General features: G+C 70.3%; 94 protein-coding genes, 1 pseudogene and 1 riboswitch (1 of these 96 running past the window's edge). Of the genes and pseudogenes, 60 read left to right on the plus strand and 35 right to left on the minus strand.

Annotation, left to right across the window (positions count from 1 at the left end; genetic code table 11):
* Positions 1-1,735: 1,735 nt before the first annotated feature.
* The 12 genes from AB0D93_RS15510 to gcvT form a co-directional block, all read right to left on the minus strand.
* A complete protein-coding gene (locus AB0D93_RS15510) occupies positions 1,736-3,061 on the minus strand; it encodes an ATP-binding protein (protein ID WP_362119188.1) in 1,326 nt (441 codons plus the stop codon).
* Between the two features lie 323 nt (positions 3,062-3,384).
* Positions 3,385-4,152, minus strand: coding sequence for a TatD family hydrolase (locus tag AB0D93_RS15515; RefSeq protein ID WP_362119191.1), 768 nt, complete (start codon positions 4,150-4,152; stop codon positions 3,385-3,387).
* Complete coding sequence (locus AB0D93_RS15520) at positions 4,149-5,444, minus strand: hypothetical protein (RefSeq protein ID WP_362119194.1); 1,296 nt, start codon at positions 5,442-5,444, stop codon at positions 4,149-4,151. Before AB0D93_RS15520 ends, AB0D93_RS15515 begins: the two co-directional genes overlap by 4 nt.
* Positions 5,444-6,217: a hypothetical protein gene (locus AB0D93_RS15525; RefSeq protein ID WP_362119197.1), complete on the minus strand. Its 774-nt coding sequence runs from the start codon at positions 6,215-6,217 to the stop codon at positions 5,444-5,446. Before AB0D93_RS15525 ends, AB0D93_RS15520 begins: the two co-directional genes overlap by 1 nt.
* Positions 6,217-8,103 (minus strand): P-loop NTPase fold protein, encoded by a 1,887-nt coding sequence (locus AB0D93_RS15530; RefSeq protein WP_362119200.1) that lies wholly within the window; start codon positions 8,101-8,103, stop codon positions 6,217-6,219. Before AB0D93_RS15530 ends, AB0D93_RS15525 begins: the two co-directional genes overlap by 1 nt.
* A 295-nt stretch (positions 8,104-8,398) precedes the next feature.
* Entirely contained in the window at positions 8,399-11,500 is a 3,102-nt protein-coding gene (locus tag AB0D93_RS15535; protein WP_362119203.1) for a DEAD/DEAH box helicase family protein, read from the minus strand.
* A 3-nt stretch (positions 11,501-11,503) separates the two neighbouring features.
* On the minus strand, positions 11,504-12,748 hold the full coding sequence (locus AB0D93_RS15540; protein ID WP_362119206.1) for a restriction endonuclease subunit S: 1,245 nt from the start codon (positions 12,746-12,748) through the stop codon (positions 11,504-11,506).
* Entirely contained in the window at positions 12,745-14,724 is a 1,980-nt protein-coding gene (locus tag AB0D93_RS15545) for a class I SAM-dependent DNA methyltransferase (protein ID WP_362119209.1), read from the minus strand. Before AB0D93_RS15545 ends, AB0D93_RS15540 begins: the two co-directional genes overlap by 4 nt.
* Positions 14,725-15,278: 554 nt before the next feature.
* Positions 15,279-16,646, minus strand: coding sequence for an L-serine ammonia-lyase (locus AB0D93_RS15550; protein ID WP_362119212.1), 1,368 nt, complete (start codon positions 16,644-16,646; stop codon positions 15,279-15,281).
* A gap of 85 nt (positions 16,647-16,731) precedes the next feature.
* Complete coding sequence (glyA, locus tag AB0D93_RS15555; RefSeq protein WP_362119215.1) at positions 16,732-18,012, minus strand: serine hydroxymethyltransferase; 1,281 nt, start codon at positions 18,010-18,012, stop codon at positions 16,732-16,734.
* Positions 18,013-18,026: 14 nt separating this feature from the next.
* Positions 18,027-18,404: a glycine cleavage system protein GcvH gene (gcvH, locus tag AB0D93_RS15560; RefSeq protein ID WP_362119218.1), complete on the minus strand. Its 378-nt coding sequence runs from the start codon at positions 18,402-18,404 to the stop codon at positions 18,027-18,029.
* 109 nt (positions 18,405-18,513) lie between these two features.
* Positions 18,514-19,632, minus strand: coding sequence for a glycine cleavage system aminomethyltransferase GcvT (gcvT, locus tag AB0D93_RS15565; protein ID WP_362119221.1), 1,119 nt, complete (start codon positions 19,630-19,632; stop codon positions 18,514-18,516).
* Positions 19,633-19,789: 157 nt separating this feature from the next.
* Positions 19,790-19,887, minus strand: a riboswitch (glycine riboswitch).
* A 161-nt stretch (positions 19,888-20,048) separates the two neighbouring features.
* Between gcvT and AB0D93_RS15570 the strand changes: the two genes are divergently transcribed.
* The 9 genes from AB0D93_RS15570 (at position 20,049) to AB0D93_RS15610 (ending at position 30,143) form a co-directional block, all read left to right on the plus strand.
* Positions 20,049-20,717: an AAA family ATPase gene (locus AB0D93_RS15570; protein WP_362119224.1), complete on the plus strand. Its 669-nt coding sequence runs from the start codon at positions 20,049-20,051 to the stop codon at positions 20,715-20,717.
* Positions 20,718-20,759: 42 nt separating this feature from the next.
* On the plus strand, positions 20,760-21,551 hold the full coding sequence (locus tag AB0D93_RS15575) for an enhanced serine sensitivity protein SseB (RefSeq protein ID WP_362119227.1): 792 nt from the start codon (positions 20,760-20,762) through the stop codon (positions 21,549-21,551).
* A 235-nt stretch (positions 21,552-21,786) separates the two neighbouring features.
* Complete coding sequence (locus AB0D93_RS15580) at positions 21,787-22,569, plus strand: enhanced serine sensitivity protein SseB C-terminal domain-containing protein (protein WP_362119881.1); 783 nt, start codon at positions 21,787-21,789, stop codon at positions 22,567-22,569.
* Between the two features lie 270 nt (positions 22,570-22,839).
* Positions 22,840-23,847, plus strand: coding sequence for an ABC transporter permease (locus tag AB0D93_RS15585; protein WP_362119230.1), 1,008 nt, complete (start codon positions 22,840-22,842; stop codon positions 23,845-23,847).
* A 70-nt stretch (positions 23,848-23,917) separates the two neighbouring features.
* Positions 23,918-25,708, plus strand: coding sequence for an ABC transporter substrate-binding protein (locus AB0D93_RS15590; RefSeq protein WP_362119233.1), 1,791 nt, complete (start codon positions 23,918-23,920; stop codon positions 25,706-25,708).
* A 111-nt stretch (positions 25,709-25,819) separates the two neighbouring features.
* A complete protein-coding gene (locus AB0D93_RS15595) occupies positions 25,820-26,818 on the plus strand; it encodes an ABC transporter permease (protein WP_362119236.1) in 999 nt (332 codons plus the stop codon).
* Entirely contained in the window at positions 26,815-27,912 is a 1,098-nt protein-coding gene (locus AB0D93_RS15600; RefSeq protein WP_362119239.1) for an ABC transporter ATP-binding protein, read from the plus strand. The genes AB0D93_RS15595 and AB0D93_RS15600 overlap by 4 nt, the downstream gene beginning before the upstream one ends.
* 23 nt (positions 27,913-27,935) lie before the next feature.
* Positions 27,936-29,294, plus strand: a complete 1,359-nt coding sequence (locus AB0D93_RS15605; RefSeq protein ID WP_362119242.1) for a dipeptide ABC transporter ATP-binding protein — start codon at positions 27,936-27,938, stop codon at positions 29,292-29,294.
* A gap of 189 nt (positions 29,295-29,483) precedes the next feature.
* The gene (locus AB0D93_RS15610; protein WP_362119245.1) at positions 29,484-30,143 is read left to right on the plus strand and encodes a trimeric intracellular cation channel family protein; all 660 of its coding nucleotides are present in this window, start codon (positions 29,484-29,486) and stop codon (positions 30,141-30,143) included.
* Here the strand turns inward: AB0D93_RS15610 and AB0D93_RS15615 are convergent.
* A complete protein-coding gene (locus AB0D93_RS15615) occupies positions 30,052-31,350 on the minus strand; it encodes an alpha/beta hydrolase-fold protein (RefSeq protein WP_362119248.1) in 1,299 nt (432 codons plus the stop codon). The two genes, AB0D93_RS15610 and AB0D93_RS15615, sit on opposite strands and share 92 nt — an antisense overlap.
* Positions 31,351-31,526: 176 nt before the next feature.
* Here AB0D93_RS15615 and AB0D93_RS15620 point away from each other — a divergent pair, with 176 nt between their 5' ends.
* Positions 31,527-32,390 carry a thioesterase family protein gene (locus tag AB0D93_RS15620; protein ID WP_362119251.1) on the plus strand — a complete coding sequence of 288 codons (864 nt, stop codon included), beginning with the start codon at positions 31,527-31,529 and terminating at the stop codon, positions 32,388-32,390.
* A 187-nt stretch (positions 32,391-32,577) separates the two neighbouring features.
* On the opposite strand, the gene AB0D93_RS15625 is transcribed toward AB0D93_RS15620, so the two are convergent.
* Positions 32,578-33,177: a TIGR03086 family metal-binding protein gene (locus AB0D93_RS15625; RefSeq protein WP_362119254.1), complete on the minus strand. Its 600-nt coding sequence runs from the start codon at positions 33,175-33,177 to the stop codon at positions 32,578-32,580.
* A 101-nt stretch (positions 33,178-33,278) separates the two neighbouring features.
* Between AB0D93_RS15625 and AB0D93_RS15630 the strand changes: the two genes are divergently transcribed.
* Both AB0D93_RS15630 and AB0D93_RS15635 read left to right on the plus strand, forming a co-directional pair.
* Positions 33,279-34,256, plus strand: coding sequence for a YafY family protein (locus AB0D93_RS15630; RefSeq protein ID WP_362119257.1), 978 nt, complete (start codon positions 33,279-33,281; stop codon positions 34,254-34,256).
* Positions 34,257-34,351: 95 nt separating this feature from the next.
* On the plus strand, positions 34,352-34,699 hold the full coding sequence (locus AB0D93_RS15635) for a hypothetical protein (RefSeq protein WP_362119260.1): 348 nt from the start codon (positions 34,352-34,354) through the stop codon (positions 34,697-34,699).
* 88 nt (positions 34,700-34,787) lie between these two features.
* Here AB0D93_RS15635 and AB0D93_RS15640 read toward each other — a convergent pair whose 3' ends face one another.
* On the minus strand, positions 34,788-35,423 hold the full coding sequence (locus tag AB0D93_RS15640) for a TetR family transcriptional regulator (RefSeq protein WP_362119263.1): 636 nt from the start codon (positions 35,421-35,423) through the stop codon (positions 34,788-34,790).
* 144 nt (positions 35,424-35,567) lie between these two features.
* Here AB0D93_RS15640 and AB0D93_RS15645 point away from each other — a divergent pair, with 144 nt between their 5' ends.
* The 3 genes from AB0D93_RS15645 to AB0D93_RS15655 all read left to right on the plus strand — a co-directional run bounded on the left by AB0D93_RS15645 (position 35,568) and on the right by AB0D93_RS15655 (position 37,520).
* Positions 35,568-35,735: a hypothetical protein gene (locus AB0D93_RS15645; protein WP_362119266.1), complete on the plus strand. Its 168-nt coding sequence runs from the start codon at positions 35,568-35,570 to the stop codon at positions 35,733-35,735.
* Positions 35,736-35,767: 32 nt separating this feature from the next.
* Complete coding sequence (locus tag AB0D93_RS15650) at positions 35,768-36,046, plus strand: DUF4190 domain-containing protein (protein WP_362119269.1); 279 nt, start codon at positions 35,768-35,770, stop codon at positions 36,044-36,046.
* A gap of 304 nt (positions 36,047-36,350) precedes the next feature.
* Complete coding sequence (locus AB0D93_RS15655) at positions 36,351-37,520, plus strand: cysteine desulfurase family protein (RefSeq protein ID WP_362119272.1); 1,170 nt, start codon at positions 36,351-36,353, stop codon at positions 37,518-37,520.
* Between the two features lie 308 nt (positions 37,521-37,828).
* On the opposite strand, the pseudogene AB0D93_RS15660 reads toward AB0D93_RS15655, so the two are convergent.
* Positions 37,829-37,994, minus strand: a pseudogene (locus AB0D93_RS15660) (N-acetylmuramoyl-L-alanine amidase); the annotation flags it as partial.
* Positions 37,995-38,054: 60 nt separating this feature from the next.
* On the opposite strand from AB0D93_RS15660, the gene mnmA reads away from it, so the two are divergent.
* Complete coding sequence (mnmA, locus tag AB0D93_RS15665; RefSeq protein WP_362119275.1) at positions 38,055-39,176, plus strand: tRNA 2-thiouridine(34) synthase MnmA; 1,122 nt, start codon at positions 38,055-38,057, stop codon at positions 39,174-39,176.
* A 57-nt stretch (positions 39,177-39,233) separates the two neighbouring features.
* Here mnmA and AB0D93_RS15670 read toward each other — a convergent pair whose 3' ends face one another.
* Positions 39,234-40,016, minus strand: a complete 783-nt coding sequence (locus tag AB0D93_RS15670) for an alpha/beta hydrolase (protein WP_362119278.1) — start codon at positions 40,014-40,016, stop codon at positions 39,234-39,236.
* Positions 40,017-40,053: 37 nt separating this feature from the next.
* A complete protein-coding gene (locus AB0D93_RS15675) occupies positions 40,054-40,377 on the minus strand; it encodes a DUF427 domain-containing protein (protein WP_362119281.1) in 324 nt (107 codons plus the stop codon).
* Between the two features lie 82 nt (positions 40,378-40,459).
* Here AB0D93_RS15675 and AB0D93_RS15680 point away from each other — a divergent pair, with 82 nt between their 5' ends.
* The 16 genes from AB0D93_RS15680 to AB0D93_RS15755 all read left to right on the plus strand — a co-directional run bounded on the left by AB0D93_RS15680 (position 40,460) and on the right by AB0D93_RS15755 (position 59,792).
* Positions 40,460-40,999: a TIGR00730 family Rossman fold protein gene (locus tag AB0D93_RS15680; protein ID WP_362119284.1), complete on the plus strand. Its 540-nt coding sequence runs from the start codon at positions 40,460-40,462 to the stop codon at positions 40,997-40,999.
* Between the two features lie 16 nt (positions 41,000-41,015).
* Positions 41,016-41,705 (plus strand): SDR family oxidoreductase, encoded by a 690-nt coding sequence (locus AB0D93_RS15685; protein ID WP_362119287.1) that lies wholly within the window; start codon positions 41,016-41,018, stop codon positions 41,703-41,705.
* A gap of 348 nt (positions 41,706-42,053) precedes the next feature.
* On the plus strand, positions 42,054-43,061 hold the full coding sequence (locus AB0D93_RS15690) for a methionine synthase (protein ID WP_362119290.1): 1,008 nt from the start codon (positions 42,054-42,056) through the stop codon (positions 43,059-43,061).
* A 15-nt stretch (positions 43,062-43,076) separates the two neighbouring features.
* The gene (gene ligA, locus AB0D93_RS15695; RefSeq protein ID WP_362119293.1) at positions 43,077-45,269 is read left to right on the plus strand and encodes an NAD-dependent DNA ligase LigA; all 2,193 of its coding nucleotides are present in this window, start codon (positions 43,077-43,079) and stop codon (positions 45,267-45,269) included.
* Positions 45,270-45,531: 262 nt separating this feature from the next.
* Complete coding sequence (locus tag AB0D93_RS15700; RefSeq protein ID WP_362119296.1) at positions 45,532-47,772, plus strand: bifunctional diguanylate cyclase/phosphodiesterase; 2,241 nt, start codon at positions 45,532-45,534, stop codon at positions 47,770-47,772.
* A 281-nt stretch (positions 47,773-48,053) separates the two neighbouring features.
* A complete protein-coding gene (locus AB0D93_RS15705; protein ID WP_362119299.1) occupies positions 48,054-48,548 on the plus strand; it encodes a cupin domain-containing protein in 495 nt (164 codons plus the stop codon).
* 91 nt (positions 48,549-48,639) lie between these two features.
* Positions 48,640-48,936: an Asp-tRNA(Asn)/Glu-tRNA(Gln) amidotransferase subunit GatC gene (gene gatC / locus AB0D93_RS15710; RefSeq protein WP_006130840.1), complete on the plus strand. Its 297-nt coding sequence runs from the start codon at positions 48,640-48,642 to the stop codon at positions 48,934-48,936.
* A gap of 5 nt (positions 48,937-48,941) precedes the next feature.
* Positions 48,942-50,441, plus strand: coding sequence for an Asp-tRNA(Asn)/Glu-tRNA(Gln) amidotransferase subunit GatA (gene gatA, locus AB0D93_RS15715; RefSeq protein WP_362119303.1), 1,500 nt, complete (start codon positions 48,942-48,944; stop codon positions 50,439-50,441).
* Complete coding sequence (locus AB0D93_RS15720) at positions 50,438-50,677, plus strand: hypothetical protein (RefSeq protein ID WP_053662973.1); 240 nt, start codon at positions 50,438-50,440, stop codon at positions 50,675-50,677. The genes gatA and AB0D93_RS15720 overlap by 4 nt, the downstream gene beginning before the upstream one ends.
* Before the next feature lie 16 nt (positions 50,678-50,693).
* Positions 50,694-52,208 (plus strand): Asp-tRNA(Asn)/Glu-tRNA(Gln) amidotransferase subunit GatB, encoded by a 1,515-nt coding sequence (gene gatB, locus AB0D93_RS15725; RefSeq protein ID WP_362119306.1) that lies wholly within the window; start codon positions 50,694-50,696, stop codon positions 52,206-52,208.
* 280 nt (positions 52,209-52,488) lie between these two features.
* A complete protein-coding gene (locus AB0D93_RS15730) occupies positions 52,489-54,720 on the plus strand; it encodes an MMPL family transporter (protein WP_362119309.1) in 2,232 nt (743 codons plus the stop codon).
* Positions 54,698-55,273 carry a GNAT family protein gene (locus AB0D93_RS15735; RefSeq protein ID WP_362119312.1) on the plus strand — a complete coding sequence of 192 codons (576 nt, stop codon included), beginning with the start codon at positions 54,698-54,700 and terminating at the stop codon, positions 55,271-55,273. Before AB0D93_RS15730 ends, AB0D93_RS15735 begins: the two co-directional genes overlap by 23 nt.
* A 35-nt stretch (positions 55,274-55,308) precedes the next feature.
* Complete coding sequence (locus AB0D93_RS15740) at positions 55,309-55,890, plus strand: hypothetical protein (protein ID WP_362119315.1); 582 nt, start codon at positions 55,309-55,311, stop codon at positions 55,888-55,890.
* A 197-nt stretch (positions 55,891-56,087) separates the two neighbouring features.
* Positions 56,088-56,279 (plus strand): hypothetical protein, encoded by a 192-nt coding sequence (locus tag AB0D93_RS15745; protein ID WP_362119318.1) that lies wholly within the window; start codon positions 56,088-56,090, stop codon positions 56,277-56,279.
* Positions 56,280-56,482: 203 nt separating this feature from the next.
* Positions 56,483-59,524 carry an AAA family ATPase gene (locus AB0D93_RS15750; RefSeq protein WP_362119321.1) on the plus strand — a complete coding sequence of 1,014 codons (3,042 nt, stop codon included), beginning with the start codon at positions 56,483-56,485 and terminating at the stop codon, positions 59,522-59,524.
* Between the two features lie 49 nt (positions 59,525-59,573).
* Positions 59,574-59,792: a DUF6191 domain-containing protein gene (locus tag AB0D93_RS15755; RefSeq protein ID WP_362119324.1), complete on the plus strand. Its 219-nt coding sequence runs from the start codon at positions 59,574-59,576 to the stop codon at positions 59,790-59,792.
* Positions 59,793-59,807: 15 nt separating this feature from the next.
* Here AB0D93_RS15755 and AB0D93_RS15760 read toward each other — a convergent pair whose 3' ends face one another.
* Both AB0D93_RS15760 and AB0D93_RS15765 read right to left on the minus strand, forming a co-directional pair.
* Positions 59,808-60,950 carry a PQQ-dependent sugar dehydrogenase gene (locus AB0D93_RS15760; protein WP_362119883.1) on the minus strand — a complete coding sequence of 381 codons (1,143 nt, stop codon included), beginning with the start codon at positions 60,948-60,950 and terminating at the stop codon, positions 59,808-59,810.
* A 118-nt stretch (positions 60,951-61,068) separates the two neighbouring features.
* Positions 61,069-62,067, minus strand: a complete 999-nt coding sequence (locus tag AB0D93_RS15765; protein ID WP_362119327.1) for an aldo/keto reductase — start codon at positions 62,065-62,067, stop codon at positions 61,069-61,071.
* 75 nt (positions 62,068-62,142) lie between these two features.
* On the opposite strand from AB0D93_RS15765, the gene AB0D93_RS15770 reads away from it, so the two are divergent.
* The 6 genes from AB0D93_RS15770 to serA all read left to right on the plus strand — a co-directional run bounded on the left by AB0D93_RS15770 (position 62,143) and on the right by serA (position 72,183).
* A complete protein-coding gene (locus AB0D93_RS15770; protein WP_362119330.1) occupies positions 62,143-63,096 on the plus strand; it encodes a 2-hydroxyacid dehydrogenase in 954 nt (317 codons plus the stop codon).
* Positions 63,097-63,477: 381 nt separating this feature from the next.
* Positions 63,478-66,576 (plus strand): EAL domain-containing protein, encoded by a 3,099-nt coding sequence (locus AB0D93_RS15775; protein ID WP_362119333.1) that lies wholly within the window; start codon positions 63,478-63,480, stop codon positions 66,574-66,576.
* A 243-nt stretch (positions 66,577-66,819) separates the two neighbouring features.
* On the plus strand, positions 66,820-68,667 hold the full coding sequence (locus AB0D93_RS15780; RefSeq protein ID WP_362119336.1) for an acetolactate synthase large subunit: 1,848 nt from the start codon (positions 66,820-66,822) through the stop codon (positions 68,665-68,667).
* A 21-nt stretch (positions 68,668-68,688) separates the two neighbouring features.
* On the plus strand, positions 68,689-69,213 hold the full coding sequence (gene ilvN / locus AB0D93_RS15785; protein ID WP_018544678.1) for an acetolactate synthase small subunit: 525 nt from the start codon (positions 68,689-68,691) through the stop codon (positions 69,211-69,213).
* Between the two features lie 131 nt (positions 69,214-69,344).
* Entirely contained in the window at positions 69,345-70,343 is a 999-nt protein-coding gene (gene ilvC / locus AB0D93_RS15790; RefSeq protein ID WP_362119339.1) for a ketol-acid reductoisomerase, read from the plus strand.
* A gap of 250 nt (positions 70,344-70,593) precedes the next feature.
* Positions 70,594-72,183 (plus strand): phosphoglycerate dehydrogenase, encoded by a 1,590-nt coding sequence (serA, locus tag AB0D93_RS15795; RefSeq protein WP_362119342.1) that lies wholly within the window; start codon positions 70,594-70,596, stop codon positions 72,181-72,183.
* A gap of 82 nt (positions 72,184-72,265) precedes the next feature.
* Here serA and AB0D93_RS15800 read toward each other — a convergent pair whose 3' ends face one another.
* Entirely contained in the window at positions 72,266-73,804 is a 1,539-nt protein-coding gene (locus AB0D93_RS15800) for an MFS transporter (protein WP_362119345.1), read from the minus strand.
* A gap of 97 nt (positions 73,805-73,901) precedes the next feature.
* Here AB0D93_RS15800 and AB0D93_RS15805 point away from each other — a divergent pair, with 97 nt between their 5' ends.
* Positions 73,902-74,510, plus strand: a complete 609-nt coding sequence (locus AB0D93_RS15805) for a TetR/AcrR family transcriptional regulator (RefSeq protein WP_362119348.1) — start codon at positions 73,902-73,904, stop codon at positions 74,508-74,510.
* A 324-nt stretch (positions 74,511-74,834) separates the two neighbouring features.
* Here the strand turns inward: AB0D93_RS15805 and AB0D93_RS15810 are convergent, their stop codons facing one another.
* Positions 74,835-76,124: a helix-turn-helix domain-containing protein gene (locus tag AB0D93_RS15810; RefSeq protein WP_362119351.1), complete on the minus strand. Its 1,290-nt coding sequence runs from the start codon at positions 76,122-76,124 to the stop codon at positions 74,835-74,837.
* A 165-nt stretch (positions 76,125-76,289) separates the two neighbouring features.
* On the opposite strand from AB0D93_RS15810, the gene AB0D93_RS15815 reads away from it, so the two are divergent.
* From AB0D93_RS15815 to AB0D93_RS15825, 3 genes are all read left to right on the plus strand, one after another.
* The gene (locus AB0D93_RS15815; RefSeq protein WP_362119354.1) at positions 76,290-77,216 is read left to right on the plus strand and encodes a proline dehydrogenase family protein; all 927 of its coding nucleotides are present in this window, start codon (positions 76,290-76,292) and stop codon (positions 77,214-77,216) included.
* Positions 77,217-77,254: 38 nt separating this feature from the next.
* Positions 77,255-78,886 carry an L-glutamate gamma-semialdehyde dehydrogenase gene (gene pruA / locus AB0D93_RS15820; protein ID WP_362119357.1) on the plus strand — a complete coding sequence of 544 codons (1,632 nt, stop codon included), beginning with the start codon at positions 77,255-77,257 and terminating at the stop codon, positions 78,884-78,886.
* Positions 78,887-78,976: 90 nt separating this feature from the next.
* Positions 78,977-79,516: a GNAT family N-acetyltransferase gene (locus AB0D93_RS15825; RefSeq protein WP_362119360.1), complete on the plus strand. Its 540-nt coding sequence runs from the start codon at positions 78,977-78,979 to the stop codon at positions 79,514-79,516.
* Between the two features lie 7 nt (positions 79,517-79,523).
* Here the strand turns inward: AB0D93_RS15825 and AB0D93_RS15830 are convergent, their stop codons facing one another.
* The gene (locus AB0D93_RS15830) at positions 79,524-80,516 is read right to left on the minus strand and encodes an NADP-dependent oxidoreductase (protein ID WP_362119363.1); all 993 of its coding nucleotides are present in this window, start codon (positions 80,514-80,516) and stop codon (positions 79,524-79,526) included.
* 103 nt (positions 80,517-80,619) lie between these two features.
* On the opposite strand from AB0D93_RS15830, the gene AB0D93_RS15835 reads away from it, so the two are divergent.
* From AB0D93_RS15835 to AB0D93_RS15860, 6 genes are all read left to right on the plus strand, one after another.
* A complete protein-coding gene (locus AB0D93_RS15835; RefSeq protein ID WP_362119366.1) occupies positions 80,620-81,528 on the plus strand; it encodes a LysR family transcriptional regulator in 909 nt (302 codons plus the stop codon).
* A 222-nt stretch (positions 81,529-81,750) separates the two neighbouring features.
* Entirely contained in the window at positions 81,751-81,882 is a 132-nt protein-coding gene (locus AB0D93_RS15840) for a hypothetical protein (protein ID WP_283844273.1), read from the plus strand.
* A gap of 70 nt (positions 81,883-81,952) precedes the next feature.
* Entirely contained in the window at positions 81,953-82,996 is a 1,044-nt protein-coding gene (locus AB0D93_RS15845) for a 3-isopropylmalate dehydrogenase (protein WP_362119370.1), read from the plus strand.
* 246 nt (positions 82,997-83,242) lie between these two features.
* Positions 83,243-84,331, plus strand: coding sequence for a branched-chain amino acid aminotransferase (locus tag AB0D93_RS15850; protein ID WP_362119373.1), 1,089 nt, complete (start codon positions 83,243-83,245; stop codon positions 84,329-84,331).
* Positions 84,332-84,522: 191 nt separating this feature from the next.
* Complete coding sequence (locus tag AB0D93_RS15855; RefSeq protein ID WP_362119376.1) at positions 84,523-85,593, plus strand: hypothetical protein; 1,071 nt, start codon at positions 84,523-84,525, stop codon at positions 85,591-85,593.
* Between the two features lie 33 nt (positions 85,594-85,626).
* Positions 85,627-86,946, plus strand: coding sequence for a lysine 2,3-aminomutase (locus AB0D93_RS15860; protein WP_362119379.1), 1,320 nt, complete (start codon positions 85,627-85,629; stop codon positions 86,944-86,946).
* Between the two features lie 123 nt (positions 86,947-87,069).
* On the opposite strand, the gene AB0D93_RS15865 is transcribed toward AB0D93_RS15860, so the two are convergent.
* A complete protein-coding gene (locus tag AB0D93_RS15865; protein WP_362119382.1) occupies positions 87,070-88,503 on the minus strand; it encodes a cytosine permease in 1,434 nt (477 codons plus the stop codon).
* A gap of 146 nt (positions 88,504-88,649) precedes the next feature.
* Here AB0D93_RS15865 and ureA point away from each other — a divergent pair, with 146 nt between their 5' ends.
* The 7 genes from ureA to cimA all read left to right on the plus strand — a co-directional run bounded on the left by ureA (position 88,650) and on the right by cimA (position 96,490).
* The gene (gene ureA, locus AB0D93_RS15870; protein WP_362119385.1) at positions 88,650-89,360 is read left to right on the plus strand and encodes an urease subunit gamma; all 711 of its coding nucleotides are present in this window, start codon (positions 88,650-88,652) and stop codon (positions 89,358-89,360) included.
* The gene (locus tag AB0D93_RS15875) at positions 89,357-91,081 is read left to right on the plus strand and encodes an urease subunit alpha (RefSeq protein WP_362119388.1); all 1,725 of its coding nucleotides are present in this window, start codon (positions 89,357-89,359) and stop codon (positions 91,079-91,081) included. Before ureA ends, AB0D93_RS15875 begins: the two co-directional genes overlap by 4 nt.
* Positions 91,082-91,097: 16 nt before the next feature.
* Positions 91,098-92,141, plus strand: coding sequence for an agmatine deiminase family protein (locus AB0D93_RS15880; protein WP_362119391.1), 1,044 nt, complete (start codon positions 91,098-91,100; stop codon positions 92,139-92,141).
* 26 nt (positions 92,142-92,167) lie between these two features.
* The gene (locus tag AB0D93_RS15885) at positions 92,168-92,638 is read left to right on the plus strand and encodes a hypothetical protein (RefSeq protein WP_362119394.1); all 471 of its coding nucleotides are present in this window, start codon (positions 92,168-92,170) and stop codon (positions 92,636-92,638) included.
* Positions 92,635-93,252 (plus strand): TetR/AcrR family transcriptional regulator, encoded by a 618-nt coding sequence (locus AB0D93_RS15890; RefSeq protein ID WP_362119396.1) that lies wholly within the window; start codon positions 92,635-92,637, stop codon positions 93,250-93,252. The genes AB0D93_RS15885 and AB0D93_RS15890 overlap by 4 nt, the downstream gene beginning before the upstream one ends.
* Before the next feature lie 38 nt (positions 93,253-93,290).
* Positions 93,291-94,592, plus strand: coding sequence for an MFS transporter (locus AB0D93_RS15895; RefSeq protein WP_362119399.1), 1,302 nt, complete (start codon positions 93,291-93,293; stop codon positions 94,590-94,592).
* A 287-nt stretch (positions 94,593-94,879) separates the two neighbouring features.
* On the plus strand, positions 94,880-96,490 hold the full coding sequence (gene cimA, locus AB0D93_RS15900) for a citramalate synthase (protein ID WP_362119402.1): 1,611 nt from the start codon (positions 94,880-94,882) through the stop codon (positions 96,488-96,490).
* Between the two features lie 20 nt (positions 96,491-96,510).
* Here cimA and AB0D93_RS15905 read toward each other — a convergent pair whose 3' ends face one another.
* Both AB0D93_RS15905 and AB0D93_RS15910 read right to left on the minus strand, forming a co-directional pair.
* Positions 96,511-97,110 (minus strand): GPP34 family phosphoprotein, encoded by a 600-nt coding sequence (locus tag AB0D93_RS15905; protein ID WP_362119405.1) that lies wholly within the window; start codon positions 97,108-97,110, stop codon positions 96,511-96,513.
* Between the two features lie 113 nt (positions 97,111-97,223).
* Entirely contained in the window at positions 97,224-99,089 is a 1,866-nt protein-coding gene (locus AB0D93_RS15910; RefSeq protein ID WP_362119408.1) for a ricin-type beta-trefoil lectin domain protein, read from the minus strand.
* A 138-nt stretch (positions 99,090-99,227) separates the two neighbouring features.
* Between AB0D93_RS15910 and AB0D93_RS15915 the strand changes: the two genes are divergently transcribed.
* Both AB0D93_RS15915 and AB0D93_RS15920 read left to right on the plus strand, forming a co-directional pair.
* Positions 99,228-102,242: a glycoside hydrolase family 3 N-terminal domain-containing protein gene (locus AB0D93_RS15915; RefSeq protein WP_362119411.1), complete on the plus strand. Its 3,015-nt coding sequence runs from the start codon at positions 99,228-99,230 to the stop codon at positions 102,240-102,242.
* 47 nt (positions 102,243-102,289) lie between these two features.
* A complete protein-coding gene (locus tag AB0D93_RS15920; protein ID WP_362119414.1) occupies positions 102,290-103,666 on the plus strand; it encodes a hypothetical protein in 1,377 nt (458 codons plus the stop codon).
* 221 nt (positions 103,667-103,887) lie between these two features.
* Here the strand turns inward: AB0D93_RS15920 and AB0D93_RS15925 are convergent, their stop codons facing one another.
* Positions 103,888-104,487: a YceI family protein gene (locus AB0D93_RS15925; RefSeq protein ID WP_362119417.1), complete on the minus strand. Its 600-nt coding sequence runs from the start codon at positions 104,485-104,487 to the stop codon at positions 103,888-103,890.
* Positions 104,488-104,712: 225 nt separating this feature from the next.
* Here AB0D93_RS15925 and AB0D93_RS15930 point away from each other — a divergent pair, with 225 nt between their 5' ends.
* From AB0D93_RS15930 to AB0D93_RS15940, 3 genes are all read left to right on the plus strand, one after another.
* Positions 104,713-105,228, plus strand: a complete 516-nt coding sequence (locus AB0D93_RS15930; RefSeq protein ID WP_362119420.1) for a hypothetical protein — start codon at positions 104,713-104,715, stop codon at positions 105,226-105,228.
* Between the two features lie 302 nt (positions 105,229-105,530).
* Positions 105,531-107,126, plus strand: a complete 1,596-nt coding sequence (locus AB0D93_RS15935; RefSeq protein ID WP_362119423.1) for an acyl-CoA carboxylase subunit beta — start codon at positions 105,531-105,533, stop codon at positions 107,124-107,126.
* Between the two features lie 57 nt (positions 107,127-107,183).
* Positions 107,184-107,381, plus strand: a complete 198-nt coding sequence (locus AB0D93_RS15940; RefSeq protein WP_362119426.1) for an acyl-CoA carboxylase subunit epsilon — start codon at positions 107,184-107,186, stop codon at positions 107,379-107,381.
* A 150-nt stretch (positions 107,382-107,531) separates the two neighbouring features.
* Here the strand turns inward: AB0D93_RS15940 and AB0D93_RS15945 are convergent, their stop codons facing one another.
* The 8 genes from AB0D93_RS15945 to AB0D93_RS15980 all read right to left on the minus strand — a co-directional run.
* Complete coding sequence (locus AB0D93_RS15945; RefSeq protein ID WP_009314218.1) at positions 107,532-108,113, minus strand: ATP/GTP-binding protein; 582 nt, start codon at positions 108,111-108,113, stop codon at positions 107,532-107,534.
* The gene (locus AB0D93_RS15950) at positions 108,094-108,660 is read right to left on the minus strand and encodes a DUF742 domain-containing protein (RefSeq protein ID WP_362119429.1); all 567 of its coding nucleotides are present in this window, start codon (positions 108,658-108,660) and stop codon (positions 108,094-108,096) included. The genes AB0D93_RS15945 and AB0D93_RS15950 overlap by 20 nt, the downstream gene beginning before the upstream one ends.
* A gap of 97 nt (positions 108,661-108,757) precedes the next feature.
* Positions 108,758-109,171 carry a roadblock/LC7 domain-containing protein gene (locus AB0D93_RS15955; protein WP_004983065.1) on the minus strand — a complete coding sequence of 138 codons (414 nt, stop codon included), beginning with the start codon at positions 109,169-109,171 and terminating at the stop codon, positions 108,758-108,760.
* Between the two features lie 10 nt (positions 109,172-109,181).
* Complete coding sequence (locus AB0D93_RS15960; protein WP_362119432.1) at positions 109,182-112,418, minus strand: nitrate- and nitrite sensing domain-containing protein; 3,237 nt, start codon at positions 112,416-112,418, stop codon at positions 109,182-109,184.
* A 377-nt stretch (positions 112,419-112,795) separates the two neighbouring features.
* Positions 112,796-113,371: an ATP/GTP-binding protein gene (locus AB0D93_RS15965; RefSeq protein WP_362119435.1), complete on the minus strand. Its 576-nt coding sequence runs from the start codon at positions 113,369-113,371 to the stop codon at positions 112,796-112,798.
* Positions 113,352-113,750: a DUF742 domain-containing protein gene (locus tag AB0D93_RS15970; RefSeq protein ID WP_009190816.1), complete on the minus strand. Its 399-nt coding sequence runs from the start codon at positions 113,748-113,750 to the stop codon at positions 113,352-113,354. The genes AB0D93_RS15965 and AB0D93_RS15970 overlap by 20 nt, the downstream gene beginning before the upstream one ends.
* Positions 113,751-113,862: 112 nt before the next feature.
* The gene (locus tag AB0D93_RS15975; protein WP_005479910.1) at positions 113,863-114,276 is read right to left on the minus strand and encodes a roadblock/LC7 domain-containing protein; all 414 of its coding nucleotides are present in this window, start codon (positions 114,274-114,276) and stop codon (positions 113,863-113,865) included.
* A 9-nt stretch (positions 114,277-114,285) separates the two neighbouring features.
* Positions 114,286-115,343: the 3' end of a nitrate- and nitrite sensing domain-containing protein gene (locus AB0D93_RS15980; RefSeq protein WP_362119439.1), read on the minus strand. 2,767 nt of this gene lie beyond the right edge of the window; the window shows 1,058 of its 3,825 coding nt (coding positions 2,768-3,825); the start codon falls outside the window, past its right edge; its stop codon occupies positions 114,286-114,288.

Here is a 115,343-nt window from a genome sequence, read left to right on the forward strand (position 1 = left end):
AGACACCTCGCTCAACAGCCGGGAGGCCCCGGTCGTTCTGCCACTCACTTCAACGTCCGGGCATCACCCGATCGGGGCCGAGCTGAAAACGCTCATTGAAGCGTTTCGCGCGGAAGCGGATCTACTGCACCTGCGACTGGAAAGCGCGAGCGCTGTCGAAACGCTGCTCGACTTGCTGCCGTACGGAGAGAAGCGGGGAACGAGGCGCGGGGTTCAAGGCATGCAGGCGTGTGTGATCGGAAAACAACTTGAACTGACCGCCTCGTTCGGCGATAAGACTGGCATCCGATGGAACGTCGCAGATCCAAAGGTGTGCATCTATCTTCGAGGGGACGAGCCCCTGGCTCCCCTGCTTCAGGCACGCCACGAACGTGCGATCCAGGAACGCTGCACTCCACATTGGGTACTCGGCGAGGCAGTCGCGCCGCTGCGCCGCCGCCCGCCTCTATCCCGTGATGTGATTGCCCAGCATCGTGCGAGCGCGAAGTTGGCGAGCACGCTACTGTGGCGCCCCCGAATGTGGACAGCGTTTGTCGGGAACCACGGACTCACGGTGAGCAGCGCGCTCTCTGGGTACGGGCTGGACTGGACGCTCGTGCGAACCGTGGCCGGCGGGGCCGCGCTTCACGATGAACGGCTCGTCGAGCTGCTTCAGGACGCAGTCACAGGACCTGATCTGCAACTCCTCGATCACATCTGCGAGCCGAAGACCTGCACCCTACGCTTCGTCAGGAAGGGCGGACATGTCGAGGGCTGGAGAGGCGTCCTCACCGTCCGTACCGAACATGGGAACTCGGCTACCGGCCGACCCGGGCGTGCTCTGACGGCCCTGGGCGAGGCGCGATCCCCCAGCCGCCCGGCCCATCGAAGCGGCGCCGTGAGCCGACCTGAGGCAAGGCGATGCTTCGCTCTGACATCGGGCCCCTCGGCAACGGAAGCCAGGCAGGGTCTGACCGCTTCCACCGCCGTTCGGCTGGTGAGCGCATGGGCTGCGGAAGGTCACGTAGCTGCCGTGCTGACCATCAACGACGGTGACATTGACTTCAGTTGGTACAGCAGCCGAGGTAGAGCCTGGCCGACGGCCACTGTGCCGCAGCCAGCGGGCCACGTTATGCGCTGGAACCGCCTGCGCCTGACGCCGGGTAACGGTCAAGCCTGGAGAGCGAGCCTGAACCCGGGCAACGGCCTCTTCACCGTCGTGGAAGATGAAGCCATCGATGCAGCTATCGACGCTGCACGCGAGCGCTGCAGCCGCATCCTCGTCTTGGATGAGCGACCGTCTGCCTGGGCTGGCGGGCTCGCGAACAAGGGGATTGACGGCGTGATCTTTGCCTTCGGCGCCAGCGAGTACCCGAGGAAGACGACGACCTCGGCGTGGCGCCGCGCGGTTGACGGAGGCCGTGCTGTGGATCTCACCCCGGAGGATTCCGCGGCTCTTTGGCGAGAACGCCACCTGGGCCAACACGACCTGTCACGACTGCCTCTGGCAGGGCTCGTGCTTCTTCACAACCGTAAGGAACAAACGCCTTCGGATGCCTTCACGGAGCAAGTGGAAGATCATCTCAGCCGCTACGGGACACCGGTGCTCGGCTGGCTTCCTCCTGAGCCCGGAGAAGATCGTCTTCTGCACAGCGACGTGACGAAGACTGCCCTCGACCACATGAGCCATGAGGACCTGTCGGCAATCTCTCTCGCTACGAGCCAAGACAACGACTCAGACAGCATTGCTTCCGCCTTAAAAGGGCCTGAAACTGCTGTCGTTGGTGGTGGGCCTCCTGTTGAGAACAGCATCGCTCAGATCGCCCGGCTGTGCGGGAAAAGTGCTGGCGCCGCGACGGACAAAGTACTCGGGCTTGTCGCGCGTTTCCGGAGTGGACACTGCATATGGGGGGTTGTTGCCCATCGACACCTTGAGGACCATGACGAGTCTGTCCTTGATTTTGTAGTCTCGGGCCTCCACGTCGGGCGTCGGAAACACGGTGCCCCGTACCAGGTCGACCAGGTGATCACGAAGTTTAGTGGCCGGCTTGTCCTCGGTCAGGCCGGTGACTGTCACCTCGTCGCGGTTGATTCCGAAGACCACGACGCCGCCGTCGCCGTTGGCAAATGCCGCGACGGTCTTGAGGGTCCGCCGATCCTGCTTGGTGGGGAGGTACTCCTTGAACTCGACTTGGGGGCCTTCCCCGGCGGCGATAAGGGCCTCGATGTGGGCCTGCGGTTCGACGGGCGCCTCGATCTTCACCCCCGCCCGGTCCAGGTCGCTAGTCCAGCCTGAGCCGGGGTCAAGGGAGCGGTAGTCGAGCCATGTGGTTCCTCGCTTCAGCCACAGCCACGCATGCGCAGGCAGGCCCTGTGCGAGTGGGAACGTGACGTCGCCCGCCGCGTCAAGTCGGTAGCTGCTACGCCCCGATACCCCGAACAGCTCCAGCTCAGCGCCGACCACACGGTCTCCTTCCACGGTGACGACCAGTTGTGTTGGTGTCACGTGGACGCGACCGACCCAGGCGTCGTTCTCAGCGAGTCGCAGCTGGGCCAGGTGAGTGGGCCCTCGGTGATTGCCGATGAGGGAGAAATCACCCTCGAAGAAGGCGCGCCAGGCGCTCATGGGCTCTGGGAATGACGGAGCGCCCTCTGCCACGAGAATCGCCTGGGGCATGTTGCGCGTGCTCTGGTCGGTTGGGTTGATCGTGATGTCAGTGGCTGGGACTGGTAGCGGCGGATGGTCGTGATGGGCGTAGCTGGGACGCCGGGACTGTTGTGCGGGACTGGTCGCTGTGGGAACCGATATGACCAGGGGCCCGACAGTGAGGACTGAGTCGGCCACTTGCGAGGTGAGCACAGCAAGGTCCGCCGCCGGCACTTGCCTCGCGATGAACGCATGGTCCTGGTACTCCCACAGGTTCTCGGACCAGTCGGGCGGTTGAGCACCAATGAGCGCCCAGCAGTGATAGAGCTCCCACCCCGCCTCCGTCCTCACGGCCATCGCTCGCACGTACGCGTCCTTCTCGCTGGCCTTCAAGTCATCGTGAAGGACCCTGAGGTCGATGTTGCGGGCGTTCATGACAAGGGTCCCCTAAGTGCGGTGCGAGGGCGCTCGCGGCTCATGCGTATGTGAGTCTGTGGCAGAACCCTAACGAGCTCGAGCGTGGTTGGCGGTGGTACGTCGTAACCGTGATCAACGATCACGGTCGGTGTGATGGGGACCAGGGCGCATGCAGGGATCGGGCAGATGTGCCTGCCGTCTCCTCACTCGACCATCACAGGGTCGAATCGGATTCAGCCACGGCCTATTCCAGAAAGGCGCAAAAGGCCGGCCTCCTGCTGTCCGCGCGCCCTCGCTCTCATGGAGTCCCTGATGTGTCCTGGACCAGGGGCAAGGTCGTCCTACGGCGCAGCTGCAAGCCCGACCCGGACGGGCCGGGGCAGCAGTGTGCCGCATTTAGTTGAGCGAACGAGCTGTGCGAAGTTGCGCCATGTTTCTTTGCGGACGCTATCCGGGGCAAGCGCGTGAATCTGGGCGAGAGCATGTTCAACGTTTTCCACCTTGCCGGGGCGGCGACCTTGGCCACTGGACCTGTCGCCGAACGGATGATCGGTCTCAGGGAAGACTCGGTCGAGCGGCAGGCTCTCCAGCAACCTGGGATTCCGCAGCATCGAAGCGTTGACCGAGAAGTAGCAGCCAAGCTCGACCGCTCGCTTGGTCTGTGTTTCGTTGCCAAGCCACCAGTGAAGTACCGTGCCGTAGGTCGGACGGGCCGCGAGGCACTCCAAGGTGACATCGATGGCGGCGAAGCTATGGATACTCGTGAGTCGGGGGGTCTGTTGCAAAGCAGCCAAAACCGCGTTCAAGGTCGCCCGCTGCGTTTCCAGGGGCACGCGGGACTTGCCATCCAGGCCAACTTCACTGACGTACGGCGTTCGGGCGATCAGCTCGGCAAATCGAGCTGTATCAAAAGATTTCTGGGCGCCGACGAGGCCAGGGTGGCAACCCACACCCCAGATCGTCCACGGGTCAGATCGTTTGAGCACACGCTCGGCTTCGTCGAGCGAGCGAGTCGCGGCGAAGATGAGCGAACCGAGCTCCGACAGATCGCCAGGCGAGATGTCTGGATCAATGTGGGCGTGCATGTCAATCGGTGGCAGGCGTCTCATTGGTAGAGGCTCCGTAGCTCTTGGATCCCACGCTGACAAAGTTCAAACGCGTCGCGCAGCGGGTAGTCGTCCGGAAGGCTCAGCGTAGTGAGGTCACGCGTTCTCACGCCCCGGTGAATGAAGTTGCGAACCGGCTGCTCGACCGACTTACTATCCAGCCACTTCTGCACGGCAGGGTCGCTGCTTGGCGCGATGTAATCACTGAGGTCGGGGACCTCAGCGGCGGCGAAGGATGCCCGTCGCAGCACGCACCCGAAACAAACGCCACAGGACCGGTCGGCTGGAATGCCATGGGCGCGTTGGCCAGTCAGCCCGCACGAGTGGGTGGAACTCAGGATTGAGGAGGCTTCGTCTGGACCGACCAGGTCCACAACGCGCCTGTACATCTCGCCCTTGGTGATATGCGCGAACGGATTCTCGATGACCGCGTGGGCACCGACTTTGGTAAGCACAGCCGCCAGATCCTGCAGAAACTTGGGGTGCGTGGTGCGTGTTGACAAACTGCCGAGGCGCTCCGGGCCCAGCGGCGGATTGATCGAGGCGAAGCCGTTCTCGGGTATCCACAAGGGAACTTGGTGGAGGGAGGCCACCGCTAGGCCGAGAGCCAGGAAGAGCAGTGACCGCGATCGAGTGGTTGACTCGGACGGATATGAGGTGCCGTCGATGCGTTCACTGCGGCGTCCCAGATGTACGACTATGTGCTCCTGGCGCGGACCAGGGATGAGTCGTTCCAGCTCGGTAGCGATATGCCGTTGGATGGGTGCCAACATCGTGTTGTTGTAGTGCGACAGCAGGACGTGTTGCTGGTCCGTAGCAAGCAACGAGCGGGAATACAGCCCGCCGATTGCCGAGTCTGCACCGCCGCTGAGTAGGACAACACGTTGGGAAATGCCGCTGATTTCGTCGGGCATCTGCGTCTCGGTCGGTTCCGACTGCTGCGTGAATATCAAACTCCAGCGGTCGCCACTGAGGAACCCGAGCACGCCCGCAAGTTCATCCGCCACGCCGTTCCAGGCTGTCGCGTCGGAGACCGGGATCTCAAGCTCGAGCTGGCGCCGATTCCAGTTAGCGCCACGGCCTTTGCGCAGCACAGAGCGGTCGGCAGCAAAGGCGGTCAGCGCAAGCCGAACCAGATCAGCGTTCAGGGGCGGAACCGGGCCGAGTGTGGCCAGGTCGGGGCTGAAGCCTCTGGTGAATGTCGACCGCTGGTCCGGCAGCCAGTAGAAGGATGTGGCAGCCTCATCTGCAGGGATATCAGCGGTCGCACTCAGGCGCAACGTGAACCGGGACATCAGATGCCTCCTCCGAGGATGCCGCGGATGGTCTCCAGTCCCGCCTCGACGGCGCGGCTAACCTCATCCTCGGTTGCGCCGTCGACCGACAGCTTGGCCTGAGCGGCAATCGCTTCTGCGGCGTCACGAATGTCGCTCTCGGCAACACGAGCCAAGTCGTGGTTGTTGATCTGATCGCCTGACTCAACCAACAGAGTCTCGGCGATGATAACGGCGATAGTTTGACGGACCATTTCTTCTGGAGTCAGCCGGTAGCCATCCCGTTCCTGCTCCATTACCCACTCTGCCATCTCGGCGGCCACGAAGCGCTGCTCATGGTCTTCGATGGTGCTGTCCGGCGTGCTGCAGGCCATGTCAACGATGCGGCGTACCACTTCGATGTCGTCCCCGAGCCCGCGCAGTTCGTTGTAGTCCAAGCCCAGCCGTTGCAGGGTTGCCGCGTCGCCAGTGCTGTACGCATGAGCGGCTGCCGCCGCGCGGCCGGCAGTGCGAGCTGAGCCAGCAGCAGTACGTTGCGGGCCGCCGCCGCTACGCGAGCCATCCCCACCGCCAGAGGCGCCTCCGCCCGGACCGCCCCCACCACCACCGCTCGCCACGCGGGGGCGGATCAGGTTTATGACGCGCCCGAGTGCAGCCGGATCGAGCGGCGGTCGCTGACCATCGGAACCTTTACCGTCCGAACTCGATAGGCCATCCAGGTAATCGCTGATGTGATCGCGAACCGTTTTGCCGTCCTTGCCGCCGCTGCCGGAGTAGGCGCCGCTGGTGCCCATCAGGCGTTCCCTTGGTTGCCCAGGGCGCTGTCGACCGCCCGCCTGACCTGGCCGTCCGGCAGCTTGCTCTTCCAGGTGGTAAGCACACTGCGGATTGACGTGGAGTCTTCCGCTTTGAACTGCATCGGTGTGGCGATGGTGATCTCGCTGGGCGGCAGCATCAGGAGGGCATCCCGAGCCGGGGTCGCCACGCTGGGACGGCGACGGGCAATGCGCAGGATGGCATTGACCCCGCCCTTTTGCTTGGTCGGTTGGTCGCGCATCGTTCGCCCGATATGGCGCAAGAGGTCGGTGGCATCACCGTCACCCAGTTCATCCAATTCGGCGTCGGTTACCGATGCCTGTTCCCGGCGGGATTCCGAAAGCAGGTTGGCGGCAATGTCGCGAAGCCGCTCGGGCAGGCTCTCGTCGATCAGTGTGACGCCGGCGAAGGCGGCAGCCAGCGTCAGGTAGGGCGACAGGTCGAGCCCACGCAGCGGCGGCGTCAACTTGGCCCAACGCACCATGGCCTGGGAGAACTGACCCGAGACGGCTGGCGTGGCGGCACGGGGACGACGGGTAGAAGTGCTGCGCCGTGGCTGTGTACCTGGTGCGGCCGCACCGTCGGGCTCGTCCTGCCGCTGAGTGTCGGCGTGCGCGGGCCGCCCAGCTTCCTCCTCCAGCCGCTCCAGGTGGTCACGCATCTTGCCTTTGGCGAACCAGTCGAGCAGGAGCTTGAACTCGGGCTTCATCAGCGCTTCGAGGGTCATGAGCTTGGCGACCACTGCCGGATCCAGACTGATGCCACGGCGTGAGGCCACAGACTGACGGACATGTAGGTCGTTGAGGAAGCGCTTGATGTAGCGCGGGTTGCCGTGCAGCTTCTCGTAGAGCAGTGGCGTCAGGCGGGCGGCGAAAGCCAGTTGGTCGTCCATCGCCAGCCCGTCGATCTCCCCGATGTCGTCGACGCTGCCACCGTCGCGGCGAATCTGAGCACAGCGTTCGATAAGCGTGGCAAGCTGATCGGGCTTGGCGATTGTCTGCATCTGGAGAAGCAGCAGATACGCTTCGGTGTCGAAGTTGCTCAGAGCCGGAAGCGGGATGGTCGTTTGCACGATCTTGTGCAGGTAGAGCGTAGCCGGGTCCTGCCGTTCATCGTCGCTCTCGTCAGGTCGACCGGTGTCCCTGAACCGGGTGCGGATCGCATCCGAGACCCGCTCCTCGTCAGCAGCGATCACGAAAGACATCTTCGGAACAGCAAGGAAAAGGCGCATCGCTTCGAGGCTCTCCACGACCGTCTCCGGCAAGCAACGGTCAAGATCGTCCACCAAGACGGCGACCGCTCGGATGTGCTTAAGGTCGTCGGAAGTGATTAGTGCCGCAAACTCGTCTCGGAATCCTTCCAGACCACGCACCGACTCCTCGTCGCCGTCCTTGGACTTGACCAACTCAACGAGCTTGTCGAAGTTGGGAATCTGCAACGTCAGCGACGAGGTGGCCGCCAGCTTGATCGCCTTGGCCCAATCAATGCGCTTGCCGAGCCGGACCAAAAGATTCTTTGCCTTGTCGGTCTTGGTCTCCGAACGGCTGGCCTCAGCGGCAAGTGCGCCCAAGACCTCCGCGATAAGACTCTCCTTGGCGCCCGTCGCAGGGTCGTAACGCCATGGATCAGTCTTGATAACCAGCACCTTCTGCTCATCCGCCCCCCGGCGGTCAAGCTCCTGGGCAACCAAGCCGAGCACGGTGGTCTTGCCGCTGCCCCAACTTCCGGAAAGCCCAAGGGCTACCGGATCGAGCGCCTCATCGAGCAGCGCGTCGGCGACTGTCTGGGCGACAGCGTCGAACGACAGCAGATCCACACGCGATGGATCGTCCGACCATAGGCTGGAACGCTGGGCCGCGGTCATACCCGTCTGCCTATCCCGGGCACTCGGGGAGTTCTCTGGGAACCATTAATCGGATAGCTCATATAAGCTTCTCGCTTACGTTCATTGCGACAATTAAGACATGTGCTGCAGCGTTGGTGACGGTCATGAACTAGCAGGCATGCCGGTAATATTTGGTTCGCGATAATTGAGCAGCCGCCACTCCAGAAATGGTGCGCCCCTGCTGACCATGCCGCTCCATTGCCCTGTGACGAGATCGCGGAACATATTGCGCTGGTTATCCCCGGCTAGGCGAAGAGGACCTCACCCTTTAACATCAGCTGGCCTCCTGCTCGGCATCCAGACGCACGCCGTGGAAGGCGCCGGCGATGATGCTGTCGAGCCCCTTGCCGTTGCCGACGACCTCGGCCACCACCTTCCCCAGCTCCCCGGGGGCGGCGAGCAGGGTGTCGAGGATCCGATCGCGGACCTTCTCTGACTTTAGGAAGTTCTCCAGGCTGTTCTCCAGCGCCCGCGACCTCAGAGTCTCATCCGACTTTGCTGCCTGGATGACAAGCGCCATTAGTCCGGCAACGGCTGACTCTGATAGGTCGTCGAACAGGGTGTTGAGGGTGTCGATGACCTCCAGTAGCGGGACCATCTCAGGGTCCTTCATCTTGGCCGTGCCCAACGCGCTCGGCCCGCTCAGCTTGTCGCCCTTCGTGGTGACCGAGGCGTTTGTTATGCCCTTGTCCTTCTGCTCGATCGCCACGAGCCGGGCGCTGGAGATGTCGATCTCGTCGTGCGTCCGCTCGGCCTTGATCCACTGGGCGAGTTCGCGGCAGAACGCAGAGAGGTCTTCCAGCGGGGAGCCCGAGTAGTCGTATACCTGGGACAGGAAGTCGTACAGTCGCACGAACGAGGAGACGTTCTTCCGGAACTGCTCCAGCCGCTCCACGGCCTGAGTGTCCTCGTCGTCCTGAGCTTGGTCCCATGCCTGAGCGAACCGGTCCTGGGCCCGGCTCATCGCTGCGGTGATCGCGTTGCGATCACCATCCTGGGCGCCTTGGACGAACTGGGCCACATCATTGGTGTCGAAGATACCGAAGGTGCGCAGCCCCATCGCCAGCACGTGCAGCTGGTTGGGGTTGGTCTCGGTCTCGATCTCGGCTTCCTCGTAGTACTGCGCGAAGGCCGCCTGGATGTCCTTGGGCTCGTTGATGAAGTCCAGGATGAACACCCGGTCTTTGACCAAGTTGCTGGTCCGGAAGGTGCGGTTCAGCCTCGACAGGGTCTGCACCGCTTGGATGCCGTCCAGGCGCTTGTCGACGTACATTGCGCACAGTAATGGCTGATCGAACCCGGTCTGGAACTTGTCCGCGGCTATCATGACGCGGTAGTTCGGCTCGGCAAACGCCTCGGCCAAGTCCGATCCAACTCCCGGGTTCATCTTGGCCTCGGAGATCTCCTCATGGATGCCGAACTCCGGGTCGTCCAAGGTGCCGGAAAACGCAACCAGGGTACCCAGGTCGTACCCCTTGGCCTTGATGTACTTGTCGATCGCCAGCTTGTACCGCAGCGCGTGCTTGCGCTCTGAGGTCACGATCATGGCCTTTGCGTGGCCGCCCAGCAGGCTAGCCACATTGGCACGGAAGTGCTCGACGATGATCTCAACCTTCTGGGAGATGTTCGTCGGGTGCAGGCGCACGAACCGCTTCAGGGCCTTGGCCGCTGCGCCCTTCTCGACCAGATTGTCCTCGTCGTCAGTCGAGACGTTGACGCCGCTCTTCTTGATCGCCTCGGCGATCTGGTAAACCGTCCCGTAGTTCTGGTAGCGAGGCAGGACGTCCAGGATGAACCCCTCCTGGATGGCCTGCTTCATCGAGTAAACGTCGAACGCAGACGGCTTGGCATTGGGCGTCTTGCGGCGCCCGAACAGCTCGATCGTCTTAGGCTTCGGGGTGGCGGTGAACGCGAAGAACGACACGTTCGGCGTCGGGACGTCAGCAAAGGCGTTGATCGTGTCCTCGGCGTCGACCTCCGTACCCTCGTCGACTTCCTGGCCGCCAGCGCGCAGTACCTGACGCACCTTCTTGGCCGTAGCGCCGGCCTGCGAGGAGTGCGCCTCATCCGCGATGACCGCGAACTTGTGCCCGGCCAGCGAGTCGTCCTGCGACAGGAGCTTGAGCACGGCCGGGAAGGTCTGGATAGTCACCACCACGATGCGGCGACGGTCCTGCAGGGCTTTGAGCAACGCACGGGACTTGGAACCCTGGTCGGTGCGGGCCCTCTTGTCGACGTTGTAGACGTAATCCGGCTTGCCTTCGATCTGCAGGACCGCGCGCTGCATTTGGTCGTCGAGCACTGCGCGGTCGGTGATCACCACTACCGTGTCGAAGATCTTGCGACCGGCGGGGTCGTGCAGGTTCGATAGGCGATGTGCGGTCCATCCGATCGTGTTCGTCTTGCCCGACCCCGCCGAGTGCTGGATCAGGAACCGTCCTCCCACGCTCTCAGCCTTGACCTGCTCAACCATCCGCGAGACGGCCTGCCACTGATGGAAGCGCGGGAATATCACGTTGGTCGAGGTCTTGCGTTCACGCGTGATCTCGTTCGTGCTGGCCTTGACGTCCACGAACACCATGGATCCGAAGATGTCCAGCCACGTGTCGCGGGCCATGACCTGCTCCCACAGGTACGCGGTGGCCGGCCCGTGCTCGTTGACCGGGTTGCCCGCACCGCCGTTGTTGCCCTGGTTGAACGGCAGGAAGTAGGTGTTCTCACCGTCCAGATGAGTCGTCATACGGACCTCGGACTCGGTGACCACGAAGTGCACCAGCGCCCCGGTACCGAACGCCAGTAGAGGCTCTCCCTTTGGGTTCCGGTCCTTTGCGTATTGCTTGGCCGCGGCCTCGATGGACTGCTTGAAGTTGGTCTTCAGCTCGAACGTGGCCACTGGGATGCCGTTGATGAAAGCGACCAGATCGATGCTGTCGTGCGGCTTTTGCCGCGAGTAGTGCACCTGCCGCATGATCCGCAGGCGCACGTTGCCGTAGGCGGCCATGCGGGTGGCGTTCGTCGGGTCCGCCGGGCGCCACTGGACCATTTTCAGTTCGTCGCGCAGCCCTACGGGGACGTCCGAGCGCAGCAACTGCAGCGTCCCACCAGGGCCGCCGCCCTTGTTGTCGAGCGGGGTGGAGCGCAACTGCACGATGAGGTCGAGCAGAGCTTCCTTCGCCGAGTCCGCTCGCGGGCCAGAACCGATGCTGCGCTTCCACGCCTGCTCGTCCAGGTCCTCGAACCACCCGTACACATCATCTGGGAAGAGGGCACGCTCAGCGTCGTACCCCTCGTCGTTCGTGGAGTACTCCCAATCGTGAGTCCCAAGGTACTCGCAGATCTGCCGCTCGAACTGCTCCTCGTACGTCAGGTCTACCACGGCTCAGGCCTCCTTAGGAATCTCGATCTGGCCGGTGACGGCCGCGGTGATGAGCGCGATGCGACGATCCTTGGCGAGTTCGATGTGCCGCTCGGTCTTGGCGATGAGCGTGTCGATCTCCTCTGCCTGTTCGTGGCATCGGTCGACCATTTCCTGCTGTTTGTCGACTGGAGGAACCGGGATGATGAGAGCTCGTAGTGCGGCCACGTTCAAATGCCCCTGGATGCTGCCGACAACTTCGACGGAAGACCGCTCCCGCGTAGCGGGCGCGTTGAGGACCATCTCAAGGTAAGAGCCAAGCAATCGGCTACCGGGTTTGATCACCAGTAGGTCGATCGCGTTTGCACCGTCTAGCGACTCGGGAATGACGGCTGCAGCGCCGGACTGCCCTGTACGCACTACGACCACGTCACCCGCCGACAGTTGGGACTTGCGATAGTGCCTGTGGCCTTCGTGAGAGATAAACACTAGGTCGTCCAGCACGATGCCGCCCGGTCGAACGTTGACTCCCCGAAGAGCGGGAACGCCGTTGTCGACGTACCACTGCGACGGCTGAACGACGATACCGACGGTGATGTCTCCCGCGACGTACCGAAGCGGCGCCTGCCTGAACTCGCCAGCCTCTTCCAGAAGAAGATCAACCACAGCTCCGCGTCGCTCCCTCAAGACCCCCACGAACCGCTCCTGCGCGGCGATGAGCGCATCGATCTGGCTGGTCTCTCGGTCCAAGTGGTCAGCGATGGCACGTTGCTCAGGACTGGAGCAAAGCGGGACGGGAATGGCAGCCAGCTTCTCGGCCGTCAGATGCGGCATGGAGACGACGTTGCAATACCTCCGGATGAACCCGGTGGCGCGCAAGGCGATCAGGTAGTACGCAAGGAATCGCCCATCGTTACCAGCGTTCGGTCGGATGCGGTTGATGGAGTTCTGGAATCCCCAACCGTCGAGGTCCTTATCGACGTACGCGGCACGTCCGAAGCCACCCTGTCCGCCCTCGACCACGACGACGTCGCCTTGCTGAAGGGTGAGGTCCTCCAACTCACCGGGCGAGAACCACATTTCCTTAACGCCGTCCAGCGCAAGGACACCGTCAGGCTGGACGTTGGCTGCCCTCATGTACGGAGCCAGGACGTCTTGGCCGGTGTCCTTTGCTTGAAGCATCTTGCCGAGGGTGACGCTGCCCAGGTGCTTGATCTGACCGATCGTCCACGGCGACTGGGTGTCTCCCCAGGGAAGCGGGGCGCTCACTTGCCTTCCTCCACCTTGCGCAGCAGGCTAAGGATCTCCTGCAGGGACTCTTCGAGGTCGGCGTCGATCTCAGCAAGGGTGCGCGGGGGATCGTACTTGTAGAAGTGGCGGGTGAAGGGGATCTCGTAGCCCACCTTGGTCTTGGTGTAGTCGACCCAGGCGTCACCGACGTGCGGCTTGACCTTGGCAGTGAAGTACGCCTTGATGGTGGCGTCCTTGGCGTCGTGGCTCTTGGGATGACCGTCCCAGCCGAAGGGGACAATCTCGGTTTCGCGCAGTGGGATGTCAGGCTCTGGTTCGCCCTTGTTCTTGCCGGACTGGAAGCGGCAGATGTCGGCGTTCTCGTCGCGCTCGCCGAGCGTCTGCCACAGGGCCTTGCGCTGGGCCGAGGTCAGGCTGACGCCGTGGGAACTGAGGTGTTTGCCCAGGTCGTTGAGGAAGTCCTCGCGGTTGAGGTACTGACCCCCGCTAAAGGAGTTCAAGGCGCCGACGAGGCCGTCAATGCTGCCGAGCGACTTGTGCTCGGGGACGAGGGCGACGCGATCGGGCGTGGTCTCGAAATTCAGGCGCAGGGGCCTTTCGACCGTGATCTGCCAGAAGGCGAAGTCAAGGTTGTCGAAGATCTTGGAGGTGTCCGAGGACTCCATGTCCGCGTACTGCTGCAACACGCGCTCTCGGGCGGCCTTGTCGATCTGAACGCGCTTGGATCCCAGGGATGGACGCATCTTGGCGCCCAGGGCGGCGGCGTCGATGAGCTGCACTTTGCCCTCGCGCTCGGGGCGCTTGTTGTTGTCGAAGATCCACAGGTAAGTGGGGATGCCGGTGTTGTAGAACATGTCGTTCGGCAGCGCGACGATGGCCTCGATCAGGTCGTTCTCCAGCAGCCATCCCCGGATGTTGCTGGAGCCGCTTCCGGCGCCGCCGGAGAACAACGGGGAGCCGTTCAGTACGATGCCGGCGCGGGCGCCGCCGTCCTGGCTGCCGGCCGGGTTCATCTTGGCAATCGCGTGTTGGACGAACAGCAGGGCGCCGTCGGAGGTCGGGGGCAGGCCAGCCCCGAAGCGACCGCTGAAGCCCCGTTTGCGCTCCTTCTCCACGTCCTCGGCGATGTTCTTCCAGTCCACGCCATAGGGCGGGTTGGAGAGAATGTAGTTGAACCTGTCGTCCGCGAACAGGTCGTTGGTCAGGGTATTGCCCAGCGCGATGTTCTGCGGGTTCTGGCCCTTGGCGAGCATGTCGGAGCGGCACATGGCGTAGGACTCGGGGCGCAGTTCCTGCCCGTACAGGAGGAGCTCGGCGTCCGGGTTCATGCGGTGCAGGTGCTCTTCTGCCACGCTGAGCATGCCGCCGGTGCCGACAGTGGGGTCGTAGATGCTGCGGATGGCGTCGCCGGACAGCGCGTTGTCGTCTTCGGCGAACAGCAGGTCGACAAGCAGGTTGATCGCATCGCGCGGGGTGTAGTGGTCACCGGACTCAGCGTTGGACGACTCGAAGTCCATGTAGATGAGGTGCTCGAACAGCTCGCCCATCTTGGAGTTCGGTACAGCCTCGGGGGACAGGTCAAGGTCGCGGAATTGGCGGACGATCGTGGCGAGGATGCCACCCTTCCTCATCCGCTCGATGTGCTGGGGAAGGTGGAAGTTCGCGAAGACGTCGATGTCCTGACTGAACCCGCGCACGTACTCCAACAGGTTGTCGGCCATGTCGTCGCCGGAGTCGTACACCGAGGCCAGGGTGTGCTTCGTCGTGTTGTAGAACTTCACACCGCCGGTGAGGGACTTGATCATCTTCACGCGCAGCGTCTCGTTCGGCTGCTGCGCGATGATCGCGACAACCTGGTCGCGGTGGGGTGCCATGACGCACTCCAGGCGACGGAGGATCGTCATGGGCAGGATGACGTCACCCGCCTTGTTGCGGGCATAGACACCGCGCAGGGTATCGGCGACGGCCCAGACGTCCTTCTTCAGGTCGACCACTTGAGTTGTCCTTCCTGGCACGGATGCAGCGGGCACCCGTTGAGCTGCTGACCAGTCATCGTCCTGGTCCACAAGCGAAAATGTAGATGGTGCCACTGACACGATCGACGCCGTTCGTAGAGTCAGGGCGATTTGGGTGAAAAGTTCAATTGCGGATGACCCGCGACGTCGCGGCTACCGCCTCGCTCGCTGGGCTCCGCGCTGGAGTTGGTTTGCGCACAGCTGCCAGCGGGGCGGAAGACATCGATGCTTCGTCTGCTTGTTACCGCTCATGCTTCGGCAGCTGTTTTGAAACCGCCCACCCTAGATGGTCGACCCACGCTGTGGACCGTCTGGTTGGGAACGCCGTCGTGGACCAGGCGCCGAACCGCTTTTAGAGGGTTGGGTGCGTCCCAAGTCGGGCCGTGCCCCATCGCAAAACAGCGACGCGCCCCGGGGACTTTTCGGGGACTTTCAAGCCTGTCGCGGGGACACTCCGGGGACTTTCGGCCGGGTAAGCAGGGAAGGCCCTGACAGCGCCGAAAGAAGCGAACGCGCTGGTCAGGGCCTACTTCTCAGCACTCGATGATGTTCACCGCGAGCCCGCCCCGCGCCGTCTCCTTGTACTTCACGGACATGTCCGCGCCGGTGTCCTTCATGGTCTTGATGACCTTGTCCAGGGACACCTTGTGGGAGCCGTCGCCGCGCATGGCCATCCTGGCGGCGGTGACCGCCTTGACCGCGGCCATGCCGTTGCGCTCGATGCACGGGATCTGCACCAGGCCGCCGACCGGGTCGCAGGTCAGGCCGAGGTTGTGCTCCATGCCGATCTCGGCGGCGTTCTCGACCTGCTCCGGGGAGCCGCCGAGGACCTCGGCCAGCGCGCCCGCGGCCATCGAGCAGGCGGAGCCGACCTCGCCCTGGCAGCCGACCTCGGCGCCGGAGATGGAGGCGTTCTCCTTGAAGAGCATGCCGATCGCGCCGGCCGCCAGCAGGAAGCGCACCACGCCGTCCTCGTCGGCGCCCGGCACGAAGTTGATGTAGTAGTGCAGGACGGCCGGGATGATGCCGGCGGCGCCGTTCGTCGGGGCCGTGACGACCCGGCCGCCCGCCGCGTTCTCCTCGTTCACCGCCATCGCGTAGAGCGTGATCCACTCCATGGCGTGCGCCAACGGATCGCCCTCCGCGCGCAGTTGGCGCGCGGAGACGGCCGCACGGCGGCGGACCTTCAGACCGCCCGGCAGGATGCCCTCGCGGGACATGCCACGGGCGACGCACTCGCGCATCACCCGCCAGATCTCCAGCAGACCGGCCCGGATCTCCTCCTCCGTGCGCCAGGCCCGCTCGTTCTCCAGCATCAGGGAGGAGATCGACAGGCCCGTCTCCTTCGTCAGGCGCAGCAGCTCGTCGCCCGTGCGGAAGGGGTACTTCAGGACCGTGTCGTCCAGCTTGATCCGGTCCGCGCCGACCGCGTCCTCGTCCACGACGAAGCCGCCGCCGACCGAGTAGTACGTCTTCGACAGCAGTTCGGCGCCGGTGCCGTCGTACGCCCATATCGTCATGCCGTTGGCGTGGTACGGCAGGGCCTTGCGGCGGTGCAGGACCAGGTCGTCGTCGAAGGAGAACGGGATCTCGTGCTCGTCGAGGAGGCGGATGCGGCCCGCCTCCTTGATCCTCTCCACCCGCGCGTCCGCCGTCTCCACGTCCACCGTGCGCGGGGAGGCGCCCTCCAGGCCGAGCAGGACCGCCTTCGGGGTGCCGTGACCGTGGCCGGTCGCGCCCAGGGAGCCGTACAGCTCGCAACGGAGGGAGGCCACCGAGGCCAGCAGATCCTCGTTGCGCAGCCGGCGGGCGAACATCCGCGCCGCCCGCATCGGGCCGACCGTGTGGGAGCTGGACGGGCCGATGCCGATCGAGAACAGGTCGAAGACCGAGATGGCCACGGTCACTCCTCAAGAACAGGGGGTGGCGGGGCACCCTCGGGGATCATCCGTCGGGTGCCCCACCGGGGGACTTGCCTGTCCGGGTCTACTTGTTCAGACCCGGGTACAGCGGGTGCTTGTCGGCGAGCGCCGTCACGCGCGCCTTGAGGGCCTCGGCGTCGGCGCCCCCGAAGGGGGACGGCGCCTTCAGCGTCTCGGCGATCACGTCCGCGACCTCGGCGAAGTCCTCGGCGGTGAAGCCGCGGGTCGCGAGGGCGGGCGTGCCGATCCTGAGGCCCGAGGTGACCATCGGGGGCCGCGGGTCGTTCGGGACGGCGTTGCGGTTGACCGTGATGCCGACCTCGTGGAGGCGGTCCTCGGCCTGCTGGCCGTCCAGCTCGGACTCGCGCAGGTCCACGAGGATCAGGTGGACGTCCGTGCCGCCGGACAGGACGTTCACACCGGCCTCGCGGGCGTCGGCCGCCGTCAGGCGCTCGGCCAGGATGCGCGCGCCCTCCACTGTACGACGCTGGCGCTCCTTGAAGTCCTCGCCGGCGGCGACCTTGAAGGAGACCGCCTTCGCCGCGATCACGTGCTCCAGCGGGCCGCCCTGGAAGCCCGGGAAGACGGACGAGTTCAGCTTCTTCGCGAAGTCCTTCTTCGCCAGGATGATGCCGCCGCGCGGGCCGCCCAGGGTCTTGTGGGTCGTGGAGGTCACCACGTCCGCGTACTCGACCGGGTTCGGGTGCAGCCCGGCCGCGACCAGGCCCGCGAAGTGCGCCATGTCGACCCACAGGTAGGCCCCGGCCTCGTCCGCGATCCGGCGGAAGGCGGCGAAGTCCAGCTGGCGGGGGTACGCCGACCAGCCCGCGATGATCACCTTCGGCCGGTGCTCCTTGGCGAGCCGCTCGACCTCGGCCATGTCGACCAGGCCGGTCTCGGCGTCCACGTGGTAGGCGACCACGTTGAACTGCTTGCCCGAGAAGTTCAGGCGCATGCCGTGGGTCAGGTGGCCGCCGTGGGCGAGGTCCAGGCCGAGGATGGTGTCCCCGGGCTGGGCCAGCGCGAACAGGGCCGCCTGGTTGGCGGAGGCGCCGGAGTGGGGCTGGACGTTGGCGTACTCGGCGCCGAACAGTTCCTTGATCCGGTCGATCGCGATCTGCTCGGCGACGTCGACGTGCTCGCAGCCGCCGTAGTAGCGGCGGCCCGGGTAGCCCTCGGCGTACTTGTTGGTCAGCACCGAGCCCTGCGCCTCCATGACCGCGAGCGGCGCGAAGTTCTCGGAGGCGATCATCTCCAGCGTGGACTGCTGGCGGCGGAGCTCGGCGTCGACCGCGGCGGCGATCTCCGGGTCCAGCTCGTGCAGGGACGTGTTCAGGACGGTCATGCGGCTACGGCTCCTCAGCTGCCGGAAAACTCGGTGTACTCGTCGGCGGAGAGCAGGTCGGCCGGCTCCTCCGAGACGCGCACCTTGAACAGCCAGCCGCCCTCGAAGGGGGCCGAGTTCACCAGCGACGGGTCGTCGACGACGTTCTCGTTGACCTCGGTGACCTCACCGGTGACCGGCGAGTACAGGTCGGAGACCGACTTGGTGGACTCCAGCTCGCCGCAGGTCTCGCCCGCGGACACCGTGGAGCCGACCTCGGGGAGCTGGACGAAGACGACATCGCCGAGCGCGTTGGCCGCGTGCTCCGTGATGCCGACCGTCGACACGCCGTCCTCGGCGGCCGACAGCCACTCGTGCTCCTTGCTGTAGCGCAGCTGCTGGGGGTTGCTCATGGCCTGAATTCTCCTGTACGCGGGAAAGTGCTGGTGACGGGGGGACTGCTGAAACCGCTGGTGAGTGCCGCGAACGTGCGCGGGGTCACAGCGCGAGTGCGCCCAGTGTCTACTTCTGGCGCTTGTAGAACGGCAGCGCCACGACCTCGTACGGCTCGTGGCTGCCCCGGATGTCCACGCCGACACCCTCGGTGCCCGGCGCCGCGTGCGCCGCGTCGACGTAGGCCATGGCGATCGGCTTGCCCAGGGTGGGGGAGGGGGCACCGGAGGTGACCTCGCCGATCACCTCGCCGCCGGCGACGACGGCGTACCCGGCGCGCGGGACCCGGCGGCCCTCGGCGATCAGCCCGACGAGGACCCGCGGCGGGTTCTCCTGAGCCTTGGCGGCCGCCTCGGTGAGCGCCTCGCGGCCCACGAAGTCGCCCTCCTTCTCGAACTTCACCACCCGGCCGAGCCCGGCGTCGAAGGGGGTGAGCGAGGTGGTCAGCTCGTGCCCGTACAGCGGCATGCCCGCCTCCAGGCGCAGGGTGTCGCGGCAGGACAGCCCGCACGGGACCAGACCGACGCCCTCGCCGGCCTTGGTCAGCGCCTGCCACAGCTCCACGGCGTGCCCGGGCCTCACGAACAGTTCGAAGCCGTCCTCGCCGGTGTAGCCGGTGCGGGCGATCAGGGCCGGGACGCCGGCCACCGTGCCAGGCAGCCCGGCGTAGTACTTCAGGCCGTCGAGGTCGGCGTCGGTCAGGGACTTCAGGATGCCGGGCGACTCGGGGCCCTGGACGGCGATCAGCGCGTAGGCGTCCCGGTCGTCGCGGACCTCGGCGTCGAAACCGGCGGCGCGCTCGGTCAGCGCGTCCAGCACCACCTGGGCGTTGGAGGCGTTGGCGACCACCATGTACTCGGTCTCGGCGAGCCGGTAGACGATCAGGTCGTCCAGGATGCCGCCGTCGGCCCGGCAGATCATGGTGTAGCGGGCGCGGCCGACGCCGACGGAGGCGATGTTGCCGACCAGGGCGAAGTTCAGGAGGGCGGCCGCACCGGCGCCGGTGACGGTGATCTCGCCCATGTGGGAGAGGTCGAAGAGGCCCGCCTTCGTCCGCACCGCGAGGTGCTCGTCGCGCTCGGAGCCGTAGCGCAGCGGCATGTCCCAGCCGGCGAAGTCGGTCATCGTCGCACCGAGCGAGCGATGCAGGGCATCGAGCGCGGTGTGACGGAGTTCGGTACTGCTCATCGGTCGGTCGTCTCCCAGGGAAAGACAGGACGGGCGAGGAACGTTCCTCCCCATCTGTCATCGGAACCTGAGAGGTTCGCCAGGACCGCCACAGGGACGATCGCGGCTTGCACCTTGGGTGGAGCCACTGACGCAGCGGCCCGCTTTTCAGATGTGCCTCGCCCGCGCGGTAACGGGGCCTGAGAGATTCAAGGGAGGGACTTGCTCCTTCGGCGTCCCAGCGAAGGCTGCTGGGAACTCTCCCGCGCGGATTCAAGCGGCCGGTATGCAGTTGGCGGCCACATCATTGCACGGCGAGCGGGCTTTTGTAACCGACCTGTGGCAGGACGCGGACCCGGCCGCCGACACCGTCCATTACCTTCTCTTTGCGCGCAGCGGAAACGAGGATTACCGGGCCGACAGGGGAGGACGATCACGTGAACAGGACCCCGGGGTACGCCACCGTCACCACCGGCATCGCCGTGCCGAGGCAACGCCGCGCCCCGGCCCCGCTCGTCCGGGACCTGCGCGACCGCGCCGGCCGCAGCCCGCGCGCCCTGGTCTTCGGCCCCGGCGACCTGGCCGTGATCACCGGCCTGCCGGGCAGCGGCAAGTCCACCCTGATGCACCGCGCGGTCGCCGGCGCCCGCCTCGACTCCCAGGACACCCGCGACCGCTTCGCGGCCCGCCTGCCCCGCTTCCTCCCCTACGCGATCTACCGCCCCCTGGTCCGCCTCGCCCACTACGCGGCCCTGCGCCGCGCCCTGCGCACCGGCGAAGGCGTCGTCGTGCACGACTGCGGCACCCAGCCCTGGGTGCGTGCCTGGCTCGCCCGCGCGGCACGCCGCCGCGGCGGCACCCTCCACCTGCTGCTGCTCGACGTCACCCCCGAGACCGCCCGCGAGGGCCAGCGCGAGCGCGGCCGCGGCGTCTCCGGCTACGCCTTCCGCCGCCACCGCCGTACGACCGCCCGGCTGCTCGGCGCGGTCGAGCGGGGGAAGCCGCCCGCGGGCTGCGGTTCGGTGGTCCTGCTGGACCGGCCGGCGGCGGACGCCCTGCGGCGGATCGCTTTCACGGAGCGGGGAACCGTCACGGCCACCCGCTAGCCTTCATGGTCACAGCAGTTGTTCCCAGCAGGCGGTAGGCAGATGGACTTCCCGGCGGACATTCCCGCGGACTTCCCGGCACAGGCGCACCCCCAGCCGCACGGCGGCTGGCCCGGCAACGAACTGGAGGAGGTGCTCTCGGCCTCCCTCGGCATACCCGCCGCGGCCGGCCGGATCATCGAGGTGCTGGGCCGCAGCCTGCTGTGGATCCCGCTGCCGAGCGGCGGCGGCCCGGACAGCGGACCGCTCGACCTGCCCACGCTGGAGATCGACGGCCAGGTGTACGTCCCGGCGTTCAGCTCCGAGGAACAGCTGCGCCAGGCGGCCGGCCCGCACATGGCGTACACCATCGCCCCCGCCGTGGAGTTCGCCCGCGGTCTGCCCCCGCAGGCCGGCATCGCGGTGAACCCCGACGCGCTGGTCGGCATCCCGCTCCCGCCCGAGGCGGTGGCCGAGCTGTGCCGGGCCGGCCGTACCCCGCTCGACGGTCCGAACACCGGCGGCCGGGTCCGCCTCTTCGAGCCCGACTGGCAGGACGACCCGGTCGACTTCCTCTCCGCCGCGTCCGCCGAGTTCGCCGGGACCGGTGTGGTCCTCGCCGCCCGCCGCTGCCTGGCCGCCGTCGAGACGGCCGAGCCGGTGATGTTCGTCGGCGTCGAACTCTCCCAGTGGGAGGGCGACCTGCGCACCCTGCCCATGCAGGCCCTGGGCAGGGCCCTCGGCAAAGTCCCGGTCAAGTGGCCGGTCAACCTCGTCCTCATGGACGTGACGGACGACCCGGTGGCCGCTTGGCTGAGGACGAACGTCCGGCCCTTCTATCAGTACGGTCACTAGAAGCACGGCCACCGCAAGCCGACGGGGGCGGCCGGCCCCGGGGCGCGGGGCCGTGCCCGATATGCGGCTCCGCCGCGGGGCGCGAGAACCCACCACGCACCCGCACCCGCGCACGTACCCGAGGCGGCAACCCGGTGGGCGCTTAAGCTGTCTCCAAACGCGGGGCACGAAGAAGAGAAGGGCACGACAGGTGAGCGCCAGCCAGAGCGGCAGCGTGAGCGGCAGCGTCGAGCACATGCTGCGCCAGGTCACCCCCGGCCGCTACGACGCCTACGAGGCCCTGCTCCGCGCCCTCGCCGTCCCCTCCTCCGGCCAGATCTGGATGCTCCTGTGGCACGGCCAGGCCGGCTCCCCGGACGCCCAGTACGGGAACATGGAGGTCGACGGCTTCCAGTACGCCCCGTGCGTCACCTCCGCCCAGGAGCTGTCGGCCAGCGGCTGGAACAGGTCGTACGAGGTCGTCGACGGCCTCGATGTCGCCCGTACCCTCTATCCGGACCACTACGGCCTCTGGCTCAACCCGCACGCCCCCGGCGGTGGCCTCGGCATCCCCTGGCTGGACCTGCGCCGTATCGCCACGGGCCTGGACCGCCAGCCCGCCGGACCCCTCCGGCTGACCGAGCCCGGCATCGAGATCTCGCAGTTCTACGCCCTCCTCGCGCAGAACGCCCACCGCACCCCGGCCCTGCGCTCCCTGCGCCGTGCCTGGGTGCAGCCGGCGCTCGGGGCGCCGTACCTGGCCATCGGCCTGGACGTCTACGACACCTCACCGGCCGCGGTGGACTCGGTGCGCGCGATGATGCAGCAGTCCGTGGGCGCGGTCCCGGAGGGCCTGCCGGTGTCCACGGTCGCCATGACCGACGACTACGACCCGGTCGTGATGTGGATGCGGGCCAACGCCCGCCCCTTCTACGACCGCGAGGCCCACGCGGCGCCCCAGCCCCGGCTGCAGGCCTCCCCCCAGCCGCAGGCCCCCGTCGCCGGGTACGGCTATCCGCCGGTCCACGGGGGCTACTGACCTGCGCTTATGGGGCATACCGCCCTACCCGCGCGGCGGTCCTCACCCCCAGTGGCCGTCCGGTCGCCGTAACGGCTTGTCCGGATAACAGGAAACGCCAGCTTGCATCACGGTTGCGCATCCATTCCCCGTCAAGGCTGGCGGCTGATCGCGCAAGCGTTGAAGACTCCCCCTTCAAGGGGTTCGCCCCTGTGTACGACGGACTGTTTGATGCCGCTACCAGCGGCAAGTGCGGGCCGGCTACCGCCGGTTGAGAGGGGTCCCAGCCTAATGACGGCACCATTGCACGAGCCGACCGCGGAAGCGGCCCCGGGCGCGGCCGAGGAAGCGGCGGTTGCGGCCGGCGACGCGAAGGCCGTTCAGGGCCGGTCCCTGGGGCGGATCGCCTGGGAACGCCTCAAGCGGGACAAGCTCGCCCTCACGGGCGGCATAGTCGTGCTCCTCCTCATCGTGATCGCGCTGCTCGCGCCGGTGATCACGAACCTCGTGGGCCAGGACCCGGACCTCTACCACCAGAGCCTGATCGACCCGCTCTTCAGCACGCCCAAGGGATCCCTGGGCGGCATGAGCGGCGACCACCTGCTCGGTGTGGAGCCGGTCAACGGCCGCGACATCTTCGCCCGCATCCTCTACGGCGCCCGGATCTCGCTGCTCGTCGGCTTCCTGTCGGCCGTGGTGGCCGTCATCCTGGGCACCATCCTCGGTATCCTGGCGGGCTTCTTCGGCGGCTGGGTCGACTCGCTCATCAGCCGGGTCATGGACGGCCTGCTCGCCTTCCCGCAGCTGCTGTTCATCATCGCGCTGGTCTCCGTCATGCCCAATCAGATGCTGGGCCTCACCGGCACGGGCGTGCGCGTGTTCGTGATGATCCTGGTCATCGGCTTCTTCGGCTGGCCCTACATCGGACGTGTCGTGCGCGGTCAGACGCTCTCGCTGCGCGAACGCGAGTACGTCGAGGCGGCCCGCTCGCTCGGCGCCGGGCGGTTCTACATCCTCTTCAAGGAACTGCTGCCCAACCTCGTCGCGCCCATCATCGTGTACACGACGATGATGATCCCCACCAACATCCTCACCGAGGCGGCCCTCAGCTTCCTGGGTGTGGGCGTCAAGCCGCCCACCTCCTCCTGGGGACAGATGCTCTCGAGCGCGATCGACTACTACGACTCGGACCCCATGTACATGGTGATCCCGGGCGTGGCGATCTTCATCACGGTGCTGGCGTTCAACCTGTTCGGCGACGGCGTGCGCGACGCGCTCGACCCGAAGGCTTCCCGCTGAAGTGCCCTACCCCAAGCGTCCCGTGAGCTCTGCCACGGGGTCTCTCATCAAATCCGGAGGATCCGAGATCGTGAACACCCAACGCACCTCAGGGCGGCGCAAGCAGGCCCTCGCCGCTGCCGCAGTGGTCGCCGGCCTGCTGACCACGGCGGCGTGCGGCGGTGGCAATGGCGACAGCGGCTCGAAGAACGGCGCGGCCGGCTTCAACGCGGCGGTCAACAAGGTCGCCCAGGCCGACCAGGTCAAAAAGGGCGGCACGCTGAAGTTCGTGAGCACGCAGGACGCCGACTCGTGGGACACCACGCGCGGTTACTACGGCTTCATGTGGGACTTCTCCCGCTACTACAGCCGCCAGCTGGTCACCTACAAGACGGCGCCGGGTGCCGAGGGCGCCACGCTCACCCCGGACCTCGCCACCGACATGGGCAAGGTCTCGGACGGCGGCAAGACCTACACCTTCACCCTGCGCGACGGCGTCACCTGGGAGGATGGCAAGGCCATCACCTCGCAGGACATCAAGTACGGCATCGAGCGCGTCTGGGCGCAGGACGTCCTGTCCGGCGGGCCAATCTACCTCCAGCAGATGCTCGACCCGAAGAACACCTACAAGGGTCCCTACAAGGACACCTCGAAGGACCACCTGGGTCTGAAGGCGATCTCGACGCCGGACGCGAAGACGGTCGTCTTCCACCTGCCGCAGCCCAACTCGGACTTCCTGCAGGTGCTGGCGATGGTGACGGCCTCCCCGGTCCGCCAGGACATGGACACCAAGTCCAAGTACGGCCTGCACCCGTTCTCCTCCGGCCCGTACAAGTTCCAGTCGTACAGCCCGGGCAAGAACCTGGTCCTGGTCCGCAACTCCAACTGGAAGGCCTCCTCGGACCCGGTCCGCAAGGCCTACCCGGACAAGATCACCCTGGACATCTCCACCAACCAGGTGAACTCGGACCAGCAGCTGATCAACGGCGACTACGACGTGGACGCCTCCCAGACCGGCCTGGGCCCGCAGGGCCGCCAGATCGCCCTGAAGCAGCACAAGGACAACCTGGACAACCCGGTCTCCGGCTTCATCCGCTACGCGGTCTTCCCGCAGAGCGTCAAGCCGTTCGACAACCTCCACTGCCGCAAGGCCGTGATCTACGCCGCCGACCACGTGTCGCTGCAGACCGCCCGCGGTGGCCCGATCGCCGGTGGTGACATCGGCACGAACATGCTCCCGCCGACGCTCGCGGGTGGCGAGGGCCAGAAGTACGACCCGTACCAGATCGCGACCAAGAACAAGAACGGCAACGCCGACCTGGCCAAGCAGGAGCTGAAGGCCTGCGGCAAGCCGAACGGCTTCTCCACCACCATCGCGGTCCGCAACAACAAGTCGCAGGAAGTGGCCACCGCCGAGTCCCTGCAGGCCGCGCTGAAGAAGGTCGGCATCAACGCCGACATCTACCAGTACGACGGTTCGCAGAGCCCGGGCATCATCGGCTCGCCCTCGAACGTCGCGAAGAAGAAGCTCGGCATCATCATCATGGGCTGGGGTCCGGACTTCCCGACCGTCCAGGGCTACGGCATCCCGCTGTGGAGCAGCCACTACATCCTGCAGAGCGGTAACAACAACTACGCTCTGATCAAGGACAAGACGATCGACGGTCTCTTCGACCAGTACACCACCACGCTGGACGAGTCGAAGAAGACCCAGCTCTCCACGGAGATCAACCACAAGGTCATGGAGGGTGGCTACTACCTGCCCTTCACCTTCGAGCGGCTGCTCAACATCCGCTCCTCGCGTCTGGCCAACGTGTACACGACGAACGCGTACAGCGGTTACTACGACTTCGTCAACCTCGGCCTGAAGTCCACGAAGTAAACCCGGCACACCCGCCGAACGGCACGAAAGGCAGGTGAAGGCCGGCGCGGCGAGCCGCGGGCCCCTCGGACGACCTCCGAAGGGCCCGCGGTCCGCGGCGGGCCGTTAGCTGTGCTCGCTTACCTCATCAGGCGGCTGTTCGCCGCCGCAGTGATGCTGGTGGTCATCATCCTGGTGGTCTTCAGCATCTTCTTCCTCGTCCCCAAGTGGGCGGGCGTGGACATCGCCACGAGCTTCGTGGGCAAGCAGGCAGACCCGCACGCCGTCGAGGCGGTGCGCGAGAAGCTGGGCCTGGGCGACCCGATCTACCTTCAGGTCTGGGACTTCTTCAAGGGCATCTTCGCGGGCCGCACCTACGCGGCCGGCGGTGACGTGACCCACTGTGCCGCGCCCTGCTTCGGCTACTCCTTCCGCAGCGAGCAGGCCGTCTGGCCGGTTCTGACCCAGCGCTTCCCGGTGACCCTGGGTCTCGCGCTCGGCGCCGCTGTGCTGTGGCTGGTCTTCGGTGTCGCCGCGGGTGTGCTCTCCGCCCTCAAGCGGGGCAGCCTCTGGGACCGCGGCGCGATGGTCGTCGCCCTCAGCGGTGTTTCCCTGCCGATCTACTTCACGGGTCTGCTCGCCTCGGCGATCTTCGTCTTCGGAGTGAAGTGGTTCCCCAGCAACTACGTGTCGTTCGGCGACAACGTCGGCAGCTGGTTCAGCTTCATGATCCTCCCCTGGGTCACCCTCGCCTTCCTGTACGCGGCCATGTACGCCCGTATCACCCGGGCCACCATGCTGGAGATCCTCGGTGAGGACTACATCCGCACCGCCCGCGCCAAGGGCCTCACGGAGCCCGTCGTCATCGGCAAGCACGCCATGCGCTCCACGATGACCCCGATCCTGACCATGCTCGGCATGGACCTCGGCGCCCTGATCGGCGGCGCGATCCTCACCGAGACCACGTTCAGCATCCCCGGCCTCGGCCAGGCCGTGCTGACCGCCATCAAGAACCAGGATCTGCCCATCATCCTGGGCGTGACCCTGATCACCTCCCTCGCGGTGCTCATCGCCAACCTCGCGGTGGACATCCTGTACGCCGTGATCGACCCCCGAGTGAGGCTCGCATGACCGAACTCAGCAAGACCGGAGCGGCCGTGGGCGAGCCCACGAGTTCCTCGCCCGCACCGAGCTCCTTCCTGGAAGTGCGCGACCTGAAGGTGCACTTCCCGACCGACGACGGCCTGGTGAAGTCCGTCGACGGCCTCAGCTTCCAGCTGGAGAAGGGCAAGACGCTCGGCATCGTGGGCGAGTCGGGCTCGGGCAAGTCCGTGACCTCGCTCGGCATCATGGGCCTGCACACCGCCGGCCAGTACGGCAAGCGCAAGGCGCAGATATCCGGCGAGATCTGGCTGAACGGCACCGAGCTGCTGTCCGCCGACCCCGACCACGTGCGCAAGCTGCGCGGTCGCGAGATGGCGATGATCTTCCAGGACCCGCTGTCGGCGCTGCACCCGTACTACACGATCGGCGCGCAGATCGTGGAGGCCTACCGGATCCACCACGACGTCGACAAGAAGACCGCCCGCAGGCGGGCGATCGAGATGCTCGACCGCGTGGGCATCCCGCAGCCGGACAAGCGGGTGGACAGCTACCCGCACGAGTTCTCCGGCGGTATGCGCCAGCGCGCCATGATCGCCATGTCGCTGGTCAACAACCCCGAGCTGCTGATCGCGGACGAGCCGACCACCGCGCTCGACGTGACGGTCCAGGCGCAGATCCTCGACCTGATCCGCGACCTGCAGAAGGAGTTCGGCTCCGCGGTCATCATCATCACCCACGACCTGGGCGTCGTCGCCGAACTGGCCGACAACATCCTGGTGATGTACGGCGGCCGCTGCGTCGAGCGGGGGCCCGCCGAGAAGGTGTTCTACGAGCCCCGTCACCCCTACACCTGGGGTCTGCTCGGCTCGATGCCGCGGCTGGACCGCGACCAGCAGGAGCGTCTGATCCCGGTCAAGGGTTCCCCGCCCTCGCTGATCAACATCCCGTCCGGCTGCGCCTTCAACCCGCGCTGCCCGTACGCGGACGTGCCGAAGGACAACCTGACCCGCACGGTCCGCCCGGAGCTGACCGTGGTCGGTGACCAGCACTGGGCCGCCTGCCACATGTCGCAGGAGCAGCGGGAACGGATCTGGACCGAAGAGATTGCGCCGAAGCTGTGAGTGAGAACGCAGAGGACAAGGCAGTGAGCATCCCTGCACAGAGCGACGGCAAGGAAGAGAAGTCCGCCGGTACGGCCACCCTCAGCAAGGACGCCGCCCCCGGCGAGACCCTGCTGAAGGTGACCGGGCTCCAGAAGCACTTCCCGATCAAGAAGGGCCTGTTCCAGCGGCAGGTCGGTGCGGTGCGCGCGGTCGACGGGCTCGACTTCGAGGTCCGCTCCGGCGAAACCCTCGGTGTCGTGGGCGAGTCGGGCTGCGGCAAGTCGACGATGGGCCGGCTGATCACCCGGCTGCTCGAACCGACCGCCGGCACCATCGAGTTCGAGGGCAAGGACATCACGCACCTCGGCGTGGGCGGCATGCGCCCCATGCGCCGTGACGTGCAGATGATCTTCCAGGACCCGTACTCCTCGCTGAACCCGCGCCACACCATCGGCACGATCGTCGGGGCCCCCTTCCGGCTCCAGGGCGTCGAGCCGGAGGGCGGGATCAAGAAGGAGGTGCAGCGGCTGCTGTCGGTGGTCGGCCTCAACCCCGAGCACTACAACCGCTATCCGCACGAGTTCTCCGGCGGTCAGCGCCAGCGCATCGGCATCGCCCGGGCGCTCGCCCTGAAGCCGAGGCTGGTCGTCGCGGACGAGCCGGTCTCCGCGCTGGACGTGTCGATCCAGGCGCAGGTCGTGAACCTCATGGACGACCTCCAGGAGGAACTCGGCCTGACGTACGTGATCATCGCGCACGACCTGTCGGTCGTCCGGCACGTCTCGGACCGGATCGCGGTGATGTACCTCGGCAAGATCGTCGAGCTCGCCGACCGGGACTCGCTGTACAAGGCGCCGATGCACCCGTACACCAAGGCGCTGATGTCGGCGGTGCCGATCCCGGACCCGGCGCGGAAGAACGCGAAGAGCGAGCGCATCCTGCTCAAGGGCGACGTGCCCTCGCCGATCTCGCCGCCCTCGGGCTGCCGCTTCCACACCCGGTGCTGGAAGGCGACGGAGATCTGCCGCACCACCGAGCCGGCGCTGCTGGAGCTGAGGCCCGGTCAGCGGGTCGCCTGCCACCACCCGGAGAACTTCGAGGACCAGGCCCCGCAGGACACCGTCCTGCTCACCGCCGCGAAGGAGGCGGCCGAGCTGGTCGCCGACGAGGTCCTCGCGGAGTCGGCGGAGACGTCGGCGGCGGTGGCGGCGGAGCTGGCGGAGGAGTCCGCCGGGGCGTCGGCCGAGGAGAGCGCCGAGCCGGCCGCCGACGCGTCCGCCGAGGAGGCCGAGTCCGCGGCGGAGCCCGCCGAGGAGACCACCGAGGCGTCCGCCGACGAGGCCGCCGAGGAGACCTCCGAGGCCTCCGGGACCGCGTCCCAGGAGTCGACCGACAAGTAGCACAGCACATGACCGACTGAAGTCATGTACATGCCTGAACGGGAGAGCGTGCACTCGGCGCTCTCCCGTTCGGCACGTCCGGGACCCCCTCGTGTGCGGCTCCAGGTCCTGGCTGCTCACCACAGGGAAGCCTGCCCAGCGAGCCTGGCTTTGTAAGGCTCGCCCCTTCCTACAGGTGAGAATGTAGGGGTGCAGCTCCAGCAGATCTTCAGCCCCTCCGTCCAGCACACGCTCGATGTCATCGGCATCTTCGTGTTCGCGATCTCCGGCGCCCTGCTGGCCGTCCGGAAGAACTTCGACGTCTTCGGCATCGCCGTCCTCGCCGAGGTGACCGCGCTGGGCGGAGGGCTGTTCCGCGACCTGGTCATCGGAGCCGTGCCCCCGGCCGCCTTCACCGACCTGGGGTACTTCCTCACCCCGCTGCTCGCCGCGCTCGTCGTCTTCTTCCTGCACCCGCACGTGGAGCGCATCCAGACGGGGGTGCTGGTCTTCGACGCGGCCGGCCTCGGCCTGTTCTGCGTCAGCGGTACGACGAAGGCGTACAGCTACGGCCTCAACCTGACCGCGTCGGCGACGCTGGGGCTCGCCACCGCCGTCGGCGGCGGTGTGCTGCGGGACGTGCTCGCCAACGAGGTGCCTTCACTGCTGCGCTGGGACCGCGATCTGTACGCGGTCCCAGCGATCGTCGGCGCCACGATGGTGGTGCTGTGCATCCGCTACGACGCCCTGACGCCGTTCACCAGCGGGCTCGCCGTCGTCACGGCTTTCGTGCTGCGCCTGCTCGCGATGCGGTTCCACTGGCGAGCTCCGCGCGCGTGGAACCGCCGGTCGACGGTGACCGAGGAGTAGTCCCGGGCGTTCCGGTGGTTCCGGCGGCGTTCCCGGTAAGAGAACCGGTGCCTCCGGTAAGAGACCTGTCCTGGCCCCTGGCGTGGTTCTGGCCCATCTGCAGGGTCAGCCAGCGGAAGACCGTGTCGACCTGGGGCCGCCACAGCGCCATGTTGTGGCCGCCCGCGCTGTGCGGCAGGAACACCACGTGCACGGTCGTGGGCGCCTTGGCGATGGCTTCGAGGGCCACGCCCGCCTGGTACCCGTCGCCGGACTCGCCGGAGATGTAGAGCGCGATCCGGGGCGGCACCGCGGCCTTCCTCAGCAACAGGTAGGGGTTGTTCTCGTTGCGCAGGACGGGGTTCTGGGCGGCGAGGGAGTTGCGCTCGCCGATCGGGTCGTTGTAGCCCGACAGGCTCACGGCGGCCCGGTACCGGTCCGGGTGGGCGACGGCCAGCTTGACCGCGCAGTGCGCGCCCGCGGAGTACCCGGCCACGGCCCAGCCCTGCGGCGCCGGCTCGGCACGGAAGTTGTCCGTGACCATCTTCGGCACGTCGATGCTGAGCCACGTGTCGGCGTTGACCTGCCCGGGGATGTTGGCGCAGCCGGTGTCGACGCCGGCCAGCAGGTTGGTGCGCGGGGCGACCAGGATGAAGGGCGCCACCTGGCCGCTCCTCATCAGCGGCAGCAGCTGCTCGTGCGCCTTCATGGAGCCGAACCAGGCCTTCGCCGAACCGGGGTAGCCCGGCAGCAGCTCCACCACCGGGAACTTCTTGTTGCGGTAGGCCGGCTCGTTGTACTGCGGCGGCAGCCAGACGTAGACCTCGGCGTTCACCCCGGAGACCCGGCCCTTGAGCTGGGTGACCTTCACTCCGCCCGCCGCGTGCATGCCGGGCCCCTCGGCCGCCGAGAAGGTCTGCCTGACCTTGGGCAACCGTTTCACCGCTATGCCGCCGGTGCCGTCGCTGCCCAGGTCCTGGGCCTGCTGGACGTGGTTGCCGGTACCGAGCAGGTCGGCCCAGTTGTCGTACAGGTTGTTCTGGTTGTTGACCAGGACGAAGATCAGCGTGACGGCCGTGCCCTGGGCGAACAGCAGCATCAGTACGCGGGCTGCCGTGCGCAGCGCCCTGGGTCCGCGCAACCTCGACCACAGGACGAGCGGCAGTATGAGGGCGACCACGGCCAGCACGATGGTCGTGTAGAGGAACGGAGTCCCGGTGAGGCTCATGCCCCCATAGAGGGGAATCAGGGCCCCGGGGTTGTGGACGTGTCCGGACACTTACCTAGAAATTGCCGGAACCTCACCCGACCGAGGGATCTCGGGGGCGTTCGCGGGGATTCTGCCACCTCCTGGAACCCCGCGAAAAGCTACCGCTTAGTAATTTCCTGTTGTACTGTTCATCCATGCCAGAAGCAGCTTCCGCCCCCTCCCCGTCGCGGGCCGTGATCGGCGACAGCGAGTTCGACCGCGACACCGCGGTCGTCCGGCGCGAGCCCGGTGTCCACGACATCGACCTCTCCGCCGGCTGGACCATCATCAACGCCGTCAACGGCGGCTATCTGCTGGCCGTGCTCGGCCGGGCCCTCGCGGACACCCTGCCGCACCCGGACCCCTTCACCATCTCGGCGCACTACCTGACCGCCTCCCAGCCCGGCCCGGCGGTCGTCCGCTCCCAGGCCGTGCGGACCGGCCGCACCCTCTCCACCGGCCAGGCCTCGCTCTTCCAGTACGACGACGAGGGCAACGAGGTCGAACGCATCCGCGTCCTCGCCTCCTACGGCGACCTCACCGCCCTCCCCGACGACGTCCGTACGACGGCGACGCCGCCCCCGATCCCGCCGCTGGAGCAGTGCTTCGGCCCGCAGGACGGTCCCGCCCCGGTGGAGGGCAGCTCGGCGATCGCCGACCGCCTGATGCTCAAGCTCGACCCCGCCACCCTCGGCTGGGCCCTGGGCGCCCCCTCCGGCAAGGGCGAGATGCGCGCCTGGTTCGGCCTGGCCGACGGCCGCGACGCCGACCCCCTGTCGCTGTTGCTGGCGGTGGACGCGCTGCCGCCAACGGCCTTCGAGCTCGGCCTCAAGGGCTGGGTCCCGACGGTGGAACTCACCGTCCATGTCCGCCACCGCCCGGCCCCCGGCCCGCTGCGCGTGTCCATCACCACCCGCAACCTGGCCGGCGGCTTCCTGGAGGAGGACGCCGAGGTCTGGGACAGCAAGGACCGCCTGGTCGCCCAGTCCCGCCAGCTGGCCCGCGTGAGGCTGGGCTGACGGGAGTCTGCGACGGCCGGGGGGATCGGGCTGGGGACGCGCCAGGAGGGCCGTCCCGCAGCCGCCCCCGGCCGTACCGCAGTTGCCTCCGGCCGTCCCGCAGCCGCCTCCGGCCGTCCCGCAGTCGCCCCCGGTCGTACCGCCGCCGCCCCCCCAAGTTCTGTGTGGCTCGGCCGATGGGGGCCCGTCAGGTGTGGTTCAGCGGGCTGCGGCCCAGCCAGGCCGCCAACTGTTCGTACGGACCGGCGTCCTCCGCGGGTTCGCGGCGGCTGTCGAAGGGGGTCCCGGCGTCCCGCGGGCGGGAGTCCGGCAGCACCGCGCGGGCGTTGCCGAGCGCGAACTCGGCCAGTTCCGGGTCGAGTTCGAGCGGGTGGCCGAGGGCCTCGGCGAGGTCCCAGGTGTGGGTGACGATCTCCATCACATAGCCGGAGAGCGCCGCGTGGCCCGGCACCTCGCCCCAGGGCACCCGCACCGGGGCCGTCATCCGCTCGTCGCCCTCCCAGGCCTTCAGCACCCGGACGCGCACCTCGTCGTAGGCCTCCGCCCACTCCTCGTCGGCCACGCCCTCGGCCACGGGCCGCACCGCGAGGCCGTCGCCGCCCTCGCCGACCACCGCGATCCGCCGGGTACCGCCGACCATGTGGCTCAGCAGAGCCCTGACGTCGAACTCGGAACACGGGGTCGGGCCGGTGAGTTGTCCGGGGCGCACGGTCCTGATCAGGGCCGCCGCCTGCTCGGTGGCGCGGGTGTAGACGGGGCGCGGGTCGGTGAAGCCGGTCGTGGTCATGGGATGCCTCTCGTGAGTCGGTGGCACGAGGATCACGCAATAACCTGACAGCTTCCGTCAACATTTGCACAGCGCCCACCGCGGGCGGGATCCTGGGGCGCGTGAAGTCCGACCGGCTGCTGTCGATCCTGCTGCTCCTGCAGACCCGGGGCCGCGTCCCCGCGCACGAACTCGCCGACCGGCTGGAGGTGTCGGTCCGCACCATCTACCGGGACGTCGAGGCGCTGTCGGCCTCCGGTGTCCCGGTCTACGCCGAGCGCGGCCGGCACGGCGGCATCGAACTCCTCGCCGGTTTCCGCACCGACGTCACCGGACTGACCGCCGACGAGTCCCGCGCCCTGTTCATCCTGGCCGCCCAGGGCGCCCACGCCGCGCTCGGCCTCGACGCGGCCCTCGGATCGGCCCTGCGCAAGGTCATGGCCGCGCTGCCGGCGCCGCACCGGCCCGCAGCGGAGGTGACCAGCCGGCGCATCCTGGTCGACGCCACCCGCTGGAAGAGCGGCCCCCAGCAGGCCGTCGACCTCCAGGTGCTCCAGGACGCGGTCTTCTCCGACCGGCGCCTGAGGCTGCGCTACCGGCACAGCGGGGAGCGGGAGCCGCGGACGTACACCGTGGACCCGTACGGCCTGGTCGCCAAGGCCGGTGTCTGGTACCTGGTCGCCGACCGGCGGGCTGCCCCTCAGCTGTTCCGGGCCGACCGGATCCGCTCGGCCCGGCCGCTGGACGAGCCCGTACGGCGCCGCACCGGCGTCGAACTGACCGACGCCTGGGAGGAGTTGCGCCGCCGGGTGGAGGAGCGGCGGGACGGGTTCGAGGTCACCGTGCGGGTACGGCGCGAGCGGCTCGACCTGTTCCAGCGGGTGGCCGCCGCCGAGCTGACGGCTGCGCCCGAGGACGACGGCGAGAGCGACTGGGTCACCGCCCGGCTGACCTATCCGGTGCTGCGCGCGGTCCGCCAACTCCTCGCGTTCTCCGACCAGGTGGAAGTCGTCGACCCACCCGAGGCCCGCGCGGAACTGCTGTCGGCGGCCCGTTCGGTCACGGCCCTGTACCAGGAGCCGGGCCCGGTCCCGGACTGACAGCGCAGGCACAGGGCGGGCCCAAGGCGCCCCAAGGCGCGGTTGGTTGAGTGCGGATCCTCAGGACTTCCTCATCCCTCCCGGAGCCGACCCTCATGAAGCGTGCCCGACTCCTCCCCGCCGTCGCTCTGCTCGCGCTGTCGCCACTGCTGCTGACCGCGTGCGGCTCGGGCGGCTCGTCCTCCTCCGGCAGCGGCGGTTCCGGTCAGCGGCAGAGCTGCCGGCGGCCCTCCGGCATGCCCACCGGCGACGCCATGCGTCACCGTCCGAGCGGGATGCCGTCCGGCGGGCCCACGGCCTGGCCCGGCGGCAGGCCGTCGGCGCTCCCCTCCGGCCGGCCTTCGGGCCTGCCCAGCGACGGAGCCCGCGGGCAGGGCGGCTCCGGCGGCGGCTGCGGCGGCCCGGGCGGCGGACGGGCCGGGGACCAGGCCCAGCAGGGCTGAGGGGAGGGCCGGGGCCCGGAGGTCGTACGACGGCAGGGGGCGGCACGCGCGTCGGGCGTGCCGCCCCCCCGCCGTGTGTCCCGGCGCCTCAGCCCGCCTGGTCCAGCCAGTGGCTGCGGCCGATGGTGATGAGCCGCAACTGCCGGGTGGCGAGCTGGGTGACGCGCTCCCGTTCCTCCGCCGGGGCCTCCAGCGCCTCCAGGAACAGTGAGGCGGTGATGAGCATCTGGTCGACGTAGAGGTGGGCCAGCATCAGCAGGTCGTCGTCGTTCCAGCCCGTGGCCCCGGGGTCCTTGGCCAGTTCGGCCTTCACCTCCTCGGCGAAGCGGACCAGTTGGGCGCGGATGGCCTCCCGTACCGGTTGCACCCCGCCATGTCGTTCCCGGGCGATAAACCGGACATGCGCGGGGTACGCGTCCACGTGTCGGGCGATCAACTCGATGGCGCGCGTGATGCGTTCCTCGCTGTCGCCCGCCGCGGACACCGTCGTCCGCACCATCGGATGCAGGCTGCCCAGCGCCTCGTCGACCAGCGCGACACCGAGGTCGGCGGTGGAACGGAAGTGCCGGTAGAAGGCGGTCGGTGCGACGCCGACGGCCCGGGTGACCTCGCGCAGGCCCAGGCTGCTCAGGCTCTGCTCCTCCAGCAGCGCGAGCGCCGCGTCGAGGAACGCCTGCCGGGTCTTCTGCTTCTGGGCCTGCCGGATGCCGAGGGTGTGACTCATGTCATCCAGTTAACAACTGTTCTCTGGAATTGGAAAGCCGTGGGGCGCGTTAGAGTAGAAGTCAGTGAACAACTGTTACTACAACTGTTCACCCAAACTTCACACCGGCCCGCTACGGGGCATCTCGGAGGGGGATCTCATCCCATGCTGTTCCTAGTCGCCGCGCTCATGCTGCTCGGCGTCGTGCTGGGCACCGTGGCCCACGCGCCGCTGGCCGTCACCGCGGCCGTCGCCGCCGTCATCGCCGTCTGGCTCGGCATCTTCGCGATCCGCGAACGCCACGGCCGCCGGCGCCGTACGTCGGCCAACTGACCGCCCGCAACGACTTCCAGGAGCTGAGCACCATGCAACTCACCGCACCGGTCACGACCCGCGACAGCGGCCGCCCGGCCACGCGTGACGCCGACGGCATGGCCGTGGCGTCTTTCATCCTCGGCCTTCTCGGTCTGCTCGTCCTCAACGTCTTCCTCGGCCCGATCGCCATCGTCCTCGCCGCCGTCGCCCTCTGGCGCGGCACCACCCGCCGCGGCCGAGCCCTGCTGGGCCTCACCCTGGGCGTGGCCGACCTGGCCGTCCTGGCGATCGCCATGGCCGTCTCCCACACCCTGTCGTGGAGCCTGTAACCACCACCTGACCGAGCCGGCCCCCGAGGACGACGGGGCGACCGGCCGGCCACCGGGCCCTCGGCCACCGCCACCGCCGTGGGCAGTCGTTCCGCTCTGGGGCGGAACGGGTGGGCACGGCCGACAGCGCCCGGCACCTCGCCACCCGGCCCGGGTGCGACCGAGGCGCGGCGCACGGCAGGCGCGGCCAGGCCGTGTGCGCCACCAGGTCCAGGCGCAGCCGAGGCACGTCGCACGGCAGGCACGGGGTAGCCGGATCCGTGGCCCAGTCCCGCCGCGGGGGCCCCGTAGAATCGGGCTCACCATGGCTTACCTCGACCACGCCGCGACAACCCCGATGCTCCCGGAGGCGGCAGAGGCTCTGACCGCCCAGTTGAGCATCACGGGCAATGCCTCCTCCCTCCACGCATCCGGCCGCCAGGCCCGCCGTACGGTCGAGGAATCCCGCGAAACCCTCGCGGAAGCGCTCGGCGCCCGCCCCAGCGAGGTGGTCTTCACCTCGGGCGGCACCGAGGCCGACAACCTCGCCGTCAAGGGCCTGTACTGGTCCCGCCGCGGCGCCGACCCGGCCCGTACCCGCGTCCTGGCCAGTCCCGTCGAGCACCACGCCGTCCTCGACGCCGTCCACTGGCTCGGCGAACACGAGGGCGCGACGGTCGAGTACCTCCCCGTCGACTCCTACGGCCGCGTCCACCCCGACGCGCTGCGCGAGGCCATCGCCCGCAACCCCGACGACGTCGCGCTGGTCACCGTGATGTGGGCCAACAATGAGATCGGCACCATCCTCCCGGTCCGCGAACTCGCCGAGGTGGCCGCCGAGTTCGGCATCCCGATGCATGCCGACGCGGTCCAGGCGTTCGGTCAGGTCCCGGTCGACTTCGCCGCCTCCGGCCTCGCCGCGATGACCGTTTCCGGCCACAAGGTCGGCGGCCCGTACGGCATCGGCGCGCTGCTGCTCGGCCGTGACCGGAGCCCCGTGCCCGTCCTGCACGGCGGCGGCCAGGAGCGGCACGTCCGCTCCGGCACCCTCGACGTCCCCGCCGTCGCCTCCTTCGCCGTGGCCGGCCGGCTCGCCACCGAGCGGCGCGAGTGGTTCGCCCGGGAGATCGGCGCCCTGCGCGACCGGCTCGTCACGGCCGTCCGCACCGCCGTCCCGGACGCGATCCTCGGCGGCGACCCGGCGTCCGAGGGCCGGCTGCCGGCCAACGCGCACTTCACCTTCCCCGGCTGCGAGGGCGACTCCCTGCTGCTCCTGCTGGACGCCCAGGGCATCGAGTGCTCGACCGGCTCCGCCTGCACCGCGGGCGTCGCCCAGCCCAGCCATGTGCTGCTCGCCACCGGCACCGACCCGGACCTGGCCCGCGGCACCCTGCGTTTCTCCCTCGGCCACACCTCCACGGAGGCGGATGTCGAGGCGGTCGCGAAGGCGATCGGCCCGGCGGTGGAACGCGCCAGGGCCGCGGGGCTCACCTGACACGCGAGCGACCTACGAGGCGGGTTCCCTTCGCCGGCATTGTCCGGATCAGGTGATGGGGGTCGCCGTCAGGTCCAGTCCTTGCGACCTTTCGGCCTCTCAGCCCGAGCGTCGATGTCGGCACCAGCGGAGACGGTGTTCCTCTCCTTGAAGAGATAACAGGTATCTCGCTGAAGTCGGCTACTCCGCTTGAACTCCCTCACTCGTCTCGTAGGCCTACAAAAAGGATAGAACCGCCCCTGCCGGACAAAAAAGGGGCTAGGTCTTGATTTTTTGCAGATATCGCACCCAGTCCCAGTGCGGCCCCGGATCCGGTCGACCGCGTAGCCGTCCGGCCGGTCCGCCCGCCGGTAGTTGGCCGGGGGGGCCGGCACCCAGCGCGCGCCCCGGAAGCCGACGGCACCCGCCACCCGGGGCCCGCCGCCCCAGCCGCCGGTCCCCGTCGCTCGCTGCCGCACCCTGCGTCGCCCCCATGTGATCGTCAACGGATGTCCGGCGCTCCCGGTTCCCGCGGCCCCGTACCCTGGAGGGGCTATGACTGAGACCCCGCAGCGCCCCCTCCGCGTCCTCGCCGCCATGTCCGGTGGAGTCGACTCCGCCGTCGCCGCCGCGCGCGCAGCGGAAGCCGGCCACGACGTCACCGGCGTCCACCTCGCGCTCTCCGCGAACCCGCAGTCCTTCCGGACCGGCGCGCGGGGCTGTTGCACCATCGAGGACTCGCGTGACGCCCGCCGCGCGGCCGACGTCATCGGCATCCCGTTCTACGTCTGGGACCTCGCCGACCGCTTCCGTGAGGACGTGGTCGAGGACTTCGTCGCCGAGTACGAGGCCGGCCGCACCCCCAACCCCTGCCTGCGCTGCAACGAGAAGATCAAGTTCGCCGCGCTGCTCGACAAGGCGCTGGCCCTCGGCTTCGACGCCGTCTGCACCGGTCACTACGCCCAGGTGATCGTGCGCGAGGACGGCTCCCGTGAGCTGCACCGCGCCTCCGACATGGCGAAGGACCAGTCGTACGTCCTCGGTGTGCTGGACGAGAAACAGCTGGCCCACGCCATGTTCCCGCTCGGCGACACGGTCACCACCAAGGAGGAGATCCGCGCCGAGGCCGAGCGCCGGGGCCTGGCCGTCGCCAAGAAGCCCGACTCGCACGACATCTGCTTCATCGCCGACGGCGACACCCAGGGCTTCCTCGCCCAGCGGCTGGGCAAGGCCGAGGGCGACATCGTCGACGAGTCCGGCACCAGGCTGGGCACGCACGAGGGCGCGTACGGCTTCACCATCGGCCAGCGCAAGGGCCTCAGGATCGGCACCCCGGCCCCCGACGGCAAGCCCCGCTACGTCCTCGACATCTCGCCGGTGACCAACACCGTGACCGTCGGCCCGGCGGCCGCCCTGGACGTCAGCGCCCTGACCGCGATCAAGCCCCGCTGGTGCGGCACCGCCCCCACCGGCCCCGGCACCTACACCGCCCAGCTGCGCGCCCACGGCGGCGAGACCGAGGTCACCGTGGCTCCGGTCGACGGCGAGCTGCGCGTGACCTTCACCGAACCCGTCCGCGGTGTCGCCCCCGGCCAGGCGATCGTCCTGTACGACGGCACGCGCGTGGTGGGCTCGGCGACGATCGCGTCGACCACGCGCGCCACGGCCACGGTGTAGCTGTAGCCACCGGCCACCCCGCCGCCGCTCACCCCCCGACGCGGCCGGCCGGGGCGGTCATCCGGCGACGAACTCCGCCAGCACCGGCCCCAGCACGTCCGGCTCCACCATGTGGGTCTGACCCTCCAGTTCGCGGTACGCGCTGTCGGGTACCGCCCTGGAGATCTCCCGGCTCGCCTCGCGCATCCACTCCGGGCTCGCGCCGCCCGCCACCGCCAGCACGGGCACGGAGATCGCGGTGAGCCGTTCCCGGGGCAGCAGCCCGTCGCCCATGACCGCGTCGTCGTGGGCGAGACTCGGCGCGACGGCCTCCATACCGGCCCACATCGGCGACTGGCGGGCGCCCCGGATGACCTCCTCGCCCAGCCCCGTCAGCCGCAGAAACAGCTCCACCGCGTCCCCGCGCCGGCCCTCCGAGAGGGCCTTGTTCAGCTGTTCCTTGTACACGGCCTCCCGCTCGGCACCGCCCGGCAGGAAGTCCGCGTACGGCACCTCGTACACGGCGGCCCGGGCGGCCGGCAGCCCGCTCGCCACCGCCTGCAGCACCAGCGCGCCGCCCGAGGAGACCCCGAACAGCGCCGCCTCGCCTCCCACGGCGTCGATCAGCGCGGCCAGGTCCTCGACCTCGCGCTCGACCGCGTACGGCTTCGTGTCACCGCTCTCGCCGCGGCCCCGGCGGTCGTAGACGACGGCCGTGCAGCGGTCCGCGAGCCGCTGGGCCAGGGGCGCCACGGTGCCGCCGGTGGACATCGCGCCGCTCACCAGGATCACCGTCGGCCCCTGACCGGTCACTTGGTACGCGAGGGTGGTGCCGTCCCGCGAAGTCGTCTTCTTGTCCATGTCGGTGCAGACTGCCGTACCGGCACGGACTCATCGCTCACGACACGTCGACGTCGTAGAAGCAGAAGTGATCCTTGATCTCCGCCACCCCCGGCTTGGGATCCGGGTATGCCCACACCAGGTCCGGCGCGTCCGGCAGCGACCAGTAGGACGCCGTGCCTTTGAAGGGGCACACGGTGTGGGTGTCGGACGGGGTCAGCAGGTCGAGCCGTACGTCCTCGGCGGGGATGTAGTACCGCACGGGACAGCCCGTCTCGCGCAGTGCCAGCGCTCGGTCGGTCTCCGCGAGCACCTGGTCGCCGTGCACCACGCGCACGTGCTGCTCGCTCTTGTCGATGGTGATCGTGTGTCCTTCGGTCATATCCAGGACAGCACCGGCGGCCCCGCGGTTCTTCCCGCTCCCGCGCGGTACGGCTCCGGCGCAGCGCCGTACCGTAGGGGCCATGAACATCTGCGTCTTCCTGTCCGCCGCCGACCTCGACGAGCGGTACACGCGCCCCGCGCGCGAGTTCGCGGAACTGCTCGGCAAGGCCGGTCACACCCTGGTGTGGGGCGGTTCCAACGTCGGTCTGATGAAGGTCGTCGCGGACGGGGTGCAGGAGGCGGGCGGCAGGCTGCTCGGCGTGTCGGTGGAGTTCCTCGCCAACAAGGCGCGGCCCGGCGCCGACGAGATGGTCATCGCCGCCGACCTCGCCGAGCGCAAGAAGCTGCTGCTGGAGAAGGCCGACGCCGTGGTGATCATGGTGGGCGGCACCGGCACGCTGGACGAGGCCACCGAGATCCTGGAGCTGAAGAAGCACGGCCGCACCGAGAAGCCGGTCGTCCTGCTGAACACCGCGGGCTTCTACGACGGCCTCCAGCAGCAGTTCCGCCGCATGGAGGACGAGGGCTTCCTGCCCCGGCCGCTGGCCGAGCTGGTGTTCTTCGCGGAGGAGCCGGTGGGGGCGCTGGCCTACCTGGAGGAGCAGCTCGGCGTCCACTGATGCGAGCATGGCGGGCATGGCTACTCATGTGATCACCGGCGCCGGTTCCGGCATCGGCGCCGCTGTCGCCCGTCGTCTGCACGCGCGCGGGGACGACCTCGTCCTGCACGCGCGCGACGCGGGCCGGGCGAAGGAACTGGCCGCCGAGTTCCCCGGCGCCCGCACCCTGGTCGGCGACCTCGCGGACCCGGACAAGCTGTCCTGGGCGTTCTCCCACCAGACCCTCCCGGACCGGGTGGACTCCCTGTTGCACATCGCCGGCGTCGTCGACCTGGGCGAGGTCGGCGACCTGACCCCCAAGTCCTGGCGCCACCAGCTCAACGTCAACCTGATCGCCCCCGCCGAGCTGACCCGGCACTTCCTGCCGCAGCTGCGTGCCGCCCGTGGCCATGTGATCTTCGTCAACTCCGGCGCCGGCCTCAACGCCCACGCCGGCTGGTCGGCGTACGCCGCCTCCAAGCACGGCCTGAAGGCCCTCGCCGACTCCCTCCGCCAGGAGGAGCACGGCAACGGCGTCCGCGTGACCTCGGTCTACCCCGGCCGCACGGCCAGCCCCATGCAGGCCAAGGTCCACCAGCAGGAGGGCAAGCAGTACGACGCCGAGCGGTGGATCGACCCCGAGTCGGTCGCCACGACGATCCTGATGGCCCTGGACCTGCCCGAGGACGCCGAGGTGAACGACCTGACCGTGCGCCCGGGGCGCTGAGCGGGGCAGGCGCCACCGAGATCCGGCAGTGGCCGGCGGGGGCCTGGTCCCGGACGGAGGCCGTGCTGATCCCGGGCGGCCCGGACCTGGGCACTCCGCTCGCCGGACGCCCGGTGGTGGGTGAGGTCCTCGCCCCGGCCGGCCGCGGGCAGGGCGTCTCCCGGGAACGCGCCCGCTTCCGCGACGACCCGACGGTGGCCGCCCCGGACGCTCTGCTCGCTCTTCCGGAGCGGCCGCGGACAACGGGACGGTGCTCCGCGCCTCCCGGCCGGCCGAGCCGCATGGTGCGCGGGCACAGGCGGGGGCCAGGGGGCGGAGCCGCCCGGGTGCTCGGCATACCCTGCCTGGGTGAGTGAGAACAGCCAGTTCAGGTTCCCGGGAGCCACCGGTGTCGGCTCCATGCCCGGCGGCGACGCCCGGGAAGCGGCCAAGACGGTCACCGGCAGCTTCGAGGACTTCCCCTTCCTGCCCGAGCTGCCCGCGCGCGGCCCCGGCACCGACATGATCGGCCGTACCGCCGGGATGCTCGTCGAGCTGTACGCGCGCGTGGAGCCCAGCGGCTGGCGGATCGGGGACCGCCCGGGCCGCGACACCAAGCGGGCTCGGTCCTGGCTGGGCGAGGACCTGGACGCCCTGGAGGAGTTCACCCAGGACTACGAGGGCGACCTCAAGGTGCAGGCCGTCGGTCCCTGGACGCTCGCCGCCGCGCTGGAGCTGAGGAACGGCGAGGCCGCCCTCTCCGACCCCGGTGCCTGCCGCGACCTCGCCGCCTCGCTCGGGGAGGGGCTGCGGCTCCACCTCGCCGAGGTCCGGCGCCGCGTCCCCGGCGCCCGGCTCCTCCTGCAGCTCGACGAGCCCTCCCTCACCGCCGTCCTGCGCGGACAGGTCCGCACCGCCAGCGGTTACCGCACGCACCGCGCCGTGGACCGGCAGATCGTGGAGGCCACCCTGCGGGACGTGGTCGCGGTCCACGACGGCGGGCCCGTGGTCGTCCACTCCTGCGCGCCCGACGTGCCGTTCGCCCTGCTGCGCCGGGCCGGAGCGGCCGGTGTCTCCTTCGACTTCTCGCTGCTCACCGAACGTGACGACGACGCGATCGGCGAGGCCGTCGAGGCCGGCACGCGGCTGTTCACCGGTGTCGTGCCGGGCACGGACGGCCCATTGTCAGACCCTGCCGGTAGCGTCATGGGTGTCAGGACGCTGTGGCGCAGGCTGGGGCTGCGTCCGGGGCTGCTCGCCCAGGCGGTCACGGTCACCCCGGCGTGCGGTCTGGCGGGCGCTTCCCCCGGCTACGCACGTCAGGCGCTCGCCCACTGCGTCCGGGCGGCGAGATCCCTCGCGGACAACCCAGAGTAACGGGAGGACAACACGGTGGCCGGCGACAAGCAGCAGGCGGAGACGGCAGTGCCCGCCGAGGCACGTGACAAGCACGCGCAGCTCGCTGAGCAGATCGAGGAGCACCGCTTCCGGTACTACGTGAAGGACGCTCCCGTCATCAGCGACGCCGACTTCGACAAACTCCTGAAGACTCTGGAGGCCCTCGAGGCGCAGTATCCGGAGCTGCGCACCCCGGACTCGCCGACCCAGAAGGTCGCGGGGTCGTACGCGACGGAGTTCACCGCGGTCGAACACCGCCAGCGGATGCTGTCCCTCGACAACACCTTCAACGACGACGAGCTGGCCGCCTGGGCCGAGCGCATCGCGCGCGAACTGGGCGAGCAGGCTTACCACTTCCTGTGCGAGCTGAAGGTGGACGGCCTCGCCGTCAACCTGACGTACGAGCACGGCCGGCTCACCCGCGCGGCGACCCGCGGCGACGGCCGCACCGGCGAGGACATCACGCCCAACGTCCGTACGATCGCCGAGATCCCCGACCGCCTCAAGGGCGACGAGGTGCCCGACCTGGTGGAGATCCGCGGCGAGGTCTACTTCCCGATGGAGAAGTTCCTCGAGCTGAACGAACGCCTGGTCGCCGTCGGTGACAAGCCGTTCGCCAACCCCCGCAACGCCGCCGCGGGTTCGCTGCGCCAGAAGGACCCGCGCGTCACCGCCACCCGCCCGCTGCACATGGTCGTCCACGGCATCGGCGCCCTGGAGGGCTTCACGGGCATGACCCGCCTCTCCCAGGCCTACGACCTGCTGAAGACCTGGGGCCTGCCCACCTCCCCGCACAACAGGGTGGTCGACGACCTCGACGGGGTACGCGAGTTCATCGCCCACTACGGCGAGAACCGCCACTCCGTGGAGCACGAGATCGACGGTGTCGTCGTCAAGCTGGACGAGATCCGGCTGCAGGGCCGGCTCGGCTCCACCGCGCGTGCCCCGCGCTGGGCGATCGCCTACAAGTACGCGCCGGAGGAGGTCAACACCAAGCTCGTCGACATCAAGGTGGGCGTCGGCCGCACCGGACGGGTCACGCCGTACGCGCAGGTCGAGCCGGTCACGGTCGCGGGCAGCGAGGTGGAGTTCGCCACCCTGCACAACCAGGAGGTCGTCAAGGCCAAGGGCGTCCTCATCGGGGACACGGTCGTGCTGCGCAAGGCCGGTGACGTGATCCCGGAGATCCTCGGCCCGGTGGTCGACCTGCGGGACGGCAGCGAGCGGGAGTTCGTGATGCCGGGCGAGTGCCCCGAGTGCGGCACGCCGCTCAGGCCCATGAAGGAGGGCGACGTCGACCTGCGCTGCCCCAACGCCCGTACCTGCCCTGCCCAGTTGCGCGAGCGAGTGTCCTACCTCGCGGGCCGCGAGTGCCTGGACATCGAGCACTTCGGCGGGGTGGCCGCCGCCGCGCTCACCCGCCCGCTGGAGCCGGCCGACCCGCCGCTGGTGGACGAGGGCGACCTGTTCGACCTGACGGTGGAGAAGCTGCTGCCCATCAAGGCCTACGTCCTCGACCCCGACAGCGGTCTGCCCAAGCGGGACCCGAGGACGGGCGAGGAGAAGGTCGTCACGGTCTTCGCCAACCAGAAGGGCGAGCCGAAGAAGAACACCCTCGCCCTGCTGGAGAACATCGAGGCGGCCAAGCAGCGCCCCCTGGCCCGGTTCCTGAACGGCCTGTCCATCCGGCACGTCGGCCCGGTCGCCGCACAGGCCCTCGCCCGCGAGTTCCGCTCCGTCGACCGCATCGAACAGGCCACCGAGGAAGAGCTGGCGACCACGGACGGCGTCGGTCCGATCATCGCCGCCGCGCTCAAGGAGTGGTTCGCCGAGGAGTGGCACCGCGAGATCGTCCGCAAGTGGAAGGCCGCCGGGGTCCCGCTGGAGGACGCCTCCACCGGCGAGGACGAGGGCCCGCGCCCGCTGGAGGGACTCACCGTCGTCGTCACCGGCACCCTGGAGAACTTCACCCGGGACGGCGCCAAGGACGCACTGCAGAGCCGGGGCGCCAAGGTGACCGGATCGGTGTCGAAGAAGACCTCGTTCGTCGTCGTGGGTGACAACCCGGGATCGAAGTACGACAAGGCCATGCAATTGAAGGTTCCGGTTCTGAACGAGGACGGTTTCGGCGTCCTCTTGGAGCAGGGCCCCGAAGCGGCGGCCGAAGTCGCGCTTCCGACCGAGTAGTAGCGGTTGAAGGCCACCCGATCGGCGCATATCAGTTGCATACGGGTGGCCCGGGCGTATTCGGGCAACCGTCGACGACCGGTGCCCGTGGAAGCCTTCCGCGGCCTACTGTTGAGATGTGCACCTGCCGTGCCCAGCTGCGGTTGGGGCATCCCCGTGCGCTCCCGGCGCGCGGGGAAGGTTTCTTCAACGCGGAGCTGCTGATGGGTGTCGGACATCGGGCCGCGTGGCGTGGGCACCGCCGGCTGTGAGAGGGACGGGAATGGAACCGACCGAAAGCGTCGCCCCGGACTCACGGCTGCGTCTGCGCCGTCGCACGGGCACCTGGCGGGTGACCCGGTGGACGGTGCGGGGCCACGGGCGTACGGCAGGCCGGGCCGGCACGGCCGGACCCGGCACCGCCACCGACGCCCACCCGCCCATACCCGTGGCCATCGAGCCCGCCCCCGATCTGACCGGCACCGATCCCGAACGGCGCCTGTCCTGGCCCACCCTGCCCGCCGTCGTCGTGGCCGCCGCCGCGCTCGTGATCGGCGCCGGCTTCTACCGCGCCTTCACCGGCCACCACGCCCTCTTCCCGTGCGGCACCGTCGGCTGGTCGCTGGCCCTGCTCACCGGCGTCATCGTCGGCCACCTCGTCATGCTGGGCCGCGCCCGCTGGTGGGGCGGCACCGGCTCCGGCGCCGCCCTCACCCTCGCCGTCCTGCTGCTGTACGGCTGGGTCCCGGCCGGCATGGTCAGCCTCACCGTCGTCGTCCTGGTCGGCATCGCCCGGCGCCACCGCTGGCGGCAGGGCGTGCTGCACGGCGCGGTGGACATCCTCGGCATCGGCGCCGGGGCGCTGCTGCTCGGCGCGTTCGGCCGCGTCCCCAGCGTGGAGACGCCCTGGCGGCCGGACAGCTGGAGCATCGCCGCCGCCCCCGAGGTGGTCCTCGCCGCCGCCACCTACCTCGCGGTCAGCCGCGGCCTGCAGTGGTACCTGTACGCCCCGCGCGCCGGCGGAGTGCCCACCGTGGCCCGTACGGCCCTGGTCAGACAGGGCCTGCTCGCCGTGGCGCTGCTCGGCATCGCACCGCTGCTGTGCGTGGTCGCCGATGCCGAGCCGATCCTGCTCCCGCTGTTCGCCATCCCCCTCGTCGCCCTCGACTCCACCCTGTGGATGGCCCGCGCGCGTGCCGAGGAGCAGCTGCGCGACCCGCTGACCGGACTGCCCAACCGCCAGTGGCTGCTGGAGCGGATCTGGACGGCCCTCGACGACGCCGAACGCATCGGCGCCCGTTCCGCCCTCATGCTGATCGACCTGGACCGGTTCCGGTCGGTGAACGACACCCTCGGTCATCTCGCCGGAGACCGGCTGCTGCTGCAGATAGCCGACCGGCTGCGGCTCGCCCTGCCGCGCGGAGCGGAGGCCGCGCGGCTCGGCGGCGACGAGTTCGCGGTGTTACTGCCCGTCGCCGACTCCACGACGTCGGCCACGCGCGTGGCCCGCGGCCTCGTCGCCGAGCTCAGCTCACCGCTGGACCTGGACGGGCTCACCCTCGTCCTGGAGGCCAGCGCCGGAGTGGCCGTCTTCCCCGACCACGCACTCGACGCCGAGGGGCTGCTGCGGCGCGCGGACGTGGCGATGTACCAGGCGAAGCGGGACCGTACGGGCGTCGAGGTGTACGAGTCCAAGCGGGACTCCAACACCCCGGACCGCCTCGGTCTGCTGGGCGATCTGCGTCGGGCGCTGGACGCGCACGAGGTGCAGCTGCACTACCAGCCCAAGGTCCGCTTCGACGGTCAGGTCGCCGGCCTCGAGGCGCTGGTGCGCTGGGTGCACCCCGAGCGAGGGAAGGTTCCGCCGGACGAGTTCATAGCGATCGCCGAGTCCTCCGGGCTGATGCCCCATCTGACGGAGTACGTACTGGAGACCGCGCTCGGGCAGGTGGCCAAGTGGCGCGCGCAGGGACTCCGGGTACCGGTGGCCGTCAACGTCTCCCCGCGCGACGTCCACACGCCCGGGTTCGCGGGTTCGGTCGCCGCGCGGCTGGCCCGGCACGGTGTCCCCGCGGGGGCCTTGCAGCTGGAGATCACCGAGCACGTGCTGCTGGAGGACCCGCAGCGGGCCGCGGACACGCTCGCCGGGCTCACCGGGCACGGGGTGAAGATGTCCCTGGACGACTTCGGCACCGGGTATTCGTCGCTGGTGCACCTACGGCGGCTGCCGGTGAGCGAGCTGAAGATCGACCGGTCGTTCGTGGCGCGGCTCGCCGTCGACACGGAGGACGCGGAGATCGTGCGCTGCACCGTGGATCTGGCGCATTCGCTGGGGCTTCTCGTCGTCGCCGAGGGCGTGGAGGACGACGAGACGTGGGAGCGGTTGCGCGACCTGGGCTGTGACGCCGTGCAGGGGTGGCTGGTCGCCGCGGCGATGCCTCCCGAGGAGACGACGGCGTGGCTGCGGGCCCGGGGGTCCCGGGGGTGGCAGCGGCCGCGAGCGGCTCTGCCGGCCGCCGAATAGTCCTTCGCGGATGGACCCGGTCGCCGTGGGCGGGTCCGTTGTGGTTGGTCGCGCGGTTCCCCGCGCAGCTTCCCCCTCACGGGCCGCTCGGGGCCCTGCGGAGCGGGCGATCGGCAACGCCAGACCGGAGTCCTCGCCCTCGGCCGTGATCGGCTCCACCACCAGCGGTTCGCCGTAGGCCTTCCGCCGTGGATCCGGGATCCACTTCGCCACCGCGGTCGTTGTACGGATCAGTGCCGGACCGCTCTTCGCGGTCCGACCGGACCTGACAGGGGAGATCCATGTCGCTGTTCGTGCCCGAGTTCGACGAGTCCGTGATCGTCCGCGAGGCCGACGCCGAGGTCGTCGGCCGAGCGCCCACCACCGTCCGCCTGCTGGCCGACAGCAGCGCGACCGGCGGAGCCCTGTCCACCCAGCGCGTCACCCTCACGGGCGGCGCCGACGGCGCCAAGCCGCACTGGCACGACAACTCCGCCGAGATGTTCTTCCTGCTCGACGGCGCCGCCGACATCCTCTCCGGTGAGGACGTCGTCACCGCCGGTCCCGGCGACCTCGTCGTCGTCCCGCCCGGCAAACCGCACGCCTTCGCGGCCGTGCCGGGTGCCGACGCCGATCTGCTCATCGTGATCACGCCCGGCGTCGAGCGCTTCGAGTACTTCCGTCACCTGCAGCGCATCCGCCTCGGCGAGGCCACTCCGGAGAGCATCCTCGAGGTCCAGGACCTGTACGACAACCACTTCCTGAAGAGCGATGTCTGGGACGGGCGCCGCCAGTGAGCGACAGGGCCGGGGAAACCGTTTAACGGCCACCCGGCCCCGCCCCATAGGATTGAGCCAAACCACACACACTCACCCAGAGGATCGCTGCATGCCTGGCATCACGCGCGAGGAGGTCGCCCACCTCGCCCGGCTGGCGCGTCTGGAGCTGAAGCCCGAAGAACTCGACCACTTCGCGGGACAGCTGGACGACATCATCGGCGCGGTCGCCCGCGTCAGCGAGGTCGCCGACCAAGACGTACCGCCGACCTCGCACCCGCTCCCGCTGACGAACGTCATGCGCGCGGACGAGGTCCGTCCCTCGCTCACCCCCGAGCAGGCGCTCTCCGGCGCCCCGGCCCAGGAGCAGCAGCGTTTCAAGGTGCCGCAGATCCTGGGGGAGGAGTGACCGCCATGACGGACAGCAACATCATCAAGCTCACGGCCGCACAGATCGCCGAGAAGATCGCCTCCGGCGAGCTGACGGCCGTCGCGGTCACCGAGGCCCACCTCGCCCGCATCGAGGCCGTCGACGAGAAGGTGCACGCCTTCCTGCACGTCGACCGCGAGGGCGCGCTCGCCCAGGCCCGGGCCGTGGACGAGAAGCGGGCCCGCGGCGAGAAGCTCGGCCCGCTGGCCGGCGTCCCGCTCGCGCTCAAGGACATCTTCACCACCGAGGGCGTGCCCACGACCGTCGGCTCGAAGATCCTCGAGGGCTGGATCCCGCCGTACGACGCGACGCTCACCAAGCGGCTCAAGGCCGCCGACGTCGTCATCCTCGGCAAGACCAACATGGACGAGTTCGCCATGGGGTCGTCGACGGAGAACAGCGCCTACGGGCCCACCGGCAACCCGTGGGACCTGACCAAGATCCCCGGCGGCTCCGGCGGCGGCTCCTCCGCCGCCCTCGCCTCCTTCCAGGCCCCGCTCGCCATCGGCACCGACACCGGCGGTTCCATCCGCCAGCCGGCCGCCGTCACCGGCACGGTCGGCGTGAAGCCGACGTACGGCGCGGTGTCCCGCTTCGGCATGGTCGCCTTCTCCTCCTCCCTCGACCAGGGCGGTCCCTGCGCCCGTACGGTCCTGGACGCGGCCCTCCTGCACGAGGTCATCGCCGGTCACGACCCGCTGGACTCCACCTCCGTCGACGCCCCGGTCCCGCCGGTCGTCGAGGCCGCCCGCAACGGCTCGGTGGCCGGCATGCGCGTCGGCGTCGTCAAGCAGTTCCGCGGCGAGGGCTACCAGGCCGGCGTCATCCAGCGCTTCGACGAGTCCGTCGCGCTGCTGAAGGAGCTGGGCGCCGAGATCGTCGAGCTGGACTGCCCGTCCTTCGACCTCGCCCTGTCGGCGTACTACCTGATCGCGCCGTCCGAGTGCTCCTCCAACCTCGCCCGCTTCGACGGCCTGCGCTACGGCCTGCGGACCGGCGACGACGGCGGCCACTCGGCCGAGGAGGTCACCTCCCTCACCCGCGAGGCCGGCTTCGGCCCCGAGGTCAAGCGCCGCATCATGCTCGGCACGTACGCCCTGTCGAGCGGCTACTACGACGCCTACTACGGCTCCGCGCAGAAGGTCCGCACGCTCATCACGCGCGACTTCGAGAAGGCCTTCGAGCAGGTCGACGTCATCGTCTCGCCGACGACCCCGACCACCGCCTTCGCGATCGGCGAGCGCGCCGACGACCCGATGGCGATGTACCTCGCGGACCTGTGCACCATCCCGACCAACCTGGCGGGCAACGCGGCCATGTCCCTGCCCTGCGGCCTCGCCCCGGAGGACAACCTCCCGGTGGGCCTGCAGATCATCGCCCCGGCGATGCAGGACGACCGCCTGTACAAGGTGGGCGCCGCCGTCGAGGCCGCCTTCGTGGAAAAGTGGGGTCACCCGCTGCTGGAGGAGGCTCCGTCGCTGTGAGCAAGCTGTCCAAGGCCAAGGACTTCAAGAAGTCCAAGTCCGGTACGTACCTGTCGATGGCCACCACCGCGTTCGGCGCGATCGGTGTCACCAAGCAGATCAAGAAGGCCCGCGCCGAGCACGACACGCTGCGGCTGATCGACGCCACGGTCTCCGCCGTGGCGATCGTGACCGGCCTCGCGATCCTCTACCGCGAGCTGAAGCGGCTGGGCGACGACGACGTCCTGCTGGGCTGAGAGGGAAGTTTTCACCGTGACCACCACGACCGACCTGGTGTCGTACGAGGACGCGCTGGCGTCGTACGACCCCGTCATGGGCCTCGAGGTCCATGTCGAACTCGGCACCAAGACCAAGATGTTCTGCGGCTGTTCGACGGCGCTCGGTGCCGACCCGAACACCCAGACCTGCCCGACCTGCCTCGGCCTGCCCGGCGCGCTCCCGGTCGTCAACGCGACCGGCGTCGAGTCCGCGATCAGGATCGGTCTCGCGCTGAACTGCGAGATCGCCGAGTGGTGCCGCTTCGCCCGGAAGAACTACTTCTATCCGGACATGCCGAAGAACTTCCAGACCTCCCAGTACGACGAGCCGATCGCCTTCAACGGCTACCTCGACGTCCAGCTGGAGGACGGGGAGACCTTCCGCGTGGAGATCGAGCGCGCCCACATGGAGGAGGACACCGGCAAGTCGACGCACGTCGGCGGCGCCACGGGCCGTATCCACGGCGCGTCCCACTCCCTGCTGGACTACAACCGCGCCGGCATCCCGCTCATCGAGATCGTCACCAAGCCGATCGTCGGCGCCGGCGAGCGCGCCCCCGAGGTCGCCAAGGCGTACGTCCGCGAGCTGCGCGAGGTCATCCGTGCCCTCGGCGTGTCCGAGGCCCGCATGGAGATGGGCCAGATGCGCTGCGACGTGAACCTGTCGCTGATGCCCAAGGGCAGCGAGAAGTTCGGCACGCGCTCCGAGACCAAGAACGTCAACTCCCTGCGTTCGGTCGAGCGTGCGGCCCGCTACGAGATCATGCGCCACGCGGCCGTGCTCTCCGGCGGCGGCACGATCGTCCAGGAGACCCGCCACTTCCACGAGGACACCGGGTCCACGACCTCGGGCCGCGTGAAGGAGGAGGCCGAGGACTACCGGTACTTCCCGGAGCCCGACCTCGTCCCGGTCGCCCCGTCCCGCGCATGGGTCGAGGAGATCCGTGCGGCGCTGCCCGAACTGCCGCTGGTCCGCCGCACCCGGCTGCTCGCCGAGTGGGGCATCTCGGCCACCGACATGCAGGCGATCCTGAACGCCGGTGCGCTGGACCCGATCGTCGCCACGATCGACGCCGGTGCCGACGCCGCCTCCGCCCGCAAGTGGTGGATGGGTGAACTGGCGCGCAGCGCCAACGAGTCCGGCAAGGCACTGGACGAGCTGGCCATCACGCCGGAGCAGGTGGCCCGGGTCACCGAGCTCGTCGCGAAGGGCGACCTGAACGACAAGCTGGCCCGCCAGGTCATCGAGGGCGTCCTCGCGGGCGAGGGCACCCCGGACGAGGTCGTCGACAAGCGCGGCCTGAAGGTCGTCTCCGACGAGGGTGCGCTGACCACCGCGGTCGAGGAGGCCATCGCCGGCAACCCGGGCATCGCGGACAAGATCCGCGGCGGCAAGGTGGCCGCGGCCGGCGCCCTGGTCGGCGCGGTCATGAAGGCCACCCGCGGCCAGGCCGACGCGGCCCGCGTCAAGGAGCTGATCCTTCAGCAGCTGGGCGTGAGCGAGGGCTGAGGCCCGGACTGCGCACCCGTACGGCCCCGGAAGGCATGCCTTCCGGGGCCGTACGCATGGCTGCCGCCAAGGCCCGAAGTGGCGGCCCGGGCGACAGAGTTCGCCGGAGTGTCCTGTGATGTCCCTCCCACTCCTGTGAATAAGCCCACGATCACGGCAAACGATCACTTTCGCCTGCAAGAGTGTTCTGCGGTTGCACATACCTTCTTTGCGGGCTGTTCAGTTTATGGACGATCGTTCCCGGCCAAAGATCAACAAATCGTCTTCTGGGAGCACGTCCGTGGCAGACCTCGCCCGTTGGTGTGTCCGGCACCGGCTGATCACCGTGCTGCTGTGGCTCCTCGCCTTCGGCGGGGTCACCGCTGCCGCCGCCGTGGCGGGTTCGGCGTACTCGAACGACTACGACGTCCCCGGCACCGAGTCCGGCCGTGCCGCGCACCTGCTCGAGGAGGGCTTCCCGGGCCTGGGCGGGGACAGCGACACCGTTGTCTGGCACACCGTCACCGGCACCGTCCGCGCCGCCGACGTCGAACAGACCATGACCCGCGCCATGGACCGGATCGCCTCGCTGCCCGGCGTGGCCTCGGTGACCGGCCCGTACGGCCACCACGGCGCCCACCGGATCAGCGCCGACGGCCATACGGGCTACGCGACCGTCACCTTCGCCCAGCCGGCCGATCACATCGACCGGTCCGAGGCACAGGCCGTGGTGCGCACCGCCCGGGCCGCGGCGGGCGACGGGCTGCGGGTGGAGCTGGGCGGCAGCGCGATCGGGCTCACCGCGTCCCCGCGCGAACACACCGCCGAGGTGGTCGGCGTGCTCGTCGCGGCCGTCGTGCTGTTCCTCGCCTTCGGTTCGCTCGCCGCCTCCGCCCTGCCCATCGCCACCGCGCTGGTCGGCGTCGGCACCGCCTACTCCGGCATCGGGCTGCTCGGACACGCCATGAACGTCGCCGACTTCGCGCCGATGCTCGGCATGCTGATCGGCCTCGGCGTCGGCATCGACTACGCGCTGTTCATAGTGACCAGACACCGGCGCGGACTGAAACGCGGCCTGAGTGTCACCGAGGCCGCCGTGAACGCCGTGGCCACCACCGGACGCGCGGTCGTCTTCGCGGGTGCGACGGTGTGCATCGCCCTGCTGGGGATGCTGATACTGCGTCTGAGCTTCCTCAACGGGGTCGCCGTGGCAGCCTCGTTGACGGTCGTGCTCACCGTCGCGGCCTCGGTCACCCTGCTGCCCGCCCTGCTGTCGTACATCGGCCCACGGGCCCTCAGCCGCCGTGAGCGGCGCCGGCTCGCCGAGCACGGACCGCGTCCCGAGCTGCCCACCGGCCTCGCCGCCCGCTGGTCGGCGCTGGTCGAACGCCGCCCCAAGCTGCTCGGTTCGCTCGCCGTCGGCGTGGTCGCGCTGCTCGCCCTGCCGACCCTCTCCCTCCACCTCGGCACCTCCGACCAGGGCAACGACCCCCGCGGCTCCACCACCCGCAGGGCCTACGACCTGCTCGCCGAGGGCTTTGGACCCGGGGTGAACGGTCCGCTCACCCTGGTGGCCCGGGTGGACGGCGGCGCGGACAAGCTCGCCCTGGACAACCTCGACACGACCCTGCGCGCCACCCCGGGCGTCGCCTCCGTCACCCCGGCCACCTACGCCACCGGCGGCGGTACCGCGTACCTCACGGTCGTGCCCGACTCCGCACCGCAGTCGCAGGCGACCAGCGACCTGGTGGACCGGCTGCGCACGGAGGTGCTGCCGCGCGCGGAGGCGGGCACCTCCCTCGACATTCAGGTCGGCGGAGTCACCGCCGGCTACGACGACTTCGCTGATGTGATCGTCGGCAAACTGCCGCTGTTCGTGGGGGCGGTCATCGGGCTCGGCTGTCTGCTGCTGCTCGTCGCGTTCCGCTCGCTCGGCATCCCGCTGAAGGCCGCGGTGATGAACATCGCCGCCGTGGCCGCCGCGTTCGGCATCGTCGTCGCCGTCTTCCAGTGGGGCTGGGGCAGCGAACTGCTCGGCCTCGGCCGGGCCGGGCCCATCGAGCCGTTCCTGCCCGTGATCATGGTGTCGGTGCTCTTCGGCCTCTCCATGGACTACCAGGTCTTCCTGGTCAGCCGGATGTACGAGGAGTGGCTGGAGACCGGCGACAACCGGCGCGCCGTCCGCGTGGGTCTCGCCGAGACCAGCCGGGTCATCAACTCCGCCGCGATCATCATGATCTCGGTCTTCCTCGCCTTCGTGCTCAGCGGTGACCGCGTGATCGCCATGTTCGGCATAGCGCTCGCCTCGGCCGTCGCCCTGGACGCCTTCGTCCTGCGCACCCTGCTCGTGCCCGCCCTGATGCATCTGCTCGGCGCCGCCAACTGGTGGCTGCCCGCCTGGCTGGAGCGCCGCCTGCCCCGCGTCAGCATCGAGCCGCCCGGGTGCCGCGCCGCGCATGAGAGGCTCGGCGGGGTCTCGGTGGAGGAATTGCGGAAGGAAGAGCAGCGCGATGTACGCGATATCCCTGGGTGACGACGGCGCCGAGCTGCGGCCTCTGGAGGTCTGGCACGCCGAGGAGCTCCTCGCCAACATCGACCGGGGGCGGGAGTTCATCGGCCGGCACATCGGGCTGGCGGAGGTGGTGTCCGACCTGGCCGGCGCGCGTTCCTGGCTGAGGTCGTACGCCGACAAGCGCGCCGCCGACACGGGCGGCCTGCACGGCATCTGGCTGGACGGGAAGCTGGTCGGCGGCCTGCTGTTCAGGGTGTGGGACACCCCGAGCGGCGTGTGCGAGGCCGGCTGCTGGCTGGAGCCCGCGGCGGCCGGGCGTGGTCTGGTCACCCGGGGCATGCGGGTACTACTGGAGTGGGCCTTCGAGGACCGCGGCATGCACCGCGTGGAGTGGTACGCGTCCTCCGCCAACGAGCCCAGCATCAACGTGGCCCGGCGGCTCGGCATGACCCGCGAGGGCATGCTCCGCGAGAACTACCCGCACCAGGGTGTGCGCGCCAGCACCGAGATCTGGTCGGTGCTCGCCCCCGAATGGCGTGCGGCACGCGCGCGTGGCGCCCACAACGATCATTAAGAGACCTCTCAGACAACGTCCGTACGGTGCCGGGCATGGCTACGAAGACACAGGAAGGCGCCGCGGCCGGCACCGAGGCGCAGGGCGACGAGACGGCGGTGGAGGCCGCCACCACCGATGCGGGGGCCGCGCGGGCGGAGACCCTTGAGGACGGCACCGGGCAGGCCGACACCGTCGAGGAGGCGGACGCCGGGGAGCAGGAACCCGACCAGGAGAAGGTGCCCTCCGGGGTCGGCCAGGGCGCCGGTGCCGTGGTCTCCGCCGCGCTGGGCCTCGTCTCGCTCAGCGGCGGCTGGATCGGCACCGTCGCCGGCGCCCGCGAGCAGCTCGCCGGCCAGCTGCACACCTCCTCCACCGCGAGCGTCGCCGCCCAGATCAAGGCGGTCTACGGCAACGCCTGGCACAGCACCGCCCTGTGGGCCGGCCTGTTCGCGCTGGCCGCGCTGCTCACCGGCGTGGTCGTGCTCGCCCGGCCCGCTTTCGGCGCCCCCGGCCGTACCCAGGAGCCGTGGATCAGGTCCGTCGCCTGGGCGGGCGTCTCGCTCGGCGTCATCGGCCTGCTGCTGGCCGTACTGAAGTACTCCGACGCCCTGCTCGCCCTGCCCTCGACGGGCTGAGAACGCGCAGGTCCCAGGGGCCTTAGGGAAATCCATGAGCACCTTACGGACTCCCTGAGGCCCCTTACGCGCGCGTGGGGCCCGTACGGCGCCCGAAGATGCGGAACTCTCCCGATGTGGCGCACCCCCCTGGGAGACGAAGGTGGAGGCATCGCGGAAAGCGACGCACGACACCGACTCTCCTCGAAGGACCCACCGTGATCGAGATCGAGTACCACAAGATGCGCTCCGCCCAGCTGATCCTCGAGGCCGAGCAGCAGCGCCTGGCCCGCGAGGCCGCCCGGGCCCGCCGCGCCGCCCGCCGCGCGGGATCGGCCGGACACGGCGGCGCGGCCGCCGAGTCCCATACCGACCGGCCCCGCCGGCACCGGATCCCGCGCACCGCGTGAACACCGGACCGATGAAGGGGCCCGGTGCGGAGGGCGGCCGTACGGGGGTCGGCCGCCCTCCGGGCCCGCCGGATGAGGGTCGTACGACTGTCCACCCCAGTCGTACGACCCTTCCGTCTGTTTCCACAGCCCTTCCGAGCGGCGGTGCGACGATCACACCGAAGCTGTGGAAAACCGCTGCCGCGCCATCCGGCCCTCGTGCGATGCTCGGGCCCGTGGAGACCAAGTCCGTGAGTCCCGTGTTCATCGGCCGCACCGACGAGCTGGACACCCTGAACGACGCGCTCGCCCGCGCCCGCGCCGGTGAGCCGCAGGCGCTGCTGCTCGGCGGCGAGGCCGGCGTCGGCAAGACCCGCCTCGTCGAGGAGTTCGCCGCGGCCGCCGGCCGGCACGCGGTCGTCGCCGTCGGCGGCTGTGTGGAGATCGGCGCCGACGGCCTGCCGTTCGCCCCCTTCTCCACCGCGCTGCGCGCGCTGCGGGACGCCCTGCCCGAGGAGTTCGCCGCCGCAGCGCGCGGACAGGAGGAGGAACTGGCCCGCCTCCTGCCCGACCTGGGCGAGGCCGGCGCCGGCGGGCACGACGAGCAGGGCATGGCCCGCCTGTTCGAGCTCACCGCCCGGCTGCTGGAACAGGTCGCCGCCGAGCGGCCGGTCGTGCTCGTGCTGGAGGACCTGCACTGGGCCGACGCCTCCACCCGCCACCTCCTCGCCTACCTCTTCCGCACCCTGCGCGCCGGCCGGCTCCTCGTCCTCGCCACCTACCGCTCCGACGACATCCACCGCCGCCACCCGCTGCGCCCCCTGCTCGCCGAGCTCGACCGGCTGCGCACCGTCCGCCGGGTCGAACTCGACCGCTTCACCCGCGAGGAGGTCGCCCGCCAGATCGCCGGCATCCTCGCCGCCGAACCCGACCCCGCCCAGGTCGACGAGATCTTCGAACGCTCCGACGGCAACGCCTTCTTCGTCGAGGAACTGGCCGTCGCCGGCTGCGACGGCTGCTGCACCGGCCTCACCGACTCCCTGCGCGACCTGCTCCTGGTGCGTGTCGAGACGCTGCCCGAGAGCGCCCAGCGCGTCGCCCGGGTCGTCGCCGAGGGCGGCTCCACCGTGGAGTACCGGCTGATCGCGGCCGTCGCCCGGCTCGGCGAGGACGATCTCATCGAGGCGCTGCGGACCGCCGTCGGCGCCAACCTCCTCACCGTCACCCCGGCCGGCGACGGCTACCGCTTCCGGCACTCCCTGGTCCGCGAGGCCGTCGCGGACGACCTGCTGCCCGGCGAACGCTCCCGGCTCAACCGCCGGTACGCCGAAGCCCTGGAGAGCGACCCCACGCTCGTCCCGGCCGACGCGCGCGTGATGCGTCTCGCCAGCTACTGGTACCACGCCCACGACGCGGCCAAGGCCCTGCCCGCCGTCCTGGACGCCTCCGTCGTGGCCCGCCGCCGGCACGCCTACACCGAGCAACTAGGGCTGCTGGAGCGGGCGATGGAGCTGTGGGACAGCGCCCCGCAGGAGGTGCGTTCCGCCCTGCGCCCGGTCGACTACGCCGAGGTCTACCCGCCCTGCGGCTGCGACCCGGCCACCACCCCGCTGCGCTATCTCGACCTGATGGCCGAGGCCGCCGTCGCGGGCCGCTTCGGCGGCGAACGCGAACGCGCGCTGAAGATCACCAAGCGGGCGCTGCGTCTCCTGGAGGAGGAACCGGACCCCCTGCGCGCCGCCTGGTTCTGGGTGCAGCGCTCCCGGCTCGTCCAGGCCCAGGGCCGCGGCGACGGCCGGCAGGAACTGGCCACCGCCCAGGACCTGGTGCGCGGCCTGCCGCCGTCCGAGGTGCACGCCGAGGTGCTGGCCCTCGCCGCCGGCTGGTCCATGCTGCACCGGCCCGGACGCGAGGCCTTCGCCGCCGCCGAGCGGGCCGTGGAGTACGCGCGCATGGTCGGTGCCCGCGACATCGAACTGCACGCCCGCCTCACCCTCGGGGGTCTCAAGGTGGACGCGGGCGACACCGAGACCGGCCTGGCGGAGATGCGGCAGGTGCTGCGGGACAGCCTCGCGGAGGGCGTGCACTATGTCGCCGGCCGCGCCTATGTGAACCTGCCGTCCGAGCTGCAGAGCATCGGCCGGGACCGGGAGGCCGTCCCCCTCCTGCGCGAGGGGATCGCCTTCGCCCGCGCCCACGGGCTGATGGACTCCGAGGCGTGGACCCGGGGCAACCTGTCCGAGGCGCTGTACTCGCTGGGCGACTGGGCGGAGGCCGCCGAGACCGCCGCCCACGCGACCCGCGTCGGCCACAGCGCCAAGCCCCGTGGCCAGGGCGCCCTGCGCCTGGCCCACCTCGCCCTAGCCCGCGGCGACCTCGCCGAGGCGGCCCGCCAACTCGCCGCCGCCCGCGCCCACTACGGCACCCATGACCCCATGCCGCAGCTCTCTCTGCCCGTGGCCAGGGTCGCCCTCGGCGTCGCCGCCCAGGAGGGCCGTATCGCAGACGCCCGAGCCGAACTGCTCCGGGCCCTGGACGACGGATTCCCGCCCGGCACCCAGCGCTACGGCTGGCCGCTGCTGCGGGCCGCCGCCACCGCGGAGGCCGAGACCCGCACCCTGCCCGCCGCCGGACCGGACCGCGGCGAGATCCTCGACCGCCTGGCCGACGCCGTACGCAACCTCACCACCGGCGCCCCGCTCTGGCAGGCCTACGAACAGTGGACCCGCGCCGAGCTGCGCCGCGCGAAGGGCACGGACACCGCCGACGACTGGTCGCCCGTCGTCACCGCCTTCGAGTGCCTGGACCGCCCCTACGAGCTCGCCCGGGCCCGCCACCGCCTGGCCGGCGCGCTCCTGGCAGACGGCGGTGACGACGAACGCGACCGCGCGGCGGAACTGCTCCGGCTGGCCGCGGCGGTCGCCGGACACCTCGACGCCCGGTCCCTCGCCGACGCCGTCGCCCGGCTCGCCCAGCGGGCCCGGCTCACCCTGAGCCGCGCGCCCCGGCAGGGCCTCGCCGCCGCCGACCCCGCCGCCGAACTCGGCCTCACCAACCGGGAGCGGGACGTCCTGCGCCTGGTCTCGGCCGGCCGTACCAACCGCCAGATCGCCGAGGAGCTGTTCATCTCGCCCAAGACCGCGAGCGTCCACGTGTCCAACATCCTGAGCAAGCTCGGTGTCTCGGGCCGGGGAGAGGCGGCGGCGGTGGCGCACCGGCTGGGACTGTTCCCGGCCGAGACGCTCACTGCCGGGAGGGCGGGCTGAGACCTACGCTGGAGAAACGCCACAAGGGGGAGAAAGCGGGGGAGGGGCCGTGTTCAACGCCTTCGAGGAACTGTTCGCGCCCGGTCGCAAACACACCCGGGACGAACAGAACCGTCTGGAACTGACCCGTGAGGACGTCGGTGACAACGACCCCGGACGGGGGCCCATAGACCTCACGTCCGGGAAGGCGGTGATACGCCTGCCCGGACCACCGCCCGCCGAGGCGGAGCCGGAGCGGCGACCGGACGAGGGCGCCGAGGAGGCGTGAGCGGTCCGGCGAGCGCTACTTCACCCGCACCTCGAGCACCCGGTCGTCGCCCTTCTTCGGCCGGCCCCGGCCATCGGTGTTGCTCGTCACCAGCCACACCTTGTCCCCGCCCGCCGCGATCACCGTGCGCAGCCGGCCGTAGGCACCGGCGAGGAAGGCCTGGGGCGCCGCCGAGGCCTCCGTGCCCTTGAGCGGGATCCGCCACAGCCGCTGACCCTTCAGGCCCGCCATCCAGATCACTCCGTTCACGTAGGCGATGCCGCTGGGCGAGGCGTCGTCGGTGTGCCACTGGGCGATCGGGTTCTGGAAGGCGGCGTCGGAGGACCTGCCCTCGGCCCGCGGCCAGCCGTAGTTCCCGCCCGGCTTGATCGCGTTCAGCTCGTCCCAGGTGTCCTGGCCGAACTCCGAGGCGAACAGGCGCTGCCGGTCGTCCCAGGCCAGGCCCTGGACGTTGCGGTGGCCGTACGAGTACACCGGGGAGCCGGGGAAGGGATTGCCCGGGGCCGGTTCGCCCTCCGGGGTCAGCCGCAGGATCTTTCCGCCCAGCGACTTCCGGTCCTGGGCCAGGCCCCGCTCGCCGCTCTCGCCGGTGCCCGCGTACAGCATCCCGTCCGGCCCGAACGCGATCCGGCCGCCGTTGTGGATGACGCCCTTGGGTATGCCCTTGAACACCGTGTCCGGGGCGCCCAGTTGCTCACCGGCCGGTTTCCGCTCGTCGTACAGGACGCGGACGATGCGGTTGTCCGAGGCCGAGGTGAAGTAGGCGTAGATCATGTGGTCCGAGGCGTAGCCGGGGGAGAGGGCGATGCCCAGCAGACCGCCCTCGCCGGCCGGGGAGACCCCGGAGACCTTGCCGAGCACGGTCCCGCGGCCCGTCCTGTCGTCGATCCGGATGATCGTGCCGTCGTCGCGGGAGGAGACCAGCAGACCCCCGTCGGGCAGCGGCGCCAGGCCCCACGGCGTCTTCAGGCCCTCGGCCACGGTCCGCAGCACCTTCACCGATCCCCTGGCCGGTGCGGCGGATTCGGTGGCACGGCCGGAGGGGGCCGTGCCCGGCGCCGTACCCGTGGACGGGCCGCCCCCGCTCGGGGACCCGCCCCCGTCGGAGGAGCAGCCGGCCGTCAGCAGGAGGGCGGCCACGGCCAACAGGGCCGACACAGGTCGTCGTCGCACGATCACGATCCCTTCGAAGCGGCGGTCCGCCGGCATTGCTTCCTCTCATACACCGCCCGCGCCGCCCGGGTTCCCGATCCCCGGAAACCGACCCCGCAACCCCTCACTCCCACGACCCCTGCGCGGCCGGCAGCCTCGACACCTCGGTCAGGTCCTGCTGGGTCAGGCGCAGGCCGGCCGCCGCCGCGTTCTCGACGGCCCAGCGTTCCTGCTTCGTGCCCGGCAAGGCGATGACGTGGCGGCCCTGGGCCAGGACCCAGGCCAGCGCCACCTGGGCCGGCGTGACGTGCTCTCCGTGGCGGCGCGCGATCCGGCGCAGGCCCGCGACGACCGGCTGGTTGGCCGCCATCATCTCCGCCGTGAAACGGGGATGGCGGGCCCGGACGTCGTCCGGTTCGAAGCCCTGGCCCGGAGTCAGCATGCCGGTCAGGAAGCCGTTGCCCAGCGGCATCGCCGCGAGCAGACCCACGCCCCGTGCCTCGCACCACGGCAGCAGCGCCCGCAGCGCCTCCGGCGACCACACCGACAGCTCCGCCTCCACCGCGGCCACCGGGAACACCTGCTGCACCCGCTGCAACTGGCGCAGGGTCCCGTCGTGCAGCCCGGCCCCGGACCGGCGGCCCCCGCGCGCCCCCACCGCGCACAGGCCCAGTGCCCGCACCTTGCCGGCCCGCACCAGCTCGGCCATCGCGCCCCAGGTCTCCTCGACGGGGACCTCGGGGTCGGCACGGTGCAGCTGGTAGAGGTCGATCACGTCCGTCTGGAGACGGCGCAGGGAGGCGTCGCAGGCACGTTTCACATAGCCCGGGCGGCCGTTGGCCACGATGTGCTGCTCGCCCACCAGCAGCCCGACCTTCGTGGAGACGAAGGCGTCCGCGCGCCGCTCCTTCAGCACCCGGCCCAGCAGCAGCTCATTGGTGAAGGGCCCGTACATGTCCGCCGTGTCCAGGAGGTTCGAGCCCAGCTCCAGCGCCCGGTGCACGGTTCTGAGCGACTCGTCGCCCCGCTGCCGCGACCCGCTGTACGCCCAGCTCATCGGCATGCACCCGAGTCCGACGGCCCCCACCGCGAGCGCCCCCGCGCCGATCGTCCTGCGCTCCACCTGCTCGTGAACCTCCCTCTGCCCGGCCCCCAACCTAACCTCTGCACGCGCCGCACCTGACATAGCCTCCTTGGCATGAGCGCTGATGTGTGGCTCCCCATGGAGCCGGAGGAGATCGAGGGGCTGCCCGCGGGGCCCCGCTACCTGTTCTGGGACGGCGGTGAGGACGGTGACCAGCCGTTCCCGGGCGACCCGGCGGACTGCGCCGTGTACGTCGTGCCGTACATGACGCCTCTGCCGGTCCGGGTGCGCCCGCTGGAGCGGCTGACGAACGTCCAGGTGATCCAGACCCTCACCGCCGGCGTCGACGACGTCACCTCGCGGCTGTCGGTCATCCGGCCCGGCGTGCAGCTGTGCAACGCGCGCGGGGTGCACGAGGCGAGCACCGCCGAGCTCGCCCTCACCCTGACCCTCGCCTCCCTGCGCGGCATCCCCGGGTTCGTCCGCGCCCAGCAACAGGAGCGCTGGCAGAGCGCGTTCCACCCCGCCCTCGCCGACAAGTCCGTCCTCATCGTCGGTTACGGCTCCATCGGCGCCGCCATCGAGGACCGGCTCGCGCCCTTTGAACTCGCGCGGGTGGCGCGCGTCGCGCGCTCTGAGCGCACCACGGCGCGCGGTCCGGTGCACCCGCTCACCGAATTGCCCTCACTGCTTCCACACGCCGACGTCGTGATCCTCTCCACGCCCTTGACGGAGCGGACAAGAGGGCTGGTGGACGCCGAGTTCCTGGCCCGGATGAAGGACGGTGCGCTGCTCGTGAACGTGGCGCGCGGTCCGGTCGTGGACACCAAGGCCCTGCTCACGGAGCTGGAGAGCGGCCGGCTCACCGCGGCCCTGGACGTCACCGACCCCGAGCCGCTGCCGCCCGGGCACCCGCTCTGGCAGGCCCCCGGCGTGCTCATCAGCCCCCATGTGGGCGGGCCCAGCTCGGCCTTCCTGCCGCGTGCGAAGCGGCTGCTCGTCGACCAGTTGACCCGCTTCGTGAACCACGAGCCCCTGCGCAACGTGATCCTGACGACGGGGTCCTGACACCGCGTCCGGCACCCTCCGCAACCCCTCGGATGCGGCCCGTACCCGCATCCCCGCTGGTCGTCACGGAGCGTAGAGAAGCTATGTCCCTGAGTGACGATCCTGGTGTATCGTCCCGACAGGGGCTGCCGCCGAACGTTCGGCGCCGGGGATGGACATTTCAGATTTGTGAGGGGGGCGACGGGCGATGCACGGCCTATGGACGAACGATCCGACGCGGCGGAGCCGCCGACGACCCTGGCGCACGGCCACGCGCAGACGCGATCACCACACCAGCCACACCAGTCACCACCAGCGCAGGCACAGCGGCCGCAGAAGGCATGCGCACCCGGCGCAGCGGGACCGTCGGGACCCGGGAGCGGCGCGGACCGGGAGGCCCCGGTGAACGCGCCGCCCTCGATGACGACCGCCCTCGACGGAGCGGTGCGCGCACCGCATCCGCAGCAGGCGCCGCCGCCCCGCCGGCCGGCCGCCGGCGAGGGCACCCGCACGATGGAGCAACTCGTCCTCGCCCTGGTCTGCGCGGCCTACGCCGTCGGGGCCGCGTTCGACTGGGGTACGAACGAAGTGGCGCTGTTCATGGGCGACTTCGGGCTGAGCGCCGCGGCGGGCACCGCCGCCGTCTCCTGCTTCGTGTACGCCCGCAACCCACGTGTCCGCTTCCGCTCCGCCTGGCTGCTGTTCGCCCTCTCCTCGGCGATGGCGGCCCTCGGCAACGCGGTCTGGGGGTGGTACGAGGTGGTCCTCGGACGGCCCGTGCCCAGCCCCTCCTACGCCGACCTGTTCTTCCTGTGTTTCGCGCCGCCCGCCATCGTGGGCCTGCTGGTGCTCGCCAAACGGCCGGTGACCAAGGCCGGCTGGATCTGCCTGGCGCTGGACGCCTGGCTGATCGGCGGCTCGCTGCTCACGCTGTCGTGGAGCCTCGCGCTCGCCCAGGCGGCCCGGTTCGACGGACCGAGCGTGGCGCACACCGCGCTGTCGCTGGCGTACCCGCTGCTCGACATCGCCCTCGTCAGCATGGTGCTCGCGCTGCACTTCCGCCGCGCCCCGGGCAACCGCACCGCGGTGAACACGGCGATCGGCGCGCTCGCGCTGACCGTGATGTGCGACGCGCTGTTCACCTCACCGCTGCTGCACAGCAGTTACCGCTCCGGTCAGCTGCTGGACGCCGGCTGGTTCGCCGGTTCGCTGCTGCTCGCCTACGCCCCCTGGGCAGCGCCCCGGCGCAAGGGCGCGCAGGACGCGCACGTACCGGACGGACACACGCGCGTGGTGCACGAGCACCTGCCCGGACAGCGCGGCACGAGCCACCACCACGTGTCCCTGCCCGCCCCGGGCGGTGAGCACAGCCGCTACCCGGCCGGCCGGCCGCTCACCGGCTCCCTCGCCGCCCTCACCCCGTACCTCGCCGCCGCCGTGTGCACCCTGGGCATCCTGTACAACGTCCTCAACGGCCGCCGACCCGACCACGTCGTGCTGATCACCGCGGGCGCCGTCGTCCTCGCACTCGTCATCCGGCAGGGCATCATGCTGCTGGACAACATCACCCTGACCCAGGAACTGGCGCAGAAGGAGAACCACTTCCGCTCCCTGGTGCAGGGCTCCAGCGACGTGATCATGATCGCCGCACCCAACGGCATCCTGCGGTACGTCTCCCCGGCCGCCGCCGGGGTCTACGGCCGGCCCGCCGAGGACCTGGTGGGCACGGAACTGGCCGCACTCATCCACCCGGAGGACCTGGGCTGTGTGCTGCACGAGGTGCGCCGCTTCCTGGCCGCCAGCCCCCTGGAGGAACCCACCACCCGCATCGAGTGCCGCTTCCGCTCCGGGGGTGGGGGCACCTCCCGCGCCGGGGGAGAAGCCGAGAGCGGCGGAGGCTGGCTCAACGTCGAGTCGACCGTCAACCGCCACCACGGCGGCCTGATCTTCAACAGCCGGGACGTCACCGAGCGGGTACGCCTGCAGGCGCAGCTGCAGCACAACGCCGAGCACGACCCGCTGACCGACCTGCCCAACCGCGCGCTGTTCACCCGGCGCGTCCAGCAGGCCCTCTCCGGCCGCCGCGCCACGGACCGGGGCGCCGCCCTGCGCAACACGGCGGTGCTCTTCATCGACCTGGACGGCTTCAAGGCCGTCAACGACACGATCGGGCACCAGGCCGGGGACGAACTGCTCGTCCAGGCCGGCCGCAGACTCCAGGACGCGGTCCGGCAGGGAGACACCGCCTCCCGGCTCGGCGGCGACGAGTTCGCGGCCCTGATCGTCGGGGACGGCACGCGTGACCGTGCCGCCCGGGAGCGGAACATCCTGGAGCTCGCCGACCGCCTCAGGGTCACCCTCTCCCAGCCGTACGCCATCGACGGCAGCGACGTCCGGGTCAACGCCTCCATCGGCGTCGCCTTCGCCGAGCCGGGCCTCGGCGCGGGCGAGCTGCTGCGCAACGCCGACCTCGCGATGTACCGCGCGAAGGCGGCCGGCAAGGGCCGGGTCGAGCTGTACAAGCCGCAGATGCAGCAGGACGTCGTACGCAAGGCGGAGCTGGCCACCCGGCTCCGTGCCGCGCTGCACGACGGCGAGTTCGTACTGCTGCACCAGCCGGTGGTGTGCCTCGACAGTGGCCGGATCACGGCCGTGTCGGCGCAGGCGCGCTGGCGCTCCTCGCAGGGGGTGCTGTTCACCCCGGCCGAGTTCCTGCGGATGGCCGAGGACGGCGACAAGACCGCCGAGCTCGACCGCTGGATCCTGCGGGAGGCCGTCGAGCAGGCCGCCGAGCGGGCCGCGACCGGAACCGTCGTACCGGTGGCCGTGCGGGTCGGCGCCCGGCGGCTGCTGGACCGCTCGATGCCGCTCGGCCCGGTGGAGGCGCTGCTGACCCGGCACGGGCTGCCGCCCGGCGCGCTGGTCCTCGAACTGTCCGACGCCGATCCGCGGATCTCCCTGGACGAGCTGGAGCGGCGGCTGACCGCGCTCAGCCGGCTCGGGGTGCGGATCGCGCTGGACGGCTTCGGCAGCGGCTACGCGGCCATCACGGCGCTCCGAAGGCTCCCGGTGGACATCCTGAAGCTCGACCGCGGTCTGGTCGAGGGCGTCGTGGAGTCCGCGCGGCTGCACAAGATCACCGGTGGTCTGCTGCGGATCGCCGGCGATCTCGGGCTGCAGTCCGTGGCCGAGGGCGTGGATCTGCCGGAGCAGGTCGTCGCCCTGCGCGCGATGGGCTGCACACACGGGCAGGGCATGGCCTTCGCGGGTCCGCTGGACGAGTACCGGCTGCGCCGGGCGCTCGGATCCGGCCACTACCCGGTGCCGCACGCCCCGGCCGAGCCGGCCTTCGCCGGGACCGCCAGGGAACCGCTGGAGCGCCCCGGGGGTGAACGAGCCATGAAAAGGGGTTCCGGGGTGTACACAGGGGGTGTTCCCGCTGTTCTGGGAGGCGGCAGTGCCCTTCGTTCACATTCTGAGACTCCCGTCCCACCCACTTGACACGTGGTGCGCGTCGGGGGGAGGGTCAGTGCCATGCGCACCCGAATTCTCGTACTTGGACAGCGCGTCGGCTGAGCTGGGGCCCACCGGAGGACGATCCGGAAACCCCAGCGACCTCACCGGCGCGCTCCCCTCGCTTGCCTTGCGGCACGAGGGGTTTTTTGTTGCACGAGTGCCTTTCGTGCAGCGCTTGAACTCCGCACAAACCTCGCAAAAACCCTCAGCATCGAGAAGAGAATGCCGATGACCGAGCAGGCCACCGGGGCCCATCCGCAGCCGCGGCCCCGATCCGGAGGACAGCAGTCCGCCCCCGTCGAGCACGTGACGGGTGCGCAGTCCCTCATCCGCTCCCTCGAGGAGGTCGGCGCTGACACGGTATTCGGCATTCCCGGCGGCGCGATCCTGCCGGCGTACGACCCCCTGATGGACTCCACCCGGGTGCGCCACGTCCTGGTCCGCCACGAGCAGGGCGCCGGCCACGCGGCCACCGGCTACGCGCAGGCCACCGGCAAGGTCGGCGTCTGCATGGCCACCTCCGGCCCCGGCGCCACCAACCTGGTCACGCCGATCGCCGACGCCCACATGGACTCCGTCCCGCTGGTCGCGATCACCGGTCAGGTCGCCTCGAAGGCGATCGGCACGGACGCCTTCCAGGAGGCGGACATCGTCGGCATCACCATGCCGATCACCAAGCACAACTTCCTCGTCACCAAGGCCGAGGACATCCCGCGGATCATCGCGCAGGCGTTCCACATCGCCTCCACCGGCCGCCCCGGCCCGGTCCTGGTCGACATCGCCAAGGACGCCCTCCAGGCGAAGACGACCTTCACCTGGCCGCCCACCATGGACCTGCCCGGCTACCGCCCGGTGACCAAGCCGCACGCCAAGCAGATCCGCGAGGCGGCCAAGCTGATCACCTCCGCGAAGCGTCCCGTCCTCTACGTCGGCGGCGGCGTCATCAAGGCGGGGGCCACCGCCGAGCTGAAGGTCCTCGCCGAACTCACCGGAGCGCCCGTCACCACCACCCTGATGGCGCTCGGCGCGTTCCCCGACAGCCACCCGCTGCACGTGGGAATGCCGGGCATGCACGGTGCGGTCACCGCCGTCACCGCGCTGCAGAAGGCCGACCTGATCGTCGCCCTCGGAGCCCGCTTCGACGACCGCGTCACCGGCAAGCTGGACAGCTTCGCCCCGTACGCCAAGATCGTCCACGCCGACATCGACCCGGCCGAGATCGGCAAGAACCGCGCCGCCGACGTGCCGATCGTCGGGGACGCCCGCGAGGTCATCGCCGACCTGGTCCAGGCGGTGCAGAAGGAGCACAGCGAGGGCCACCAGGGCGACTACACCGCCTGGTGGAGCGACCTCAACCGCTGGCGCGACACCTACCCGCTCGGCTACGACCAGCCGGACGACGGCTCGCTCTCCCCGCAGCAGGTCATCGAGCGCGTCGGCCAACTCGCGCCCGAGGGCACGATCTTCGCGGCGGGCGTCGGCCAGCACCAGATGTGGGCCGCGCACTTCATCCAGTACGACAAGCCCGCCACCTGGCTGAACTCCGGCGGCGCCGGGACGATGGGCTACGCCGTCCCGGCCGCCATGGGCGCCAAGGCCGGCGCGCCGGACCAGACGGTCTGGGCGATCGACGGCGACGGCTGCTTCCAGATGACCAATCAGGAACTGACCACCTGCGCCCTGAACAACATCCCGATCAAGGTCGCCATCATCAACAACGGCGCCCTCGGGATGGTCCGCCAGTGGCAGACCCTCTTCTACAACCAGCGCTACTCCAACACCGTGCTGCACAGCGGCCCGGAGGACATCAACCCGGACGCGAAGGGCACGCGCGTGCCCGACTTCGTGAAGCTGTCCGAGGCGATGGGCTGCGTGGGCCTGCGCTGCGAGCGCCCGGAGGACCTGGACAAGGTCATCGCGGAGGCGAACTCCATCAACGACCGCCCGGTCGTCATCGACTTCATCGTCCACGAGGACGCGATGGTGTGGCCGATGGTCGCCGCAGGCACCTCCAACGACGAGATCATGGCCGCCCGGGACGTCCGTCCCGACTTCGGCGACAACGAAGACGACTGAGCGAGGAAGAGCAAAGAGATCATGTCCAAGCACACGCTCTCCGTCCTGGTGGAGAACACGCCGGGCATCCTCGCCCGGATCGCCGCGCTGTTCTCGCGGCGCGGCTTCAACATCGACTCCCTCGCGGTCGGTGTCACCGAGCACCCCGACATCTCCCGCATCACCATCGTGGTGGGCGTCGAGGACCTGCCGCTGGAGCAGGTGACCAAGCAGCTCAACAAGCTCGTCAACGTGCTGAAGATCGTCGAGCTGGAGCCCGGTCAGGCCGTGCAGCGCGAGCTCGTGCTGGTGAAGGTCCGGGCCGACAACGAGACCCGCTCCCAGATCGTGGAGATCGTCCAGCTGTTCCGCGCCAAGACCGTGGACGTCTCCCCGGAGGCCGTGACCATCGAGGCCACCGGGTCCGGCGAGAAGCTGTCCGCCATGCTCAAGATGCTGGAGCCGTTCGGCATCAAGGAGCTGGTGCAGTCCGGCACGATCGCGATCGGCCGCGGCGCCCGTTCGATCACCGACCGCTCGCTGCGCGCTCTCGACCGATCCGCGTAAAGCTGAAGTACGGCGGTATCCGGGCGGTCGGCGACACACCGTCCGCCCGGATGCCGAGACCCAGAGACTTCCCTTCCCCTCACCGGCATACGGTGGGACGCACAACCTGCACACCAAGGAGAGAACCCAAAGTGGCCGAGCTGTTCTACGACGCTGACGCCGACCTGTCCATCATCCAGGGCCGCAAGGTCGCGGTCATCGGCTACGGCAGCCAGGGCCACGCCCACGCGCTGTCGCTGCGTGACTCCGGTGTCGACGTCCGCGTCGGTCTGCACGAGGGCTCCAAGTCCAAGGCCAAGGCCGAGGAGCAGGGCCTGCGCGTGGTGACGCCGGCGGAGGCCGCCGCCGAGGCCGACGTCATCATGATCCTGGTCCCGGACCCGATCCAGGCCCAGGTCTACGAGGAGTCCATCGCCCCCAACCTGAAGGACGGCGACGCGCTGTTCTTCGGCCACGGCTTCAACATCCGCTTCGGCTTCATCAAGCCCCCGGCGGGCGTGGACGTCTGCATGGTCGCCCCGAAGGGCCCGGGCCACCTGGTCCGCCGTCAGTACGAGGAGGGCCGCGGCGTTCCGTGCATCGCCGCCGTCGAGCAGGACGCCTCCGGCAACGCCTTCGCGCTCGCCCTGTCCTACGCCAAGGGCATCGGCGGCACCCGCGCCGGCGTCATCAAGACGACCTTCACCGAGGAGACCGAGACCGACCTGTTCGGCGAGCAGGCCGTCCTCTGCGGTGGTACGGCCGCGCTGGTCAAGGCGGGCTTCGAGACCCTGACCGAGGCCGGTTACCAGCCGGAGATCGCCTACTTCGAGTGCCTGCACGAGCTGAAGCTGATCGTGGACCTCATGTACGAGGGCGGCCTGGAGAAGATGCGCTGGTCCATCTCCGAGACCGCCGAGTGGGGCGACTACGTCACCGGCCCGCGCATCATCACCGACGCCACCAAGGCCGAGATGAAGCAGGTCCTCGCCGAGATCCAGGACGGCTCCTTCGCCCAGAACTGGATGGACGAGTACCACGGTGGTCTGAAGAAGTACAACGAGTACAAGCAGCAGGACTCCGAGCACCTGCTGGAGACCACCGGCAAGCAGCTCCGCAAGCTGATGAGCTGGGTGAACGAGGACGCGTAAGCCTCACGTCAGGGGGCCGGGGCAGGTTGCTCCGGCCCCCGTTGTCCATCCCGCGGAAAGCCTCCATACAAAATGGAGTTTCCCGTCCGGGTGATCCTTCCGTAGAGGCGCATTACGACCACCGCCACGCCACTACACTGCTGCACAAACACGCGTCAGGCCCACAGCGTCGTGCGTCTTCCGCGGCTAGCCCCCTCCACCGCCTGCGGCCGTCGGGACGGCCGTCCGCATTGGACTTGTGAGGACTCACGTGAGCTCGAAACCCGTCGTACTCATCGCTGAAGAGCTGTCGCCCGCGACCGTCGACGCGCTCGGCCCGGACTTCGAGATCCGGCACGCCAACGGAGCCGACCGAGCCGAACTGCTCCCCGCCATCGCCGACGTCGACGCGATCCTGATCCGCTCCGCCACCAAGGTGGACGCCGAGGCCATCGCCGCGGCGAAGAAGCTCAAGGTCGTCGCCCGCGCCGGCGTCGGCCTGGACAACGTCGACGTCTCCGCCGCCACCAAGGCCGGCGTGATGGTCGTCAACGCCCCCACCTCCAACATCGTGACCGCCGCCGAGCTGGCCTGCGGTCTGATCCTCGCCTCCGCCCGCAACATCCCGCAGGCCAACGCCGCGCTGAAGAACGGCGAGTGGAAGCGCAGCAAGTACACGGGCGTGGAGCTGGCCGAGAAGACCCTCGGCGTCGTCGGCCTCGGCCGCATCGGCGCCCTGGTCGCCCAGCGCATGTCGGCCTTCGGCATGAAGGTCGTCGCCTACGACCCCTACGTGCAGCCCGCGCGGGCCGCGCAGATGGGCGTCAAGGTGCTGACCCTGGACGAGCTGCTGGAGGTCTCCGACTTCATCACCGTCCACCTGCCCAAGACCCCCGAGACCCTCGGCCTCATCAGCGACGAGGCGCTGCGCAAGGTCAAGCCCAGCGTGCGCATCGTCAACGCCGCGCGCGGTGGCATCGTCGACGAGGCGGCGCTGTACGCGGCGCTGAAGGAGGGCCGGGTCGCCGGCGCGGGCCTGGACGTGTACGCCAAGGAGCCGTGCACCGACTCCCCGCTGTTCGAGCTGGACCAGGTGGTCTGCACCCCGCACCTGGGCGCCTCCACCGACGAGGCCCAGGAGAAGGCCGGTATCGCCGTCGCCAAGTCGGTGCGCCTCGCGCTCGCCGGCGAGCTGGTGCCGGACGCGGTGAACGTCCAGGGCGGAGTCATCGCCGAGGACGTCAAGCCCGGTCTGCCGCTCGCCGAGCGTCTCGGCCGTATCTTCACCGCGCTGGCCGGCGAGGTCGCGCACCGCCTCGACGTCGAGGTCTACGGCGAGATCACCCAGCACGACGTGAAGGTGCTGGAGCTGTCCGCGCTCAAGGGTGTCTTCGAGGACGTCGTCGACGAGACGGTGAGCTACGTCAACGCGCCGCTGTTCGCGCAGGAGCGCGGCGTCGAGGTCCGGCTGACCACCAGCTCGGAGTCGGCCGAGCACCGCAACGTCGTCACCGTGCGCGGCACCCTCGCGGGCGGCGAGGAGGTGTCGGTGTCCGGCACGCTGGCCGGCCCGAAGCACATCCAGAAGATCGTCGCGGTCGGTGACTACGACGTCGACCTCGCGCTCGCCGACCACATGGTCGTCCTGCGCTACGAGGACCGTCCGGGTGTCGTCGGCACCGTCGGCCGCATCCTCGGCGAGGCGGGCATCAACATCGCCGGCATGCAGGTCGCCCGCGCGGCGGTGGGCGGCGAGGCGCTGGCCGTCCTCACCGTGGACGACACGGTGACCTCCGGTGTGCTGGCCGAGGTCGCCGCCGAGATCGGTGCGACGTCCGCCCGCTCGGTGAACCTCGTCTGAGCACATCCGTGAACTCCCCCCACAGGGAGTAGCCCCGGACGGGCCGACTTCCGTCGGCCCGTCCGGGGTTCTTCTTTCTGCCCTACTTCTCGTCCTCGACCTCGATCCTCCGCAGGCTCACCGCGGCCCCGACCGCCGCGATCGCGACCAGCACCGCCCCCGCGATCGACGCGGCCTGCATCCCGCTGGTGAAGGCCTCGCGGGCCGTGGTGACGAGGGAGCCGCCGGCCCCGCCGGGCAGCCGGGCCGCCGTGGCCAGGGCGTCGCCCAGGGTCTCGCGGGCCCCGGCCGGGGCGCCGGCCGGCATCTCGTGGCGGTAGACCGCCGTACCGATGGAGCCGAGTACGGCCATGCCGAGCGCGCCGCCGAACTCCGTGCCGGTCTCCAGCAGGGAGGAGGCGGTGCCCGCCCGCTCCACCGGTGCGCTGCTCATGGCCAGGTCCACCAGCTGGGACGTGATCGCGACCATCCCGCAGGCGAGGACGCCGGCCCCGGCCAGCACCAGCCACAGCGAGTCCGTGCCGAGGAGCGTGAACATCGAGAACCCGGCCGCCATGGCGGCGAAGCCGCCGGCGACGACGTACCCCCGGTTGACGCCGCGCTGGACGAGCTGGGCGGTGACCGGACCGGCGAAGCCGATGAACACCGAGGGCAGCAGGCTCCACAGGGCCGCGGCCAGCGGGGACTTGCCGAGGACCGACTGCAGGTACTGGGTGGTGAAGATGGCCGAGCCCAACATGGCGAGCGCGGCGACGAGGTTCAGGACCAGTGCCGGGGCGAAGCCGCGCCCCTTCAGCAGGGCCGGCGGGATCAGCGGTGAGGCGCTGGTGCGCTGGCGGCGGACGAAGAGGGCCGCGAAGAGCAGGCCGACCGTGATCGAGACGACGTACAGCGGGTGCCAGCCCTCGGAGGGGATCTCCTTCAGGCCGTAGATCACGGGGAGCACGGCGGCCATCGACAGCGGGACGCTCACCCAGTCGAAGCGGCCCGGGGCCGGGTCCTTCGACTCCGGCAGCAGCACCGGGCCGAGCAGCAGGAGCAGCACCATCGCGGGCAGGTTGACCAGGAAGACCGAGCCCCACCAGAAGTGCTCGACCAGGATGCCGCTCATCACCGAGCCGAGCGCGATGCCGCCGGTCATCACGCCCGACCACAGGCCGATCGCCTTCGCCCGCTGGCCGGGGTCGGTGAACATCGTGCGCAGCAGCGCCATCGTGGACGGCATCAGGGTCGCGCCGCCGATGCCGAGGACCGCGCGGGCCGCGATCAGTGTCTCGGCGCTGTTCGCGTAGGCCGCGAGGAGCGAGGCGGCGCCGAAGGCGGCGGCGCCCATGAGGAGGAGCCGGCGGCGGCCGATGCGGTCGCCGAGCGAGCCCATCGTCATCAGCAGGCCGGCCAGGACGAAGCCGTAGACGTCGAAGATCCACAGCTGCTGCGTGCCGCTCGGGTGCAGATCCGCGCTGATCGCGGGGGTCGCGAAGTACAGGACCGACACGTCCATCGAGACCAGCAGCAGCGGGAGCATCAGCACGCCGAGAGCGGTCCACTCGCGGCGCCCGGCGCGGGCGGGGGCGCCGTCTTCGGCGCCGACGGGGGCGTTCGTGCTCGTCGAGTTCGTCATGCCAGTGACTGTACGGGCGTCTTAAACGCTTGTCTAGAACGAATGTATAAGTCATCCGTCTGGGACGACCGTATGGATCGGCGGTAGGGTGGTCGGCATGGGACACCGTGAGGATCTGCTCGAAGGCGCCAAGCGCTGCCTGCTGGAGAAGGGGTTCGCGCGCACGACGGCGCGTGACATCGTCAAGGCCTCGGGGACCAACCTGGCCTCGATCGGCTACCACTACGGCTCCAAGGACGCGCTGCTGGCGCAGGCGTACATCGCCCTGGTGGAGAACATGTCCGACGCCTTCGACGGAAGCGACGGGTCCACGATCGAGGGCGCGCCCGGCTCTCTGGAGCGCTTCCGGTGGGTGTGGTCGAACATCGTCGCCACGATGCGGGGACCGGGCTCCATCTGGCGGCTCAGCATGGAGGTCATGACCATCGAACTGCCCGAGGTGCGCGAGCACTTGAGTCGCGCCCAGCGGGAGGGGGCGCGCGGTCTCGTGGCCCTCCTCCAGGGCGTGCCGGAGGAGGAGATCCCCGACGAGACGGCGGACACCCTGGGCCGCTTCTACATGACCCTGATGACCGGTCTCATCGCCCAGTGGTCCTTCGACCCCAAGACGGCCCCGGACGGCGACGCGCTCACCGAGGGCCTCCGGCAGATCGTCGAGGCCACCAGGGCCGCCGGGCCCGATCCCTCGGCGGTGCTGAGGGGCTGACCGGTGTGCGCGCCGCGCGCGGCCCCCGCATGCGGGAGATCCGCCTCGTGCGCCGCGTGACTGCGCCTCGGCGGCGACGGCCGGGTGCACGCGCCGGTGCCCGAGACTCCCGTGGCCGGCGTGGTCACCTCGAAGGACCGGGGGGAACCCGTGCCGCTCGCGGCGGCGGCCGCCCCCGTGTGGTGCGGGGCCGAACGCGTCGGCCCGACCGAGACGGACGTCCCGGCTGTCCGGTGGGGGCCGGAGGATTCCTCCGGACCGCGACGGACGTCCCTTCCGGCGCCGGCGCCGGCGCCGGCGTCGGCGGCGGGGCCGCCGGGGCGCCTACAACCGTGCCCGCTTCAGCGCCATGTGCAGCAGTAGACGGTCCTCGCCGTCGTCCAGGTCCAGGCCCGTCAACTGTTCGACGCGGGAGAGCCGGTAGTACAGCGTCTGCCGGTGGATGCCCAGCTCGGCGGCGGTACGGCCGGCCTGGCCCGCGCAGTCCAGGTAGACCTCGGCGGTGCGGGCGAGTTCGCGCTGGGCGGGGGTGAGGAGCGGGCCGGCCACGGGGTCGTGCGCGACCTCCGGCGGCAACGCGGTCAGTAGCCGGTACGGGCCGATGCCCCGCCACTGCGCGACCGGCCCGAACCGTGGCTCGGCCAGCGCGGCGCGCGCGGCGGCCAGCGCCTCCTGCCAGACCGTGCCCAGCGCCGTGAGACCGGTGCGCGGATCTCCGACCCCGGCGGCGCACCCCGTGCCCCGGCCCGCTCCCGCGAGGCCCGCCGCGGCGGCCGCCGCCACCCGGGCTCCGGCCCCGCGCGCCGCGCTCCCCGGCGCCCCCCGAGCCCCCTCGGCCTCCTTCAGCACGCGCGCGGCCGCCGCCAGCGCGGGGGTGCTCACCTCGGTGGTCCGCAGCCGTACCAGCAGTGCCAGGCTCTGCCCCGACGCGCCCCACGGCAGCGTGCACAGCGCCATGGCGTGGGGGACCGCACGGGCGGCGGGGGCGTCGTCCGGGTCCGCCGAGGGCCAGGGGGCGACGCACACAAGGGTGACGGGACCGTCGGCGTGGGGCCCGAGGGCCGTACGGAGTTCGGCCACCGCCATGTCCTGCTGCCAGCCGCGCTCCGCCGTGAGCACCGCCCGCAGCTCCCGGCTCAGCCCGGCCCCGGCCTCCGCCTCGTCCGCGAGCAGCGCGCCGATCCGGCCGGCCACCTCCATCGCGGCGGCCAGCTGTGCGTCCGTCGGCCCGGGATCGCTCTCCAGCAGCCAGACGTAGCCGAGGACGACGCCCCGATGGCGTACCGGGAGGCAGATCCGGCCGCGGTAGACGCCCGCCTCCGGGCTCGGCGGGATCCGTACCGGGCCGGTCGCGCGGGTGATGCCGAAGCCCTCGAACCAGGACCGCACCGTGGCCGTGGAGCGCCGGGTCAGGATCGAGCGGGTGCGCACCGGGTCCAGCGCGGAGGGGTCCAGTTCCTCGTCGCTGTCGTACGCGCCGAAGGCGATCAGCTCGAAGTCGCGGTTCTCCAGGGTCGCCGGGACGCCCAGCAGCTCGGAGATCTCGTCGACCAGTTCCTGGTAGTCGGCCTTGAAGGCCTTGAAATCCGCCGCCACTCGGGCATTCTCCCTCATTTCCCGGAGGCCTTCATACATCTGTCTGAGATCCCGTGCACGGATGCGTGACAGCTGTCGATGGCCCACGATCGGAGAGATCCTTAGGTTTCACGGTGGTTCTCCGTGCCGTACCCGAATCGTCGGGTGACGGCCGTATTTGGTGCTTGTCTGTGGAGGTGCCCCGTGCTGGGTCCCGTGATTCTCGCCGCGTCGCGCAGCGACCGGATGCGACGCCTGATCTCGGCGGCCCCGGTGACCAAGCAGGTCGTCGACCGCTTCATCCCCGGCGAGACCGTGGCCGACATCGTGCCGATCATCAGGGACCTGACGGCCAAGGGCCTGGAGCTGACGATGGACGTCGTCGGCGAGGACATCACCACCCCCGAGCAGGCCACCGCCGCCCGGGACGCCTACCTGGCGCTGATCGACCACCTCGCCGAGCTGCAGCTCGGCGAGCGCGTCGAGATGTCCGTCAAGCTGTCGATGTTCGGCCAGGCCCTCGAGGGCGGCCACGAGCTGGCGCTCGCCAACGTCCGCCCGGTCGTCGAGGCGGCCGCCACCATCGGTACGACCGTGACGCTCGACGCCGAGGACCACACCACCCTCGACTCGATGTTCGCCATCCACGAGGAGCTGCGGAAGGACTTCCCGCAGACCGGCTGCGTCATCCAGGCCTACCTCTTCCGCACCGAGGCCGACGCCCGCCGCCTGGCCGCCGCCGGCAGCCGGGTCCGCCTGGTCAAGGGCGCCTACAAGGAGCCCGCCGAGGTCGCCTACCAGCAGAAGCACGAGATCGACAAGGCGTACGTCCGTGTCCTGCGGATCCTGATGGAGGGCGAGGGGTACCCGATGATCGGGTCGCACGACCCGCGTCTGATCGCCATCGCCCAGGAGCTGGCCCACAAGGCCGGGCGCAAACTGGACGAGTACGAGTTCCAGATGCTGTACGGCATCCGCGGCGACGAGCACCTCCGGCTGGCCGCCGAGGGTCACCGCATGCGCGTCTACACCGCCTACGGCACCGACTGGTACGGCTACTTCATGCGGAGGCTCGCGGAGAAGCCGGCGAACCTGCGCTTCTTCCTCCGCTCGATGGTCAGCAAGGGCTGAGTCCCAACACCCGCTCAAGATCAAGGAGTTCGGATCTCATGGACGCTGTGACCCAGGTCCCCACCCCCGTCAACGAGCCGGTGCACGGCTACGCCCCCGGCTCGCCCGAGCGCGTCCGGCTCGAGGCCAAGCTCAAGGAGCTGGCCGAGAACCCGGTCGACCTGCCGATGACCATCGGCGGCGAGAAGCGGATGGGCGGCGGCGAGCCGTTCCAGGTGGTCCAGCCGCACAACCACAAGTCCGTCATCGGCACCGGACGGCACGCCACGCAGCAGGACGCGCGGGACGCCATCGACGCGGCCCTCGCCGCCGCGCCGGCCTGGCGCGCGATGTCCTTCGACGACCGCGCCGCGATCATCCTGCGCGCCGCCGAGCTGCTGGCCGGCCCGTGGCGCGAGACGATCGCCGCCTCCACCATGCTCGGCCAGTCCAAGACCGCCCAGCAGGCGGAGATCGACAGCCCCTGTGAGCTGGTCGACTTCTGGCGGTTCAACGTCCACTACGCCCGTCAGATCCTCGCCGAGCAGCCCCCGGCGAACTCCCCGGGCGTGTGGAACCGTCTGGACCACCGCCCGCTGGAGGGCTTCGTCTACGCGATCACGCCGTTCAACTTCAGCGCCATCGCCGCGAACCTGCCCACCGCGCCCGCGCTCATGGGCAACGTCGTGGTCTGGAAGCCGTCCCCGACCCAGACCCACGCGGCCGTGCTGCTCATGCAGCTGCTGGAGGAGGCGGGCCTGCCCAAGGGCGTCATCAACCTCGTCACCGGCGACGGCATCGAGGTCTCCAAGGTCGCCCTGGAGCACCGGGACCTGGCGGGCATCCACTTCACCGGCTCGACCAAGACCTTCCAGTACCTGTGGAAGACGGTCGGCAACAACATCGAGAAGTACCGCTCCTACCCGCGTCTGGTCGGCGAGACCGGCGGCAAGGACTTCCTCGTCGCCCACCCGAGCGCCGACCGCGCGGTGCTGAAGACCGCCCTGACCCGCGGCGCCTTCGAGTACCAGGGCCAGAAGTGCTCCGCCACCTCCCGCGCCTACGTCCCGGCCTCCATCTGGAACTCGGGCTTCAAGGAGGAGTTCGCCGCCGAGGTCGACTACCTCACCATGGGCGACGTCACCGACCTGTCGAACTTCATCGGCGCCGTGATCGACGACCGTGCCTTCGCCAAGAACAAGGCCGCGATCGACCGCGCCAAGGAGGACCCGGCCTGCACGATCGTCGCGGGCGGCACCTACGACGACTCGGTCGGCTACTTCGTCCGTCCGACCGTCGTCGAGTGCTCCGACCCGGAGAACGAGGTGTTCCGCACCGAGTACTTCGGTCCCTTCCTCGCCGTGTACGTCTACGAGGACGACCAGTACGACGAGATGCTGACCCAGATGGAGTCGGTGTCCGACTACGCCCTCACCGGCTCGGTCATCGCGAACGACCGCGCTGCGGCGGCGTACACGATGGAGAAGCTGCGCTACGCGGCCGGCAACTTCTACATCAACGACAAGTCGACCGGCGCCGTCGTCGGCCAGCAGCCCTTCGGCGGCGGCCGTGCCTCCGGCACCAACGACAAGGCCGGCGCCCCGCAGAACCTGCTGCGCTGGACCCTGACCCGCGCCATCAAGGAGACGCTGGTCCCGCCGACCGACTACGCGTACCCGCACATGGGCTGATCAGCCCGCCCCCGAGCGACGGGCCGGGAAGCCTGACACCGAGCAGGCTTCCCGGCCCGTTTCCATCGCACCGTCGGTCACACTGGGGTCATGACCGTCCGGCTGCGCACGGCCCACACCGCCGACCTCACTTCCGCCGAACTCAGGTCCGCCCGGACCCTGTTGGAGGAGGCGTTCGGCCGGGACTTCTCCGCCGAGGACTGGGACCACGGGCTCGGGGGGATCCATGTGCTCGTCCAGGACGGGGCCGGGCTCGCCGCACACGGGTCCGTCGTGATGCGGCGGATCCGGCACCGGGGGCGCTGGCTGCGCACCGGGTACGTCGAGGCCGTCGCGGTGCGTGCCGACGCGCGGCGCACCGGGCTCGGCGGACGGGTGATGGCCGGGCTGGAGCGGGTGATCGACCGGGCGTACGACCTCGGGGCGCTCGCCGCGAGCGGGGCGGGCGCCCCGCTGTACACCGCCCGGGGCTGGCAGCGGTGGGGCGGGCAGGTGCACGGCCTCTCGCCGGACGGGATCGTGCGCCTGCCGGAGGAGGAGGGAAGCGTGTACGTGCGGCCTGCGCTCGCCGGGCCGCTCGACCCCGCCGGCGAGTTCGTCCTCGACTGGCGTGACGGCGACGTGGCCTGACAGTACGTCAGGCGGCGCGGACCAGGGTCTTGCCCGTGTTGCCGCCGCGCAGCATCAGCAGGAACGCCTCCACGATCCGCTCGAACCCGTCGACCACCGTCTCGTCCGCCGGCAGTGCCCCGCTGCGCAGATGCGGTACGGCGAAGTCGTACAGCTCGTCCTGCGCGTCCTGGTAGTGCTTCACCAGGAAGCCCTCGATGCGCAGGCTCTTCTCCACGACGTCCGCGTGGTTGAAGAGCACGGGCGTCGCCTCGGGGCTGTTGTACTGGCTGATCGTGCCCACCCGCACCACCCGGCCCCGCTCGCGCAGCGCGCCGACGGCCGCGCCGAGGTGGTCGCCGCCGACGTTGTCCACGAAGACGTCGATGCCGGCGGGCGCCGCCTCGGCCAGCAGTCCGGCGACCGGCCCGGTGTGGTAGTCGAAGGCGGTGTCGTAACCGGCCCGGTCCGTCAGGTACTTCACCTTCGCCGGGCTGCCCGCGCTGCCGATCACGCGTCCCGCGCCGAGCAGCCGGGCGAAGCGGCCGGCGGCCGTGCCGACCCCGCCCGCAGCGCCGGAGACGAACACGTCCTCGCCCTCGCGCAGACGCGCGACGCGGGTCAGGGCGACGTACGCCGTCAGGCCCGTGCCGCCCAGCACGCTCAGGTACGCCGACAGCGGCACGCCCGGGTGGTGCGGGAGGCGCCGGACCTCCTCGGGGCCGACCACGGCGTGGGTGCGCCAGCCCCGGCGGTGGAAGACGATCTCGCCCTCGGGCAGCTCCGGAGTGCGCGAGGCGACGACCCGGCCGAGGGTGCGGCCCTCCAGCGGGACGTTCAGCTCGAAGTCGCCGTCCATCATCTCGCGGTGGTACGGGTCGACGGACCACAACAGGTTCTCCACCAGCGCCGTGCCGGGCTCCGGCCGGGGCACCGGGGACTCGGCGAAACGGAAGTGTCCGGCGGTGGGGAAGCCGGTGGGGCGGGCGGTCTGCTGCACGGTGAGCGCGATCTCGGTCATGGCAGGGGACGGTAGGGAGGAATGCCGGGCGCGGGCAGGGGGTTGGGCTCATGGAACGCACCGATCCATGAATCCGGCTCATGTGCGCAGGTGGGAGCCCGCAGTGACAGCAACAGACCTTGGCCCGCAGGAACTGCGCGTCCTCGTCGCCGTGGCCGACGAGGGCGCCTTCTCCGCGGCTGCCGCCCGGCTCGGTGCCACCCAGTCGGCCGTCTCCCACGCCGTGCGCGGCATCGAGCGCAAGCTGGGGGTCGTGCTCTTCGAGCGGGGCCGGTTCGGGGCCCGGCCGACGGCCGCGGGGGAGCGTGCCGCCGCCCATGCGCGGCGGGTGCTGCGCATGCTCCAGGCCCTCGCCGCCGACGCCCGCGCCGCCGGCACCGGGGAGGTCCGCGGGCCGCTCAGGATCGCCGCCTTCCGCAGCGCGGCCCTGCATCTGCTGCCGCCCGCCCTGGAACGGCTCGCCGAGCGGCACCCCGGCATCGAGGTGAGGGTCACCGTCGTACGGGAACTGGGCGCCGGCACCGCGGGCGAGGTCGCCGCCGGGCGGGCCGACCTCGGGATCGCCATGCTGAGCGGGCCGCCGCCGGCCGGGCTGGTCGGCGGGGTGCTGCTGGAGGAGCCGTACTCCCTGGCGCACCCGGCGGGGGCCCCGGATCCGCGTGCCCTGCCGCTCGTCGACTGGGCGGAGAACTGCGGCTCCTACACCCGCGGCTGGTGGGCCGCCCAGGACTGGATCCCGGCGGCGACCGTCAGCGCCGAGGACGACGGGGCGGTGCTGTCCATGGTGGGCAGCGGGCTCGGCATGGCCATCATGCCCGCGCTCTCCCTCACCGGGGCGCCGCCCGCCGTCGAGATCACCGACCTGGGGCCGGAGCGGCCGTACCGCTCCGTCGGCTACGTCACCACCCCCGAACTCGCCGCGACCACCGCCGTACGGGCCCTGATCCGCACCCTGCGGTCCCTCGGTCCGCCTTCCCTCGAACGCACGAAGGCCCAGCTCAGAGGGGTGTGACCGGAGTCGTCGTCTCAGATAGTAGGAAGTCCGAGTAATTGTGCAGACAGATGCGGGGCGCTCCCTTAGTTTTGTAGGAGCCGAACGTCTCGCTCGATCAAGCGACCGGCGGTCGTGAGCCGGGCCCGTGCAGGCAACCCCTGCGGCCACGCGCTCCCCGCCACTCCGGCGTCTCGTAACCCCCTTTTGCGTGCTCCATGTTTGCCGAAGGAGTCGATTTCCATGGCCGAGACGACCGTCCGCCGCCGAGTCCGCCACGTGACCCGCGCGAGCGAGTCCGACCGCAAGAACGCCGCCGCCGCCCTCCAGCGCGCCCTCGACCGCCGCGACAACGGCGGCGAGACGGGCCACTGACAGGGCCGACACGGTGTCCGCATCGCGGACACCGCATGTCATCACCTGGGACGAGGAGTAGGGTGCCCGCATGTCTCGCAGCATCGATCTCGCAGTGATTCCCGGGGACGGCATCGGACAGGAAGTCGTGTCCGAGGGTCTCAAGGTCCTCTCCGCCGTCCTGCCGCAGGATGTGAAGCTGGAGACCAAGGAGTACGACTTCGGCGCCCGCCGCTACCACGCCACCGGTGAGACGCTCACCGACGCCGACCTCGACGCGCTCAAGCAGCACGACGCGATCCTGCTCGGCGCCATCGGCGACCCGTCGGTGCCGTCCGGCGTCCTGGAGCGCGGTTTCCTGCTCAAGCTCCGCTTCGCCTTCGACCACCACGTCAACCTGCGCCCCTCCAAGCTCCTGCCCGGCGTCGCCACCCCGCTCGCCGGCCAGCCGGAGATCGACTTCGTCGTCGTCCGCGAGGGCACCGAGGGCCCGTACACCGGCAACGGCGGCACGATCCGCAAGGGCACCGAGCACGAGGTCGCCACCGAGGTCTCCGTCAACACCGCCTTCGGCGTCGAGCGCGTGGTCCGCGACGCCTTCGCCCGCGCCCAGGCCCGCCCGCGCAAGAAGCTCACGCTGGTCCACAAGAACAACGTGCTGGCCTTCGCCGGTCACCTGTGGACGAACATCTTCAACAAGGTGGCCCGGGAGTTCCCCGACGTCACCACGGACTACATCCACGTCGACGCCGCGACCATCTACCTGGTCACCGACCCGGCCCGGTTCGACGTGATCGTCACCGACAACCTCTTCGGCGACATCATCACCGACCTCGCCGCGGCCGTCTCCGGCGGCATCGGCGTGGCCGCGAGCGGGAACATCAACCCCTCCCGCGAGTTCCCCTCGATGTTCGAGCCGGTCCACGGTTCCGCGCCCGACATCGCCGGCCAGGGCAAGGCCGACCCCACCGCCACGGTCCTGTCCGTCGCGCTGCTCCTGCGCCACCTCGGCTACGACGGCGAGGCCGACCGCATCGACGCGGCCGTCGCCGCCGACCTCACCGAGCGCGCCGCGCTGGGCAACCGCAGCACCTCGCAGATCGGCGACGCGCTCGCCTCCCGAGTAGCCGGCTGACCCGGCGCTCCACCACGAGAAGCCGCCGGGTCGCACGCCACCCGGCGGCTTTCGCATGTCCCCGCCGGGTGCCACCATCGACCCCTGGGCCGCTGTCACCCCCATTCCTTCCTCCGCGACCCCCGCGCGATAATCGGACGCGGAGCCGCGGTATGAGGGAAAGCTCGGACGTCCTAACACTGGCAGGTCGCAGTGACGGGGCGTGAGCGCGGCCCGTCACAACAACCGGTGAAGGACACATCACTCATGACGACGCCCACGATCGAGCTCAAGCCCTCCGCCACCCCCCTCGCCGCCGCCGAGCGCGAGGCGATCCTGGCCAACCCCGGGTTCGGCCGCCACTTCACCGACCACATGGTGACGATCAAGTGGACCGAGGGCCGCGGCTGGCACGACGCCCAGCTCGTCCCGTACGGCCCGATCTCCCTCGACCCCTCCACCCACGTCCTGCACTACGGCCAGGAGATCTTCGAGGGGCTGAAGGCCTATCGCCAGCCCGACGGTTCGATCGCGCTGTTCCGTCCCGAGGCCAACGCCCGCCGCTTCCGGGGCTCCGCCCGCCGCATGGCCATGGCCGAGCTGCCCGAGGAGCTGTTCATCGGCGCGCTGGACGCGCTGCTCACCCAGGACGCCGACTGGGTCCCGCCGCACGGTGGCGAGGAGGCCCTGTACCTGCGCCCGTTCATGTTCGCCACGGAGGCCGCGCTCGGTGTCCACCCGGCGAACGAGTACCTGTTCATGCTCATCGCCTCGCCCTCCGGCGCCTACTTCGCCGGCGGCGTGAAGCCGGTCACCATCTGGGTCTCCGAGGACCACGTCCGCGCCGTCCCCGGCGGCACCGGCGACGCCAAGACCGGCGGCAACTACGCCGCGTCCCTGCTGCCGCAGGCCGAGGCCGCCGCGCACGGCTGCGACCAGGTCGTCTACCTCGACGCCGTCACCCGCACCAAGGTCGAGGAGAGCGGCAGCATGAACGTCGCCTTCGTCTACGGCGACCGGATCGTCACCCCGGCGCTGACCGGCTCGATCCTGGAGGGCATCACCCGCGACTCCCTGCTCCAGGTCGCCCGCGACCTCGGCTACACCGCCGAGGAGGGCGTGGTCACCCTGGAGCAGTGGCGTGCGGACGCGGCCTCCGGCGCCCTCACCGAGGTCTTCGCCTGCGGCACCGCCGCCGTGGTCACCCCGATCGGCCACGTCAAGACCAAGACCGACGAGTGGACGCACGGCGACGGCACCCCCGGCGCGGTCACCCTCCGCCTGCGCCAGGCCCTGCTCGACCTCCAGCGCGGCACGACGCAGGACAAGCACGGCTGGATGCACAAGATCGGCTAGACCGCCGTACGGCGGTGACCGGCGGTGCCGAACCGGCCCGAGGCCGCCGGGCACCGCCGGTCCGAGGGCGCGGCGTACCAAGGGGACGGCGGGAACAAGGGTGCGGTTGGCGCGCGGAGCGCCTGGGTATCCAGTCATCCCGCGGGGGCGCGCGCCCCGGTGCGCGCGGGGACGGGGGAGGGGCACCGCACGTGAACGCATGGTCGCCGGTACCACGGCTGCGCTGGTTGCTGCGCGCGTTACGCACCCCGCGCCGGCCGCAGAGCCTCACCGCACTGCTGGCGCTGGCCGGCTGCGCCGCGCTGCTGCTGTGGCGGGCCTCCGCCATGGACGCCTACGAGCAGAACCTCTTCCTCAACCTCGGCACCGACCTCGTCGGCGTGGTCATCACCGTGTTCGTGATCGGTCCGCTGATCTCCCGGGCCCAGGAAGGCCGGGTCCGTGAGCACACCCGGCTCGACTACGAGTGGTTCGCCGCCCAGGTGCACGGGGCCACGGCCTGCGTGAAGGTGCTCGACACCTTCTCCAACCTCTTCGGGCCGCAGTTCTCCGAGCGCCTCTTCCGGGGGATCAGGGCGGCCACCGCGGACGGGGCGCGGGTGCAGATCCTGCTGCTGGACCCCGACTCGCTCGCCGTCATCCTGCGCGGCCGTGAACTCGGCGAGCAGAGCGCGGACATCCGCCGGGACATCATGCGCAACCTGCGCACCCTGGACCGCTTCGCGCGCCGCCTGGACGACACCTCCCGCGCCCTGCTCGAAGTCCGGCTGTGCCAGACGTCCCCCGGTGTGACGCTCTACCGCTGGGACGAGCGCTGTCTGGTCTCCTTCCTCACGGTGGGCCGGCTCTCCGGCGAGGGCGTCCAGCTGGAGGTCGCCGTCCGCTCGCCGCTCGGCACCTTCGTCGAGCAGCGCTTCGACGAGCTGTGGCGGCAGAGCAAGCCGATGGAGCACTTCACCCGGCTGCCGCTCACCCTGGTGGACGCCACCGACGGCCGCCGCGAGTTCCGCTGCGCCTTCGTGTCCGTCGAGGACCGCCTGTACGTCGCCGGGTCCGACCTGGTCTCGTACATGGCCCGGCACCGCCTCGACCAACTCTCCGCCTACAGCGAGTCCTTGACCGTACCGGGTGCGCACGAGCTGATCGTGGTGGACGACGAAAGTCCGCTGCACGCCTTGCTCATCCAGCACTTCGCCGAGAAGTACGATGCGTCGGCGGCCGCCTTCGTAGAGCTGCGGCCGCCGGTCCTGGTCACGGAATAGCGGACCCGGCACAGAATAGAGGCACTGGCACAGATGAGTTCAGCGCTCCACCCCGCTCCGCACGCGCGCCCCCGGTATCGCGCCTTCACCCCCCGTGACCTGGACGGCCTGCTGGGCCGGGTGTCCCTGCCGCCCGGCGAACGGCTGGCCCTGCGGGCCGTGTCGGCGGTCCTGCCCTTCCGCACCAACTCCTATGTGCTGGACGAACTGATCGACTGGTCGGCCGTCCCCGAGGACCCCGTCTTCCGGCTCACCTTCCCGCAGAGCGGCATGCTGCCCGCGCACGACCTGCGCCGGATGGCGGACCTGCTGGCGCGGGACGCGCCCGACGCCGAGGTCCGGCGCGCCGCCCACGAGATCCGCATGCGGCTCAACCCACACCCCTCCGGCCAGCTCGACGCCAACGTCCCCGTGCACGAGGGGCGCCGTCTGACGGGGCTTCAGCACAAGTACCCCGAGACGGTGCTGATCTTCCCGCGGCAGGGCCAGACCTGCCACGCCTACTGCACGTACTGCTTCCGCTGGCCGCAGTTCGTCGGCGAGTCCGACCTGCGCATCGCCACCGACGACATCGCCACCACCGGCGCCTATCTGCGCGCCCACCCCGAGGTGAGCAGCACGCTGATCACCGGCGGCGACCCGCTGGTGATGAGCACCGAGGTGCTGCGCCGCTACGTGGAGCCGCTGCTGGAGATCGAGACCGTCCGCTCGGTCCGGATCGGCACCAAGTCGCTCGCCTTCTGGCCGTACCGTTTCCTCACCGACCGGGACGCCGACGACCTGCTCCGGCTCTTCGAGAAGGTCGTCGCAAGCGGCCGTCACCTGGCGCTCATGGCCCATTTCACGCATCCGCGGGAACTGCGCCCGCCGGTGGTGCGGGAGGCGATGCGCCGGGTGCGCGACACCGGCGCGGTGATCCGCTGCCAGGGCCCGCTGGTCGCCGGGATCAACGACAGCGCCGAGGCGTGGGCCGAGCTGTGGGAGGAGACGACCGCGCTGGGGGCGGTGCCGTACTACCAGTTCGTGGAGCGGGACACCGGTCCGCAGGGCTACTTCGGGGTGCCGCTGGCCCGCGGGCACGCGATCTTCCGCGACGCCTACGCCCGGGTCTCCGGCCTGGCCCGCACGGTGCGCGGTCCGGTGATGTCGGCGATGCCGGGCAAGGTCTGCGTGGACGGCGTCGCCGAGGTGGCGGGCGAGAAGGTCTTCGTGCTGCACCTGATCCAGGCGCGCGACCCGGACCTGGTCGACCGGCCGTTCTTCGCCGCGTACGACGAGGGCGCGACCTGGTTCACCGACCTGAAACCGGCGTTCGGCGCGACCCGCTTCCTGCCGGGTCTGGAGGTGGGCTGAAGGCCGGCCTCGGCGTCGCGGCCGACGGCACGGCCGGCCGGCTGACGCGCTCCCGGCCGCCGCAGCGGTCTTCGCCGCCCCCACGGGCCTGACCCCGAGCAGGCTCGCGGGAGTCGGTCCGCCCTAGACCCGGCTCTCCGCGCCGACCGGTTCCTGTCCGGCCTCGGCGCGGGCCGGTGCGGTCCGGGGCGTGAGGAGCAGGTGGGCCAGGCCGCCCACCGCTCCCGACAGCAGGAAGCTGCAGTCCACTCCGCCGGTCAGGTGCAGCAGGGGGCCCTGGTACGACGGCAGGGACACCGCCAGCAGGCCGGTGCCGGCGCCGAGCGCCCAGGAGAGGGTCGCCCTCACGTTCCAGCCGGCCCGGTACCAGTAGATCCCGCCCCGCGAACGGCGGTTGAAGACCTGCAGGGCGTCGGCGTCGTACACCCCGCGGCAGCGGGCGAAGCCGATGAGGGTGATCACCGCCCACGGGGTGCCGATGGCGGTGAGCAGGAGGACGAAGGAGGTCATCGCGGACTGCGCGTTCCACGCGTAGTGGCCGACGAAGACGCAGGCCGTGGCCACGATCGCGACCGTGCAGGTGGCGCGGGCGCGGGACGCCCGGGGCAGGATCGCGTCCAGGTCCAGGCCCATGGAGTACAGCATCAGACCGGCGTTGCCGACCGAGCCGGCCGAGGCGGCCAGCAGCAGCGGGATCAGGTACCAGGTGGGGGAGGCCGCCACCAGCGGCCCGGCGTAGTCGAGTGCCGCGTGGGCGCCGTACGCCGTGAACGTGCCGAACAGCTGCGGCACCAGCAGCCCCAGGATCAGACCGGCCCAGGTGGCCCGGAGGACCCGGCGGCTGGAGTGGCGGGCGGGGGAGATGTAGCGGGTGTAGTCGCCGAGCAGGGTGATGAAGGCGATGGGACCGGACAGGCCCGCGGCGACGGCCGACAGGAACCAGGTCGGCCAGAACGAGCCGAGCAGATAGCCGCCGGTCTGGGGCATCGCCGCGGTGCCGAAGTGCGGGGCGTAGGCGACGACGCCGAGCACCAGCAGGGCGGTCATGCCGATGGACAGGACCTTGGACATGTTCAGCAGCACCCGGTAGCCGTACACCGCGCCCGCGACCGTGGCGCCGGCGAGCACCGCGTAGACGACGGCGTACGACACGCCGTCCGCGGGCAGCCCGAACATCCGGCCGAGCACACTGATCATCACGTCCCCGCCGATCCACACGGTCAGCGCGGTGTAGCCGAGGGCGAGGAGCAGCCCGACGACCGAGCCGACGAGCCGTCCCCGGACGCCGAACTGGGCGCCGGAGGAGGTGGACAGGTTGGTCGCGGTGCGCAGGGAGATGAGGGCCAGCGGGGCCGTGACGGCGGTACCGGCCACCGTGCCCGCGACGATCGCGCTCACCGACCCCCACCAGCCGAGACCGAAGGACGGCGGGAGCCAGCCGAAGATGATCACCCCGAGGCAGAGGTTCGAGCCGAGGAGGATCGAGACCAGGTCGCGCGGACCACTGGTCCGCTCCTCGTCCGGGATGGTGTCGACTCCGCGCTGTTCTATCGGCATGGCTGGGTCTCCTTCGACTACCGCCAGAGAGAGTTAGAGCGACGTTCAATGTCAAGGAAGCTCTGCTCGGAGTCAATGCTTCTGTTTCATGAATTCTATGTTTAGAGTGGTGCTCTAACCTTGGCGAGGCAAGGAGGTGCCGCGAGGTGAGACTGACTCCCACGGAACGTGACCGGCTGCTGCTCTTCGGAGCCGCCGAGCTGGCCCGGGCCCGCCGGGCGCGCGGCCTGCGGCTCAACGTGCCGGAGGCGACCGCGCTGATCGCGGACACCGTGTGCGAGGCCGCCCGGGACGGCAGACGGCTCGCCGAGGCCGTCGAGGCGGCCCGGTCCGTGCTCGGCCCCGAGGACGTCCTGCCGGGGGTCGCCGACGTCGTCACCGAGGTGATGGTCGAGGCGGTCTTCGACGACGGCTCCCGGCTCGCGGTGGTCTCCGACCCCATCGGCGGCGGCCTCGGCGAGCGGGCACCGGGCGCACTGCTGCCCGGGCCCCAGCACACCGACCCCGAGCCGGCCGTCCGGCTCACGGTCACCAACACCGCGACCGTCCCGGTCTCCGTCACCTCCCACTTCCACTTCTTCGAGGCCAACCCGCGCCTCGACTTCGACCGCGCCCTGGCTTACGGGATGCGCCTCGCCGTACCCGCCGGGTCGTCCGTGCGGTTCGGGCCGGGGGAGAGCGAGGAGGTCGGGCTGGTGCCGGTCGGCGGCGAGCGGATCGCGATCGGCTTCGCCGGACTGGTCGACGGGCCGCTGGACGCGCCCGGAGCGAAGGAGGAGGCCCTGCGCCGGGCCGCCGCCTGCGGATACCTCGGAACCACACGCGCAAGGACGCCGGACGGAGGCGAGGAGCGATGAGCCGCTCGAAGGGACGCGAGGTGAGCCGGGCGATCCACATCGACCCGCACGCCTACGCGGCCACCCACGGCCCCCGCGCCGGCGACCGCGTCCGCCTCGGCGACTCCGGCCTCACCATCCGCGTGGAGTCCGACTCCCAGCGCTACGGCGACGAGTTCCTGGCCGGCTTCGGCAAGACCGCCCGCGACGGACTGCACCTCAAGGCCGCCGCCGTCCGCGAGACCTGTGATGTGGTGATCAGCAACGTTGTGGTGATCGACCCGGTGCAGGGCATCCGCAAGGTCTCCATCGGCATCCGGGAAGGCCGGATCTGCGCCGTCGGCCGGGCCGGCAACCCGGACACCCTCGACGGCGTCGACGTCGTCGTCGGCACGGGCACCTCGATCGTCTCCGGCGAGGGGCTCATCGCCACCGCCGGCGCCGTGGACACCCACGTCCACCTGCTGTCGCCGCGCATCATGGAGGCCTCCCTCGCCTCCGGGGTGACCACGATCATCGGGCAGGAGTTCGGCCCCGTGTGGGGCGTCGGCGTCAACTCGCCCTGGGCCCTGAGGCACGCATTCAACGCCTTCGACGCCTGGCCGGTCAACATCGGCTTCCTGGGCCGGGGTTCGTCCTCGCACGACGCTCCCCTGATCGAGGCCCTGGCCGAGGGCGGCGCGAGCGGCTTCAAGGTGCACGAGGACATGGGCGCCCACACCCGTGCCCTCGACACCGCCCTGCGGGTCGCCGAGGAGCACGACGTCCAGGTGGCCCTGCACAGCGACGGCCTGAACGAGTGCCTCTCGGTCGAGGACACCCTGCGCGTCCTGGAGGGCCGGACCATCCACGCCTTCCACATCGAGGGCTGCGGCGGCGGACACGTGCCGAACGTGCTGAAGATGGCCGGTGTCCCCAACGTCATCGGCTCCTCCACCAACCCCACCCTGCCCTTCGGCCGGGACGCGGTCGCCGAGCACTACGGCATGATCGTCTCCGTCCACGACCTCAAGCCCGACCTGCCCGGCGACGCCGCCATGGCCCGCGACCGCATCCGGGCCGGCACCATGGGCGCCGAGGACGTGCTGCACGACCTGGGCGCGATCGGCATCACCTCCTCCGACGCCCAGGGCATGGGCCGCGCCGGTGAGACGGTCCGCCGGACGTTCGCCATGGCCGGCAAGATGAAGGCCGAGCTGGGTCCCCTGGAGGGCGACGGCGAGGGCGACGACAACGCGCGTGTCCTGCGCTACATGGCCAAGCTGACCATCAACCCGGCCATCGCGCACGGCCTCGCGCACGAGGTCGGCTCGATCGAGGCCGGCAAGCTCGCCGACATCGTGCTGTGGCGCCCCGAGTACTTCGGCGCCAAGCCGCAGCTCGTCCTCAAGGCCGGCTTCCCGGCGTACGGCGTGGTCGGCGACCCCAACGCGGCCACCGACACCTGCGAACCCCTCGTGCTGGGCCCGCAGTTCGGCTCGTACGGCGCCACGGCCGCCGACATCTCGGTTGCGTTCGTCGCCCGGGCGGCCGTCGACCAGGGGGGCGACACGATGCCCACCCGCCGCCGGCGGGTCGCCGTGCGCGGCACCCGGGGCATCGGCCCGGCCGACCTGCGGCTGAACGCCCGTACCGGCGCGGTCGAGGTCGACCAGCGCACCGGTCTGGTCACCCTCGACGGCGACCCGCTGCGCTCCGAGCCCGCCGACTCCGTCTCCCTCAACCGCCTCTACTTCCTCTAAGGACCCGGGAATTCCTATGACCACCCCCGCCGCCGACGGCTTCCGTATGCCCGCCGAGTGGACCCCGCACGAGCGCACCTGGATGGCGTGGCCGGGCCCCAACCCCACCTTCGACGACCCGGACGACCTCGCCGCCTCCCAGGCCGCCTGGGCGAGCGTGGCCCGCGCGATCCGCCGCTTTGAGCCCGTGACCGTGGTCTGCGGTCCCGGCCGGTCCGCCGAGGCGCAGGCGCTGCTCGGCCCGGACGTCAACACCGTCGAGCGGGACCTGGACGACGCCTGGATGCGCGACATCGGCCCCACCTTCCTCACCGACGGCAAGGGCGAACTGGCCGCCGTGGACTGGACGTTCAACGGCTGGGGCGCCCAGGACTGGGCCCGCTGGGAGCACGACTCCAAGATCGCCGCGTACGTCTCCGACCTCGCGGGCGCGCAGACGTACGCCTCGAAGCTGGTCAACGAGGGCGGCGCGATCCACGTCGACGGCGAGGGCACCGTGCTGCTCACCGAGACCGTGCAGCTCGGCCCCGAGCGCAACCCGCACTGGTCGAAGGCGGAGGTCGAGGCCGAGATCCACGCCCACCTCGGCACGCGGAAGGCGATCTGGCTGCCGCGCGGCCTCACCGGCGACTACCCCCCCTACGGCTTCGGCACCCTCGGCCACGTGGACATCGTGGCCGCCTTCGCCCGGCCGGGTGTCGTGGTGGCGCACTCCCAGCCGGACCCGGCCCACCCCGACCACGAGGTCACCAAGGAGGTCATCGGCCTCCTGAAGTCGGCGACCGACGCCCGGGGGCGCGCCCTGGAGGTCGTGGAGGTGCCCGCGCCGACCGTCCTGGAGGCCGACGGCCACTGGGCCGACTACTCCTACATCAACCACTACCTCTGCAACGGCGGCCTGGTGCTGTGCGGCTTCGACGACCCGCGCGACGAGATCGCCGCGGGCATCTTCCGCCGCCTGTTCCCCGAGCGCACGGTCACCCTGGTGGACGCGCGCCAGATCTTCGCGGGCGGCGGCGGCATCCACTGCATCACCCAGCAGCAGCCGAAGGTCCGGTGACGGCCCGCTTCGGGTAGAACATACGGGTGAACGTCCTGGTGTGCGCGGCCCGCGGCCGCCGTCTCAGCCCGCCGCCGCGGCTGCTGCCCGAGCTGCCCGAACGTCCGGAGCACGACGGGCGGGACGGAGCGCGGCAAGCCCCGTCGACCGTGCCGCGCGGCACCTACGCGGTGGATCCCGAGCCGTCCGGGCGGCCGTACGTGCCGCACCCGGACCCGGAGTGGACGGGGGCGGCCCTGGCGGATCCCGACGGGCCGGGGTTCCTGATGTCGGCGGGGCCGCGGGACACGCTCGTCGTCCACCCCGCCGATGCCGCGGGCCGTCGCTCCGCCAACCCCGGCGTCCGGTCGACCGGGTGCTGCAGCTTGCCGGAAGGCGACGGACCGGACCGGGTGTGCGCCGGCTGCGGGGCAGGGGCGGCGTCGTGGTCCGACTCGTGCACCGGCCCGTACGAGATCCACTTCCTGCCCGACGCCGTCCGGGTGGTCCCCGCATGACCGAGTCCCCGTCCCCCCGCCGCCGCACCCCCGCCCCGCCCCGCGAAGAGGTCCTGGTCGCCGCCATGGACATGATCGCCGAGCGCGGTCTGGAGAAGCTCACCATGGCGGCGCTCGGCCGCGAGGTCGGGATGAGCAGCGGCCACCTGCTGTACTACTTCCGCTCCAAGGACGAGTTGCTGCTGCGGACCCTGGAGTGGAGCGAGGGCAGGCTCGGCGCCGAGCGGGGCCGCCTGCTCACCGGCCCCGGAACCGCGAGCGAGCGCCTTCGCGCCTACGTCGACCTGTACGTGCCCGACGGCCACCGCGACCCGCACTGGACGCTGTGGCTGGAGGTGTGGAACCGCTCGCAGAACGCGGACGACGAAGCGCGCCTGCGGCAGGTCGCCATCGAAGGGGCCTGGCATCGCGACCTGGTCGCGTTGATCGCCGAGGGGATCTCGCGGGGCGAGTTCCGGCGGGTGGACGCGGACCGCTTCGCGACGCGGCTGCGGGCGCTGCTCGACGGGTTCTCCATTCACGTCGCCATCGGCCTGCGCGGCACCGACCGTGAGCAAGTGCTCGCGCATGTGCGGGAGTTCATCGCCGACTCCCTGCTGGAGCCGGCCGGGTAAAGGAATCCTTTCCTCCACCGCCGGGCAGGTAACGGCCCATGGGACGACAACACTGGAAGAAGATCTGGGTCGGGTCGGCGGGCAACATGGTCGAGTGGTTCGACTGGTTCGTGTACGCGAGCTTCGCCACGTACTTCGCCGGCGCGTTCTTCCCGAACGGGAATCCCACCGCCCAGCTGATGAACACCGCGGGCATCTTCGCGGTCGGGTTCTTCATGCGCCCGGTGGGCGGCTGGCTGCTCGGCAGGGTCGGCGACCGCAAGGGGCGCAAGGCGGCGCTGACCCTGACCGTCACGCTGATGTCGGCCTCGGCCATCCTCATCGCCGTCGCCCCGACCTACGCCGTCGCCGGCTACGGCGGCGCGCTCGTGCTGCTCGTCGCCCGCCTGCTGCAGGGCCTGTCGGTCGGCGGCGAGTACGCGGCCAGCGCCACCTATCTGACGGAGGCCTCGGACCCCGCGCGGCGGGGGTTCGCCTCCAGCTTCCAGTACGTCTCCATGACCGCCGGACAGATCGTGGGCCTCGGCCTGCAGATCGTCCTGCAGCGGACCATGTCCGACAGCGCGCTGCACGGCTACGGCTGGCGGATCCCGTTCGTCGTGGGTGCGCTCGGCGCGGCGGTCGTCTTCTACCTGCGCCGCAGCATGCTGGAGACCGAGGTGTACGAGGAGGACGCGTCCCACGCCGAGGAGCGCGGCACCCTGCGCGCCCTGTGGCAGCACCGGCGGGAGGCGTTCCTGGTCGTCGCCCTCACCATGGGCGGCACGGTCGCGTACTACACGTACACCACCTATCTGACCAAGTACCTCTCCAACTCGGCCGGCCTGCCCAAGCAGACGGCGACCCTCGTCTCCTTCACCGCGCTGATCGTCTTCGCCTGCCTCCAGCCGCTCGCCGGTGCCCTGTCCGACCGCATCGGCCGCCGCCCCCTGCTGATCACCTTCGCGGTCGGCTCCACCCTCCTCACCGTGCCGATCATGACGCTGCTCAGGCATGCGGACGGCTACTGGCCGGCCCTCGGGCTCGCCCTGCTCGCGCTGGTCGTCGTCACCGGCTACACCTCGATCAACGCGTGTGTGAAGGCCGAGTTGTTCCCGACCGGCGTCCGCGCCCTCGGCGTGGCCCTGCCGTACGCCCTCGGCAACGCCCTCTTCGGCGGGACGGCGGAGTACGTCGCCCTGTGGTTCAAGAAGGCCGGGACCGAGTCCGGCTTCTACTGGTACGTGGCGGGCTGCGCCGCCGTGTCCCTCGTGGTGTACGTCACCATGCGGGAGACGAAGGACCTGGATCTGACCCGGGTGAGGGACCGTACGGATTCCAGTCTGACGACCGCATCCTGAGACGGGCGGTGAGCCGGGGGCGCGGCTGTGCCAGACTGCCCCCGTGCTCTCGTTCGCCATGATTATTGGCAGCAGGCGCGCCGGTCCGCAGTGACCACCTCGTACGACCAGGTGCGGGTGGCCACCGTCGTCCTCGACCCGCGCGCAGACCTCTCGCACCCGCGAGGGGTTTTTTCGTTTTCCGGCCCACCTTCAGCCGGGGAACGACAGCGCGAGGGACCATTGGGGGGACGGTGGAGCCGGTCATTCCGGTAAGACCGAAGATCCACAACAGGAGCCTTGAGATCATGACCGAGACGGCAACCAGCGAGCTCGACGACTCGTTCCACGTCTTCGACACCACGCTGCGCGACGGCGCGCAGCGCGAGGGCATCAACCTCACCGTCGCGGACAAGCTCGCCATCGCACGGCACCTGGACGACTTCGGCGTGGGCTTCATCGAGGGCGGCTGGCCCGGCGCGAACCCCCGGGACACCGAGTTCTTCGCCCGCGCCCGGGCGGAGATCGACTTCCGGCACGCCCAGCTGGTCGCCTTCGGCGCCACCCGGCGCGCCGGCGCCAAGGCCGCCGAGGACCCGCAGGTCAAGGCCCTGCTCGAGTCGGGCGCCCCGGTGATCACGCTGGTCGCCAAGTCGCACGACCGGCACGTCGAACTGGCGCTGCGCACCACGCTGGACGAGAACCTGGAGATGGTCCGCGACACGGTGTCGTACCTGAAGGACCAGGGCCGCCGGGTCTTCGTGGACTGCGAGCACTTCTTCGACGGCTACCGCGCCAACCCCGAGTACGCCAAGACGGTCGTCCGTACGGCCGCCGAGGCCGGCGCCGACGTCGTCGTCCTCTGCGACACCAACGGCGGCATGCTCCCCGCGCAGATCCACGCGGTCGTCGCCACGGTCCTCGCCGACACCGGCGCCCGGCTCGGCATCCACGCCCAGGACGACACGGGCTGCGCGGTGGCGAACACGCTGGCGGCCGTCGACGCCGGCGCGACCCACGTGCAGTGCACGGCGAACGGCTACGGCGAGCGGGTCGGCAACGCCAACCTCTTCCCGGTCGTCGCGGCCCTGGAGCTGAAGTACGGCAGGAAGGTGCTGCCCGACGGCAGGCTCCGCGAGACCACCCGGATCTCGCACGCCATCGCCGAGGTCGTGAACCTCACCCCCTCGACGCACCAGCCGTACGTCGGGGTGTCGGCCTTCGCGCACAAGGCCGGCCTGCACGCCTCCGCGATCAAGGTCGACCCGGACCTGTACCAACACATCGACCCCGAGCTGGTCGGCAACACCATGCGCATGCTGGTCTCCGACATGGCGGGCCGCGCCTCGATCGAGCTGAAGGGCAAGGAGCTCGGCATCGACCTGGGCGGCGACCGCGAGCTGGTCGGCCGGGTGGTCGAGCGGGTCAAGGAGCGCGAGCTCAAGGGCTACACCTACGAGGCCGCCGACGCCTCCTTCGAACTGCTGCTGCGCGCCGAGGCCGAGGGCCGCCCGCTGAAGTACTTCGACGTGGAGTCCTGGCGGGCCATCGTCGAGGACCGCCCCGACGGCACCCACGCCAACGAGGCCACGGTGAAGCTGTGGGCCAAGAGCGAGCGGATCGTCGCCACGGCGGAGGGCAACGGCCCGGTCAACGCCCTGGACCGCGCCCTGCGCGTGGCCCTGGAGAAGATCTACCCGCAGCTGGCCAAGCTGGAGCTGGTCGACTACAAGGTTCGCATCCTGGAGGGCAAGCACGGCACCCAGTCCACGACCCGCGTGCTGATCTCCACCTCGGACGGCACCGGCGAGTGGTCCACCGTCGGCGTCGCGGAAAACGTCATCGCCGCCTCCTGGCAGGCCCTGGAGGACGCCTGCACGTACGGCCTGCTGCGGGCCGGGGTGGAGCCGGCGGAGTAGTCAGCGCGCCGAGCGGAGCGTCACGGCGCGCGCCAGATGTTGTCGAACGCCACGTTCTCGATGCGCCGCCGCTCCCGTACGGCCCCCAGCTCCGTCACCGCGTCGCCGACCGTCACCACAACGGTGACCACCGCCTCCTCCCCGAGCTCCTCCTCGGGTGGCCGCTCGCCCTGGATGCCCAGGGTGGCGGCGAGCCCGGCGAGGACCGGTTCGCGGGACCACCAGCGGTCGGCGGCGTGCCGGCGGGCCGGGGTGTCGGCGGCCGCCGCCTTGTCCGCCCGGTGCGGCCAGCGGTGCCGCTTGCCGGAGAGCTTCCCCTCCGTGTCCAGGACGTCGCGGTAGGCCGTGGCCAGCCCCTCCCCCCGGCGCCACAGCCAGTCCTCGACCGTCTCGTACGGCTCCTCGCGCACGAGTGCCGCCCCGGCCTCGTCCAGCATCCGGTCACCCGTGGTCAGCACGGGGCCCGGCACGATGCGCTCACCCTCCAGAGTGAGCGCCCGTGCGCCGAGAAGGTCGATCAGCTCGGCCCCCGCGAGCGCCAGCGACAGATCGCCCGCCTCGACGGGGTGTTCTCCGGGGACGTCGAGGCTGACGAGGAACAGATCCTGCGGTGTGGTCATACCCCTACCATGTGCCGCGGCTGCCGGAAACGCAGCACGACGGGCCGTGTGCCGGCCGACGGAACCGGGTGGGCGCGGGGGCACCGAAGGCCGGAGCCCCCCGGTGGAGCGCCCTACTGCAGGTGCCACTTCTGGTTCGCGGCTCCCGTGCACGACCAGATCTGCGCCCGTGCCCCGTTCGCCGACGAGTTGTCCGTCACGTCGAGGCACTTGTCGGCCGCCGTGTTCACCACGTCACCGGTCGAGGCGTTGTACGACCACTGCTGGGCGCCGGTTCCGTTGCAGTCGTACAACTGCACCTTGGCGCCGTCGGCGGTCGAAGCCGACGTCACGTCCAGGCACTTGCCGAGCGCCCGGACGGAGCCGTCGGTCCCCACCGTCCACTGCTGGGCGGAGGAGCCGTTGCAGTCGTAGAGCTGGACGGCGGTGCCGTTGGCGTTCGAAGCGCCCGCCACGTCCAGGCACTTGCCCGCCAGACCGACGAAGGAGCCGGTCCTCGTGCCGCCGCCGGACTGGGTGCCGGACCAGGTGAAGGTGGCCGTGGTCCTGCCGGGCAGCGAGTAAGTGGCGTGCTGGGAGCCCCAGTCGATGGTGACGGTCCGCGCCGAGGACGAGTCGTTGTAGGCGATCAGCGCCTTGCTGCCGTCGGGGTTGCGCCAGGCCACGTTGGGCACGGTGGTGGAGGCCGTGGAGGCGATCCGCTGGGCGCCCGGCCGCACGAACTTGGTCAGGTGGCCCATGTCGTAGTACTCGACGGTGTAGTCCACGGTGCCGCTCGCGCCGTCCCCGTCGTGCACGGTGATCAGACCGGTGCAGGTGCCGCAACCGCCGTTGTGCGGGCCCATGTTCTGGTCCACGGCCAGCGACCACTTGGTCACCGACTTCGCCCAGTTGCGGGTGTAGTCGATGATGTTGGACATGTCCTCGCGCTGCTGGTTCGCGATCCAGGTGCCGCCGGAGTGCTCGGTGCCGAAGGCGTCCAGCGAGGGGTACTGGTCGTGCACGGTGGTCTGCTTGGAGACGTCACCGCCGTAGCCGTGCCAGGCGATCCCGCCGAAGTTGGGGTGGTTGCGGATCGCCGGGTCGTCGACGCTCTGGGCCGCGTAGGAGTCGTACGTGTCCCAGTTCCAGTCGTGCGCGAGGACCTTGGTCGACAGGCCCGCCGACTGCAGCTGCGGCAGCAGGTCGTTCTTGAGGAAGTAGTCGAGACCGCTCGCGTTCCAGCTCATCGACGGGTAGCCGGAACAACAGGTCGGCTCGTTCTGCGCAGTGACGTAGGAGACGTTGATCCCCTGGTTCTCGTACGCCTGGAGGTACTTCACGAAGTAGGCGGCGTACGCCCCGTAGTCCTCGGCCTTCAGCCAGCCGCCGTTGAGCGAGCCGCTGTCCTTCATCCAGGCCGGAGCCGTCCATGGCGAGGCCATGACGGTCAGGGAGGGGTTGAGCTGGAGCGCCTGCTTGGTGAGCGGCACGACGTCCGCGAGGTCGTGCGCGACGGAGAAGCCGTTCAGGTTCGGGTCCGTCTGCCCGGACGGCACGTCGTCGTACGTGTAGCCGTACCGGGCGAGGTCCGAGGCGCCCATCGGGTTGCGCAGGAACGACAGTCCGATGCCGTCCGTCGGCGAGAACAGCTTCTTCATGGTCGCGTCGCGCGTGGCCTGCGACAGCGCTCCGCTGCTGTTCATCAGCCAGGCCGCGGTGTCCGTGAACGACGCGCCGCCGCCGGTGAAGGTCTGGTAGCGGGTGTTCTCGTCGACGGTGATGTTCTCGCCACTGCCGCCCGTGCCGGACTGGAACGCGAACGGCGTCTGCGCCTGCAGGCCGCGTACGACATGGCGTCCGGCGGAGTCGTCGGTGGTGGTGAGCCAGGCCGTGACCTGTTCACCGGCCGCGTGCGCGGGGGGTACGGCGGCGGTGAAGCCGGCGGCGGAGAGCAGTCCGGCCAGCAGCAGCCGGACTGTGCGGGGGGTTCTCCTCATGTGCGTCGCCCTTCCTCTCGGGTCGACAGAGCGGGGACCGGCACAATTGACGTGCGGTCTTGACGGGTTGAGGTGCCGTTAGTTAACTCACGGCGTGATCTAAGCCATGAGTGAACCATGAGAGCCGAGGGAAGGTCCATGCCAAGAACCGCCCTGCTCGTCTCCGGGGCCTTGCTCGCCGCCCTGTTGCCCCTGTCCGCGGCAGCTCACGCCGCCGACGACCCCGCACCGACGCCCGTCGACCGTTTCGAGGGCGAGGTCCCCTTCGCCTCCCAGCCCGCCGACGGCATCTTCACCTGGGGAGGCGACGCGGACGACCCGCCCGCCCTGCACCTCACCGACCGCGCCGACGCCCCCGAGGGCGCCAAGGTCCTGACCGGCACCTACGACATCAGCGGCTACGGCGGCTTCACCCACGACTTCGCCGCCGCCGAGCCCGCCCACGACTGGTCCGCCCACCAGGGCGTCCGCTTCTGGTGGGAGGGCCGGAACAACGGCAGGAAGATCGCCTTCGAGATCAAGGACGGTGGCGCGAACGGCGAGGCCTCCGAGCTCTGGACGACCTCCTTCACCGACGACTTCACCGGCTGGAAGCAGATCGAGATCCCCTTCACCGACTTCCAGTACCGCACCGACTACCAGCCCGTCGGCGGCATCGACGACGTCCTCGGCCTCACCCGCATGTGGGGGTACGCGGTCACCCTCCCGGCCGGCACCAAGGGCGACTTCGCCATGGACGACGTCGAGTTGTACGGAAAGGCCGACCAAACGCTGCGCGCCTCCGTCACCACCGACGCGCCCGTCTACCCGGTCAGGGCGGGCGGCACCGCCAAGGTCGGGGTCACCCTGACCACGACCGGCGACCGGCCCGTCGACGAACCCGTGACGGTCACGTACCGGACCGAGGGCGGCACCGCGACCGCGGGCCGGGACTACACCCCGGCCGAGGGCACCCTCACCTTCCCGGCCGGCACCGCGTCCGGCACCTCGAGGACCATCGAGGTGCCCACCCGCGAGGACAAGGCCCCGGCATCCGCGAAGACCATCCCGCTCAAGCTCACGGTCACCGGCGCCAAGGCCCCCGCCGAGGCCCCGCAGGTCGTCCTCGACGCACACGGACTGCCGTACCTGAACGCCGGGTTGCCGGTCCGGAGGCGCGTCGCGGACCTGCTCTCCCGCATGTCCCTGGAAGAGAAGGCCGGGCAGATGACCCAGGCCGAGCGCGGGGCCGTCGGGGGCGGGGGCGACATCGCGGCCTACGGACTCGGCTCGCTGCTGTCCGGCGGCGGCTCCACGCCCACGCCCAACACGCCCGAGGCCTGGGCGAAGATGATCGACGGCTTCCAGCTGCGGACGCGGGCGACCCGCTTCCAGATCCCGCTGATCTACGGCGTCGACGCGGTCCACGGCCACAACAACCTGGACGGCGCCACGATCATGCCGCACAACATCGGCATCGGCGCGAGCCGGGACCCGCAACTCGCCTACCGGACCGGCTCGGTGACGGCCGCCGAGGTCCGCGCCACCGGCATCCCCTGGGACTTCGCGCCCTGCCTGTGCGTGAGCCGTGACGAACGCTGGGGCCGCTCCTACGAGTCCTTCGGCGAGGACCCCGCCCTCGTGCAGTCCATGGAGACCATGATCCAGGGCCTCCAGGGCCGGGCCGACGGGCGGGACCTGAGCCGCGACGACAAGGTCCTCGCCACCGCCAAGCATTTCGTCGGCGACGGCGGCACCGCCTACGGCTCCTCCACCACCGGCACCTACACGACCGACCAGGGCGTCACCACGGTCACCCGGCGGCAACTCCAGGACATCCACCTGGCGCCGTACAAGACCGCCGTCGAGCGGGGCATCGGCACGGTCATGCCGTCGTACTCCTCGCTCGACATCGTCGGCGACGGCAAGGGCGCGGTGAAGATGCACGCCCGCGGCGACATGATCAACGGCGAGCTGAAGGGCCGGATGCGCTTCGACGGCTTCGTCATCAGCGACTGGAACGCCATCGACCAGCTCCCCGGCGACTACGCCGGCCACGTCCGCACGGCGGTGAACGCGGGCGTCGACATGATGATGGTGCCCTACTCCTACAAGGACTTCAGCGGCACGCTCGCCGACGAGGTGAAGGCGGGCCGGATCAGCGAGAGGCGGATCGACGACGCCGTCTCCCGCATCCTCACCCAGAAGTTCAGGCTGGGGCTGTTCGAGCACCCCTACGCCGACACCGGCGGAGCCTCCGCCATCGGCTCCCCGGCCCACCGTGCGGTCGCCCGCGAGGCCGCCGCCGAGTCGCAGGTGCTGCTGAAGAACTCGGACGGGCTGCTGCCGCTGAAGAAGAGCGAGAAGGTGTACGTCGCCGGGTCCAACGCCGACGACCTCGGCAACCAGACCGGCGGCTGGACCATCACCTGGCAGGGCGCGTCCGGCACCCACACCAAGGGCACGACCGTCCTCCAGGGCATGCGCGAGGCCGGCGGGAACGTCACGTACTCCAAGGACGCCTCGGCTCCGACCGGCGGCTACGACGTCGGCGTGGTCGTGGTCGGCGAGACCCCGTACGCCGAGGGCGTCGGCGACGTCGGCAACGGCCACAGCCTGCAGTTGTCGGCGGCCGACCAGGCGGCCGTGGACAAGGTGTGCGCGGCCATGAAGTGCGCGGTGCTGATCGTCTCGGGCCGCCCGCAGCTCGTCGGCGACCGGCTCGGCGAGATCGACGCGCTCGTGGCGTCCTGGCTGCCCGGCACCGAGGGCGAGGGCGTCGCCGACGTCCTCTACGGCACGCGCCCCTTCACCGGACAGCTCCCCGTCACCTGGCCGAAGTCCGAGTCCCAGCTCCCGATCAACGTCGGCGACGCGTCGTACGATCCCCAGTTCCCCTACGGATGGGGACTGACCACGCTCACCGACGTGCCCAGGGGTGGCGCGGCCACCCTGCACGCCCTCGCCGTGGCGGCCGCCGCGGCCGAGCGGAGGGGTGCCGGCCGGGCCGGCCGTGAACTGGTGGCCAAGGCGCGGCTGCTCGTCCAGAACAAGGTCGGCACCGGGATGACCGAGGCGGTGGCGAAGCCCTTCGCCGACGCCGACCACCTGCTGCTGACCGGCCGCTACGGAAAGGCGGTGGAGAAGCTGACGGAGGCGTACCGGGCCGCCTAGACCTCGGCCGTTGTCCGGTTATGGGAGGCTTCGGGTAGCTTCGAAGCATGAAGGCCGTCCTGCGGACCCGAAGCCTCCCCGCCCTGCTGCTGGCCGTCCTCGCCCTGGTCCTGCCGACCCTGTGCGCGCCCGGGGCGAGCGCGGACACCAGCGTCTCCACGATCGCCCAGGCCCTGCGCCAGAGCCCGGTCTACGTCGACCCGGCCGCGTCGGCCCAACTGCCGAAGGCGGACGCCGACGCGCTCGCGAAACGCATCAAGGACGCGGACAAACCCCTGTTCATCGCGGTACTCCCGGCCGGCTACCCCACCTCGAACCTCTTCACCGACCTGCGCGCGGCCACCGGCGTCACCGGTCTGTACGGCATCCGTCTCGGCGACCGCTTCGACGCCCGCGCCGACTCCTCCGTCATGTCGGCGACGGCCCGGCGGAACCTGGTGACGAGCGTCCAGGGCGAACCGGCCAAGGCCCAGCTCACCGACTTCACCGACCGCGCCCTGGCCAACATGGGCGGTCACGCGCCGAAGAGCTGGGGCGGGTCCGGCGGGGGATCCTCCGGCGCGGCCCTGATCGCGGTGGCCGCGGTGCTGGTGGCCGGGGGCGCGGGCACCTACGCGCTGGTGCGCCGGAACCGGCGGCGGCGCGCCGAGGAGCAGCGGGCCGCGCTGGACCGGCTGCGGGTGGTCGTCGACGAGGACATCACCGCCTTCGGCGAGGAACTGGACCGCCTCGACTTCCAGCCGGCCGGTCCCGGCGCCGACGACGCGATGCGCGCCGACTACGAAAGCGCCCTGGACGCCTACGACACCGCCAAACAGCGCATGGCCGCCGCGAGCCGGCCGGAGGACGTCCGCACGGTCACCGAGGCCCTGGAGGACGGCCGTTTCCTTCTGTCCCGCCTCGCCGCCCGCCGCGAGGGCCGCCCCCTGCCCGAGCGCCGCCCGCCCTGCTTCTTCGACCCGCGCCACGGGCCCTCGGTGTCCGACGCCACGTGGACCCCGCCCGGCGGCTCCCCGCGCCAGGTCCCGGTCTGCGCGGCCGACGCCACCCGACTGGCCGACGGCCGCGACCCGGTCATCCGCGAGGTCGACACGGAGTACGGCCGCCGCCCCTACTGGGACGCGGGTCCGGCGTACGGCCCCTGGGCGGGCGGCTACTTCGGCGGCGGCATCCTGCCCGGCCTCCTCGTCGGCACCCTCCTCGGCAGCATGATGGCCACCCCCTCCTACGCGGCCGACTACGGCAGCGGTTACGGCGACTTCGGGCCCGGCTACGGCGGCGACTTCGGCGACGACTACCAGGGCGGCGACGTCTCCGGCACGGACTTCGACACCCAGGACTTCGGGGGCGGGTTCGGGGACGGCGGGGACTTCGGCGGGGGAGGGGGCGACGGCGGCGGGGGCGACTTCGGCGGGGGATTCTGAACGCCGGCCCCGCGCGTCCGTCAGTCCCACCCGGCCATGCCCCGCTTCGGCGCCTGCCGTCCGGACTCGGTGAGCGACGGCACGGACCGGCGCCGGTCGTCCGTCCCCCGCTCCCGCGCGGCCAGCCCCCCGGGCCAGTGCCCCCGGACGCGCGAGCGCCCGCTTCCCGTTTCCGGGGGAGCGGGCGCGCTCACGGAGGGGCCGGCCGGCCCGCCGGGGGCTCAGGCGTTCTTGATCGCCGAGATGTCGAAGTGCAGCTTGATCTTGTCCGAGACGAGGACGCCGCCGGTCTCCAGCGTCGCGTTCCAGGTCAGGCCCCACTCGGAGCGCAGGATCTCGGCCTTGCCCTCGAAACCGACGCGCTCGTTGCCGAACGGGTCCTTGGCGGCGCCGTTGAACTCCAGGTCGATGGTGACCGGCTTGGTCACGCCGAGGATGGAGAGGTCGCCGGTGATGCGGTAGTCGTCGCCGCCCAGGGCCTCCGCCTTGGTGGAGCGGAAGGTCATGGTCGGGAACTCGTCGGTCCTGAAGAAGTCGGGGGACTTCAGGTGACCGTCACGGTCGGCGTTGCCGGTGTCGATGCTCCCCATCTTGATTTCGAGCGTGGCGGTGGACCGGCTCGGGTCGGCACCGTCCAGGTGCAGCGTGCCGCTGAAGTCCTGAAAGCCGCCCTTGATGTTGGTGACCATGGCGTGCCGGGCGGTGAAACCGATCGTGGTGTGTGCCGGGTCGATGGAGTAGTCGCCGGTCAGTGCGGTCAGATCGGTACCCGCGGCGGCGGGGGTCTGCGGGGTGGTGTCCTTGCGGCTGAAGATGCCCATGTCGTGCTCCGTAGAAGGTTTCAGTTGAACGTTAAACGAACCCGTGTATCCGAAGGTAGCTCCATACGGTTCAGTTTTCAACATCATCCGGAGCGTATTTTTCTCGTCGCTCGGAGTAGCCGTGTACGCCCTCTGGCGGACGCGCGTAGAACTCGGGCACCATCTGCGTGCACCACCTGCACAGCCGCCCCACAGGAAGCCCGGCCCACCGCAGGAGAGGTCCCCATGAAGCTCGCGAAAGCCTTGCGGCTCCGTTCCGTCCTGACCGCGCTCGCCCTTGTCGTCGCTCCCGGCGTCGCCGTCGTCGGCACCGCCACCGACGCCTTCGCCGTCACCAAGATCAGCCAGGCCACCGCCGAGTCGATGTTCCGGCAGGTCGGCATCACGTGGTCGTCCTCCGGCAACTGCACCGACCGGAACAACTCCACCTGTACGTCCTTCGACCAGCTCAACCTCGCCACGGCCCAGGGTGCCCAGACCCTGAAGCGGGCCAGTGGCTGCGCCCTGAACATCACCGGCGGCACGGAGACCGGCCATGCCTCCGGCACCTACTCGCACTGGAACGGCTACAAGCTCGACTACTCCAAGAACACGTGCGTGACGTCGTACATCAAGAACAACTTCGCCTACATCGGCCTGCGCGGCGACGGCTACCCGCAGTGGCGGTCCGCCTCCGGCAACGTCTACGCCGACGAGGGCAACCACTGGGACGCCCTCTACTACAACTGCGGCGGCTGCTGATCCGAGGCGGGTGCGAACCTCCCGGCCGGGCCCGGTACGGTGGGGCACCTGTCCGTGCCCGCGGGTGTCGGTGACCGCCGTCCGAGTCCCCCGTGTCACCCCGGGGATGGCATGTGCCAGCCATGAATGTGAGGCGGCTCGCAGGTGACGACTTTGTGGCGCCTCTACAACGACGACGCCCTGTGAGCAGTCGGAAGGGCTGCACATGGCCATGGTTCTGTTCACTCGTACCAGGAAAACGGGCCGGAGACTGTACGGAGTCGACGGCTCGCTTTCCTTGGTGTCCTTCGTAAGGTCGCTACATGACCGTTTTGGAAGAGACGACGGGTGAGCCGACCGGCGAGCCGACGGACGCACGCGGACGGGTCGCCGAGCTGCACGACATTCGTGCCCGGGCCGTGGCCGGCCCCAGCGAGAAGGCGACCGAGGCGCAGCACGCCAAGGGCAAGCTGACGGCGCGGGAGCGGATCGAGCTGCTCCTGGACCCCGGGTCCTTCCAGGAGGTCGAGCAGCTGCGCCGGCACCGCGCGCAGGGCTTCGGCCTGGAGGCGAAGAAGCCGTACACCGACGGTGTCATCACCGGCTGGGGCACGGTCGAGGGCCGTACGGTCTTCGTCTACGCCCACGACTTCCGGATCTTCGGCGGCGCGCTGGGCGAGGCCCACGCCACCAAGATCCACAAGATCATGGACATGGCCATCGCGGCCGGCGCCCCCCTGGTCTCCCTGAACGACGGCGCGGGCGCCCGTATCCAGGAGGGCGTCTCGGCGCTCGCCGGCTACGGCGGCATCTTCCAGCGCAACACGAAGGCGTCCGGCGTCATCCCGCAGATCTCGGTGATGCTCGGCCCCTGCGCGGGCGGCGCGGCCTACTCCCCGGCCCTGACGGACTTCGTCTTCATGGTCCGGGAGACCTCCCAGATGTTCATCACCGGTCCGGACGTGGTCAAGGCGGTCACCGGCGAGGAGATCACCCAGAACGGCCTGGGCGGCGCCGACGTCCACGCGGAGACCTCCGGCGTCTGCCACTTCGCGTACGACGACGAGGAGACCTGCATCGCCGAGGTGCGCTACCTCCTGTCGCTCCTCCCGCAGAACAACCGCGAGAACCCCCCGCGGGTGGACTCCTCCGACCCGGTGGAGCGCCGCGGCGACGTCCTGCTCGACCTGGTCCCGGCGGACGGCAACCGGCCGTACGACATGGCCAAGGTCATCGAGGAGATCGTCGACGACGGCGAGTACCTGGAGGTCCACGAGCGCTGGGCGCGGAACATCATCTGCGCGCTGGCCCGCCTGGACGGCCAGGTGGTCGGCATCATCGCCAACCAGCCGCAGGTCCTCGCCGGCGTGCTGGACATCGAGGCGAGCGAAAAAGCTGCGCGCTTTGTCCAGATGTGTGACGCTTTCAATATCCCGATCGTCACCTTCCTGGACGTGCCGGGGTTCCTCCCCGGTGTCGACCAGGAGCACGGCGGAATCATCCGCCACGGCGCGAAGCTGCTGTACGCCTACTGCAACGCGACCGTGCCGAGGATTTCGCTGATCCTGCGCAAGGCGTACGGAGGTGCCTACATCGTCATGGACTCCCAGTCGATCGGCGCCGACCTCACCTACGCCTGGCCCACCAACGAGATCGCCGTGATGGGCGCGGAGGGCGCCGCGAACGTGATCTTCCGCCGGCAGATCGCGGGGGCGGAAGACCCCGAGGCCATGCGTCAGAAGATGGTCAAGGAGTACAAGGCCGAGCTGATGCACCCCTACTACGCGGCCGAGCGCGGCCTCGTGGACGACGTCATCGACCCCGCCGAAACCCGCGAGGTCCTGGTCAAGTCCCTGGCGATGCTCCAGTCCAAGCACGCCGACCTGCCCTCCCGCAAGCACGGCAACCCCCCGCAGTAACCGAGCGGACCCGCCGCGGCAACCCCGCGGACCTCTCTCTCCCGGAGACTGACACCCATGAGCACTGCTGACATCCGCGTCGAGAAGGGCCACGCCGAGCCCGAGGAAGTCGCCGCCATCACGGCCGTCCTCCTGGCCCGCGCCGCCGCCCGCACCGAGTCCTCGCCCCAGACCCACCGCGGCCGCCCCAGGGCAGGCTGGCGCCGTCTGGAGCGCGAGGGCGGCTTCCGGGCCCCGCACAGCTGGCACGGCTAGGCTGCGCCGCTCCACCGGTTGTTGTTGTGAAGGGCCCCTCCGGCAGGAGGGGCCCTTCACGCTGCACCCGCGCGAACGAAAGAGGCACCCGCACGAACGAGAGAACCCCGCGCCCTCGAGGGGCGCGGGGTTCTTCATGAACGATCTCGGCTAGCGCAGGCGTGCCATCAGCGCGTGCTCGACCAGCGTGATCAGCGCCGACTTGGCGTCCGCGCGGTGGCGGGCGTCCGTCGTGATGATCGGGGTGTCGGGGCCGATCTGGAGGGCCTCGCGGACCTCGTCCGGGTTGTACGGCTGCTGTCCGTCGAAGCCGTTGAGGGCGATGACGAAGGGCAGGCCCGAGTTCTCGAAGTAGTCGACGGCCGGGAAGCAGTCGGCGAGGCGCCGGGTGTCCACCAGGACGATCGCGCCGATCGCGCCGCGTACCAGGTCGTCCCACATGAACCAGAAGCGGTCCTGGCCGGGGGTGCCGAACAGGTACAGGATGAGGTCCTGGTCCAGGGTGATGCGGCCGAAGTCCATGGCCACCGTGGTGGTGGTCTTGTCTCCGGTGTGGGTGAGGTCGTCGATGCCGGCCGAAGCGGACGTCATGACGGCCTCTGTGCGCAGCGGGTTGATCTCCGAGACGGCGCCGACGAACGTGGTCTTGCCCACGCCGAAGCCGCCCGCCACCACGATCTTCGCGGAGGTGGTGGAGCGGGAAGGACCGCCGCTAGAGCTTGCGAAGTCCACTGAGCACCCTTTCGAGCAGTGTCACGTCTGGCTGGCCACCGGCGTTCTCGTCGCCGCCGGGCTGATGGATGGCGACCAGGCCCGCCTCCGCCAAGTCGGCGACGAGGATCCTGGCCACGCCGAGGGGGATTGTCAGAAGCGCGGAGATTTCGGCTACCGACTTGATCTCACGGCAGAGGTTGCAGATCCGCTGATGCTCGGGCAGTTGACCCTGCATCTGATGCGGAGCGGCGGTGGTGTGCACCAGCGCCTCGATGGCGAGCTGGTAGCGCGGGCGGGTCCGGCCGCCGGTCATGGCGTACGGACGCACCAAGGGGTTGTTCGATGCCGTCGCGGGCGCCTGCTCGGGGCGGCGCTGCGGCTGCACCGGCTGGATCCGCGGGGCCGGCGGCTGGTCGTACGGCGAGGGGCCGGGGCCCGGTCCGTACGGCTGCCGGTGGCTGGGGGCGGAGGGGAAGTTGTACCGGTTCGCGGAACCGTCGCCCTGGCCCTGGGCAGGGCCGTACGACCAGTTGCCCGAAGACGAACCGCCTGGGGGTGTTGCCACTCTCTTCTCCTCCTCCGACTGCGCCGGGCGCCCATCCCTGTGGAGCCGCGTCCCGAAACCTTACGGCCCCGGGACGCGAATACGCATCGTCCCTTGATTAGTTGAGAAGGCTTCCCTGAAGCTCCGCGCGGAGATCCGGGGTCAGGACCGTGCCCGCGCGGTCCACCAGAAGGGCCATCTCGTACCCGATGAGGCCGATGTCCGCTTCCGGGTGGGCCAGAACCGCGAGGGACGAGCCGTCGGAGATGGACATGATGAAGAGGAATCCCCGCTCCATCTCCACAACCGTCTGGTTCACGCTGCCCCCCTCGAAGATGCGGGAGGCGCCTGCCGTCAGAGACGTCAGACCGGAGGCGACGGCCGCGAGCTGGTCGGCGCGGTCGCGGGGGAAGCCTTCGGACATCGCCAGAAGGAGTCCGTCGGCGGAGACCACCACCGTGTGGGACACCCCCGGGGTGTTGTCCACGAAGTTGGTGATCAACCAGTTCAGGTTCTGTGCCGCCTGGCTCATCGGGCTCACACTAACGCTCCTGGTTGTAGGTGCTGTCAGGACCGAAGCCCTGGCCGTTCGTTTCACTGCCTGCGCTGCGTCCGCGCTGGACGCCCCGACGCAGGTTGCTCAGCCTGCCCCGGACGTCCTCCGGGGCGCGGGAGACCTGTGGGCCCCCCTGAGGGGTCGTTTCGGCGGAACCCGAGACCAGGTTGGCCTTGGGCACCCGCCGCGGCAGGCCCGAGGCGGTGACCCCGCCTGCCTTGGGCTTCCGGAGCTGCGACGCCTGCTGCCAGCGCTCGTCGTTCTGCGAACGCCAGGCGTTGTCGTCGCCCGCCGCCGGGGCGTTGCCCGGTGCCGGAGCCTCCTGCTGCGCGCGCGCCGTGCCACCCGCGGTACCCGCTCCGTTGGAGCCGCTCGCGGCGGATCCGCGGCGCGGCAGCCCGGCGTCGGTCAGCTGGTGGGCGGCGGGAGAGGCCGCTCCCGGACGGTCGAAGCCTACGCGGTTCGGGTCACTCGCGTCAGCGGCCTGCGACGATTCCGTTTCCGGAGCGTAATGGGCCGGATAGCCGTTCTGGTAGCCGTCCTGCTGGGGCTGCTGCGGCCAGTCGTCCTGGTACGCAGGGCCCGGGGCCGGTTCCGTGAACGCGGGCTCGGGGTAACCGCCGTTCGGAGAGAAGCGGTCGTGCTGCGGCACCTCGCCGTTCCGCGCGTAGTACTGCTCGTCGTACGACGCCGAGTGCGACGCGGAGGGCGACTCCGGGTAGGACTCCTGGTACGGCTCCTGGTACGCGGCCTGCTGCTCCTCGTACTGGGGCTCCTCGTACGCGGGCTGCTGCTCCTGGTAGGCGGGCCGCCCGGTGAACAGCGGGTCCTCGTACGCCGGGGTCTCGGCGCTCTCCTGCTGCGCCTCACCGGGCTGCTGGCCGTGGGTCTGGGCCTCCAGGGCCGCCCGGCGCTCCTCGCGCATCAGGGAGCGGCCGACCGGGTCCAGCTCGCGGATGTCGTCGGGGACCTCCACGTACCGGCTGTCGTCGAAGCCCAGCTCGGCGGCGGTGCGCATCGGCTGCACCTGGTTGAAGTTCTCACCCTGGAACTGCTGCTCCGGGATGATCTGCGAGACGGTGAACTCCTCGCGGTCCAGCGGGGCCTCGCCGCCACCGCCGTGCGTGATCGCGTCCGGCAGCATGACCAGGGAGGTCGTGCCGGCCTGCTCGCCCGAGGGACGCAGCTGGACGCGGATGCCGTGCCGGTCGGACAGCCGGCCGACCACGAACAGGCCCATGCGCTGGGAGATCGCGGCGTCCACGGTCGGCGGGTTGGCCAGCTTGTGGTTGATGTCCGCGAAGTCCTCGGCCGTCAGGCCGATGCCCTTGTCGTGGATCTCGATCATGATGCGGCCGTCGGGGAGACGGGTCGCGGTGACGCGGACCTTGGTCTGCGGGGAGGAGAACGTGGTGGCGTTCTCCAGCAGCTCGGCGAGCAGGTGCACGAGGTCGGTGACCGCACGGCCGTGGATCTCGGCCTCCGGGACGCCGGACAGCTCGATGCGCTCGTACTGCTCCACCTCGGAGGAGGCGGCGCGCAGCACGTCGACCAGCGGGACCGGCTGGTCCCAGCGGCGGCCGGGCTCCTCGCCGGCGAGGACCAGGAGGTTCTCGCCGTTGCGGCGCATACGGGTCGCCAGGTGGTCCAGGCGGAAGAGGTTCTCCAGCTGGTCCGGGTCGGCCTCGTTGTTCTCCAGGTCGGTGATCAGGGTCAGCTGGCCCTCGATCAGCGACTGGTTGCGGCGCGAGAGGTTGGTGAAGATCGCGTTGATGTTGCCCCGCAGCAGCGCCTGCTCGGAGGCGAGCCGCACCGCCTCGCGGTGGACCTGGTCGAAGGCGCGGGCGACCTCGCCGATCTCGTCCTTGGTGGTGATCGGGATCGGCGCGACCCGGGTGTCGACCCGGCCGGGGTCGGTGCGGGAGAGCTGGTCGACCAGCATCGGCAGGCGCTGCTCGGCGATACCGAAGGCGGCGTTGCGCAGCTGACGCATCGCGCGGCTCATCTGGCGGGCCACCAGACCGGCCAGGATGAACGCCGCGAGCAGGGCGACCACGACCACGGCACCGGTGATGAACGCCGAGGTCTTGGCGTGGTCGGCGATGTCGGAGGCCTCGTTCACCGCCTTGTCGGCCATGTCCGACTCGATCTGGCGGTAGGCCTTGTACTTCAGCGTGTTGACCGCGAACCAGTTCTCGGCGGTGACGCCGCCCGCGGCCAGTTCCTGGCGGGTGAGGGGGCTGGTGTCCTTCATGGTGGCGAGCTGCGTCACCATGGCGGTCGCGCCGGACGGCGGCGGGACGTAGTTCGGGTTCTGCTGCTTGGCGGCCGCGGCCATCGCGGCGCCCTGGGACTGGATCGCGTCCGTCTTCTGCTTCAGCTTCTGCGCGTCGGCCTCGGTGCCACCGCCCTTGTACTCCTCCACGGCGATGCGCTCGAGGTAGGCGTAGGAGGACAGCGACACCCGCTGCGTCGCCAGGTTCCCGGCGTCCGGGCCCGGCTTGACCAGCAGGTGGGTGCCGATCGACCGCTCCAGCGACAGCGCGGCCTTGGTCAGCGAGATGGCGTAGACGGTACGGCCGTAGGAGGTGATGTTGCCGGTGCCCAGACCGAGCTCGTTGGCGAACTCCATCAGGGGGTGGGAGACGTCGACGTACCCCTCTTCGGTCTTCACGCCGGTCATCTTGGGGGTGTACGCGAGCTGACGGAGCGTGGCGAGCTTGGGCTCGGCCTGGCGGAACAGCTTCAGGCGGCGCACCAGGCCCGACTTCTGCGGCATGTTCTGCGCGGCCTGGTCGAAGGCGTCGGCGGCCTGGTCGGTGGCCTTGCGGGCCTGGTCGACGGTCGCCTTGCTCTTCGGGTCGGTCTTGTTCAGCAGCAGCGGCGCCGCGGTGACGTCACGCTCGTTGTCCAGAGCGTCGGCGTAGGTGAGGGCGGCACGTACCAGACGGGCGGTGTTCTCGGCGTCGCGGGCCTGCTGCCAGGTGTCGATCGAGCTCTTCACCTGGAAGCCGCCCATGACGAGGCCGACCGCCACGGGTATCAGCAGGATCGCGTTCAGTCTGGTCGGCACGCGCCAGTTTCGTGGCGAGAAGCGGCCGCCGCTCGGTGCGGGCGTCGCCGCCGGCTCCCCGCCGGGTACAGGGGTGGGCGCCGCAGCGCGCGGCGGCGGGGTGAAGTTGCCCCGCGCCGACGGCTCGGGACCGTTCTTGCTTCGCCTCACTCGACCAACAACCTCTCGGCGGTCGGCACCTACGTCGTGCCGCAGTCTCTCAGAGCCCGGTTCGTCATCGACTGATGAGTACGTCTTTGACTATTGGGCAGTTCAGGCATTCCAGCACGTGGACCAGTGCTCTTCCAAACAGCGGAAACCTCTGAGCGGCACTCTTGTAAGCCCCAGATAAAACGGTCATAAAGAGCGAGCCCCGCCAAAAGGCGGGGCGTTTGTGAGCGCAGCGGCACTGAGCGACCGCGTCGCGTGGTGATGCCGGGGGATTCCTCTGCCGAACTGTTATGAACACCGAAGCCGACCGTGTCAAAGGCCACAGCCGACTCCGGTTCCATTACGGCAACTGCCGTAGCACAGGTCGTACTTGAGTGCTACTTGAGGCGTGCCATCAGCGCGTGTTCGACCAGCGTGATCAGCGCCGACTTGGCGTCCGCGCGGTGGCGGGCGTCCGTCGTGATGATCGGCGTGTCCGGCCCGATCTGCAGCGCTTCGCGCACTTCCTCCGGGTTGTACGGCTGCTGTCCGTCGAAGCCGTTGAGGGCGACGACGAAGGGCAGGCCCGAGTTCTCGAAGTAGTCGACGGCCGGGAAGCAGTCGGCGAGGCGCCGGGTGTCCACGAGCACCACCGCGCCGATCGCGCCGCGTACCAGGTCGTCCCACATGAACCAGAAGCGGTCCTGGCCGGGGGTGCCGAACAGGTACAGGATGAGGTCCTGGTCCAGGGTGATGCGGCCGAAGTCCATGGCCACCGTGGTGGTGGTCTTGTCCCCGGTGTGGGTGAGGTCGTCGATGCCGGCCGAAGCGGACGTCATGACGGCCTCGGTGCGCAGCGGGTTGATCTCCGAGACGGCGCCGACGAACGTGGTCTTGCCCACGCCGAAGCCGCCCGCCACCACGATCTTCGCGGAGGTGGTGGCCCGGCCCGCGTCAGAGCTTGCGAAGTCCACTGAGCACCCTTTCGAGCAGCGTCACGTCCGGAGCGCCGCCGTTGTTCTCGTCGCCACCTGGCTGGTGAATGGCGACCAGGCCGGCCTCGGCGAGGTCGGCGACCAGGATCCGGGCCACACCGAGCGGCATGGCCAGCAGCGCGGAGACCTCCGCGACCGACTTGACCTCACGGCACAGGTGGCAGATGCGCTGGTGCTCCGGGAGCAGCCCCATGAGCGCTGCCGGGTCGGCCGTGGTGCTGATCAGCGCCTCGATGGCGAGCTGATAGCGCGGCCGCGTCCGGCCGCCGGTCATCGCGTACGGACGGACCAGCGGCTGGTCGCCCTCGTCCCCGTACGGTTCCGCGTACGGATCGTGATGGGCGGTGGGCGGGGTCATGAATCCTCCGGGCGGGACAGCAAGTCGGTCGGTCATGCCGTCTGTCGGGGGCCGGTGGGGGGATTGTGGCGGCCGGACGGTGTTTTGGTGTGATGGGTGGTGCCAGAGGGGCTCAGTGGAGCAGACTTCCTTGCAGTTCGGCGCGCAGGTCCGGGGTGAGTACCGCCCCCGCGCGGTCGACGAGCAGTGCCATCTCGTAGCCGACGAGACCGATGTCGCACTCGGGGTGGGCCAGGACCGCGAGGGACGATCCGTCCGAGACGGACATCAGGAAGAGAAACCCGCGCTCCATCTCCACAACCGTCTGTGCCACGTCGCCGCCCTCGAAGATCCGGGACGCCCCGGCCGTCAGGGAGGTCAGACCGGAGGCGACGGCCGCGAGCTGGTCGGCGCGATCGCGCGGGAAACCTTCGGACATCGCCAGCAGAAGGCCGTCGGCGGAGACCACCACCGTGTGGGACACCCCCGGGGTGTTGTCCACGAAGTTGGTGATCAACCAGTTCAGGTTCTGTGCCGCCTGGCTCATCGGACTCAACTAACGCTCCTGCTGGTGAGTGGGGCTCGGGTAGCTGCCGGTCTGGCCGCTGCCGGCCTGACGGCCCTGAGCGATGCCCCGACGGAGATTGGTCAGCCGTCCGCGCACGTCGTCAGGCGCACGCGAGATCTGCGGACCGGTTTGGTGCTGTTGCTGCTGAGCCGTGCCCGGGACGAGGTTCGCCCGGGGCACCCGGCGCGGCAGGCCGGAGGTGGTGACACCGCCCGCCGCGGGCTGCCGGACGCGCTCCGCCTGCCGGACGAGTTCGTCGTTCGGCGAGGTGCGCCAGGAGGCGGGGCCGTTGCCGTTGCCGTTGGCCTGGCGCTGCGGGGCCGGGGCGGGTGCCTGCGGCTGCTGCGGCGCGGCCTGCTCCTGCTGCTGCGGACCGCCGTGGAACCAGTTGGTCTCCAGCGTGTCGTACAGCGGGGTACGGCCGTCGACCGGGCCGCTGGCCGGCGGCAGCGCCTCCGGCTCGCGGTGCACCGGACGCTGCTGCTGCGGGGCCGGCCGGCGCGGGGCGCCGAAGTCCTCGCGGCCGGTCGGCTGCGGGCGCTCGAACTGGCCGGTGTGGGCCGGGTTCTGGCGCCCGGGCAGCGCGTGCTGGCCGGTGGAACTGCCGTCGTAGCCGCCGTCGAAGCCCTGCGGCGCCGCGAACTGGCCGGTGTTCTGGCCCGTGTTGCGCGCGGGGTCGTCCTGCCGCGGCGCCGGCGTGCCGAAGACGTCGGAGCGGACGAACTGGCCGGAGTCCTGGCGGTCGCCGGGCTGGTCGAAGCGGCCGGGCAGCTCGGGCGCCTCGGGACGGGCGAACTGACCGGTCTGCTGCGGGTTCTCGGGACGCGCGAACTGGCCGGTCTGCTGCGGGTTGTCCGGGCGGGCGAACTGGCCCGTGTTCTGGGAGCCGCCCAGGCCGTTCAGCTCGTGGCGCGGGAACTCCCCCGTGGCGGACGGGCCCTGGGCGTCGAACCGGGGCATCTCCGCGGTCGAACCCGGACCCTGCCGGTCGTCGACGCGCGGCATGCGCCCGGTGTGCGCCGGGTCCTGCTCGTCGTGGCCGCGGG

Source organism: Streptomyces sp. NPDC048191 (genome assembly GCF_040652655.1).
Classification (GTDB): domain Bacteria; phylum Actinomycetota; class Actinomycetes; order Streptomycetales; family Streptomycetaceae; genus Streptomyces.

Bases quoted from the DNA above. Each gene is read 5' to 3' on its own strand.
- AB0D93_RS15510 (WP_362119188.1), bottom strand. From the start codon at position 3,061: ATGAACGCCCGCAACATCGACCTCAGGGTCCTTCACGATGACTTGAAG.
- AB0D93_RS15515 (WP_362119191.1), bottom strand. From the start codon at position 4,152: ATGAGACGCCTGCCACCGATTGACATGCACGCCCACATTGATCCAGAC.
- AB0D93_RS15520 (WP_362119194.1), bottom strand. From the start codon at position 5,444: ATGTCCCGGTTCACGTTGCGCCTGAGTGCGACCGCTGATATCCCTGCA.
- AB0D93_RS15525 (WP_362119197.1), bottom strand. From the start codon at position 6,217: ATGGGCACCAGCGGCGCCTACTCCGGCAGCGGCGGCAAGGACGGCAAA.
- AB0D93_RS15530 (WP_362119200.1), bottom strand. From the start codon at position 8,103: ATGACCGCGGCCCAGCGTTCCAGCCTATGGTCGGACGATCCATCGCGT.
- glyA (WP_362119215.1), bottom strand. From the start codon at position 18,012: ATGACCGTCCTGAACACGTCCCTGCACGAGCTGGACCCGGAGATCGCC.
- gcvH (WP_362119218.1), bottom strand. From the start codon at position 18,404: ATGAGCAACCCCCAGCAGCTGCGCTACAGCAAGGAGCACGAGTGGCTG.
- gcvT (WP_362119221.1), bottom strand. From the start codon at position 19,632: ATGAGCAGTACCGAACTCCGTCACACCGCGCTCGATGCCCTGCATCGC.
- AB0D93_RS15575 (WP_362119227.1), top strand. From the start codon at position 20,760: ATGGACTTCCCGGCGGACATTCCCGCGGACTTCCCGGCACAGGCGCAC.
- AB0D93_RS15580 (WP_362119881.1), top strand. From the start codon at position 21,787: ATGCTGCGCCAGGTCACCCCCGGCCGCTACGACGCCTACGAGGCCCTG.
- AB0D93_RS15585 (WP_362119230.1), top strand. From the start codon at position 22,840: ATGACGGCACCATTGCACGAGCCGACCGCGGAAGCGGCCCCGGGCGCG.
- AB0D93_RS15600 (WP_362119239.1), top strand. From the start codon at position 26,815: ATGACCGAACTCAGCAAGACCGGAGCGGCCGTGGGCGAGCCCACGAGT.
- AB0D93_RS15615 (WP_362119248.1), bottom strand. From the start codon at position 31,350: ATGAGCCTCACCGGGACTCCGTTCCTCTACACGACCATCGTGCTGGCC.
- AB0D93_RS15620 (WP_362119251.1), top strand. From the start codon at position 31,527: ATGCCAGAAGCAGCTTCCGCCCCCTCCCCGTCGCGGGCCGTGATCGGC.
- AB0D93_RS15625 (WP_362119254.1), bottom strand. From the start codon at position 33,177: ATGACCACGACCGGCTTCACCGACCCGCGCCCCGTCTACACCCGCGCC.
- AB0D93_RS15635 (WP_362119260.1), top strand. From the start codon at position 34,352: ATGAAGCGTGCCCGACTCCTCCCCGCCGTCGCTCTGCTCGCGCTGTCG.
- AB0D93_RS15640 (WP_362119263.1), bottom strand. From the start codon at position 35,423: ATGAGTCACACCCTCGGCATCCGGCAGGCCCAGAAGCAGAAGACCCGG.
- AB0D93_RS15645 (WP_362119266.1), top strand. From the start codon at position 35,568: ATGCTGTTCCTAGTCGCCGCGCTCATGCTGCTCGGCGTCGTGCTGGGC.
- AB0D93_RS15650 (WP_362119269.1), top strand. From the start codon at position 35,768: ATGCAACTCACCGCACCGGTCACGACCCGCGACAGCGGCCGCCCGGCC.
- AB0D93_RS15655 (WP_362119272.1), top strand. From the start codon at position 36,351: ATGGCTTACCTCGACCACGCCGCGACAACCCCGATGCTCCCGGAGGCG.
- mnmA (WP_362119275.1), top strand. From the start codon at position 38,055: ATGACTGAGACCCCGCAGCGCCCCCTCCGCGTCCTCGCCGCCATGTCC.
- AB0D93_RS15670 (WP_362119278.1), bottom strand. From the start codon at position 40,016: ATGGACAAGAAGACGACTTCGCGGGACGGCACCACCCTCGCGTACCAA.
- AB0D93_RS15675 (WP_362119281.1), bottom strand. From the start codon at position 40,377: ATGACCGAAGGACACACGATCACCATCGACAAGAGCGAGCAGCACGTG.
- AB0D93_RS15680 (WP_362119284.1), top strand. From the start codon at position 40,460: ATGAACATCTGCGTCTTCCTGTCCGCCGCCGACCTCGACGAGCGGTAC.
- AB0D93_RS15685 (WP_362119287.1), top strand. From the start codon at position 41,016: ATGGCTACTCATGTGATCACCGGCGCCGGTTCCGGCATCGGCGCCGCT.
- AB0D93_RS15700 (WP_362119296.1), top strand. From the start codon at position 45,532: ATGGAACCGACCGAAAGCGTCGCCCCGGACTCACGGCTGCGTCTGCGC.
- AB0D93_RS15705 (WP_362119299.1), top strand. From the start codon at position 48,054: ATGTCGCTGTTCGTGCCCGAGTTCGACGAGTCCGTGATCGTCCGCGAG.
- gatC (WP_006130840.1), top strand. From the start codon at position 48,640: ATGCCTGGCATCACGCGCGAGGAGGTCGCCCACCTCGCCCGGCTGGCG.
- gatA (WP_362119303.1), top strand. From the start codon at position 48,942: ATGACGGACAGCAACATCATCAAGCTCACGGCCGCACAGATCGCCGAG.
- AB0D93_RS15735 (WP_362119312.1), top strand. From the start codon at position 54,698: ATGTACGCGATATCCCTGGGTGACGACGGCGCCGAGCTGCGGCCTCTG.
- AB0D93_RS15740 (WP_362119315.1), top strand. From the start codon at position 55,309: ATGGCTACGAAGACACAGGAAGGCGCCGCGGCCGGCACCGAGGCGCAG.
- AB0D93_RS15750 (WP_362119321.1), top strand. From the start codon at position 56,483: ATGCTCGGGCCCGTGGAGACCAAGTCCGTGAGTCCCGTGTTCATCGGC.
- AB0D93_RS15770 (WP_362119330.1), top strand. From the start codon at position 62,143: ATGAGCGCTGATGTGTGGCTCCCCATGGAGCCGGAGGAGATCGAGGGG.
- AB0D93_RS15780 (WP_362119336.1), top strand. From the start codon at position 66,820: ATGACCGAGCAGGCCACCGGGGCCCATCCGCAGCCGCGGCCCCGATCC.
- ilvN (WP_018544678.1), top strand. From the start codon at position 68,689: ATGTCCAAGCACACGCTCTCCGTCCTGGTGGAGAACACGCCGGGCATC.
- AB0D93_RS15800 (WP_362119345.1), bottom strand. From the start codon at position 73,804: ATGACGAACTCGACGAGCACGAACGCCCCCGTCGGCGCCGAAGACGGC.
- AB0D93_RS15805 (WP_362119348.1), top strand. From the start codon at position 73,902: ATGGGACACCGTGAGGATCTGCTCGAAGGCGCCAAGCGCTGCCTGCTG.
- AB0D93_RS15810 (WP_362119351.1), bottom strand. From the start codon at position 76,124: ATGAGGGAGAATGCCCGAGTGGCGGCGGATTTCAAGGCCTTCAAGGCC.
- pruA (WP_362119357.1), top strand. From the start codon at position 77,255: ATGGACGCTGTGACCCAGGTCCCCACCCCCGTCAACGAGCCGGTGCAC.
- AB0D93_RS15825 (WP_362119360.1), top strand. From the start codon at position 78,977: ATGACCGTCCGGCTGCGCACGGCCCACACCGCCGACCTCACTTCCGCC.
- AB0D93_RS15830 (WP_362119363.1), bottom strand. From the start codon at position 80,516: ATGACCGAGATCGCGCTCACCGTGCAGCAGACCGCCCGCCCCACCGGC.
- AB0D93_RS15840 (WP_283844273.1), top strand. From the start codon at position 81,751: ATGGCCGAGACGACCGTCCGCCGCCGAGTCCGCCACGTGACCCGCGCG.
- AB0D93_RS15845 (WP_362119370.1), top strand. From the start codon at position 81,953: ATGTCTCGCAGCATCGATCTCGCAGTGATTCCCGGGGACGGCATCGGA.
- AB0D93_RS15850 (WP_362119373.1), top strand. From the start codon at position 83,243: ATGACGACGCCCACGATCGAGCTCAAGCCCTCCGCCACCCCCCTCGCC.
- AB0D93_RS15860 (WP_362119379.1), top strand. From the start codon at position 85,627: ATGAGTTCAGCGCTCCACCCCGCTCCGCACGCGCGCCCCCGGTATCGC.
- AB0D93_RS15865 (WP_362119382.1), bottom strand. From the start codon at position 88,503: ATGCCGATAGAACAGCGCGGAGTCGACACCATCCCGGACGAGGAGCGG.
- AB0D93_RS15875 (WP_362119388.1), top strand. From the start codon at position 89,357: ATGAGCCGCTCGAAGGGACGCGAGGTGAGCCGGGCGATCCACATCGAC.
- AB0D93_RS15880 (WP_362119391.1), top strand. From the start codon at position 91,098: ATGACCACCCCCGCCGCCGACGGCTTCCGTATGCCCGCCGAGTGGACC.
- AB0D93_RS15890 (WP_362119396.1), top strand. From the start codon at position 92,635: ATGACCGAGTCCCCGTCCCCCCGCCGCCGCACCCCCGCCCCGCCCCGC.
- AB0D93_RS15895 (WP_362119399.1), top strand. From the start codon at position 93,291: ATGGGACGACAACACTGGAAGAAGATCTGGGTCGGGTCGGCGGGCAAC.
- cimA (WP_362119402.1), top strand. From the start codon at position 94,880: ATGACCGAGACGGCAACCAGCGAGCTCGACGACTCGTTCCACGTCTTC.
- AB0D93_RS15905 (WP_362119405.1), bottom strand. From the start codon at position 97,110: ATGACCACACCGCAGGATCTGTTCCTCGTCAGCCTCGACGTCCCCGGA.
- AB0D93_RS15910 (WP_362119408.1), bottom strand. From the start codon at position 99,089: ATGAGGAGAACCCCCCGCACAGTCCGGCTGCTGCTGGCCGGACTGCTC.
- AB0D93_RS15915 (WP_362119411.1), top strand. From the start codon at position 99,228: ATGCCAAGAACCGCCCTGCTCGTCTCCGGGGCCTTGCTCGCCGCCCTG.
- AB0D93_RS15920 (WP_362119414.1), top strand. From the start codon at position 102,290: ATGAAGGCCGTCCTGCGGACCCGAAGCCTCCCCGCCCTGCTGCTGGCC.
- AB0D93_RS15925 (WP_362119417.1), bottom strand. From the start codon at position 104,487: ATGGGCATCTTCAGCCGCAAGGACACCACCCCGCAGACCCCCGCCGCC.
- AB0D93_RS15930 (WP_362119420.1), top strand. From the start codon at position 104,713: ATGAAGCTCGCGAAAGCCTTGCGGCTCCGTTCCGTCCTGACCGCGCTC.
- AB0D93_RS15935 (WP_362119423.1), top strand. From the start codon at position 105,531: ATGACCGTTTTGGAAGAGACGACGGGTGAGCCGACCGGCGAGCCGACG.
- AB0D93_RS15940 (WP_362119426.1), top strand. From the start codon at position 107,184: ATGAGCACTGCTGACATCCGCGTCGAGAAGGGCCACGCCGAGCCCGAG.
- AB0D93_RS15955 (WP_004983065.1), bottom strand. From the start codon at position 109,171: ATGAGCCAGGCGGCACAGAACCTGAACTGGTTGATCACCAACTTCGTG.
- AB0D93_RS15970 (WP_009190816.1), bottom strand. From the start codon at position 113,750: ATGACCCCGCCCACCGCCCATCACGATCCGTACGCGGAACCGTACGGG.
- AB0D93_RS15975 (WP_005479910.1), bottom strand. From the start codon at position 114,276: ATGAGCCAGGCGGCACAGAACCTGAACTGGTTGATCACCAACTTCGTG.